Source organism: Pseudovibrio sp. Ad5 (genome assembly GCF_001623095.1).
Taxonomy (GTDB): domain Bacteria; phylum Pseudomonadota; class Alphaproteobacteria; order Rhizobiales; family Stappiaceae; genus Pseudovibrio.
Genome location: NZ_LMCH01000066.1, coordinates 228588 through 342863 on the forward strand (window position 1 = coordinate 228588; position 114276 = coordinate 342863).

109 protein-coding genes, 1 other RNA gene, 1 pseudogene and 1 riboswitch (2 of these 112 running past the window's edge) are annotated in these 114276 nt (G+C 51.6%); of the genes and pseudogenes, 53 read left to right on the forward strand and 58 right to left on the reverse strand.

Going from position 1 to position 114276, the window contains the following annotated elements:
- Window positions 1-300, forward strand: the 3' portion of a protein-coding gene (locus PsAD5_RS26150; RefSeq protein ID WP_063294233.1) for a hypothetical protein. Its footprint begins 27 nt before the window's first position; the window shows 300 of its 327 coding nt (coding positions 28-327); its start codon lies beyond the left edge, outside the window; the stop codon is at window positions 298-300.
- A gap of 437 nt (window positions 301-737) precedes the next feature.
- On the opposite strand, the gene PsAD5_RS26155 is transcribed toward PsAD5_RS26150, so the two are convergent.
- The 10 genes from PsAD5_RS26155 to PsAD5_RS26200 all read right to left on the reverse strand — a co-directional run bounded on the left by PsAD5_RS26155 (window position 738) and on the right by PsAD5_RS26200 (window position 12057).
- Complete coding sequence (locus PsAD5_RS26155) at window positions 738-1472, reverse strand: nucleotidyltransferase family protein (RefSeq protein ID WP_063294393.1); 735 nt, start codon at window positions 1470-1472, stop codon at window positions 738-740.
- Between the two features lie 31 nt (window positions 1473-1503).
- Window positions 1504-3015, reverse strand: a complete 1512-nt coding sequence (tsaE, locus tag PsAD5_RS26160) for a tRNA (adenosine(37)-N6)-threonylcarbamoyltransferase complex ATPase subunit type 1 TsaE (RefSeq protein ID WP_063294234.1) — start codon at window positions 3013-3015, stop codon at window positions 1504-1506.
- 250 nt (window positions 3016-3265) lie between these two features.
- Window positions 3266-5782, reverse strand: coding sequence for a PAS domain-containing sensor histidine kinase (locus PsAD5_RS26165; RefSeq protein ID WP_208988848.1), 2517 nt, complete (start codon window positions 5780-5782; stop codon window positions 3266-3268).
- A 317-nt stretch (window positions 5783-6099) separates the two neighbouring features.
- A complete protein-coding gene (ahcY, locus tag PsAD5_RS26170) occupies window positions 6100-7500 on the reverse strand; it encodes an adenosylhomocysteinase (RefSeq protein WP_063294394.1) in 1401 nt (466 codons plus the stop codon).
- A 176-nt stretch (window positions 7501-7676) separates the two neighbouring features.
- Window positions 7677-8129: an NUDIX hydrolase gene (locus tag PsAD5_RS26175; protein WP_063286427.1), complete on the reverse strand. Its 453-nt coding sequence runs from the start codon at window positions 8127-8129 to the stop codon at window positions 7677-7679.
- A gap of 25 nt (window positions 8130-8154) precedes the next feature.
- Complete coding sequence (locus tag PsAD5_RS26180) at window positions 8155-8439, reverse strand: HPr family phosphocarrier protein (RefSeq protein ID WP_057462957.1); 285 nt, start codon at window positions 8437-8439, stop codon at window positions 8155-8157.
- Between the two features lie 6 nt (window positions 8440-8445).
- The gene (locus PsAD5_RS26185) at window positions 8446-8850 is read right to left on the reverse strand and encodes a PTS sugar transporter subunit IIA (RefSeq protein WP_057462958.1); all 405 of its coding nucleotides are present in this window, start codon (window positions 8848-8850) and stop codon (window positions 8446-8448) included.
- Between the two features lie 108 nt (window positions 8851-8958).
- A complete protein-coding gene (locus PsAD5_RS26190) occupies window positions 8959-9453 on the reverse strand; it encodes an HPr kinase/phosphorylase (protein WP_057462959.1) in 495 nt (164 codons plus the stop codon).
- On the reverse strand, window positions 9450-11279 hold the full coding sequence (locus PsAD5_RS26195) for a sensor histidine kinase (RefSeq protein WP_057462960.1): 1830 nt from the start codon (window positions 11277-11279) through the stop codon (window positions 9450-9452). The genes PsAD5_RS26190 and PsAD5_RS26195 overlap by 4 nt, the downstream gene beginning before the upstream one ends.
- Window positions 11280-11358: 79 nt before the next feature.
- A complete protein-coding gene (locus PsAD5_RS26200; protein WP_037036395.1) occupies window positions 11359-12057 on the reverse strand; it encodes a response regulator transcription factor in 699 nt (232 codons plus the stop codon).
- A gap of 424 nt (window positions 12058-12481) precedes the next feature.
- On the opposite strand from PsAD5_RS26200, the gene PsAD5_RS26205 reads away from it, so the two are divergent.
- From PsAD5_RS26205 to PsAD5_RS26220, 4 genes are all read left to right on the forward strand, one after another.
- Window positions 12482-14092: a phosphoenolpyruvate carboxykinase gene (locus PsAD5_RS26205; RefSeq protein ID WP_063294236.1), complete on the forward strand. Its 1611-nt coding sequence runs from the start codon at window positions 12482-12484 to the stop codon at window positions 14090-14092.
- A gap of 199 nt (window positions 14093-14291) precedes the next feature.
- Window positions 14292-15350 carry an XdhC family protein gene (locus PsAD5_RS26210; protein WP_063294237.1) on the forward strand — a complete coding sequence of 353 codons (1059 nt, stop codon included), beginning with the start codon at window positions 14292-14294 and terminating at the stop codon, window positions 15348-15350.
- 1 nt (window position 15351) lies between these two features.
- Window positions 15352-16980 (forward strand): NTP transferase domain-containing protein, encoded by a 1629-nt coding sequence (locus tag PsAD5_RS26215; RefSeq protein ID WP_063294238.1) that lies wholly within the window; start codon window positions 15352-15354, stop codon window positions 16978-16980.
- A gap of 382 nt (window positions 16981-17362) precedes the next feature.
- Window positions 17363-17578 carry a hypothetical protein gene (locus PsAD5_RS26220; protein ID WP_057462964.1) on the forward strand — a complete coding sequence of 72 codons (216 nt, stop codon included), beginning with the start codon at window positions 17363-17365 and terminating at the stop codon, window positions 17576-17578.
- 133 nt (window positions 17579-17711) lie between these two features.
- Here the strand turns inward: PsAD5_RS26220 and PsAD5_RS26225 are convergent, their stop codons facing one another.
- The 6 genes from PsAD5_RS26225 to PsAD5_RS26250 form a co-directional block, all read right to left on the reverse strand.
- Window positions 17712-18119: a F0F1 ATP synthase subunit epsilon gene (locus PsAD5_RS26225; RefSeq protein ID WP_057462965.1), complete on the reverse strand. Its 408-nt coding sequence runs from the start codon at window positions 18117-18119 to the stop codon at window positions 17712-17714.
- 79 nt (window positions 18120-18198) lie between these two features.
- The gene (atpD, locus tag PsAD5_RS26230) at window positions 18199-19623 is read right to left on the reverse strand and encodes a F0F1 ATP synthase subunit beta (protein ID WP_057462966.1); all 1425 of its coding nucleotides are present in this window, start codon (window positions 19621-19623) and stop codon (window positions 18199-18201) included.
- A 25-nt stretch (window positions 19624-19648) separates the two neighbouring features.
- Window positions 19649-20536, reverse strand: a complete 888-nt coding sequence (locus tag PsAD5_RS26235; RefSeq protein ID WP_057462967.1) for a F0F1 ATP synthase subunit gamma — start codon at window positions 20534-20536, stop codon at window positions 19649-19651.
- Between the two features lie 33 nt (window positions 20537-20569).
- Complete coding sequence (gene atpA, locus PsAD5_RS26240) at window positions 20570-22099, reverse strand: F0F1 ATP synthase subunit alpha (protein WP_063294239.1); 1530 nt, start codon at window positions 22097-22099, stop codon at window positions 20570-20572.
- Entirely contained in the window at window positions 22099-22659 is a 561-nt protein-coding gene (locus PsAD5_RS26245) for a F0F1 ATP synthase subunit delta (protein WP_082830495.1), read from the reverse strand. Before PsAD5_RS26245 ends, atpA begins: the two co-directional genes overlap by 1 nt.
- 214 nt (window positions 22660-22873) lie before the next feature.
- On the reverse strand, window positions 22874-25051 hold the full coding sequence (locus PsAD5_RS26250) for a primosomal protein N' (protein WP_063294395.1): 2178 nt from the start codon (window positions 25049-25051) through the stop codon (window positions 22874-22876).
- Window positions 25052-25288: 237 nt separating this feature from the next.
- Here PsAD5_RS26250 and fsa point away from each other — a divergent pair, with 237 nt between their 5' ends.
- Window positions 25289-25942, forward strand: a complete 654-nt coding sequence (fsa, locus tag PsAD5_RS26255) for a fructose-6-phosphate aldolase (protein ID WP_063294240.1) — start codon at window positions 25289-25291, stop codon at window positions 25940-25942.
- 70 nt (window positions 25943-26012) lie between these two features.
- On the opposite strand, the gene PsAD5_RS26260 is transcribed toward fsa, so the two are convergent.
- Window positions 26013-26600, reverse strand: coding sequence for a transglutaminase domain-containing protein (locus PsAD5_RS26260; protein ID WP_063286419.1), 588 nt, complete (start codon window positions 26598-26600; stop codon window positions 26013-26015).
- Window positions 26601-26956: 356 nt separating this feature from the next.
- Here PsAD5_RS26260 and PsAD5_RS26265 point away from each other — a divergent pair, with 356 nt between their 5' ends.
- The 6 genes from PsAD5_RS26265 (at window position 26957) to PsAD5_RS26290 (ending at window position 32091) form a co-directional block, all read left to right on the forward strand.
- Window positions 26957-27691 carry an endonuclease gene (locus PsAD5_RS26265; protein ID WP_063286418.1) on the forward strand — a complete coding sequence of 245 codons (735 nt, stop codon included), beginning with the start codon at window positions 26957-26959 and terminating at the stop codon, window positions 27689-27691.
- Between the two features lie 90 nt (window positions 27692-27781).
- Window positions 27782-28867: a phospholipase D-like domain-containing protein gene (locus PsAD5_RS26270; RefSeq protein ID WP_063286417.1), complete on the forward strand. Its 1086-nt coding sequence runs from the start codon at window positions 27782-27784 to the stop codon at window positions 28865-28867.
- Window positions 28868-28948: 81 nt separating this feature from the next.
- Complete coding sequence (locus tag PsAD5_RS26275; RefSeq protein WP_057462974.1) at window positions 28949-29908, forward strand: tyrosine recombinase XerC; 960 nt, start codon at window positions 28949-28951, stop codon at window positions 29906-29908.
- Between the two features lie 234 nt (window positions 29909-30142).
- Entirely contained in the window at window positions 30143-30955 is an 813-nt protein-coding gene (thiM, locus tag PsAD5_RS26280) for a hydroxyethylthiazole kinase (RefSeq protein ID WP_063294241.1), read from the forward strand.
- Entirely contained in the window at window positions 30939-31580 is a 642-nt protein-coding gene (gene thiE / locus PsAD5_RS26285) for a thiamine phosphate synthase (RefSeq protein ID WP_063294242.1), read from the forward strand. Before thiM ends, thiE begins: the two co-directional genes overlap by 17 nt.
- Before the next feature lie 79 nt (window positions 31581-31659).
- On the forward strand, window positions 31660-32091 hold the full coding sequence (locus PsAD5_RS26290) for a hypothetical protein (RefSeq protein WP_063294243.1): 432 nt from the start codon (window positions 31660-31662) through the stop codon (window positions 32089-32091).
- 56 nt (window positions 32092-32147) lie between these two features.
- Here PsAD5_RS26290 and lpdA read toward each other — a convergent pair whose 3' ends face one another.
- From lpdA to PsAD5_RS26340, 9 genes are all read right to left on the reverse strand, one after another.
- On the reverse strand, window positions 32148-33551 hold the full coding sequence (gene lpdA / locus PsAD5_RS26295; RefSeq protein WP_063294244.1) for a dihydrolipoyl dehydrogenase: 1404 nt from the start codon (window positions 33549-33551) through the stop codon (window positions 32148-32150).
- A gap of 101 nt (window positions 33552-33652) precedes the next feature.
- Window positions 33653-35161: a 2-oxoglutarate dehydrogenase complex dihydrolipoyllysine-residue succinyltransferase gene (odhB, locus tag PsAD5_RS26300; protein ID WP_063294245.1), complete on the reverse strand. Its 1509-nt coding sequence runs from the start codon at window positions 35159-35161 to the stop codon at window positions 33653-33655.
- Window positions 35162-35227: 66 nt separating this feature from the next.
- The gene (locus PsAD5_RS26305) at window positions 35228-38197 is read right to left on the reverse strand and encodes a 2-oxoglutarate dehydrogenase E1 component (RefSeq protein WP_057462980.1); all 2970 of its coding nucleotides are present in this window, start codon (window positions 38195-38197) and stop codon (window positions 35228-35230) included.
- Between the two features lie 183 nt (window positions 38198-38380).
- Window positions 38381-39304, reverse strand: a complete 924-nt coding sequence (gene sucD, locus PsAD5_RS26310) for a succinate--CoA ligase subunit alpha (RefSeq protein ID WP_057462981.1) — start codon at window positions 39302-39304, stop codon at window positions 38381-38383.
- Window positions 39304-40503 carry an ADP-forming succinate--CoA ligase subunit beta gene (gene sucC, locus PsAD5_RS26315; protein WP_057462982.1) on the reverse strand — a complete coding sequence of 400 codons (1200 nt, stop codon included), beginning with the start codon at window positions 40501-40503 and terminating at the stop codon, window positions 39304-39306. The genes sucD and sucC overlap by 1 nt, the downstream gene beginning before the upstream one ends.
- 93 nt (window positions 40504-40596) lie before the next feature.
- Window positions 40597-41559: a malate dehydrogenase gene (gene mdh / locus PsAD5_RS26320; protein WP_057462983.1), complete on the reverse strand. Its 963-nt coding sequence runs from the start codon at window positions 41557-41559 to the stop codon at window positions 40597-40599.
- Window positions 41560-41747: 188 nt separating this feature from the next.
- Window positions 41748-42905 carry a cell division protein ZapE gene (zapE, locus tag PsAD5_RS26325; RefSeq protein WP_063294396.1) on the reverse strand — a complete coding sequence of 386 codons (1158 nt, stop codon included), beginning with the start codon at window positions 42903-42905 and terminating at the stop codon, window positions 41748-41750.
- Window positions 42906-43139: 234 nt separating this feature from the next.
- Window positions 43140-43679 carry an AprI/Inh family metalloprotease inhibitor gene (locus PsAD5_RS26335; protein ID WP_057462985.1) on the reverse strand — a complete coding sequence of 180 codons (540 nt, stop codon included), beginning with the start codon at window positions 43677-43679 and terminating at the stop codon, window positions 43140-43142.
- Between the two features lie 188 nt (window positions 43680-43867).
- A complete protein-coding gene (locus PsAD5_RS26340; protein WP_063294247.1) occupies window positions 43868-44326 on the reverse strand; it encodes an arsenate-mycothiol transferase ArsC in 459 nt (152 codons plus the stop codon).
- Window positions 44327-44588: 262 nt separating this feature from the next.
- On the opposite strand from PsAD5_RS26340, the gene PsAD5_RS26345 reads away from it, so the two are divergent.
- A complete protein-coding gene (locus PsAD5_RS26345) occupies window positions 44589-44966 on the forward strand; it encodes an MAPEG family protein (protein ID WP_063286410.1) in 378 nt (125 codons plus the stop codon).
- Between the two features lie 142 nt (window positions 44967-45108).
- On the opposite strand, the gene PsAD5_RS26350 is transcribed toward PsAD5_RS26345, so the two are convergent.
- Both PsAD5_RS26350 and PsAD5_RS26355 read right to left on the reverse strand, forming a co-directional pair.
- Window positions 45109-45933, reverse strand: a complete 825-nt coding sequence (locus tag PsAD5_RS26350) for a DNA polymerase beta superfamily protein (protein ID WP_208981634.1) — start codon at window positions 45931-45933, stop codon at window positions 45109-45111.
- A 138-nt stretch (window positions 45934-46071) separates the two neighbouring features.
- Window positions 46072-46425 carry a carboxymuconolactone decarboxylase family protein gene (locus tag PsAD5_RS26355; RefSeq protein WP_063294249.1) on the reverse strand — a complete coding sequence of 118 codons (354 nt, stop codon included), beginning with the start codon at window positions 46423-46425 and terminating at the stop codon, window positions 46072-46074.
- 209 nt (window positions 46426-46634) lie between these two features.
- Here PsAD5_RS26355 and PsAD5_RS26360 point away from each other — a divergent pair, with 209 nt between their 5' ends.
- The gene (locus tag PsAD5_RS26360; RefSeq protein WP_063294250.1) at window positions 46635-47234 is read left to right on the forward strand and encodes a TetR/AcrR family transcriptional regulator; all 600 of its coding nucleotides are present in this window, start codon (window positions 46635-46637) and stop codon (window positions 47232-47234) included.
- A gap of 250 nt (window positions 47235-47484) precedes the next feature.
- Window positions 47485-48171, forward strand: a complete 687-nt coding sequence (locus tag PsAD5_RS26365; protein ID WP_063286407.1) for an outer membrane protein — start codon at window positions 47485-47487, stop codon at window positions 48169-48171.
- Between the two features lie 80 nt (window positions 48172-48251).
- Here PsAD5_RS26365 and PsAD5_RS26370 read toward each other — a convergent pair whose 3' ends face one another.
- The 9 genes from PsAD5_RS26370 to nudC form a co-directional block, all read right to left on the reverse strand.
- On the reverse strand, window positions 48252-49034 hold the full coding sequence (locus PsAD5_RS26370; RefSeq protein WP_063294251.1) for a succinate dehydrogenase iron-sulfur subunit: 783 nt from the start codon (window positions 49032-49034) through the stop codon (window positions 48252-48254).
- A gap of 25 nt (window positions 49035-49059) precedes the next feature.
- Window positions 49060-50925 (reverse strand): succinate dehydrogenase flavoprotein subunit, encoded by a 1866-nt coding sequence (sdhA, locus tag PsAD5_RS26375; RefSeq protein WP_063286406.1) that lies wholly within the window; start codon window positions 50923-50925, stop codon window positions 49060-49062.
- Between the two features lie 5 nt (window positions 50926-50930).
- Window positions 50931-51314, reverse strand: coding sequence for a succinate dehydrogenase, hydrophobic membrane anchor protein (gene sdhD, locus PsAD5_RS26380; protein ID WP_063286405.1), 384 nt, complete (start codon window positions 51312-51314; stop codon window positions 50931-50933).
- 10 nt (window positions 51315-51324) lie between these two features.
- A complete protein-coding gene (sdhC, locus tag PsAD5_RS26385; protein WP_057462994.1) occupies window positions 51325-51723 on the reverse strand; it encodes a succinate dehydrogenase, cytochrome b556 subunit in 399 nt (132 codons plus the stop codon).
- 465 nt (window positions 51724-52188) lie between these two features.
- Entirely contained in the window at window positions 52189-52719 is a 531-nt protein-coding gene (locus PsAD5_RS26390; RefSeq protein ID WP_057462995.1) for a dihydrofolate reductase family protein, read from the reverse strand.
- Window positions 52720-52981: 262 nt separating this feature from the next.
- Entirely contained in the window at window positions 52982-53458 is a 477-nt protein-coding gene (locus PsAD5_RS26395; RefSeq protein ID WP_063294252.1) for a GNAT family N-acetyltransferase, read from the reverse strand.
- A gap of 46 nt (window positions 53459-53504) precedes the next feature.
- Window positions 53505-54179 carry a sulfate transporter family protein gene (locus PsAD5_RS26400; RefSeq protein WP_057462997.1) on the reverse strand — a complete coding sequence of 225 codons (675 nt, stop codon included), beginning with the start codon at window positions 54177-54179 and terminating at the stop codon, window positions 53505-53507.
- Window positions 54180-54323: 144 nt separating this feature from the next.
- Window positions 54324-54938 (reverse strand): histidine phosphatase family protein, encoded by a 615-nt coding sequence (locus PsAD5_RS26405; RefSeq protein ID WP_057462998.1) that lies wholly within the window; start codon window positions 54936-54938, stop codon window positions 54324-54326.
- Between the two features lie 61 nt (window positions 54939-54999).
- Entirely contained in the window at window positions 55000-55965 is a 966-nt protein-coding gene (gene nudC, locus PsAD5_RS26410) for an NAD(+) diphosphatase (RefSeq protein ID WP_063294253.1), read from the reverse strand.
- A 192-nt stretch (window positions 55966-56157) separates the two neighbouring features.
- Here nudC and ffs point away from each other — a divergent pair.
- The 5 genes from ffs (at window position 56158) to PsAD5_RS26435 (ending at window position 60058) form a co-directional block, all read left to right on the forward strand.
- An RNA gene (ffs, locus tag PsAD5_RS26415) (signal recognition particle sRNA small type) lies at window positions 56158-56256 on the forward strand.
- A gap of 103 nt (window positions 56257-56359) precedes the next feature.
- Window positions 56360-58228, forward strand: a complete 1869-nt coding sequence (locus PsAD5_RS26420) for a DNA polymerase III subunit gamma/tau (protein WP_193778179.1) — start codon at window positions 56360-56362, stop codon at window positions 58226-58228.
- Window positions 58229-58308: 80 nt separating this feature from the next.
- The gene (locus PsAD5_RS26425; protein ID WP_057463002.1) at window positions 58309-58635 is read left to right on the forward strand and encodes a YbaB/EbfC family nucleoid-associated protein; all 327 of its coding nucleotides are present in this window, start codon (window positions 58309-58311) and stop codon (window positions 58633-58635) included.
- 177 nt (window positions 58636-58812) lie between these two features.
- The gene (gene recR / locus PsAD5_RS26430; RefSeq protein ID WP_057463003.1) at window positions 58813-59424 is read left to right on the forward strand and encodes a recombination mediator RecR; all 612 of its coding nucleotides are present in this window, start codon (window positions 58813-58815) and stop codon (window positions 59422-59424) included.
- 115 nt (window positions 59425-59539) lie between these two features.
- Window positions 59540-60058 carry a GNAT family N-acetyltransferase gene (locus PsAD5_RS26435; RefSeq protein WP_063294255.1) on the forward strand — a complete coding sequence of 173 codons (519 nt, stop codon included), beginning with the start codon at window positions 59540-59542 and terminating at the stop codon, window positions 60056-60058.
- Window positions 60059-60136: 78 nt separating this feature from the next.
- Here the strand turns inward: PsAD5_RS26435 and PsAD5_RS27945 are convergent, their stop codons facing one another.
- From PsAD5_RS27945 to PsAD5_RS26445, 3 genes are all read right to left on the reverse strand, one after another.
- Window positions 60137-60640, reverse strand: a complete 504-nt coding sequence (locus tag PsAD5_RS27945) for a hypothetical protein (RefSeq protein ID WP_153040836.1) — start codon at window positions 60638-60640, stop codon at window positions 60137-60139.
- Window positions 60634-61023 (reverse strand): hypothetical protein, encoded by a 390-nt coding sequence (locus tag PsAD5_RS26440; protein ID WP_063294256.1) that lies wholly within the window; start codon window positions 61021-61023, stop codon window positions 60634-60636. The genes PsAD5_RS27945 and PsAD5_RS26440 overlap by 7 nt, the downstream gene beginning before the upstream one ends.
- Window positions 61024-61675: 652 nt before the next feature.
- Window positions 61676-61948: a hypothetical protein gene (locus PsAD5_RS26445; protein WP_063294397.1), complete on the reverse strand. Its 273-nt coding sequence runs from the start codon at window positions 61946-61948 to the stop codon at window positions 61676-61678.
- An 816-nt stretch (window positions 61949-62764) separates the two neighbouring features.
- On the opposite strand from PsAD5_RS26445, the gene PsAD5_RS26450 reads away from it, so the two are divergent.
- The 5 genes from PsAD5_RS26450 to PsAD5_RS26475 all read left to right on the forward strand — a co-directional run bounded on the left by PsAD5_RS26450 (window position 62765) and on the right by PsAD5_RS26475 (window position 68509).
- Window positions 62765-63391, forward strand: a complete 627-nt coding sequence (locus PsAD5_RS26450) for an RNA ligase family protein (RefSeq protein WP_063294257.1) — start codon at window positions 62765-62767, stop codon at window positions 63389-63391.
- 807 nt (window positions 63392-64198) lie between these two features.
- Window positions 64199-64408: riboswitch (cobalamin riboswitch) on the forward strand.
- Window positions 64409-64752: 344 nt separating this feature from the next.
- Window positions 64753-65535 (forward strand): ABC transporter ATP-binding protein, encoded by a 783-nt coding sequence (locus PsAD5_RS26460; RefSeq protein ID WP_063294258.1) that lies wholly within the window; start codon window positions 64753-64755, stop codon window positions 65533-65535.
- Between the two features lie 12 nt (window positions 65536-65547).
- Window positions 65548-66486, forward strand: a complete 939-nt coding sequence (locus PsAD5_RS26465; RefSeq protein ID WP_063294259.1) for an ABC transporter substrate-binding protein — start codon at window positions 65548-65550, stop codon at window positions 66484-66486.
- 2 nt (window positions 66487-66488) lie between these two features.
- Entirely contained in the window at window positions 66489-67544 is a 1056-nt protein-coding gene (locus PsAD5_RS26470; RefSeq protein WP_063294260.1) for a FecCD family ABC transporter permease, read from the forward strand.
- Window positions 67545-67801: 257 nt separating this feature from the next.
- Window positions 67802-68509, forward strand: coding sequence for a class I SAM-dependent DNA methyltransferase (locus tag PsAD5_RS26475; RefSeq protein WP_057463012.1), 708 nt, complete (start codon window positions 67802-67804; stop codon window positions 68507-68509).
- A 176-nt stretch (window positions 68510-68685) separates the two neighbouring features.
- Here the strand turns inward: PsAD5_RS26475 and PsAD5_RS26480 are convergent, their stop codons facing one another.
- Window positions 68686-69153 (reverse strand): DUF1499 domain-containing protein, encoded by a 468-nt coding sequence (locus PsAD5_RS26480; RefSeq protein ID WP_063294398.1) that lies wholly within the window; start codon window positions 69151-69153, stop codon window positions 68686-68688.
- Between the two features lie 306 nt (window positions 69154-69459).
- The gene (locus PsAD5_RS26485; RefSeq protein ID WP_063294261.1) at window positions 69460-69795 is read right to left on the reverse strand and encodes a hypothetical protein; all 336 of its coding nucleotides are present in this window, start codon (window positions 69793-69795) and stop codon (window positions 69460-69462) included.
- Between the two features lie 451 nt (window positions 69796-70246).
- On the opposite strand from PsAD5_RS26485, the gene PsAD5_RS26490 reads away from it, so the two are divergent.
- Complete coding sequence (locus tag PsAD5_RS26490) at window positions 70247-70885, forward strand: septation protein A (protein WP_063294262.1); 639 nt, start codon at window positions 70247-70249, stop codon at window positions 70883-70885.
- Window positions 70886-70968: 83 nt separating this feature from the next.
- On the opposite strand, the gene PsAD5_RS26495 is transcribed toward PsAD5_RS26490, so the two are convergent.
- Window positions 70969-71514, reverse strand: a complete 546-nt coding sequence (locus tag PsAD5_RS26495) for an ActR/PrrA/RegA family redox response regulator transcription factor (protein WP_057463014.1) — start codon at window positions 71512-71514, stop codon at window positions 70969-70971.
- A 131-nt stretch (window positions 71515-71645) separates the two neighbouring features.
- Window positions 71646-73001: an ActS/PrrB/RegB family redox-sensitive histidine kinase gene (locus tag PsAD5_RS26500; RefSeq protein ID WP_057463015.1), complete on the reverse strand. Its 1356-nt coding sequence runs from the start codon at window positions 72999-73001 to the stop codon at window positions 71646-71648.
- Between the two features lie 231 nt (window positions 73002-73232).
- Between PsAD5_RS26500 and secB the strand changes: the two genes are divergently transcribed.
- From secB to rsgA, 6 genes are all read left to right on the forward strand, one after another.
- Complete coding sequence (gene secB / locus PsAD5_RS26505; protein WP_063294263.1) at window positions 73233-73742, forward strand: protein-export chaperone SecB; 510 nt, start codon at window positions 73233-73235, stop codon at window positions 73740-73742.
- A gap of 164 nt (window positions 73743-73906) precedes the next feature.
- Entirely contained in the window at window positions 73907-74356 is a 450-nt protein-coding gene (locus tag PsAD5_RS26510; RefSeq protein WP_063294264.1) for a hypothetical protein, read from the forward strand.
- Between the two features lie 41 nt (window positions 74357-74397).
- Window positions 74398-74823, forward strand: coding sequence for a hypothetical protein (locus tag PsAD5_RS26515; protein ID WP_063294265.1), 426 nt, complete (start codon window positions 74398-74400; stop codon window positions 74821-74823).
- Window positions 74824-75027: 204 nt separating this feature from the next.
- Window positions 75028-75543 carry a hypothetical protein gene (locus tag PsAD5_RS26520; RefSeq protein WP_063294266.1) on the forward strand — a complete coding sequence of 172 codons (516 nt, stop codon included), beginning with the start codon at window positions 75028-75030 and terminating at the stop codon, window positions 75541-75543.
- A gap of 193 nt (window positions 75544-75736) precedes the next feature.
- Window positions 75737-76537, forward strand: a complete 801-nt coding sequence (locus PsAD5_RS26525) for a protein-L-isoaspartate O-methyltransferase (RefSeq protein WP_063294267.1) — start codon at window positions 75737-75739, stop codon at window positions 76535-76537.
- A 318-nt stretch (window positions 76538-76855) separates the two neighbouring features.
- Window positions 76856-77896: a ribosome small subunit-dependent GTPase A gene (rsgA, locus tag PsAD5_RS26530; RefSeq protein ID WP_063294268.1), complete on the forward strand. Its 1041-nt coding sequence runs from the start codon at window positions 76856-76858 to the stop codon at window positions 77894-77896.
- A 408-nt stretch (window positions 77897-78304) separates the two neighbouring features.
- On the opposite strand, the gene PsAD5_RS26535 is transcribed toward rsgA, so the two are convergent.
- From PsAD5_RS26535 to PsAD5_RS26555, 5 genes and pseudogenes are all read right to left on the reverse strand, one after another.
- Window positions 78305-79897 carry a sensor histidine kinase gene (locus tag PsAD5_RS26535; protein WP_063294269.1) on the reverse strand — a complete coding sequence of 531 codons (1593 nt, stop codon included), beginning with the start codon at window positions 79895-79897 and terminating at the stop codon, window positions 78305-78307.
- Entirely contained in the window at window positions 79894-80595 is a 702-nt protein-coding gene (locus PsAD5_RS26540; protein WP_063294270.1) for a response regulator transcription factor, read from the reverse strand. Before PsAD5_RS26540 ends, PsAD5_RS26535 begins: the two co-directional genes overlap by 4 nt.
- 143 nt (window positions 80596-80738) lie before the next feature.
- Window positions 80739-82185 (reverse strand): annotated as a pseudogene (locus PsAD5_RS28775) (DUF4153 domain-containing protein).
- A 201-nt stretch (window positions 82186-82386) separates the two neighbouring features.
- A complete protein-coding gene (locus tag PsAD5_RS26550) occupies window positions 82387-84444 on the reverse strand; it encodes a methyl-accepting chemotaxis protein (protein WP_063294271.1) in 2058 nt (685 codons plus the stop codon).
- A gap of 344 nt (window positions 84445-84788) precedes the next feature.
- Window positions 84789-85298, reverse strand: a complete 510-nt coding sequence (locus PsAD5_RS26555; protein ID WP_063294272.1) for a DUF2867 domain-containing protein — start codon at window positions 85296-85298, stop codon at window positions 84789-84791.
- 289 nt (window positions 85299-85587) lie between these two features.
- Between PsAD5_RS26555 and PsAD5_RS26560 the strand changes: the two genes are divergently transcribed.
- A complete protein-coding gene (locus tag PsAD5_RS26560; RefSeq protein ID WP_063294273.1) occupies window positions 85588-86520 on the forward strand; it encodes an alpha/beta hydrolase family protein in 933 nt (310 codons plus the stop codon).
- A 68-nt stretch (window positions 86521-86588) separates the two neighbouring features.
- On the opposite strand, the gene PsAD5_RS26565 is transcribed toward PsAD5_RS26560, so the two are convergent.
- The 3 genes from PsAD5_RS26565 to pyrF form a co-directional block, all read right to left on the reverse strand.
- Window positions 86589-87026 carry a type III secretion system chaperone gene (locus PsAD5_RS26565; RefSeq protein ID WP_153040667.1) on the reverse strand — a complete coding sequence of 146 codons (438 nt, stop codon included), beginning with the start codon at window positions 87024-87026 and terminating at the stop codon, window positions 86589-86591.
- Between the two features lie 396 nt (window positions 87027-87422).
- Window positions 87423-88091, reverse strand: coding sequence for a pyroglutamyl-peptidase I (gene pcp, locus PsAD5_RS26570; protein WP_063294275.1), 669 nt, complete (start codon window positions 88089-88091; stop codon window positions 87423-87425).
- Between the two features lie 135 nt (window positions 88092-88226).
- Entirely contained in the window at window positions 88227-88943 is a 717-nt protein-coding gene (gene pyrF, locus PsAD5_RS26575; protein ID WP_063294276.1) for an orotidine-5'-phosphate decarboxylase, read from the reverse strand.
- 204 nt (window positions 88944-89147) lie between these two features.
- Between pyrF and hisB the strand changes: the two genes are divergently transcribed.
- From hisB to PsAD5_RS26630, 11 genes are all read left to right on the forward strand, one after another.
- On the forward strand, window positions 89148-89741 hold the full coding sequence (gene hisB, locus PsAD5_RS26580) for an imidazoleglycerol-phosphate dehydratase HisB (RefSeq protein WP_063286376.1): 594 nt from the start codon (window positions 89148-89150) through the stop codon (window positions 89739-89741).
- A gap of 35 nt (window positions 89742-89776) precedes the next feature.
- Window positions 89777-90250, forward strand: a complete 474-nt coding sequence (locus PsAD5_RS26585; protein ID WP_063294277.1) for a DUF2628 domain-containing protein — start codon at window positions 89777-89779, stop codon at window positions 90248-90250.
- A 13-nt stretch (window positions 90251-90263) separates the two neighbouring features.
- Window positions 90264-90917: an imidazole glycerol phosphate synthase subunit HisH gene (hisH, locus tag PsAD5_RS26590; protein WP_063294278.1), complete on the forward strand. Its 654-nt coding sequence runs from the start codon at window positions 90264-90266 to the stop codon at window positions 90915-90917.
- A gap of 45 nt (window positions 90918-90962) precedes the next feature.
- Complete coding sequence (gene hisA, locus PsAD5_RS26595) at window positions 90963-91706, forward strand: 1-(5-phosphoribosyl)-5-[(5-phosphoribosylamino)methylideneamino]imidazole-4-carboxamide isomerase (protein ID WP_063294279.1); 744 nt, start codon at window positions 90963-90965, stop codon at window positions 91704-91706.
- Window positions 91703-92482 carry an imidazole glycerol phosphate synthase subunit HisF gene (hisF, locus tag PsAD5_RS26600; RefSeq protein WP_057463033.1) on the forward strand — a complete coding sequence of 260 codons (780 nt, stop codon included), beginning with the start codon at window positions 91703-91705 and terminating at the stop codon, window positions 92480-92482. Before hisA ends, hisF begins: the two co-directional genes overlap by 4 nt.
- Before the next feature lie 54 nt (window positions 92483-92536).
- Window positions 92537-92860 (forward strand): phosphoribosyl-ATP diphosphatase, encoded by a 324-nt coding sequence (locus tag PsAD5_RS26605; protein WP_057463034.1) that lies wholly within the window; start codon window positions 92537-92539, stop codon window positions 92858-92860.
- 54 nt (window positions 92861-92914) lie between these two features.
- Complete coding sequence (coaA, locus tag PsAD5_RS26610; protein ID WP_057463035.1) at window positions 92915-93880, forward strand: type I pantothenate kinase; 966 nt, start codon at window positions 92915-92917, stop codon at window positions 93878-93880.
- Between the two features lie 325 nt (window positions 93881-94205).
- A complete protein-coding gene (locus tag PsAD5_RS26615) occupies window positions 94206-95168 on the forward strand; it encodes a hypothetical protein (protein ID WP_063294280.1) in 963 nt (320 codons plus the stop codon).
- Window positions 95169-95260: 92 nt separating this feature from the next.
- The gene (locus PsAD5_RS26620; protein ID WP_057463037.1) at window positions 95261-96040 is read left to right on the forward strand and encodes a GNAT family N-acetyltransferase; all 780 of its coding nucleotides are present in this window, start codon (window positions 95261-95263) and stop codon (window positions 96038-96040) included.
- 165 nt (window positions 96041-96205) lie between these two features.
- Window positions 96206-96463 carry a SemiSWEET family sugar transporter gene (locus PsAD5_RS26625; protein WP_063294281.1) on the forward strand — a complete coding sequence of 86 codons (258 nt, stop codon included), beginning with the start codon at window positions 96206-96208 and terminating at the stop codon, window positions 96461-96463.
- A gap of 152 nt (window positions 96464-96615) precedes the next feature.
- Window positions 96616-96921, forward strand: a complete 306-nt coding sequence (locus PsAD5_RS26630) for a hypothetical protein (RefSeq protein WP_063294282.1) — start codon at window positions 96616-96618, stop codon at window positions 96919-96921.
- A gap of 76 nt (window positions 96922-96997) precedes the next feature.
- Here the strand turns inward: PsAD5_RS26630 and PsAD5_RS26635 are convergent, their stop codons facing one another.
- On the reverse strand, window positions 96998-101806 hold the full coding sequence (locus PsAD5_RS26635) for an NAD-glutamate dehydrogenase (protein ID WP_063294283.1): 4809 nt from the start codon (window positions 101804-101806) through the stop codon (window positions 96998-97000).
- 357 nt (window positions 101807-102163) lie between these two features.
- Here PsAD5_RS26635 and argC point away from each other — a divergent pair, with 357 nt between their 5' ends.
- From argC to PsAD5_RS26650, 3 genes are all read left to right on the forward strand, one after another.
- Window positions 102164-103111 (forward strand): N-acetyl-gamma-glutamyl-phosphate reductase, encoded by a 948-nt coding sequence (argC, locus tag PsAD5_RS26640; RefSeq protein ID WP_063294284.1) that lies wholly within the window; start codon window positions 102164-102166, stop codon window positions 103109-103111.
- Window positions 103112-103151: 40 nt separating this feature from the next.
- On the forward strand, window positions 103152-103757 hold the full coding sequence (leuD, locus tag PsAD5_RS26645) for a 3-isopropylmalate dehydratase small subunit (protein ID WP_057463042.1): 606 nt from the start codon (window positions 103152-103154) through the stop codon (window positions 103755-103757).
- Between the two features lie 88 nt (window positions 103758-103845).
- Entirely contained in the window at window positions 103846-104382 is a 537-nt protein-coding gene (locus PsAD5_RS26650) for a hypothetical protein (RefSeq protein ID WP_208981631.1), read from the forward strand.
- Window positions 104383-104429: 47 nt separating this feature from the next.
- Here the strand turns inward: PsAD5_RS26650 and PsAD5_RS26655 are convergent, their stop codons facing one another.
- Window positions 104430-105107 (reverse strand): ankyrin repeat domain-containing protein, encoded by a 678-nt coding sequence (locus tag PsAD5_RS26655; RefSeq protein WP_063294285.1) that lies wholly within the window; start codon window positions 105105-105107, stop codon window positions 104430-104432.
- 142 nt (window positions 105108-105249) lie between these two features.
- Window positions 105250-105873 carry a LysE family translocator gene (locus PsAD5_RS26660; RefSeq protein WP_057463043.1) on the reverse strand — a complete coding sequence of 208 codons (624 nt, stop codon included), beginning with the start codon at window positions 105871-105873 and terminating at the stop codon, window positions 105250-105252.
- A 91-nt stretch (window positions 105874-105964) separates the two neighbouring features.
- Here PsAD5_RS26660 and PsAD5_RS27745 point away from each other — a divergent pair, with 91 nt between their 5' ends.
- The gene (locus PsAD5_RS27745) at window positions 105965-106435 is read left to right on the forward strand and encodes an Lrp/AsnC family transcriptional regulator (protein ID WP_084406055.1); all 471 of its coding nucleotides are present in this window, start codon (window positions 105965-105967) and stop codon (window positions 106433-106435) included.
- Window positions 106436-106447: 12 nt separating this feature from the next.
- Here PsAD5_RS27745 and PsAD5_RS26670 read toward each other — a convergent pair whose 3' ends face one another.
- Both PsAD5_RS26670 and PsAD5_RS26675 read right to left on the reverse strand, forming a co-directional pair.
- Window positions 106448-106954 (reverse strand): cyclic nucleotide-binding domain-containing protein, encoded by a 507-nt coding sequence (locus PsAD5_RS26670; protein ID WP_057463044.1) that lies wholly within the window; start codon window positions 106952-106954, stop codon window positions 106448-106450.
- 25 nt (window positions 106955-106979) lie between these two features.
- A complete protein-coding gene (locus PsAD5_RS26675) occupies window positions 106980-107663 on the reverse strand; it encodes a response regulator transcription factor (protein WP_063286368.1) in 684 nt (227 codons plus the stop codon).
- A gap of 265 nt (window positions 107664-107928) precedes the next feature.
- Between PsAD5_RS26675 and PsAD5_RS26680 the strand changes: the two genes are divergently transcribed.
- From PsAD5_RS26680 to ftsY, 4 genes are all read left to right on the forward strand, one after another.
- Entirely contained in the window at window positions 107929-108435 is a 507-nt protein-coding gene (locus PsAD5_RS26680; RefSeq protein ID WP_244271704.1) for a L,D-transpeptidase family protein, read from the forward strand.
- Window positions 108436-108569: 134 nt separating this feature from the next.
- Entirely contained in the window at window positions 108570-109493 is a 924-nt protein-coding gene (gene dapF / locus PsAD5_RS26685) for a diaminopimelate epimerase (protein ID WP_244272118.1), read from the forward strand.
- A complete protein-coding gene (gene mtaB, locus PsAD5_RS26690; RefSeq protein ID WP_063294287.1) occupies window positions 109490-110758 on the forward strand; it encodes a tRNA (N(6)-L-threonylcarbamoyladenosine(37)-C(2))-methylthiotransferase MtaB in 1269 nt (422 codons plus the stop codon). Before dapF ends, mtaB begins: the two co-directional genes overlap by 4 nt.
- A gap of 30 nt (window positions 110759-110788) precedes the next feature.
- The gene (gene ftsY, locus PsAD5_RS26695) at window positions 110789-112342 is read left to right on the forward strand and encodes a signal recognition particle-docking protein FtsY (RefSeq protein WP_063294288.1); all 1554 of its coding nucleotides are present in this window, start codon (window positions 110789-110791) and stop codon (window positions 112340-112342) included.
- A 64-nt stretch (window positions 112343-112406) separates the two neighbouring features.
- Here the strand turns inward: ftsY and PsAD5_RS26700 are convergent, their stop codons facing one another.
- Window positions 112407-113894 (reverse strand): hypothetical protein, encoded by a 1488-nt coding sequence (locus PsAD5_RS26700; protein ID WP_063294289.1) that lies wholly within the window; start codon window positions 113892-113894, stop codon window positions 112407-112409.
- Window positions 113895-114072: 178 nt separating this feature from the next.
- On the opposite strand from PsAD5_RS26700, the gene PsAD5_RS26705 reads away from it, so the two are divergent.
- A protein-coding gene (locus tag PsAD5_RS26705; RefSeq protein ID WP_063294290.1) for a LysE family translocator crosses the window boundary here: on the forward strand, window positions 114073-114276 show its 5' portion. It continues 408 nt past the right edge of the window; the window shows 204 of its 612 coding nt (coding positions 1-204); it begins with the start codon at window positions 114073-114075; its stop codon lies beyond the right edge, outside the window.

Below are 114276 nucleotides of genomic sequence, written 5' to 3' on the forward strand. Positions count from 1 at the left end.
GCCACAAATACTCTTCAGAATGAAATTGACGACGTGAACTTTGCTGTTTCTGATCTTCAGAACCTAGCTTATATGCAGCATCTGGTGCTGAGCGAGCGGATGAAGAACAGCAGTGAACGTGACGTTCTCTTCACTTTGCACCATGCATTATCTGACCGCCTAGAGGCACTGAATAAGACCTGCGGAATTTTGACTGATGCGTTGTCTGGCACGTCCTTCCCTAAAGGATTTTCCGGTCACGCGACACGCAGCGTCGCCTCTCCAACATTGGTCAATTCTAAAACTGTGTCTCTTGATTAGATCACTGTGAACGGCACTCCAAGGGCTGGCCTCGACCACCCTTGCGCAGCCCTTCATGAGTGTCCTGCTGGTCTGCGGCCGGGCGAAGTGTGCCCGCAGGCCAGCATCTTCGTGTGTGTTTTTTGATGCGTTGATGGGGATTGGATTTAGGGCATGTTCTTTGTGGGATGTGCTCTGTTAACCCGTAAACTCAAGGGGTTATGGGTCCCGGCTCGGGGGCCGGGATGACGTCATAGAGGGTGCATTTTCTGAATGGAATCACTCAGTCCCACGATTTATCCTCTGCCGTCATGCCGGACGAGCGGAGCGGTGATCCGGTATCCAGAGCCCAGGTGTTTGTCGAAATTTCCCAAATACATTGAGTATTGGCGCATCAGCTATGGGGGAGGTTGGCTGAGGTGGCCCGCACAATTTGGCGGGCCTGTCCTGTTTTTAAATTAGTTTGCGCTGTTGGCGATGGCGCGTTCGGCGTCATCGAGGCCTTGAGGCGTTCCAACGTGCAGCCAAAGGCCATCGCCTTCGACACCGAAGAGGCGGCCATTCTCAATCGCTTTGTCGAACAGCAGATTGAGGGAGAATGGGCCTTCCGGCGTATCCTTGAACAGCCGTGGATGGATCATCGCGGTACCGGAGTAGATGAAAGGTGCCACTGAACGCTCATCGCGGCGTTCCAGCTTGCCTTCATCGTCCATCAGGAAGTCGCCTTTGCCGTCATAACCAACCGCATTGACGGCTGGTGCAAGCAGCATCAGCATATCCATCTGACGGTCATCCCAGGTTTCTACGAGGAGATCCAGGTTCGGCTTTACCCCTTCCAGCCAGAAGCTGTCGGAGTTTTTCAGGATGAACGGATCGGTGCCCAGAATTGGCAGGGCTTTTTTAATGCCGCCGCCGGTATCCAGAAGCTCTTCGCGTTCATCTGAGATCTTAACATCCAAGCCTTCAAACCTGCGGGCATGGGCCTCTACAAGGTCTGCAAGATAGTGCACGTTGACAACGCAGGTTTCGAGGCCAGCATCCTTCAAACGTGTTGCTGCGCGCGCGAACATTGACTTACCGTCCACCTCGATGAGAGGTTTTGGGGTTGTCGCCGTCAGGGGCCGCATACGTTTACCCAGCCCTGCGGACAAAACCATTGCCGATTTGGGGTGGAAGGAAATTTCTTTAGGCATCTCGTTGTCTCTGTCGTTTTGTTCTCTTGTTTCAGTCGTCACTTTGGCTCGTCTCATTTGACGAGAGTATGACAGTGAACATGGGTTTGAGTTTAACTTCCCCTAATTGTGCAAAGCACTGCCGCACGTAATTGCGGATGCGAGGAAGCATCTCCATGTATTTAGGTTTTCCGAGCTGCTTATCAAGACGTACAAACGCGCCAAGGATTTTGGCATTGCGCTGCAACGCCAACACAGCAACAGCATTCCGAAACGCCATTTCATCAAAAATGGGTTTATGTTTTCTTGCCAAGTCGCAATATCGCTGCAGCAAATGCTCCTGCAGGTCGGCTGGCATGTCCACGCGTGCATCGTACACGAGCGAGGCAACATCATAGGCCGCAGGCCCAACCATCGCATCTTGGTAGTCAATAAGACCCAGCTTATTGAGGCCTGATGCTTCTGGCAACCACATGATATTTGGGCTGTGGTAATCTCGTAAAAGCAGTGTCGGTTCACTCTGGAGGACTGGCTCCAGCAGCTCTCGCCACGCTTCAACGTAGTCGCGGCCTTGCTGTTCAGTTGCAGGCTCTCCACTGGCGTAAGGCAGATACCATTGGAGGTAGAGGTCAGCTTCCGTGATCAGTACTTCGAAATCACAGGGTTTCAGCTGATGGGGTTTGCCATCAGCCTGCAGCTCTGTTTGCCAGTTGCAGCTGTGGAGCCGGGCGATATCATCAATGGCCAGCTCGTAGCGCTCTTTGACCGCCTCACCGTTTTCGGTGATGATCTGGTCGCCGAAATCCTCCAGCAGCGCCAATCCGTTTTCAGGGTCGGCGGCCAGTCGTTTTGGTACGCGGAACCCATGATCCGCCAAGGCGTTACTGAGCGCGAAGAAGGCAGTAACGTCCCTGGCGCGATGTACGGTTTCGCCGTAGGTTTTGCCAGTGGGCAGACGCGGCTCTGGCCCAGTTGGCGGACTATCCATAAAGACGACTGTCTCACCGTTTTTGTGAAGACGAAAATAGGTCCGCATAGAGGCATCGCCCTGCACGTGCTCACGCTCGGCATCAATCCAGCCGGATTTTTGCAGCAGAGCGCGGCGGGCGGCGAGGCGATCAAGACGGTTTTGCCAGCTTTCGCAGTTGGCTGTGAGGGTGATCTCGCGGGTGTCTGGCTCGGTGCCTTCTGTCAGCTTCAGGTCCAGCGCTTCTGGCCAGTAGGAGGGATCTCCCATCTCTGGCCATTCAATCAACGCGACGCCGGTTTCCAGATATTCGTCGAGCCCGAGCTCTTCCAACTCCTCCGGCTCTTCAATGCGATAGAGGTCGAGATGGGCGACAGACATTCTCGGCAGGTCGTAGGTTTGAACGAGTGTGAAGGTGGGGCTTGGGACTTCCAGATGAGGGTCAGCTGCCAGATGGCGCAGCAGTGCTCTGCTCAAGGTGGATTTGCCCGTGCCCAGATCACCGGAAAGAGCAAGTACGTCTCCCTCTTTCAGCAGCTCAGCCAAATCCGCAGCAAAGAGCTCAGTTGCTCTCTGATTGTCGAGAAGTACCTTCATACAATTCGCCTCAAGAGCAGCTGCACATAGTCGCGCTCACGCAGAATGCTCTAATCTATACTTTCCAAGCGTACCCTCCAAGAAAGACTGAACTTACTTACCAAGGATACGTACCAATCTATTAGAGCAGGCCGCGTTCATTTAACGACACACGACGCACCCGGAATTCTTCAAGAGTAAGCACTTGCCAAAACCAGCAAGGGAACTCAAGCCCCAGAGGCATTTATCTGACCGAAAACTGAAAGATGAGTTATTCCGCCGCTTCCAGCGAATGGACATGCGGCTCAAGCGGGAAGGTGCAATCCACTGTGGTGCCCTGCCCTTCGGCGGAGGAAATATCGACTGTACCGCCGTGCAGCTCGACAAAGCTCTTCACGATCGAGAGGCCAAGGCCAACGCCCTGACGGTTTCCACCTGCACCCCGGCCTACAAAGCGCGAGAAGACCTGGTCCAGCATCTCCTGAGGGATGCCTGCTCCATGATCTTTGATGCGGAAGCGGATTTCGTTTTCCTCACGCTGACAGCTGATGTCTACCAAGCCGCCCTTGTCGGAGTAGCTGATCGCGTTGGACAGCAGGTTGAAGAGAACCTGACGCAGTCGCCGTTCATCTGCTTTGAGATGGCCTATGCCCTCAGGCATGTGGGTGCGGAGCGTGATGTCGGATTCGACCAGACGATCTTTCAGACCCTCGACAGCTTCAGATACCGTCTGCGCAACATCGACCTCGGAGATTTCGAGCTCCATGATGCCGGCATCAACGGTTGCCAGATCAAGGATGTCGTTGATGATGTGCAGCAGAGCAGACGAAGAGGACAGGATGTAGTCGGTGTACTCTTCCTGCTTCGGAGACAAATCACCAAACTTGGCATCACCCAACAACTGCGCAAAGCCGATGATGGTGGTCAGCGGAGATCGCAGCTCGTAGGACACGTGTTGAATAAAGGCGTTCTTGAGCTGATCGGCTTCCTGAAGCGCATCATTGGTGGCGTGGAGGGCACGTTCCACGTTGACCGTATCAGTGACGTTTACGAAGGTGAGCAGCGTGCCACCATCTGGCAGCGGTACAGTGACATAGTCGATGACAGACCCGTCGATCCGCTCCATGCGACCAGAGACGCTGGTGCGGTTGTCGGACAGGCCTGTTACGCCACGGGCGAGCTCTTGCCAACGGTCGGATTCGCCCATCAGCTCCTTGCAGGTGTCCAGCAGGTCGTTGACATGCGGATCACCTTCGAGGAACTCCTGAGACAGGCCCCAGACCTCGGCAAAGGCCGGGTTGGACAGGCGCATGCGTCCGTTGGAGCCGAACACGGCGACAGCTTCTGTCAGGTGGTCGAGCGTTTCCCGCTGTACCCGGGTCAGTGCGTTGAAGCGGCTTTCCAGATCCAGCTGCTCGGTCACGTTCTCGTAGAAGTACGTCACACCACCTTGCGGATGCGGGCTGGCGATCACGCGGAGTGTCCGTCCATCTGGCAAATGCCACCAATACGCCTGTGCATCCAAGGCGTGGTAGCATTCCAGATGCTTGGTTCTCCAACCACGATAGTCAGCTTGCTCTGGCAGTTTACGAGCTGCGCGCAGGGCGTCGAGCAGCTCGCCTTCTTCCGGCTTGGTCTCCAGGAAGCTCTGATCGATATCCCATAGGGAGCGATAGGCTGCATTGTAGAACTGGAGACGATGATCAGCACCAAACACGGCCACAGGTGTTTGAAGCTGATCGAGTGTGCGCGTATGGGACTCGAGTGTGCGGCGAAGCTGTCCCTGTACACGTTCAAGCTCGGAAATATCCTGAGCAAGACCGGCATTGCCATGCTCAGAATTCACATCAGTCAGCTCAAAGACGCGCCGTTCGCCAGCTGCCACAACTGGCATTGGCGAATGATAGACACCGTCGGTCTGGCGCATCATGTTGAGTTTGTTGCGGCCTTTGGCTTCCAGCAGCTCAATCTGACTTTCAACCACAGTACGGGTGCTTTCGGCCTCGACTGCATCCACATAAGCTGAGTTGACCCAGACGAGCTGGCCATGGTTGTCGCGCTGCCATGCAGGCCCCGGCAGCGCGTCGAGCAAGCTGTGAAGCGAGGAGATCTGCTCACGCAGTTCCTTGTTTTGCTCAGCAAGGCGGGCACTGAGTTGGCGGTCTCCGGTCAGATCTCGCAGGCGCAGGACTGCCAGTCCACCTGCTGTATGGCCGGATGCTTCCAGATAGACCCCATCGGTGGTCGTTAAGGTTAACCGGAAGACTTCGCCGTGGCCGCGCAAATGCTCAAGAAAAGCGCGCATGGCCTCGGCTGATTTGACGTCCAACCATGTCTCGAACTCAACGAGCTGCGCAAGGCCGCCTGCGAGTTCCAGATTTTCCGGTAAATGTCCGGCAACACCGGGATGCTTGGCTTCACCATCCCAGACTAATAGGAGACTGTCTTCTGTTTCCAGCAAGCTCTCGAGGCGGTCAATGCGCGCCATCGCATCGGCTCGGTCCTGACGCAGTTGCAGGATGGACAGAGAGTCATTCCTGCGGATGCGGACAAGCACGACGGAAGCTGCGACTGCGTACAAGGCGATGCCAGCCGTTGCCGCAACCCAGACAACCTTGAAAGCGTCAACTGAACTACCTGAAAGAGCTGGCAAAATATCCATAGCCTGAGAGAAACCAGCAGCACCCAGAAGAGCAAACACAGCAACGCCCATCAGGTTTAGCACGAGCCTAAACCTTCTACGCCACAGCACGTTAACACGTGCGTGTTTATGCCAGAATGCTGGCATGTTGTGCCCCTTTCTTCGCCGCCTCAGATTCGCATCACACGCCGCATTGGTGTCACGAATCGCGAATAAGTCGCTCAACTGCCTAACTTAACGACTGATTCGATAATCAACATAACCTGATTGATTTTTGGGAAGAAGAGGGTCTTTACAAAAAGTAAACAAATCCTGTGGGCGAAATAATCATCCACCACAATCTGTAGTAAGCTCAACAAGCATACCCCCAATATATTGAAAGTGTGCTTGTTGAGCCTAGTAGAATTCATGGAGCTGTTACCGCTAAGTCCCTTAGCGGTAACAGCAATTACAAAGGGCGCTTATCAGTACTTGTAGTGCTCGGCCTTGTATGGGCCGGTTTTGTCGAGGCCAAGGTAGTTGGCCTGATCGTCCGTCAGTTCAGACAGAGTTGCACCGAGTTTCTTAAGATGTAGACGCGCAACCTTCTCATCCAGATGCTTAGGCAGCACGTAGACTTCGTTTTTGTAGTCGTCGCCTTTGGTGTGCAGCTCAATCTGCGCCAGAACCTGGTTGGTGAAGCTGGCGGACATCACGAAGGATGGATGACCCGTTGCATTGCCGAGATTTACCAGACGACCTTCGGAGAGAAGGATCAGGCGCTTGCCATCCGGATATTCGATCAGGTCAACCTGTGGCTTCACATTGCGCCATTTGTAGTTACGCAGTGCAGCAACCTGAATCTCATTATCGAAGTGACCGATGTTACAGACGATCGCCATGTCTTTCATGTCGCGCATGTGGTCAGCTGTGATGACGTCTTTGTTGCCGGTGGTGGTGACGAAGATATCGCCTTCACCGATGGCCTGCTCCATCGTCTTCACTTCGTAGCCATCCATGGCAGCCTGAAGCGCGCAGATCGGATCGATTTCAGTCACGATCACACGGGCACCAGCCCCTTCCAGAGACTGTGCAGAGCCTTTACCAACATCGCCGTAACCAGCGACAACAGCAACTTTACCAGCCATCATTACGTCAGTACCACGGCGGATACCGTCTACAAGAGACTCACGACAGCCATAGCGGTTGTCGAACTTAGACTTCGTGACAGAGTCGTTCACGTTAATTGCGGGGAACGGCAGGTCACCCTTCCTCTGCATTTCGTAAAGGCGCATAACACCTGTGGTCGTCTCTTCGGAGACGCCCTGAATATTGCCCTTAACTTTGGAGTAGAAGCCTGGGTCTTTCTCGAGGCGACGCTTTATCGTTGCAAAGAGAGCCGTTTCTTCTTCGTTGGACGGGTTGTCGAGGACAGATGGGTCTTTCTCAGCTTTCGCGCCAAGAAGAATCATCAGAGTTGCGTCGCCGCCATCATCCAGAATGAGGTTTGCGGTTTGGCCGTCGCCCCAATCGAAGATTTTGTCCGCATAGGTCCAGTATTCATCAAGGGTTTCTCCTTTTTCAGCGAACACCGGAATACCAGCTGCTGCGATTGCAGCTGCAGCCTGATCCTGCGTGGAGAAGATGTTACAAGATGCCCAGCGAACTTCTGCGCCCAACTCAATGAGGGTCTCAATCAGAACCGCTGTCTGGATGGTCATGTGCAGGGAACCAGCGATGCGCGCGCCTTTGAGAGGCTTGCTTGCACCAAATTCCTCACGACAAGCCATCAGGCCCGGCATCTCGGTTTCGGCAATTTCAATTTCAGTACGACCCCACTCTGCAAGTGAGATGTCTTTGACGTAGTAATCGTTAGACGCTGTCATTAAATCTTCCTGAATGCCCGGGCCCATAGTCCCCTCCCGCATGATTGATGATCGTTCGCAAAATGAGCGCTCACTGCATGCTGTTATACATCACAGAGAAGTCAGAAAGCAATAAAGATATAAAGGTTTCTTTATATCAATCTAAAATGCAAACAAACGGAAGCGCACAGAATGCTTTATATGCGTCTGGGTAGATAAGGCTCTAGAATTTCTAGGATATTTTCAGGGAAGACTGTCAAAGATGTTGTCTCGAGTTCTTTCCGCGTCCACCAGCGATGCTCTCTCATTACCTGAGTTTCTATCTCTGTGTGGTTGGAATAGTCGATTTTCGAGTCGGAAACGGTGAGAAAGAAAAAATGTTCTTCAGCATCTACCATCTCACCGGATGGTGTCTGAAAAACCGCTCTTCTGACGTGGATCACCTCACCGACAGGTTCGGTGATTCCGGTTTCTTCCAGAAGTTCGCGGCGGGCGGCTTCTTCAAAGCTCTCACCCCGCTCAATACCACCGCCAACGGTGGCCCAATAGTCCTGGCCTTTGAGAGGGCCTTTGTCGAACTTGAAATTGAAGAGGAGAATTCGGTCTTGAGGATCAACCACCAACAAACGGGAAGCTGGGCGCTTTTTCATCAGATCCTCTAGGAGCTTGACTTATTTAGTCTCTTTCACCGAAACCATCTTCCACCAGATGCGCAATCGCGGAGATGGCTTCTTCTTTCTGATTGCCGGTTACGACAACGTGGATCGAGCAGCCTGTGCTGGCTGCAAGCATCATCAATCCCATGATGGAGGTTCCACCAACAGTTTGGCCGTCTTTGGAAACTTTTACATGGGCATCAAAAGTCTCAACCAGCTTGACCAGCTTAGCTGAGGCGCGCGCGTGCAAACCACGGGTGTTCACGATGGTCAGATCGCGAGCTAACACTGTGCATTCATCCATATTTTCTTAGCCTTGCCCGGACAGGACCTGCGAAGCTACGGAGATATACTTCTGTCCTGCACTGCGGGCTTCTTCTACCGCTTCGGCGAGCGATTTTTCATTTCGAACGCTTGCCAGTTTTATGAGCATCGGCAGGTTTACACCAGCTACGACCTCAACGCTACCACCATCCATCACAGAAATAGCGAGATTAGAAGGCGTACCGCCAAACATGTCGGTAAGAAGGACAACGCCAGAGCCGTCGTTGACAGCTTCAACGGAACGCAGGATGTCCTGACGACGTTGTTCCATATCGTCATCTGGGCCGATGCTAATGGTTGCTACCCGGTCCTGTGGACCTACAACATGCTCAAGAGCCGATTTGAACTCTTCTGCCAACCGACCATGGGTGACAAGAACTAGACCAATCATATATTTCCCGCGAACTAACAGAGTGTCTACTCTTAGGTTATTCCAATCCTACTTTGTTGAAGGACACGCTGCAGTGCAAGAAAAATCAGCATGCTCATACACAGAGGGCTAATAGTTGTGCACTGGATTAGTAAAAATAAGTGCATTCGCGAGCCGAAGAGCGGCTAAATGATCTTCTTTAGGTACTTGTTGTCGAATTAATTTGACTGAGCAAAGTTCACAGGTCTGCGCCTGCTCCTCCGGCAATCTATCGATTTCCTCTCGGGCTTCCAGATCCAGAACCATATGGATTACTGCAGTATCGAGGTAAGGAACATCGACAACGCCATAGCCTCGCAGCTCGGCCTTTCCCTTAATTGGATTTGGGCAAGACCCTATTAAGCGACTATTTTTCTCAGCAATGTAGACACGATCATCAGCAACGAGGGCTGCAAAACTGCCTTTAAGATGCGCGCGCTGTATCAATTCCAGCGCCAGCGCTGATTTGCCGGTTCCAGAGGGACCGCGGATCAGAATGCCTTTCGTGCCAACCACCAGACAGGTCGCGTGTATCGCCTGACCTTCTGCTGCCTGTACACTTTGCTTCTGATCCAGTGTCGTCATGAGGTTGTTTTGGCCCTCAGTTTGATCACGAACCGGGCACCAAGCACTTTCGGCTCTTGCCCCTCTTCCTCAGAGGTTCGGTTCATGACCGAGATTTCACCCCGGTGTGCTTCGATAATCTGCCGGCAGATCGAGAGACCCAAGCCGGAGTTGTTTCCGAAGCCCTCATATTCCGGTCTATCCGTATAGAAGCGCTCAAAGACGCGTTCGCGGAGTTCTTCTTTGATACCAGGACCAGAATCTTCGACCCAGATGATAATCTGGTTGCTCTTGCGCTTGGCCGTAACTGTAACAGGAGTTCCTTCTGGTGCAAATGAGCGCGCATTGTCGATCAGGTTATTGATGACCTGACCGAGACGCTGGTCATTGCCGTGCATCTGGAAATTCTTGTCAGTCTTGGATGGCTCAAACTTCAAATCGACATGGGCGATATCATCACAAGCGCGTTCATTGGCAATGGATACGACAGCCTGCAACAGCGTTGCCATATCAACATCGTGAGATTCTGCACGAGACATTTCCGCATCAATCCGCGATGCTTCAGAGATGTCCGTGATCAGACGATCAAGACGTTTTACATCATGCTGGATGACTTCAAGCAGGCGTTCGCGTGATCGCTCGTTCTTCGCCAAAGGCAGTGTTTCAACGGCACTTCGAAGGGATGTCAGCGGGTTTTTCAGTTCATGCGCCACATCTGCAGCGAAGCTCTCAATCGCATCCATACGGCCATACAGAGCCTTGGTCATATTCCTCAGCGCACGCGCCAGATGACCAATCTCATCGTAACGATCTTCAAACTCAGGGATTTCTTCCCGGGTGTTGATCGCAGACTGCACTTTTTGCGCCGCTTCAGACAAGCGGCGAACTGGCCCTGCGATGGTGCCGGCTAGCAGTACAGACAGGATCATCACCACAACAGCAGCAACGAGGAAGATCTTCAGGATCGCATTGCGCTCTGCGGCAACGATATCATCAATGTCTCCGCCCTGTGTCGACAGGAGCAGTGAACCTAGAACACCTCGGAAACGTTGAATTGGCACTGCAACGGCGACAACCATTTCGCCTTTTGCGCCAACACGTACAACGGATGCAGGGGAACCAGCCAGAGCGGCCTCGACCTCAGGGTATTCGCGCCCTTCCGTCCGTCCGACTTCTTTATATGGCGGGTACTCACCACGGCGGATCCAGAGTTTCAGCTCCTCCCACATTTTCTGGAAGAAGGGATCCTTGCTTTCGTCCGGCGGTGGCAGGTCAAAGCGGAAAATTTGATTTTGGGCATGGAGCTGGCGTGAATCCAGCATCAACATACCTTCTGGATCGTAGATTCGGGCCCGTGTTTTGGTGGGCGATATCAATCGCCGGAGTATCGGCCCGACAATCTCAGGATTGATTGGGAAGTCCAGACTTCCCAGCGTTGAGCGAGCACTGGTTGACTCTCCGGCTTCCAGCCGCAGCAGCATCTCCGGATCAACCATAAGAGAATCGCCATCGCTCGTGGTGGACGCCGCAATGGCGCCTGCAATGATCTCGCCCTGAACCAGCAAGGACTGAACGCGTGCATCGATCAGACCGGCTTGAAACTGGTTCAAGTACAGAATGGAGATCACCATCGCCAGAAGACCGACGAGGTTGAGCACCAGAATGCGGCGGGTCAAAGAAGAAAAGGCATAGATACCGGCGAGCGAAATCCAGCGCGTAAAGACGCGTTGGCGCACTTGCCTGCGCCCCAACCAACGGAACGCACCTGTATGTTGCGGGTCAAGAGTGTCAGAAGCGTCGTCTGCTTCGATGTCTTCCCGCTTTTGTTCTTCTTTATTTTCCGACATTCGCTCTTATCGAATTCTCAGGAACGGGTGTTCTCAGGCTTTTCCAACCTTCATACAGCCCAACATGGGCTGCTTCAGATTAGTTCTCGCGGAAGCGATAACCTACACCGTAGAGTGTTTCGATCATATCAAAGTCATCATCAACCACTTTGAACTTCTTGCGAAGGCGCTTGATATGGCTATCGATGGTGCGATCGTCAACATAGACCTGATCATCGTAGGCAGCATCCATGAGCGCATTACGGCTTTTCACAACGCCCGGACGCTGAGCGAGAGCAAAGAGAATTAGAAATTCTGTCACTGTCAGAGTGACCGGCTTTGCAAGCCATGTGCAGGTATGACGCTCTTTGTCCATGACAAGGTTGCCACGTTCCAGCAGTTTGGAGGTCTCAGTCGCAGCACTTGCAGCATCTCGTGGTGCAGCACGGCGCAGAACGGCCTTCACACGCTCAACCAACAGACGTTGGGAGAATGGCTTGCGGATAAAGTCGTCAGCGCCCATTTTGAGGCCAAACAACTCATCAATCTCATCGTCTTTGGACGTAAGGAAGATCACAGGCAAGTCGGACATCTGGCGAAAACGGCGCAGAAGTTCCATTCCATCCATACGCGGCATCTTGATATCAAAGATGGCAAGATCCGGCGGGTCGGCCTGGAGCCCTTCCAGTGCGACTGTTCCGTCTGTATAGGTCTGGACCCGATATCCTTCGGCCTCCAAAGCTATTGAGACGGATGTCAAAATGTTACGGTCGTCATCGACCAGAGCAATCGTTGGCATATCAGAGACCTTATTCCTCTCTTGCACGTTTCGCTACTTAGTTGGGATTTGAGATTAACTTGCGCGATCCCTAACCTCGAAATAAGGCAAAACCCTGTTTTAGCAAGATACTCGGAAAAATTCCTTATTTAGCGCTACTTTTGACAAGGTTTCGCCTGCCAAGTGCCACGTGTTCTTCATGAAGTGTATCGTTAAACGCTTAAAAGTGAAAACCAAGTTTGTGTAGAGTTTATTTTTATAAGCAAAATAAATCTATGCCAGCAAAAGGTCGTATTTCAATCGGTTTAATAGAAAAACGCAGGATTTCTGGTCTTGCTTTTGTAAGCATGACTGCCCCATCCAAGGGGCGTTATCGCTAAATTCACTGGCACAGTGCCATTGAATGACGCAAGCTAAATAGTGAGCCGATTAAGGACTACTGAACATGAACGAGTTCGGACTACGGAATTCCGCGTTTGGGTGTGACACCTTCGGACTGAAGGGCCTCAACAGTGTGTACTGGAACCTGACCGAAGCTGAACTTTATGAGCATGCTATCAGGAACGGTGAAGCACAGATCGCCGCTGGCGGTGCTCTTTGTGCCGAAACAGGTGCTCACACAGGACGCTCTCCAAAAGACAAGTTTGTTGTTCGTGATACCAAGACCGAAGATACGATCTGGTGGGACAACAGTGGCGCGATGAGCCCGGAGAACTTCAATGTTCTTTTGCAAGACATGCTGGCCCACGCTGAAGGCATGGACCTGTATGTGCAGGACCTTTATGGAGGCGCTGACCCTGCGCATCAGCTGAACGTTCGCGTTTATAACGAGCTGGCATGGCATAACCACTTTATTCGCAACATGCTGCTTCGCCCGTCCCGCGAAGAGCTGAAAAGCTTTGAATCAGAGATGACCATCATCGATCTGCCAAGCTTCAAGGCTGACCCAGAGCGTCATGGTTGCCGGAGCGAGACGGTTATTGCTTGTGATCTGACCAACAAGATCGTTCTGATCGCCGGTACTGCCTACGCCGGTGAAATGAAGAAGTCTGTCTTCTCCATGTTGAACTACATGTTGCCAGAAGACGGTGTGATGCCAATGCATTGCTCCGCGAATGTTGGCGATAACGACGATGCTGCTGTTTTCTTCGGCCTGTCCGGCACCGGCAAGACCACGCTTTCCGCTGATCCAGCCCGTACGCTGATCGGTGACGATGAGCACGGTTGGGGGCCAGAAGGCATCTTCAACTTTGAAGGTGGCTGCTACGCAAAAACCATTCGCCTTTCTGCAGAAGCCGAGCCAGAGATTTTTGCGACCACGCAGCGCTTCGGCACCATTCTTGAGAATGTTGTGCTGGATGAGGCTCGTGTTCCAGACTTTGACGATGGTTCCAAAACGGAAAACACGCGCTGCTCCTACCCTATTCACTTCATTCCGAATGCAAGTGAAAGTGGCCGCGCGCCAAACCCTAAGAACATCATCATGCTGACGGCTGATGCGTTTGGTGTTTTGCCTCCAATCGCAAAGCTCAGTGATGCTCAGGCGATGTACCACTTCCTTTCCGGTTATACCGCGAAAGTTGCTGGCACAGAGCGTGGGGTCACTGAACCGCAGGCGACATTCTCCACCTGCTTTGGTGCACCGTTCATGCCGCGTCATCCATCAGAATATGGTGCGTTGCTGAAAGATCTGATCCGTGAGCACAGCGTGGATTGCTGGCTGGTGAATACCGGTTGGACCGGTGGTGCGTATGGTGTTGGTCACCGTATGCCAATCAAAGAAACCCGTGCCCTGCTTCGTGCTGCATTGGACGGTTCTTTGAACACCGCTGAATTCCGCAAGGATGAGAACTTCGGCTTTATGGTTCCTGTTGCGGTGCCAGGTGTTGATACCAGTATCCTTGATCCACGGAGCACCTGGAGCAATCCGGCTGAGTATGACGTGCAGGCGAGCAAGCTTGTCGACATGTTCGCTGCAAACTTCCAAATCTTCCAGGATCACGTTGATGATCTGGTCCTTCATGCAGGCCCGATCACCAAAATTGCTGCTGAATAGTAATCATCAGTCCCCCGAAGAGAGCGCTGGAGCGAAAGCCCCGGCGCTTTTTTGTTTTACTGAACACTGTTCTGTTGTTGCATCCCCTTGAACAAGCAGGCTAGGCTCCTCATTCTATTAGGGCATCGTCCTACGCGAGATCTCTCAGGTTTTTCGCATAGGAGGACGCTTAGGGACCCTGTTTATTTGCGAGCCTGTCATGTCTGTTTCCACTTTGCCTCAAGAGCTTTCCAAAAACCTCGACGTCCTTGGTGTTGCTGAGCGCTGGCAATCAGAAGGGCGCAGACTGGTGCTGGCGACGGTGATTGAGACGTGGGGTTCAGCGCCGCGCCCTGTTGGTAGCCATCTCATTATTGATGAGAGTGGAGAGTTCGAGGGATCAGTGTCCGGCGGCTGTGTGGAAGGCGCTGTGGTTGCTGAGGCCATGGATGTGCTGGAAGATGGCAAAGCGCGAAAGATTGAGTTTGGTGTCGCTGATGAAACTGCGTGGCGCGTTGGCCTTTCCTGTGGTGGCAAGATTGGCGTTTATCTGGAGCCTCTGACATCAGAGGCGGATCACGGACATGTTCGCTTGCTGAACACTTCCAGAGCTGCACGCCAACCTGCAGCGCTGCTCACTAATCTGGCAACCGGTCTGTCCTCTGTGATGCTTTATGGAGATGATGCAGAGGATGGTGCCATTGCCGCTGCTTTTGAAAACGGTGTTCGCAGTGGCAAATCTGGGCGAGTACAGGCGCAAGACGGCGAAGAGTACTTCCTGAGTATGCAGGTTCCGGCCACGCGGATTGTGGTGGTGGGCGCTGTTCACATTACACAGGCGCTGGTTCCAATTGCACAAACGGCAGGGTTTGACATTACGATAGTCGATCCACGCACTGCGTTTGCCTCTGAAGAGCGCTTCCCCGAGGTGCCGTTGCTGGCTGAATGGCCGCAAGATGTGATGGCGCAGTTGAAGCTTGATCCTTTCACCGCCGTTGCTGCGGTGACCCACGACCCGAAAATTGATGATGTGCCGCTGATGGAAGCGCTGAAAGCGGGCTGCTTTTATGTCGGCGCGTTAGGAAGCCGCAAGACACATGCAAAGCGCTGTGAGCGCTTTCTCGCGGCTGGCATGAGCGAAGAGGACCTTGCCCGTATCAAAGCGCCAATCGGTCTTGATATTGGCGCTGCTAACCCAGCCGAGATTGCGGTGGCCGTGCTCGCAGAGATCATTGTGACCTTGCGTGGGACCAAGGCAAACCAGAAGAAGGCGGGCTGACGTGAAATTTGGAAGCAGATCAGCCGCAGAGAGTGCAGGATGTTACCTTGCCCACTCCATCAAACATAATGGCCTCTCCCTCTCCAAAGGACATCAGCTCAGTAATGCGGATGTGAACCAGTTGATTGCAGCAGGGTTTGCGGAGGTTATTGTTGCGCAAGTTGAGGCAACTGATTTGCACGAAGATGACGCTGCTGCTTTGTTGGCCAACCGTGCTTGCGGCACAGCTGTTTCTGCTTCTACCCCCTTTACAGGACGGTCCAACCTTTATGCCTCGCAAAGCGGGATTTTGCAGGTAGATGCTGAGAAAGTGACAGAAGCTAATCTGATTGATCCGGCCATCACGTTTGCCTGCTTGCCTCCGTTCACAGAAGTTCGCGAAGGGCGCATGCTTGCGACTGCGAAGATTATTCCGTTGGCTGTTGATCAGAAGCTGGCGCAGAGCGCTGCGAACAAGATTTCCGAGGCTATCTCTGTGGCTGCTTATGCGCCGAAATCGGTTGCGGTCATTTCCACGACGCTTCCGCATCTGAAAGAGACAGTTATTGCGAAGAGCCTTCGTGTTTTGCAGGAGCGGTTGGACATTGCAGCAAGTACGATTGCTGCGGATGTGCGCGTGCCCCACGAAGAAGAGGCTCTCACGAATGCGCTTGGCACAGAGCAAGTGCAGGATGCTGATCTGATTGTTGTGTTTGGTGCTTCAGCCGTGGTGGATCAAGGGGATGTTATTCCTGCTGCCCTCCAAGCAGCTGGTGGGGAGCTCATCCATTTTGGGATGCCGGTTGATCCGGGCAACCTGCTCGTACTTGGGGAGCTGAATGGCATCCCAGTTATTGGTGCGCCAGGATGTGCGCGTAGTCCGCAAGAGAACGGGTTTGATTGGATCCTGCAGCGCTTGCTGGCCAATATCCGCGTTACCAGCAGAGACATCATGTCGATGGGGGTTGGCGGGCTTTTGAAAGAAATCCATAGTCGTCCTCAACCCCGAGACCATCCTCTCTCTGAGGAGGCTGACAAAGCCACCTGCAGCGGCATTCTACTTGCGGCAGGTAACTCCTCTCGCATGGGGGACCACAACAAACTGCTGGCGCTTATTGATGGGAAGCCTGTCGTCCGCCTCGTTGCCGAGCATGCGCTTGCGAGTGAGTTGAATGAGCTCATTGTCGTCACAGGCGCGATGGCCTCTAAGGTGGAAGAGGCGCTTTCCGGGTTGCCGATCCGGTTCAGACATAATGCTGAGTACGATGAAGGCATTTCATCCTCCGTCAAAAAAGGAATCGAGAGCGTCAACGAGCAATCACAGGCTGCTCTCATTCTGCTCGGTGACATGCCTTTCGTATCCACGGATGACATCAACAAGCTTTTAAAGAATCACGATTCCATGCAGGATCAGCTGATCGGCGTCTCTACAACGCATGGCAAACGAGGCAATCCAGTGCTTTGGGATCGTGCGTTTTTTGATGATCTCCTTAGTCTGCGAGGTGATATTGGCGGCAAACCAATCATTCAGCAGAATCCTTCGGTAGTTTACACCGTGGAGCTTGGAGAAGCGGCGCGACGTGATTTGGATGATCCCGAAGCACTTCACAATGCCGGTGGTGTGCTGGGAAGGCACTCTGAAAAACCATAATTCGCCACAATTGATGAATCAATTTGGTGCAGTAACCACAACAATTCAGCAGAATTCACGTGGTGGTTAATATTGGTGCATACACATCCACTCTGTTATCTATTTGTTTTACTTGCACAATTGAAAATCAGAAAAATATTTTATCCAGATTTTCTTGTGTAAGCATTTTTACACAGCTAAAAATATCTGGCATTTTGGAAAGGGGAGAGATAATCTTTTTCCCGTCCGGTAAATTTGTTTGCTTTTAATGTAGCAAAAGAAAATTCCGGTGATCCCATAATCAAAAATGGTTCCAACGATCCAACGGCGAGCATGGTATTCACGCTCCTCCCGCGTGCATGCAAGTGTTGATCGACTGGCTCCAAAGAACAAGGGTAGGTAAATGAAAGCACCAGTTATGCCTAAGGCGGGCCAGTGTAAGTGGACTGAAGGTGACAGCGGGAGCTATACATTCCCTTGCAAGAACCGCGCTGAAAATGGCTCTTATTGCGACCACCATCGCACGATTGTTTACGAGACACCTGAGCAGCGCAAAGCGCGTGCTGAGGAAATGCGCGCTGCAAACGCAGCAGCAAATAAAAAGAGACTTGCAGCCTAATCGACTGGGCTGCTCGTTCATCCTGCGCTCTTTTCTCCCGCTAACGGTTTAAAGAGCCTGCTTTCTGCATAGGCAGATACAAAAAAGCCTCGGCACTGCCGAGGCTTTTGTTTTTCTTGGCATCGAAGTGCAATCAGGAAGCTTTGATAGCTGCCTGCAGCTCTTGCAGCTGGGAAAGTACCAGCCGTGCAGCCTGACGTGCATCTTCGTCCTTAGCATCAGCTACATCTTCACTCGCATCTTGAATCTGCTGTGCGATGTAACCTGCATCAAGATCGGCCATCGGGATCGCCTGTTCCGCCAGAACAGTCATGCCAGACGCGGAAACGTCAGCAAAACCACCCCGCACGAAGTATTCGTGCTTGGAACCATCTTCGCTGAGCGCTTTAACAACACCCGGACGCATGGTTGACAAGAACGGCGAGTGACCAGCGCCAACACCAAATTCACCTTCAGTGCCTGGCACGATTACATCAGTAACCTTTGCCGAGAGCAGAAGGCGCTCTGGTGAAACCAGCTCAAACTGAAATGCTTCAGCCATTTAGCTCATCCTCTATCCGTTTCTAAGAGTGACGCCAAAAGCGTCACCCAAAGAAGTCACCGGTTCAAAAGAACCGAGATTAAGCAGCGTCCTCAGCCAGCTTAGCCGCTTTCTCGATTGCCTCTTCCATAGAGCCAACCATGTAGAATGCAGCTTCTGGCAGGTGGTCGTATTCACCAGCAACAAGGCCTTTAAAGCCTTTGATGGTGTCTTCGAGCGCAACCAGCTTACCTGGGGAACCAGTGAAGACCTCAGCAACAAAGAACGGCTGGGACATGAAGCGCTCGATCTTACGTGCGCGAGCAACAACCAGCTTATCTTCTTCAGAAAGTTCATCCATGCCAAGGATGGCGATGATGTCCTGAAGTGCTTTGTAGCGCTGAAGTGTTTCCTGGACCTGGGTCGCAACTTCGTAGTGCTCGTCACCGATGATGCGCGGGTCAAGCATACGAGAGGAGGAATCCAGTGGATCCACTGCAGGATAGATGCCTTTTTCAGCGATCGCACGGTTAAGAACCGTAGTCGCGTCCAAGTGAGCAAATGTGGAAGCAGGTGCAGGGTCAGTCAAGTCATCCGCAGGAACGTAAACGGCCTGTACGGAAGTGATAGAACCTTTAGATGTGGTCGTAATACGCTCCTGCATGCCGCCCATATCGGTAGCAAGTGTAGGCTGGTAGCCCACAGCAGAAGGAATACGGCCGAGAAGTGCGGACACTTCAGCACCAGCCTGCGTAAAGCGGAAGATGTTGTCCACGAAGAACAGAACGTCCTGGCCTTTATCACGGAAGTCTTCCGCGATGGTCAGACCTGTCAGAGCAACACGTGCACGTGCTCCTGGAGGTTCGTTCATCTGACCGTAAACAAGAGCAGCTTTAGAACCTTCGCCGCCTTTTTCCTTGTTCACGCCGGATTCGATCATTTCCCAGTAAAGGTCGTTACCTTCACGAGTACGCTCACCAACACCAGCGAATACGGAGTAACCGCCGTGTGCTTTAGCAACGTTGTTGATCAATTCCATGATGAGAACGGTTTTACCAACGCCCGCACCACCGAACAGGCCGATCTTACCACCCTTTGCGTAAGGAGCGATAAGGTCAACAACCTTAATGCCGGTTGGAAGGATCTCAGCTTCTGTAGACTGTTCTACAAATGCCGGAGCTTCCTGGTGGATACCGCGTTTGGCATCATGTTCAATTGGACCAGCTTCATCAACAGGCTCACCAATCACGTTCATGATGCGGCCCAGAGTGCCGTCACCAACAGGAACTGCGATAGGTTCGCCAGTGTCGCGTACTTCCTGACCACGAACGAGACCTTCGGACGCGTCCATGCAGATTGTACGTACTGTATTTTCGCCCAGATGCTGAGCAACTTCGAGAACCAGACGGTTACCGCCGTTGTCAGTTTCCAGAGCGTTCAGAATTGCAGGGAGTTCACCTGGAAAGTGAACGTCGACAACAGCGCCGATTACCTGCGTGATCTGTCCGACTTTCGTGTCAGCCATCACTTAAATCCTCGTCTCAACTCGGTCAGAGCGCTTCCGCGCCCGCAATAATTTCAATCAGTTCCGTCGTGATCTGTGCCTGACGCTGACGGTTGTACGTCGTTGTCAGTTTGTCGATCATCTCGCCGGCATTACGCGTTGCACTGTCCATAGCGGCCATGCGCGCGCCCTGCTCGGAGGCACCGTTTTCAAGGATTGCGCTGTAAATCTGAATAGCGACGTTACGTGGCAGAAGAGTCTCAAGGATCTCCTGTTCACCTGGTTCGTATTCATAAAGCGCGTCCTCAGAGGAACCGTCCTGAGCTTCATCTTTCGCTTCAAACTGAGCTGGGATGAGCTGCTTGGCGGTCGGAACCTGACTGATTACCGATTGGAACTGCGCGTAAAACAGTGTGCAAACATCGTATTTCTCATCCTGGAACATTTCCATGACGAGATCGCCGATGTGCTTTGTGTCGCTGAATTCAACAGATTTCAGGCCGCGTAGTTCGATATTCTCTACAATGTACTGACCGTAGCCACGCTTCAGGGCGTCATGCCCCTTCTTACCAACGGTGACGATCTTGACCGTCTTACCTTCGGAAAGAAGTTTGTCTGCGTGCTCACGTGCCAGACGTGCTATCGACGAGTTGAAACCACCACAGAGGCCACGCTCTGCTGTGCAGACGAGGAGCAGATGTGTCTGATCCCGTCCTGTACCCGTCATCAGCTTCGGCGCATCATCCCGACCTTCGAACCCAGCTGCAAGATTGCCAAGTACTGTCCCCATGCGTTCAGCATAGGGACGACCTGCTTCTGCAGCATCCTGGGCACGACGCAGTTTCGCCGCGGCCACCATTTTCATGGCCTTGGTGATTTTCTGCGTCGCTTTGACCGAAGCGATGCGGTTTTTTAGGTCCTTGAGGCTCGCCATGGGCGCTCTCGTTCCTTATCCCGTTGCTTCGAATTAACCGAGGGTCTTGACGTAAGCTTCCACTGCAGCTTTCAGCTTGTCTGTCAAATCGGCGTCGAGTGCCTTCTTCTCCCAGATAGCGGAGAGAAGGTCTGCATGTTCTGCACGCAGGAAGCGCAGCAGGCCAGCTTCAAAGTCGCGAACCTCGCCAACCGGACGATCGTCCAGGTAGCCGTTCACACCAGCGAAGATCACTGCAACCTGTTCTTCCGTTTTAAGCGGAGAGAACTGCGGCTGTTTCAGCAATTCGGTCAGGCGTGCACCACGGTTCAGAAGCTTCTGAGTGGTTGCATCCAGATCAGAACCAAACTGCGCGAACGCAGCCATTTCACGGTACTGAGCCAGCTCACCCTTAACCGGGCCAGCAACCTGCTTCATCGCTTTAATCTGAGCGGAAGAGCCCACACGAGAAACTGACAGACCAACGTTAACCGCTGGACGAATGCCCTGGAAGAACAGATCGGTTTCAAGGAAGATCTGACCGTCGGTGATGGAAATCACGTTGGTCGGAATAAACGCAGAAACGTCACCACCCTGAGTTTCGATCACTGGCAGCGCGGTCAGAGAACCGAGGCCGTGGTCTTCGTTCAGCTTCGCAGAACGCTCGAGCAGACGGGAGTGCAGGTAGAACACGTCACCTGGGTACGCTTCACGTCCTGGTGGACGACGGAGCAACAGGGACATCTGGCGATACGCAACAGCCTGCTTGGAAAGGTCATCATAACCGATCACAGCGTGCATGGAGTTGTCGCGGAAGTACTCACCCATTGTGGTGCCTGCGAACGGTGCCAGATACTGCAATGGAGCAGGATCAGACGCTGTTGCAGCAACAACGATGGAGTATTCCAGAGCACCAGCGTCTTCCAGAGCTTTCACGAACTGAGCAACAGTTGAACGCTTCTGGCCAACCGCAACATAGATGCAGTACAGCTTTTCGTGTTCGTCGTCAGATGCGTGCAAAGGCTTCTGGTTGAGGAAGGTGTCGAGGATGATAGCGGTTTTACCGGTCTGACGGTCACCAATCACCAATTCGCGCTGACCACGTCCGATTGGAATCAAAGCATCAATCGCTTTAAGACCTGTAGACATTGGCTCGTGAACGGACTTACGAGGCAGAATGCCTGGTGCCTTCACGTCAACGCGACGACGTTCAGTAGATTCGATCGGACCTTTGCCGTCGATTGGGTTACCGAGTGGATCGACAACGCGACCCAACAGACCCTTACCTACTGGAACTTCCACAATAGCGCCGGTACGTTTTACCGTGTCGCCTTCTTTAATGTCACGGTCGCTACCGAAGATAACAACACCGACATTGTCAGTTTCAAGGTTCAATGCCATTCCCCGGATACCACCTGGGAATTCAACCATTTCACCCGCCTGGACGTTGTCCAGGCCGTAAACGCGGGCAATGCCGTCGCCTACGGAAAGTACTTGACCAACTTCAGTCACTTCAGCTTCTTGGCCGAAGTTCTTGATCTGGTCCTTGAGGATAGCGGAAATTTCCGCAGCCCGAATATCCATCAACCGACCTCTTTCATCGCGAACTTAAGAGAGTTGAGCTTGGTTCGCAGTGACGTATCAATCATCCGGCTGCCGATCTTCACGATCAGACCACCAAGAATGGATGAGTCCACCTTCACTACAATCTTCACATTCTTGCCCGTAGAAGCGTTGAGTGCTTCTTTAAGAGCTGCGACATGCTCAGCGTTTAATTCCGTTGCAGAGGTTACTAGAGCAGTAACTTCTCCACGCTTTGCAGCAAGCTGCTCACGGAAACCCTGAATCATGCCTGGAACGGCAAAGAGGCGCCTGTTTTGGGCAACCAACTTCACAAAATTTGCGGTCAGGCCGGAAATTCCGGCCTTTTCCAAAATAGCAGAGATCGCCTTTAATTGAGCGTCTGCACTAAAAACGGGGCTCTTGATAAGACGATCAAGATCAGCACTCTCGTTCAAGAGTGCCTCAAACTGGTCGAGACCCTTCTCCACCTCTGCCGTCGCACCCTGCTCCTCAGCAAGGTCCAACAGCGCAGAAGCATAACGCAAGGCCACGCCCGAAATGAGAGATACGTTGTCAGTCACTGGATCCGTGCTCTCCCGCGCATACAAGATTCTGGCGGCTGGCTCGCCGGAAATCCAAATCCTTGATAAGTCGCGTCTAATTCAATTTGAATGGCACAATCTGAGATAACCGTGCCGATAAAGCCGCGCTTCGCATAGCACACGCTTGAACACCTTGCAACATGGCGTAGGTATTCCAACGCATACATTGAGGTATCAAACTTTCTGCGCAGCACTACATGAAACTTTGGGGGTCAACATCAACCTGCACTCTGATACCGCCAGTTGGCTTGGGAGCGGCAGACAACCAGTTTCTCAGAAAGCCTTGTAAATCAACACTCCGGGGTGCGATTGCGAGCAAACGGAACCGATATCTGCCCCTCACCAGCGCCATTGCAGCCTCTGCCGGACCGAGGATTTGAACGCCTTCCGAACTAGGACTATTTACTGCAAGAGTTTTGGAAAATTTTTCGGTGAGAGTTCTATCCGCTCCAGAGATAATCAATGCTGCGAGTCTCCCGAATGGAGGCAGGCCGGCGTTTTCTCGCGACTCGATTTCCGCAGCGTAAAATTCCTCGGGATTTCCGGAGAGAAGTGCCTTTATAACGGGCTGGTCAGGGTTGTAAGTTTGCAGCAATCCCCTGCCTTTTCCATGTATTCGGCCAGCACGACCCGTCACCTGAGCCAGAAGCTGGAAAGTGCGCTCTGCTGCCCTTGGATCGCCATTTGCGAGGCCCAAATCAGCATCAACCACCCCAACAAGGGTCATTAATGGAAAGTTATGCCCTTTGGCGACCAATTGCGTGCCGATGACAATGTCAACTTCGCCCGTTTCAACGAGCTTCATTTCGCGATTTATGCGCTCTGTTCCGCCCGGCAAATCCGAGGAGAGAACAAGGACGCGCGCCTCGGGAAATAACGCTGAGACATCTTCAGCAATTCGCTCCACGCCAGGACCACACGCAACCAGCGTATCGGGCTTGCTGCATTCGGGGCATTTATCCGGCATAGGCTGTGAATAGCCGCAGTGGTGGCATATTAATTTGCCCTTAAAGCGGTGCTCCACAAGCCAAGCTGAGCAGTTTTCACAATGGAACCGATGGCCGCAGGTTCTGCACAGGGTCAGTGGGGCATAACCCCTACGGTTCAAAAAGAGCAGAACCTGATTACCGTTGGTCAGTGTTTCCTGAATCTCATTGACCAGTGCAGGTGCCAGCCATTTGCCTCGCTCAGGCCCATCGCAGCGCATATCAATGCCTTTGATTGTCGGCATTTCCGCACCGGAAGCACGCACTGGAAGCACGATTTTCGTGTATCGGCCCAGCTTTGCATTTACCTGACTTTCCACAGATGGTGTTGCACTGGCAAGCACGACAGGGAAACCAGAGATATGCCCCCGAACAACGGCCATATCCCTAGCGTTGTAGGGAACACGATCATCTTGCTTGTAGGCTGTATCATGCTCTTCATCCACGACCAGCAAACCTAGCCTGTGAAAAGGAAGGAAAAGTGCTGACCGCGCACCAACAACGACCTTCACTTCGCCATTTGCGACTCCCCGCCACGTTCTTGCGCGTCGTTTTGGAGGTACTTGCGAGTGCCATTCGGCTGGTCTGACCCCAAATCGCTGTTCAAACCGCTCCAAAAACTGGTTGGTGAGCGCAATTTCGGGGATGAGAACCAGAGCCTGCTCGTTGTTTCTGAGAGCTTCGGCGACGGCTTCGAAATAAACTTCGGTCTTTCCTGACCCTGTCACCCCATCGATAAGGAAGGCTTTGAAGCCTTTTCCGATGGACTCACACAACTGATTCGCGGCGCCTTCCTGAAGATCCGTCAGCTTTCTGCCCGGAAGAGATGGATCAGGATCAGGCAGTGGCGGGGTTGCTGGCAGCATTGCTTCTTCCAGCACGCCTTGCTTTTTAAGGCCGTCGATGACCGAGGAGCTGACACCAGCGGCTCCCGCCAAGCCGGGGCGAGTCCATGCCATGCCATTTTCGACGAGTTCCATGACTTTTGAGCGCGCAGGTGTCATGCGGTCCGGCTGCATGCCATCAATGTAGCGCACACCAGAGAGCAGCGTTTCTGGTTCCAAAGCCTCTTCAGAACGCAGCACCATGCGCAAAACCATGCCGGGAGCGCCCAGCGTCCATGCGGCGACCCAGTCTATGTATTTCCTAAGATCTTCAGCGATTGGGGGCGTATCGTAGACATGCAGGATGCTTTTCAGCCTTTTGGGATTAACCTTTGTGTCCGGTTCTCCATCCCAAACGGCACCGATCACCTCACGCGGGCCAAGAGGCACACGCACGATGGAACCGGGGCGTACGTCCATGTCAGCTGGTACTTTATAGGAATATGCACCTGCGACAGCGACAGGAACCAGCACAGGTACAATCACCTCTGGTTCACACATCTGGCCGTTGCCAAAAAACTCAGTTTGCTGACTCACGAAACTCCATTCCCTGTTGAGCACTTGCTGGTTTTGCCGCGCATTCTTATCCTAAAACCGAAATCCAGTTTTCGGGAATACGCTTTAGCGGGTTTTACTCTTGTTGTTTCTATACACTCTGGGCTAAACACATACCGGAATTCCCCCCTAGGCCTCCGGTACCCTACGAGAGGCTACTAAGAAATCAGGAGCCTTTCCGGCATGAAATTCTTCGTTGATACTGCTGACACCAACGACATTAAAGAGCTGGCTGCAACCGGTCTTCTCGATGGTGTTACCACTAACCCATCTCTTATCATGAAATCTGGCCGTCCAATGAAAGAAGTCATCGCAGAGATCTGCGAGCTTGTGGATGGTCCTGTTTCTGCTGAAGTTGTTGCAACTGACGCTGAAGGCATGCTGAAAGAAGCTGAAGAGCTGATCGCAATTGCAGACAACATCTGCATCAAGCTGCCTTTGACATTGGAAGGCCTGAAGGCTTGCCGCGTTCTGGCGAACAATGGCGTGCAGACCAACGTGACCCTTTGCTTCTCTGCAAACCAGGCTCTTCTGGCTGCAAAAGCTGGCGCGACCTTCATCTCTCCATTCATTGGCCGTCTGGACGACATCAACATTGAAGGCCTGGACCTGATTGCTGAAATCCGTCAGATCTATGATAACTACGGCTTCACCACCGAAATTCTTGCAGCTTCTATCCGTAGCGCAAACCACGTAAAAGACTGCGCTCTTATCGGCGCTGATGTTGCAACTATCCCACCTTCAACACTGAAGGGCCTCGTGAAGCACCCACTGACCGACAAAGGTCTGGAAGCATTCATGAAGGACTGGGCAGCAACCGGTCAGAGCATCGTTTAAGCTCTTTGTTTTTTCGCATATCGCGATGATATTAAGCGCGGGCCTTTGGGTCCGCGTTTTTTTATGGGCTCTATTTTGCGTTCTCTGGAATCCACTCAGTCACAAGCTGGAAATATTTTCTGCGCAATTCTTGCTGATCTTGTGAGAGGCTCGCAACAAGGCGGGCCTTCAAGTCAATTATGTTCTCTGTAACGGGGTATTCTTGCTCTGCGACCGCAGCAAGCTTGGTATGGGTAGAGCCATCCCAATCATGATTCACTCTAAAGCCGAAGTTCATGACTGCATCGTGCCAAGTCGCATCTAAATTCAACCATGTTTCCTGTTCGAAAACTCGCAGGTAATGATGAAAATCCGGGACCCGTTCATGCGTCGCAATTGCTTTAAGCTCTTCCGGGAAGCTTTCATCTATAGGCGTGCTTTCATTAAAGTATGTAAACATCGTGACGATCTCCGCCCGATATCCAGCCTCACGGAGCAAGTCTCTCAACAAAATGTGCTTCCCCGAGCAGGAACCTAAATTGCTTGTGTAGACAATCCTCGGGTCACGATTCCCCGTCGATCCATATGGGATGTTACGCACGTGGTGATAAATCTGCGGAAGCGTCAACAAGCTGTTCTTTGAAATCACACTCTGCAAAAATTCATTGTATTTCGTCACTTAGCTCTCACTGCTCCCTATTCAAAATGAGAAGCAGGTAGTATTTCCCGAAAGTGCCCTCAAACAAAGCCTCTTAGCGCTTTTTTTGTTTGCCTGTGTTTTCCCCTCCCCTCATCACTCTTGGCAAGGTTCACACCCATTCATTCGGTCAAAGTGGAACGGCACAAACCAGTATCCACCGCGTCAAACAGTGTTGGCAGGGGTTTCTTAACTCTCCCTCGCCAGTTTCTGATGGTGATCTTGAATATGTCGCGTGCATTTCATTCACGCGCCTCATTCAAGATCTTTATTAATGCGTATCCTCGCCTGAAAACCGGAGACCACTTTTCAGGGATACGCTTGCGAAAGACTTCTTCATGCGTAACCTCATCGTATTCTCTGCTGCTCTTTTGGCTTGCATCTGGACAACTGCAGCCTTTTCTGCACCGCCAACCAGCTTCTCTCAGGCCAAGCGTCTGTTGGAGAAGCATATTTATCCATCAGAAGAGTATCGTGAGACCTTCTATTGTGGTTGCACCTACAATGGAAAGAAGCAGGTTGATGCGGACAGTTGCGGGTATACCCCGCGCAAAAATGCCAAGCGCGGCAAGCGGATTGAGTGGGAGCACATTGTTCCAGCTTCGCGTTTTGGCAAAACACGCGCCTGTTGGAGTGAAGGTGACCCCGCATGTACCACCAAGAAAGGCAAATCCTATAAGGGCCGCCGGTGCTGCTCTAAAGTTGATGCAGATTTCAAGCGCATGGAAGCTGATCTCCATAACCTCGTTCCAGCCGTTGGTGAGTTAAACGGGGACCGCTCCAATTATCGCATGGCCGTTATCACCGGCGAAGACCGGACTTATGGCGCTTGTGATTTTGAGATTGATAGCAGCCGGAAAGTTGCCGAGCCGATGGCTGAGACGCGTGGTGATATTGCGCGGATCTATCTGTACATGCAGACCACCTACGGCATGGCTTTGACAGAGACTGAGGTCGAGATGTTCAACAATTGGATGGCAGAGGATCCGGTCTCTGAAGAAGAGCAACTGCGAGATGCTCGCATCCTGGAAATTCAGGGTAACACCAATCCGCTTATTTCGGTTGGTTTCTAGCCAGGTCCTCTTTTCGCTTCCTACCGTCATAATTGTGTACCGACACATCATCTACCCTAGGGTAAGGTATCATGACGGTGGGAGGGTACAATGGCAGTTGAAACTGAGAATCTGAAATTCCTTGTTGGTCCGAAGACAGTCCTCGATCATTTACCGGATAATCCGCTGGATGATCTTGAGGGCGAGATTATCGGGTTTATTGATGCTGCAGAGCGCTCGCTCGACATAGCAATTCAAGAAATAGACAATAAACGCATAACCAACGCACTTATCAACGCAAAGCGGCGCGGGGTGCGGGTGCGAGTGGTATCCGAGGCGGATTACTTAAGTGTGGATGAGCCTGCTGAAGACCCGCATTCGAGCGACCCTCGTGTTGAGAACGAGGTGAACCGGCAACTTCATGCGGCGTTGCTGCGCTCTAAGGTGTGGGTTCGGACCGACTTTAACCCACGGATATTCCATCAAAAATTCATTATCCGGGATGGCAATTCTGTTCTGACAGGTTCTACAAACTTCACTGAGACCGGCACACATCGCAATCTCAATCACCTTCTCATCATCAAAGATGAGAAGGTTGCCGATATCTTTGAACGGGAATTCAGGGAGATTAAACGCGGACGCTTTGGCCGATATAGCGTTGATGAGAACGAATCCGAGAACACGCCGAAAGAAGTGATTGTCGACGACATCCGCGTGAAAGTTTGCTTTGCGCCGGACCACGCGCCAGAGATGGAAGTCACCAAACAGATGACAAAAGCTAAGGAACGGGTAGATTTCGCGATCTTCACCTTCTCCAAGAGCTCCGGTATTGATGATGCCATGTTGCTGTTGATGGAGGCTGGACGAAAGGTACGTGGTGCGCTTGATGCCCGGCAAGGCGGTCAGGACTGGGCAGCGACCCAACCCCTTGCAGAAGCTGGTGCTGATTTGCATTTCGTTCGCGGATCAAGCCGAATTGGTAAGCTTCATCATAAGCTTATGGTGATTGATGATAGCATTATGATTGTTGGTAGCTTCAATTACACAGGCCCGGCGAACCGGTTTAATGACGAGAACATCGTCGTTCTGGGGGATTCTGTTGTGCCAACCGAGAACCAGAAACGGTTTGCGATGGCAGCACGGCAAGAGATTGACCGGATCATCAGTGATCATGGGCAGCCAATCGTCATCAACTAAATTTGCGCAGGCCTTTCTTAAAGGCGTGTATGTTTATCTTTTGGTAACCATTCAGCCAGATTTGGCGCTTACACTTTGCGAATGGCAAATTCCCTTGATAGCGGCGAAGACTTACTCATCATCTGCAAACCAGATGTTACCGCAGCGATTGAAGACTGGATTGATCATCTGGGATCTGAACGGCGACTGGCTGAACGGACACTGGAAGCGTATGAGCGCGATACCCGTCAGTTCCTGCGCTTCATGACCAGTTATGAAGGTGAACCGGTTGCCCTGCGGCATCTGGAGTCTTTGAAACCAAAGGACTTTCGCGCATTTCTGGCAACCCGCCGGAGGGATGGCGCACAAACGCGGACGCTTGCCCGTGGCCTTGCTGGCATCCGCTCCTTCCTCTCGTTTCTGGAGGAGCGCGGTGAGGTGAATGCGGCTGGTGCTGCGGCGGTTCGTACGCCGAGACTTCCCCGCAGCCTGCCCAAGCCTATCCCCGTTGAGGAAGCCAAAGCGATTGTCAGCAGCGATCTCGCTTTTGAGGACACTCCCTGGGTTGAAGCCCGAAACGCAGCGGTGTTCACACTGCTCTACGGTTGCGGCCTCCGCATTTCCGAAGCGCTGTCTCTGACATCGGCCTCCGCGCCGAAGGAGGGGGATAAGTCGCTGAAGATTCGCGGTAAAGGCAACAAAGAACGGCTTGTTCCGGTTCTGCCAGTGGTAATAGAAGCTATTGAGGCCTACAAAAAGCAGTGCCCTTATGATCTGTCGGGCAGTTCACCGCTGTTTCGCGGCGTTCGTGGCGGCCCGCTGAATGCGCGCATGATCCAGCTGGCCATGCAAAAGATCCGCAGTGCTCTTGGTCTACCAGACACCGCAACTCCTCACGCTTTACGCCATTCGTTTGCAACTCATTTGCTGTCTGAAGGCGGGGATTTGAGGAGCATTCAGGAGCTACTGGGGCACGCAAGCCTTTCTACCACACAGATTTATACGGAAGTGAACAGTGCACAGCTGTTGGACGCTTATGACAAGGCACACCCGCGTCGTTGATAGGTTGTCCCCCTCCCTCACATCACCTTGATCTCCCTTAGCAGATCCCCTAGGTTCGTCGGTGTGAAACGGGGTGCCCAACACGTTTGTTGTGGCTGAGATCATACTCGAAGAACCTGCTCTGGATAATTCCAGCGAAGGGAGCACTCACGCCGTGTTGGGGGATAGATTGTCTGGCAGTTTGCCAAGTCCCTGATACCAGCTCTCTTTCGCACAACAAGACCGAGGATAAAAATGGGTCGTGTCGAAAGCGCTTGCGCAACTCTTTCCGCAATTCGTGACAACAGTCCACTCGTCCATAACATGACGAACATCGTGGTGGCCAACACCACAGCCAACGCCCTGCTGGCCATTGGCGCCTCCCCTGCCATGGTGGATGGCCCGGAAGAAGCCCCTGAACTTGCAAGTGTTGCAGGTGCATTAGTGGTCAACGTTGGCACGGTTACCCCTGCTCAGGCAGAGGCAATGAAGTTGGCAACTGCTGCTGCCCACAAAGCTGGTCGCCCTTGGGTGCTGGACCCGGTGGCTGTTGGAGCGCTGACCTTCCGCACCAAGCTTGCTGGTGAATTGTTGGAGAGCAAACCGAGCGTCATTCGTGGCAATGCCTCTGAAATCATGGCACTTGCTGGTCAGGGTGCAGGTGGAAAAGGCGTTGATAGCACGGATAGCTCTCAGGCTGCTCTGGCAGGAGCGAAAGAACTGGCGAAGCAGACGGGCGCTGTTGTTGTCGTCTCTGGCCCGGTTGATTTCATCACTGATGGTGTGCGCACTGCTGAAGTCGCCAACGGGGATAAGATGATGCCTTATGTGACCGGTCTTGGCTGCACGGCAACAGCTTTGACTGGCGCAACGCTGGCTGTTTGCGATGACCCGTTTGATGCTGCTGTTGATGCAATGGTTTTCCTCGGAGTGGTTGGTGAGATTGCTGCAAAAAATTCAGCAGGACCAGCAAGTTTGCAGCCGGATATCATTAACGGCCTCTATCAGCTGAACAGCGATATCCTCAACGCAACAGCACGGATTGAAATGCATGAAACCGTTGCTTGATCTTTCCGTTTATCTGGTGCTGGGGCCGCAAGACTGCCCCGGTCAGGACCCCGTCGACATAGCAATCGCAGCCGCACAAAACGGCGCAACTGTTGTGCAGCTTCGTCACAAGACTGGCAGCACGCGCGAGCAAATTAAGCTGGCAGAGCGGTTGATGCGAGCGTTGAAACCGCTGAATGTGCCGCTAATCGTCAATGATCGCGTAGATGTTGCCTTAGCGGTTGACGCGGACGGTGTTCATGTTGGGCAGGATGATATGGATGCCACGAAAGCCCGGGAGCTGATCGGCTCAGATAAGCTGCTTGGTCTATCGGTCAGCACTCAGGACGAGCTGGATGCTGCGGACATTTCAGCCTGTGATTACCTTGGCATAGGCGCTTGCTTCCCGACGAACAGTAAGGATGATGCGGCTGACATGGGTATGCAGAGCTTTACCGGTTTAACGGTTCAATCTCAGTTGCCTGTGGTTGGAATTGGCGGAATTTCGCTTGCTAATGCTGATCAGGTGATCAAAGCTGGAGCTGATGGGATTGCAGTTATTTCAGCAATCTGTGGGGCATCCAGTCCATCCGCAGCTACACGCAAGCTTCAGGATATCGTCAAAAGCGTAAAAGACCTAGGGTGATAGGATAAAACACGCATTTACTCCTCGCAGAGCCCATCTACATTGATATATGAGAGGACTAGGCGGGGAGCTTTTAGTCATGAAACTTAGACAAACATCATTTTTGTGCATGTTCTTCTGCACGTTTGCTTTTCTTGTTTCAGCATCTCAAGCGCAAACCGCCTGTGAAGTCCGCAAGTCAGAAATGGCGGAGCTGGGGGATTGGGAAAATCCCAAAGCACGTTTGAAAGAGCTCTCCCAGATTGAAGTTGAAGGGCAATGCCTTGACGGACAACTGATTGTGCGCGCTCGTGCCTTCACCAGTTGCTCCCCTCGCGACTGCAAGTGGGGTTGGGCTGCAGGACAGCTTAGTTTTTCTGGTGTACTCACGTTCCGGTTTGGTGGTTTCTTCAAAGCACAGCATATTGAGCTGCGGCCAATGGGAGAGCGTATTCAGGCATATGTCCGCACCGAAAACCATGATCCGACAATTCCGAACAAGACCCGCAGTTACATTCTGGTCCGCCAGTAGCAAAAAAGCCACCTCAGTTTCCTGAAGCGGCTTTTTCTAAATCCAGAAATTCCAGATTACATATGAATTGGCTTGGCGAATGTTGCCATAGCGGCTTCTTTCACTGCTTCGGACATGGTTGGGTGCGCATGGCAAGTGCGACCCAGATCCTCAGAGGAACCGCCAAATTCCATCAGAACACATGCTTCGTGGATCATTTCGCCGGCACCGAAGCCAACGATATGAACACCGAGCACACGATCTGTTTCAGCGTCAGCCAGCACTTTCACGAATCCGTCGGTGTGCAGCATTGCTTTTGCACGACCGTTTGCGGAAAACGGGAACTTGCCGGACTTGAATTTGATGCCCGCAGCTTTCAGTTCTTCTTCAGTTTTACCAACGCTGGCCACTTCAGGAGAGGTGTAAACAACGCCAGGAATGACGTCATAGTTTACGTGACCTGCCTGACCTGAGAGCATTTCTGCAACTGCAACGCCTTCGTCTTCCGCTTTGTGCGCAAGCATTGGGCCTGCAATCACATCACCGATAGCAAAGATACCGTCAACGTTGGTTTTGTAGTGGTTGTCTGTCTTCACGCGGCCACGCTCGTCCAGCTCAACACCTGCTTCTGCCAGACCAAGACCTTCCGTATATGGACGGCGACCGATTGCGACGAGAACCACGTCTGCATCCAGAGTTGCGGCGGCGGCTTCACCAGCTGCTGGCTCAACGGTCACTTCCAGAGCACGGCCTTTTTTCTGAACCGCAGTTACCTTGGAGGACAGCTTGAACTTGAGGCCTTGCTTTTTCAGCATGCGCAGGAACTGCTTGGAAACGTCAGCATCCATTGGGCCAAGTATCTTGTCCATGAACTCAACAACGGTCACTTCAGCACCAAGACGGGCGTAGACAGAACCAAGCTCAAGACCAATAACGCCAGCGCCGACAACGGTCATACGGTTAGGCACTTTATCCAGAGACAGGGCGCCAGTTGAAGAGACGACGGTTTTCTCATCGATCTCGATACCTGGCAGAGGCATTACGTCAGAACCTGTTGCGATAACAATGTTCTTGGTTTCCACGATGGAAGTTGAGCCGTCTTCAGCTTTTACTTCTACGCGACCAGCACCCAGCACGCGGCCAGTACCAAAGTGAACGTCGATCTTGTTCTTTTTGAAGAGGTAATCGATACCGGTCACATTGCCGTCGATCACTTTATCTTTGTGCGCCAGCATTGCCTTCCAGTCCACTTTTGGCTTGGAAGTTTTGATGCCAAGGGCTTCAAAGCTGTGGTTTGCTTCCTCGAACATTTCAGAGGCATGCAGCAGAGCTTTGGATGGAATACAACCGATGTTCAGGCAGGTACCACCATGGGTCTTACGCTTCTCAACCACAGCAACTTTCATGCCGAGCTGAGCTGCCTTGATTGCACAAACATAACCGCCTGGGCCGGTACCGATGACGACGAGATCGTAGGACATTTGCAAATCCCTGTAAGTAGGCGGGAGAAGGCTGCAACGAAGAGAAGTGCGCCAATTTCCCTTAAAACAAATGTGCCCGGCCAGTGCCGGGCACGTTTACATCAGAGGTCCAGAATCAGACGCTGTGGATCTTCAAGGCTCTCTTTAACGCGAACCAGGAAGGTCACTGCCTCTTTGCCGTCAACGATACGGTGATCGTAGGACAGAGCCAGATACATCATCGGACGGATTTCTACCTGACCGTTGATCGCAACCGGGCGCTCCTGAATTTTGTGCATGCCGAGGATACCGGACTGCGGTGCATTCAGGATTGGAGAGGACATCAGGGAGCCGTAGACGCCACCATTGGAAACGGTGAAGGTACCACCCTGCATGTCTGCCATGGAGAGCTTGCCATCACGGCCTTTACGACCGAGGTTGCCGATTTCTTTTTCGATTTCAGCAATAGACATCTGGTCTGCATCACGAACAACAGGAACCACAAGACCCTTCGGAGTGCCAACAGCAACACCGATATGCGCGTAGTTTTTGTAGATGATGTCAGTGCCATCGATCTCAGCGTTTACAGCCGGGATTTCTTTAAGAGCATGGGTAATTGCTTTGGTGAAGAAACCCATGAAGCCAAGTTTTACGCCGTGCTTCTTCTCAAAGATATCCTTGTACTGCTTGCGGAGGTCCATGATCGGCTTCATGTCCACTTCGTTGTAAGTGGTCAGCATAGCCGCAGTGTTCTGAGCATCTTTCAAGCGGCGCGCAATCGTCTGACGCAGCTTGGTCATGCGAACACGCTCTTCACGCACTTCGTCAGTCGGAGCCGAAACGGCGCGCACTGCAACAGGAGCCGGAGCGGCTGCCGGAGCAGCAGAAACGCCAGCAGCAACAGCTGCGAGAACATCACCTTTAAGAACCTGACCACGTTTGCCGGAGCCCGCAACCTGATCAGCAGAGAGGCCTTTTTCAGAGATCATCTTTGCTGCAGAAGGTGCTGCTGGCATGCTTGTGCCAGAAACAGTTGGCGCAGGAGCGGCAGCTGCCGGAGCAGCAGCAGCAACAGCTGTGCCGTCGCCTTTTGCGATTTTGCAGAGCAGGTTACCCGGCTCAACAGTTGCGCCAGTTGCCTGAGCGATTTCAACCACAGTACCAGCAACTGGGCTAGGTACTTCCTGAGCAGCTTTGTCTGTTTCCAGCTCAACGAGGATATCGTCAGCCTTTACAACGTCACCAACTTTAACTGACCATTCGCCAACTTCAGCTTCGGTAACGCTTTCACCAGCGTGTGGTACCAGAACTTCAACTGTTTCAGCAGCTGCAGCAGGCGCAGCTTTAGCAGCCGGTGCAGCTTCGGCAGCAGGAGCGGACACAGCACCAGCTGCGCCCTCTGCGATGGAACCAAGAAGGGCGCCAACTTCAACAGTATCGCCTTCTTTCACATCAATGCTGTCCAGTTTACCGGCTACAGGCGCAGGTACTTCAACAGTTACCTTGTCTGTTTCCAGCTCAACCAGTGGCTCATCTGCATTCACCGCATCGCCCGGTTTTTTGAACCATTGAGCGATTGTTGCCTCGGTTACGGATTCACCCAGAGTGGGTACTCGAATTTCCGTCGCCATTGTCTCTATCTCTTTTCGTTTCAGGGCCCCTGAAAGGCCTGTCGGACTTACCTGATTACGAGGTACTTACTCGGCGAATGCATCGTCGAGGAAAGCTTGTAGCTGAGCCAAGTGCTTTGACATCAAGCCGGTTGCTGTTGCAGCAGCTGGTGGCCGGCCAACGTAACGCGGGCGATGCACTTTTGCATTCACATGCTCCAGAACCCATTCAATGTACTGTTGAATGAAGAACCATGAGCCCATGTTCTTCGGCTCTTCCTGACACCAGACTACGTCTGCATTCTTGAAGCGGCCCATCTCTACGCACAAGGACTTGGTCGGGAACGGGTAGAGCTGCTCAACGCGGAGGATGTAAACATCGTTGATGTTACGTTTCTCACGCTCTTCGAGCAGGTCATAGTAGACCTTGCCTGTACACAGGATCACGCGACGGATGTCTTCATCCTTCTTCAACTCAACAGTTGAACCTGGGTTCGTTTGAGCATCATCGTGAAGGAGACGGTGGAAGCTTTCGTCTGCGCCGAAGTCTTCCAGTTTGGAAACTGCACGCTTGTGGCGGAGCAGAGACTTTGGCGTCATCAGAACGAGTGGCTTACGAATGTCACGCTTCAACTGACGGCGAAGGATGTGGAAGTAGTTAGCCGGTGTCGAACAGTTGGCTACCTGCATGTTGTCTTCCGCGCACATCTGCAAGAAACGCTCAAGGCGTGCTGAGGAGTGCTCAGGACCCTGACCTTCGTAGCCATGCGGCAGCAAGCAGACCAGACCGGACATACGCAGCCATTTACGCTCACCAGAGGAGATGAACTGGTCGAACAGTACCTGCGCACCGTTTGCAAAGTCACCGAACTGTGCTTCCCACATGGTCAGCGCATTTGGTTCTGTCAGCGAGTAACCGTATTCAAAGCCCAACACTGCTTCTTCAGAAAGCATTGAGTTGATGACTTCATAACGGCCCTGCTTTTCACCAACATGGTTCAGCGGGATGTAACGGCCTTCGTCTTCCTGATCATACAGAACGGAGTGACGTTGAGAGAAGGTGCCGCGTTCACAATCCTGACCGGACAAGCGAACGGAATGGCCTTCTTTCAGCAATGCACCGAATGCCATTGCTTCGCCCATTGCCCAATCGATACCCTCACCGGTCTCAATCATTTTGGCACGGTTGTTCATGAAGCGGCGGATCGTGCGGTGTGCATTGAAATCATCAGGCACATTGGTCAGCTTGCCGCCGAGTTCTTTGAGTTCATCCATTGGAAGACCAGTCGAACCACGACGCGGCTCGTCAACTTCCTTCGCAACCTTCATCTTAGACCAACGGCCATCAAGCCAGTCGGCTTTGTTTGGCTTGTAGGTTTGGCCTGTTTCGAATTCACGATCCAGATGCGAACGCCAGTCAGCTTTTGCTTTATTAACGTCCTCAGCAGACATCAGACCTTCTTTGACCAGCTTGTCAGCATAGATCTGAAGGGTTGTTTCATGCTTGCGGATCTTGCGGTACATGATCGGCTGCGTAAACGCAGGCTCGTCACCTTCGTTATGGCCAAAGCGGCGATAACAGATGATGTCAATCACGACTGGGCGTCCGAACTTCTGACGATATTCAGTCGCAATCTTTGCAGCAAAAGTAACAGCTTCCGGATCATCACCATTTGCATGGAAGATCGGCGCTTCAATCACTTTCGCGGCGTCAGAAGGATAAGGTGAAGACCGTGAGAAACGTGGGTTGGTTGTAAAGCCGATCTGGTTGTTGATGATCACATGGATCGAACCACCAGTGCGGTGACCACGAAGCGCGGACAGACCGAAACATTCAGCGACAACACCCTGACCAGCAAACGCAGCATCGCCGTGCAGAAGCAATGGGAGGACGTTGCTGCGGTCAATCTCCGATGTCTCTTTCCAATCAGAAAGCTGATCCTGCTTGGCGCGGACCTTACCCAGAACAACCGGGTTTACGATCTCAAGGTGAGACGGGTTCGCTGTCAAAGACAGGTGAACGTTGTTGTTGTCGAAAGAGCGGTCAGAAGAAGCACCAAGGTGGTACTTCACATCACCAGAGCCTTCCACATCATCAGGAGCGTATGAACCGCCCTTGAACTCATGGAAGATCGCGCGATGTGGCTTGCCCATCACCTGAGACAGAACGTTCAAACGACCACGGTGCGCCATGCCCAGAACGATGTCTTTAACACCAAGAGCACCACCGCGTTTGATGATCTGCTCAAGCGCCGGGATCAGTGCTTCACCACCGTCCAGACCGAAACGCTTTGTACCGGTGTATTTTACATCAAGGAACTTCTCAAAGCCTTCGGCCTCAACAAGTTTATTGAGGATCGCTTTCTTACCTTCTGGTGTGAAGGCAACGTGTTTGTCCGGACCTTCAATGCGCTCCTGGATCCATGCTTTTGCAGCTGGATCAGAGATGTGCATGAACTCAACACCAAGGGTGGAACAATAGGTCCGTTTCAGAATTTCCAGCATCTCACGGATGGTGGCGAATTCCATGCCCAGAACGTTGTCCAGGAAGATCTTCCGATCCCAGTCCGCTTCAGAGAAGCCATAGGTCGCGGGATGCAACTCTTCATGGTCACCAGGAACAGCAAGGCGGAGCGGGTCAAGATCAGCATGCAAGTGGCCGCGCATACGGTAAGCACGGATCATCATGATCGCACGAACACTATCGCGAGTTGCCTGCAGCACCTGATCTTCGGTTAGCTCAACACCATTCTTCTTGGCCGTGGACTTGATCTTTTTGCTGACTTCTTTTTCAGCGGGCCAGTCGCCATCAAGAGCTGAAACCAGTTCACCATTTGCTGGAACTGGCCAATCAGAACGCTGCCAGGTTGCTCCGCGAGCTTCCTTGATTACGTCTTCTGGATTGTCCTGAAGCGAAGAAAAGAATTCTTTCCACTCGGGGTCGAGTGAATTCGGGTTTTCCTGATATTGAGCATAAAGCTCTTCAATATAAGGAGCGTTGGCGCCGTAAAGAAACGACGTCAGCGCGAATACGTTGTTCGCGTCCTGCCGAGCCATCGTTTTTAAGCGGACTGTTGATCCGCCCTACTTTCTTTGGGCGGGTGTCACACACCACATACCCTTGGGTCCCGCGACTGACAGCAAGCCTGGGGACTTACTGCCTTCTCAAGACTGTCGATGAAAGTGATTCACCGACAGTCGATTTAGTATGCCTCCTAAATGGTATAGGAGGTGTAATTTTTAAGCACCCTGCTTCAACTCTTCGAGAAGAGCAACAAGGGTCTTGCCAAGCTTAGCTGGGGATGGAGATACACGGATGCCCGCGTCTTCCATTGCAGCAATCTTGTCGTCCGCTCCGCCTTTACCGCCAGAGATCACAGCACCTGCGTGACCCATGGTACGGCCTGGAGGCGCTGTACGACCAGCAATGAAGCCAACCATTGGCTTAGAACGGCCTTTTGCAGCCTGTTCTTTGAGCCATTCAGCTGCTTCTTCTTCTGCAGAACCACCGATCTCACCGATCATGATGATGGATTCTGTTTCTGGATCGTCCAGGAACAAGTCCAGCATATCGATGAACTCAGTGCCCTTTACAGGATCACCACCGATGCCGACTGCAGTGGACTGGCCGAGGCCTTCCTGCGAAGTCTGGAAGACTGCTTCATAAGTAAGTGTACCTGAACGGGAAACAATACCTACAGAGCCCTTCTGGAAGATGGAGCCTGGCATAATGCCGATCTTACACTGTTCAGGTGTCAGAACGCCTGGGCAGTTTGGACCGAGAAGACGGCTGTCGGATGCGTCGAGGCGAGCTTTAACCTTCACCATGTCTGCAACCGGGATACCCTCAGTGATACAAACGATGAAAGGAATGCCAGCGTCGATAGCTTCGATGATTGCTGCGCCTGCACCTGCTGGTGGGACGTAAACAACAGAAGCGTTTGCACCGGTTGCGTCTTTCGCTTCTTTAACGGAAGCAAAGATTGGCAGTTCAGCAGCAGATTCAAGTCCGGAAGACCAGGTTTCGCCGCCTTTTTTAGGGTGTACACCGGCAACCATTTGGGTGCCGAAGTATGCCAGTGCCTGCTCAGTGTGGAATGTACCGGTTTTACCGGTCAGACCCTGGACGATGACTTTGGTGTCTTTGTCGACGAGGATAGACATTATGCGACCTCCTTCACAGCAGCCACGATTTTCTGAGCTGCATCGTCGAGATCGTCAGCAGGAATAACATTCATGCCGCTTTCGCTAATGATCTTTTTGCCAAGCTCAACGTTGGTGCCTTCGAGGCGCACAACGAGAGGAACCTGAAGACCAACTTCTTTAACAGCAGCCAGAACGCCTTCTGCAATCACATCACAGCGCATGATGCCACCGAAGATGTTGACCAGAATGCCCTGAACGTTTGGATCGGACGTGATGATCTTGAACGCAGAGGTTACTTTCTCTTTGGTAGCGCCACCACCAACATCAAGGAAGTTTGCAGGTTCAGCACCATACAGCTTGATGATGTCCATGGTCGCCATTGCCAGACCAGCACCGTTCACCATGCAGCCGATGTTACCGTCGAGAGCAACGTAAGCGAGGTCGTGCTTGGAAGCTTCGATCTCTTTTTCGTCTTCTTCGGTCTTATCGCGCAGGGCAACAATGTCTTCGTGGCGGAACAGTGCGTTGCCGTCGAAGGATACTTTCGCATCCAGAACGCGCAGACGACCACTTTCCATAACGATCAATGGGTTGATTTCGAGAAGCGCCATATCCTTTTCTACAAATGCTTTGTAGAGGATTGGGAACAGCTTCATGCCATCCGCGCGTGCTTCACCTTCAAGCTTGAGGGTGTCACAAAGAGCAGATGCTTTGTCTTCGGTCACGCCCTGAAGCGGATCGATTGGCAGAGTGAGGATAAGCTCTGGCGTATTGTGCGCAACTTCCTCAATATCCATGCCGCCTTCAGTGGATGCTACGAAAGCAACCTGACCACATGTGCGATCGACGAGCAGAGAGAGGTACAGTTCGCGGTCAATATCCGCACCGTCTTCGATGTAAAGGCGGTTCACGACTTTACCAGCATCACCGGTCTGTGCAGTCACCAGTGTGTTGCCGAGCATGTCAGCAGCGTGGGACTTTACTTCATCCAAGTTGAATGCAAGACGAACGCCGCCTTTTGCTTCTGGGCCGAGTTCTTTGAACTTACCCTTACCGCGACCACCTGCGTGGATCTGAGACTTCACAACCCACAACGGGCCTGGAAGGCTTTTTGCAGCGGCTTCAGCTTCATCAGCGGAGAAAATTGCAACACCTTCAGCAACAGGTGCGCCGTATTCCTTCAGGACCTGTTTGGCCTGGTATTCATGTATGTTCATCTGCCCTTCCCATTCTAAGGGGCCCTGCCGAAGCAGGGAGCTAGACTGGCAACGCCTAGTGCTGCCAGTCTTTCAGATCATAGCTTGCGTGGCTTATGCCAGAGCAGGCTGGATTTTCTTACAAGCGTCAACAAGGCCGTTTACAGAAGAAACGGATTTGTCGAACATCGCTTTTTCATCGCTATTGAGATCAATTTCAATGATACGTTCGATGCCGTTTTCGCCAATAACAGTTGGCACGCCAAGGTACATGTCTTTCTGACCATACTGGCCGTCAAGGTATGCAGCACATGGAAGAACGCGCTTTTTGTCTTTGAGGTAGCTTTCTGCCATTGCGATAGCAGATGCAGCTGGTGCGTAGAATGCAGAACCAGTTTTCAGAAGACCAACGATTTCTGCGCCACCATCACGGGTGCGCTGAACGATTTCTTCGAGACGCTCAGCAGTGAGCCAGCCCATTTTCACCAGATCGGTGAGTGGAACGCCAGCAACAGTGGAGTAGCGTGTCAGTGGAACCATTGTATCGCCGTGACCGCCAAGAACGAATGCGGTTACGTCTTCTACGGATACTTTGAATTCTTCTGCGAGGAAGTAACGGAAGCGAGCGCTATCCAATACGCCAGCCATGCCAACAACTTTGTTTGCTGGAAGACCGGAGAATTTCTGCAGAGCCCAAACCATCGCGTCGAGCGGGTTGGTGATGCAGATTACGAATGCGTCTGGAGCGTACTTCTTAATACCAGCGCCAACCTGCTCCATAACCTTCAGGTTAATTTCAAGCAGATCATCACGGCTCATGCCAGGTTTACGAGGAACACCTGCAGTCACGATGACGACATCAGAACCAGCGATGCCTTCATAGGTGTTTGTGCCAGACAGACCAGAGTCAAAGCCGTCAACTGGAGAAGATTCTGCCAAGTCCAAAGCTTTGCCCTGAGGCATACCTTCAGCGATGTCGAACAGAACGATATCACCCAGTTCTTTCAGACCAGCGAGGTGTGCAAGTGTGCCACCAATCTGACCGGATCCAATCAAAGCAATCTTGTTGCGCGCCATGAGGAGCTCCCCTTTACGTAACATAGAACCATGATATATGGTGCCTATTTGTCGCAGTGGGTAGCGGTTTTGACGGATGTGCGCAACCCAAATGAAACACACATCCGCGTTATTTTCCGTAAAATGACGTTTTTTTAGCAGTTTGGATAAGCTCTCAATACGTCATTTCTGAATAAAATTAAATTTTTTCAGTTTTCGGTATTATGCTCACGCATCAAGTACTCTTCCGAACGCATTTCGATCAGGCGCGAAGTTGTTCGATCAAACTCAAATGCTTCGGTTCCAGATGAGGCAACATAGAGGTCCTGCGGCTCTGCGCTTGCCTGAATCACGAGATGTACGTGATTGTCGTAGAGCGTATCAATCAGGTTGATGAATCGCTTTGCTTCGTTCCTGCGCGCCTTGTCCAGTACGGGCACACCTTCGAGGAAAACTGTGTTGAAAGCATGTGCAATACGCAGGTAATCAGATGGCCCTAGCGGGGTGCAGCACAATTCCTGAAATGTGAACCAGGCAATCGCGCTACAAGTGCGGCTTACTGGTATTTTCCGGCCTTTGTTTTCTAACTCAACAAGATGACATTGAAGGCCGTAGGTCATACTGGCCCAAAGTTTCTCCATCTTCTGGAGGCTCTCAGGACCAAGCGGCTCGAGGTACGTATCTGAGCCGGAGAGCTTCTCAAGGCGGTAATCGGTTGGCGCATCCAAGTGAATGACACTCATTCGCTCATTCAAAGAACGGATGAATGGAAGAATGTGATTTCTATTCAGTCCATCTTTATAGAGCTCATCCGGCACAACGTTTGAGGTACACACAACGACAACACCAGCCTCGAGCAATTTGCTGAAAAGCCGCCCGAGCAACATAGCATCGGCGATGTCGGTTACAGTGAACTCATCAAAGCATAGGAGCCGCGTTGTGCTGATAATCTCTTCAGCAACCGGGATGATCGGATCGCGGTCTTTGATCGTTCCAGCACTGATCTGCTTGCGGACCATGAATATGCGATCGTGGATCTCCTCCATGAACTCATGGAAGTGAGAACGATGCTTTTTAGGTTCGGGGCTTAGATCATAGAACAGATCCATGAGCATGGTTTTGCCACGTCCGACAGAACCCCAAACATATAGGCCTTTGATGTAGTCAGGCTCTTCTTTGCCTTTTCCAAACAGGCGACCTAACAGCCCTTTTTTCTCTTCCGGCTTTCGCTGCGCCATTTCTGCAGTTAAAGCATCCAGAGACTTTGCCACCTGAATTTGCGCCGGATCGGCCTCCAGGTCGCCCCGTGCGACCATCGCTTCGTAGTGGGCAAGGACGGTTGTTAGGTTAGACGTATTCTCAAGCACGGAGCTCACATTCCTTAAGCTGTATTTCAGAGGGCAAATCACGCCGATCCGATGGGCTATATTTTCCCATGGCATAAAGGAGAGCGCCACCCAGACGCAAGTACAATAGGGTTTATTCGTAAAACCAACGTCTCACATCTGATCAAAATCTGCGGCGCACATAAGCAAACACAAAAAACGCTGCACCTGATACCGGCGCAACGCTTTGAAACTTATAAGATCATCAGATGATGATTAGCGGGCGAAGTTGATCGGAGCGCCGTTCGCTGTCTGACCAGAGAAGTTAGTTCCGGCACCAGAGAGGGTTGCAACGTTTCCGCCGCCAGCGTCTTTCAAGACAACCTGACTGCCATTCAGATTCCATGCAGAGATCTGAGAGAGCGTCGCATCGCTACAACCGCGTGTATTCGCGCGGTAGCCGCCGCTCCACTTGGTCAGCGTCATGAAGAGCTTACAGTTGTCGCCACCTGAAGAGACGCTCCATCCGCCAAGCAAATCAGTGCGGCCTACAGAGCCACCTGTTGCATTTACGTTTGGAGCAGGAGGTGCAGAAACAACCTGCGAGTTAGCGTTCGCGTCCTGACCATCAACCAAGATCTGGCCTTCAGAACCTGGCTGACCAGGAGTGATCGGCGACAGTGTCTGACCTTCGATTGGTGAGATCGGAGACGCAGGCAACGGAGAGACATAGCTACGGGTATACGTCGTCCGCTGGCACGCTATTGTGGAAAGTGCAATTACAGAAACAAATGCAATCGTCAAACTACGATTCATAGTGGTGTCATCCCAGCCTTGTGAATTAAGGCGTATTAACCATAAAGACCTTAAGAAACTGCCCCTAAAACAAGGCAGGTGAAAGGTTTACCACTCAAAAAAATGTGAGTTTCCCACTGAAACCCCTATTTCCTAAGGGAAACATGGGAAAATCTGACAACTCTCATAAAGCATTGGGCCAGCCAACCTTAACAAGCAGCACGCCAATTTAGAGAATCACTAGAAAAAACCTTAGAGGAGGTTGCAAGATCTATAGATTCTTTAATTTTGCGGAATGCATCTGTTGCCTCTTTTATGTTCCGAGGAACATCTTCATCTAGGCAGATATCCCAGTTCAACTTTACCGGATGACCGGGCCACATCGGTTGCTTGTCAAGAAGCACACTTGTCTGAAGTCTTATTATGTAGTCAGGTTGAGGTGCATGGGGCAGCGAAAAAATCGTCCAGGGCTTCGGATGCAATCCTCCTTCATCCATACCGCTGGCGAAAAGAACTTTCTTGGTGAGCGAAACCATTTCCTCTCGTGGCAAGGGGCCACCAGAGAAGGCACGCAACTCTCCCATGGAGGTATGGTTTAAGTAGGCTTCTGCAGCCAGACTCAGAAATGAATTATCTACGCAAACAAACAGTACATTTGCCTTAGTCATAGGCACGTCTCCACTGGAGCGCCGGACAATGTCCAATCATTCGGTGTCACTCGGTTCCAGCACTTCATAGTGCCCTTTTTCTTCGGATCGATGACAACCAGACGATGCGCTTAAAATAATTGCGATTAGAATTGGAATGAGCGAAGCCAAAGTGCGGAAATATTCGCAATGGAGGCTTCAAACCTAAGTGAACTCAGTTCACTTTGCTTCTTTATGCCTGTATAAAGGCTCCGATTTTTCTGAGTTTATTTGGAGCTGCACAATGTCTTTCCCTTTATGGACCATACTGATTGCCGGTCTGATGCCATGGCTTTCTGTTCTTCCTGCCAAATTTTCCCGCAAGTTCGACAACTCAAACCCAAGAGACCCAGAATATTGGAAAGAAGGATTTCGCTTGCGCGCGCGCTCCGCAGAGATCAACGGCCTCGAAGCTTTCCCTCTTTATGCAGTATCTGTGCTCGTTGCCCTCGCCTATGGCGGTGACCCAGACTGGATTGAAAGACTGTGCGGTTTGTTCATCGCAATGCGCGTGCTGTTCGTCGCATGCTATTGGCTTAACCGCGCCACCCTGCGTTCTCTTGTCTGGTTCGTTGGTTTGATTTGCGCTGTTGCGCTGTTCACGTCTCCGGCGTGGTCATAACAGCAAGCGCTGGGGGTCATAATCCCCGCGATTTCAAGGTATTGTGAGAAAGGTAAAGATCTTTCTCACGCAAACTGGCACGGTTCTGCTGTTTCTGCAGGACTACAGGTGAGAGAAGTAAACAGAAGGCCTTGTGAGACCATTAGTTTTTAGGGACGACTGCCCATTTCAGGAAGAATCGGTCCGCTTGAGCTGCAGTTTCCTGAGTAAATTGGCGACGTCGGCGGGCAAGTAGTGCAGGGCCAGCCTCCAATTCAGCCAGGATCAGATCGTTGATAGCGCCAGCAGGGCGAACGACGTCCTTGATCATCCCAGCTTCGCTACGCTCTACCAACTCCTCGATCTCACCACGCAGAACGGGGCGAATAAAGGTCGCCTCGGCAATATCTGAGAGGCGAGAAGGCGGAACACCCTGATAGCGATTCTGATTGTACCAGCGCAGCACCAGTGATGAGCGGATGAGGTCATACAAGCGTTCAGGTACGATCTCGCCGAGTGACACACCGTCAAACCGGTGCTTCTGTCGCTCAATCCGATTGTAATGATAAAGCGCGAAACGAACCGGGTCACAATGCTCAAGGGCAAAAGAGATCAACGACTTCGGAAACTCGTCATGCCCCGCATATGGGTCCTTCAACTGAACCCAATCAAGCGGCTCAGGATTGCCTTTTAACAGCGCAATGAGCGTTTTTTTTAAGTCCCAGCCAGACACATTTGCCGGGACATTCACATCAACGTCTACCGTCTCATCAACTGGAAAAAGGGAAAGGTAGTGCTCAATTGATCGAATGTAGATGAACCGACAATTGGCGTAGTGAGCTTCAGATTTTTTATGAAGATACAGGTGTGAAAGATCGCCCGCGTGCAGAACACGCAGATTTCTTTCGTTTTCCAAGTCACGAAAGTTCTTTTCCAGCTCCATAAAAACAGAAGAGCTTTCCGAACCAACCTGTGAAGGTGCACCCACCAATTTTGCCTACCTGAAATCTAAGAGGCTTCCCCTCGTTGCACTTACCCTTGAACGCAATTCAGGGCAAGTGCACGCAAGCAGTTTGCTCTCTAAGTTTTAGGAAAACAGAGAGATTGGGTGAAGATACGTCACTTCTTACTTTGCTTCTGAAGACAGAGCATCAAATGCACTGAGCGCTTCTGCTGCGTACATGAGGGAAGGTCCGCCACCCATGTAAACAGCCACACCGAGAGCTTCCATCAGCTCTTCACGTGTTACACCATATTTGATGCAGGCTTTTGCGTGGTATCCAAGGCAGGCATCACAGCGTGCAGCAACACCAATGGAGATCGCGATGAGCTCTTTTTGCTTCGGTTCAAGAGCGCCGGTTCCAATCGCGCTTTTCGCGATTTCGCCAAACCCCTTCATAACGCCAGGAATACCCGGGCGCAGTTCAGCGATGCGACCATCCGTTTGGGTGAGGAATTCTTGCCATTTTTCTACAGCCATGCTTCGACTCCTTTTATATTAGATATTTCTAATACTAATAATTCGCAAAAATCCAACAATGACTAAAATCAAAGAAATCGCGCTTAGCGCATTAATATCATTCGTGTTTTTACATAATTTGTCCGTTAATATGACGCATACGTCATTGCAATCTCTACTCAGCTATGATTACTGAAGGAACTCTCGTTTTTTCATTTTCGGAAATTGATATGTCCATCGCAGAAATCCTGACTGCAAAGGGCCGTGCTGCTGACCTGCTCGCTGCCGCCCGTGATGCATTCCTCACCCAAGGGTACAAGAAAACCTCGGTGAGCGAGATTGCAGATGCCTCAGGTATCTCAATGGCACACATCTATAACTTCTACCCAAGCAAGATAGACCTTGCCTGTGCTGTTGTCGCTGCAGAGGTGGTGAAGCTGGTTGCGCGCCTTGAAACAGCTACTGACCCCAACGCCAGTGCCTCAGCACGTCTGAGCAAGTTTCTCATGATGGAATTTGAAGAGACTTATCGCCTGCTGGCACTCAACAAGGGTCTGGCAGACTGCTTGCAGGTGCTGGAACAGAAGCGCCCGGAAGACTTTGAAGAACTGTTCCGGCTTGTGCGACAACCAATGCACACTATCCTGCATTCCGGCAACCTTGCTGAGGAATTTGACCTACGAGAAGTCAGTCAGGTGGCAAGACACATTCACGCTGCGACGATGAAGTTCCGCTTTCCTCAACTGCACAGCCACGAACCCTATGAGATACAGCGCAAAGAATGCATTGGCGTTATCAAGCTGGTTCTGCGAGGCGTTGAGCGACGCTAGAGAGTTGCTGACTTTTTCGTAAACCCGCCATGAGCTCATTGACGGTTTCGTAGGGATTGCAGGTATCTCCCCCTTGAAATTGAGAAATCAGCACATCAATGCCTGTCAATTCCAACTAGCCTTAACGCAAATTTTCCTTTTTAAAATCAAGCATTTATAAAGATCGCAGTTCTAGACTTATTTGTATCAAGTTACCTATCACGTCTGATTATTTAGCCGTGTCATCCTCTTGCGTATTTTGGGGGAACCAATGAGTCGCTTAAGAGTATTTGCGTTTGCGGTATTGGGATTGCTCGGCTTCAGCAGCCATTCCTATGCTGTTGAATACCCACCTGGTGTAGAGGTGGAAGAGCCCTATGAAGTTTACGAGGAAGAAGTTGTCGATGGGCTGATCACCCCACCTGAATATGACTGGGATGGCTTCTATCTCGGTGTGCAGGGTGGCTGGGCCCGCCTTCATGGCACGAACCGCTTCAACAACAGTGGTACGCAGTATAACGGCGGGACCGTTGGGTTATACGGCGGCTACAACTACACCTATCAGAACATTCTGATCGGCGTAGAAGGCGAAGGCGCTTACTGGTCTTTTGGTGAGCGTTCTCGCGGTGAAATGTCTTTGCGCTCTGATTACTTCGCTGCCGCAAAGATCCGGGCCGGCCTCACCTACGATTGGTTCATGGCGTATGTGACTGGTGGTGCAGCTGTTTCCACCTTCCGTGCCTCTAACCCGAATTTCGGTCCTGGCTCCGACAGCAATACCATGCTTGGCTGGGTTGGCGGTGCTGGCCTTGAGATGTTCGTCACAGAGCGAGTGATTGTACGCCTGGACTATGAGCGCATTGTCTTTCCCGGTCGTAGCTTTACCGTTGGTGGAACGCGCTTCAAGGAAGACATTGACAGCGACGCTATCCGGATCGGTGTTTCCTATAAGTTTTAGGCTATTAGCCTCAAATGAAAAAAGCCGCCTCATTTCAGTGAGGCGGCTTTTCTTGATTTTACAACGTGCTCACACGTTGATTAAACGCGACGCTCGACCATCATCTTCTTGATCTCAGCAATTGCCTTTGCAGGGTTCAGACCCTTTGGACATGCCTGAGAGCAGTTCATGATGGTGTGGCAGCGGTACAGACGGAACGGATCTTCAAGATTGTCCAGACGCTCACCAGTTGCCTCATCACGGCTGTCGATCAACCAACGGTAAGCCTGCAGAAGGACTGCAGGGCCGAGGTAGCGATCACCATTCCACCAGTAGCTTGGGCAAGAGGTGGAGCAGCAAGCACACAGAATGCACTCATAAAGACCATCCAGTTTCTGGCGATCTTCATAGGACTGCAGCCATTCTTTCTCAGGCTCAGGTGTCGTGGTTTTCAACCATGGCTCGATAGAGCGATGCTGCGCGTAAAAACGAGTCAGATCCGGCACAAGATCCTTCACAACAGGCATGTGCGGCAGAGGGTAGATTTTGACGATCTCGTGAGAGCATTCGTCAGCACCCTTTGTACATGCCAGTGTGTTGGTTCCGTCGATGTTCATAGCACAGGATCCGCAGATCCCTTCACGACAAGACCGGCGGAAGGTCAATGTTGGATCGACCTTATCCTTGATGTAGATGAGCGCGTCCAGCACCATTGGGCCACAATCGTCCGCATCAACGTAGTAGGTGTCGATGCGTGGTTTGCGTCCGTCATCCGGAGACCAGCGGTAGATGCGGTACTCACGGGTGTTAGTGGCGCCTTCCGGCTTTGGCCAGACTTTGCCCTCTCCCATCCGGGAGTTTTGTGGCAGTTTGAATTCAGCCATAACAGTTACTCCAGATTTCGGCGCCTTAGTAGACGCGGGCTTTCGGTGCGATCTTCTTCATGTCGATGCCACCTTGATCGTAGGTAGTCAGCGGCTCGAGAACAACCGGACGATAGCTCAAGGTCACCTTACCATCCTCAGAGAGGTGAGAGATGGTGTGCTTGCGCCACTCGTCATCGTTACGACCACCGAGAGGACCATCTTTATAGTCTTCACGAGCATGTGCACCACGGCTCTCTTTACGCGCTTCAGCGCCGTAAACAGTGGTGATTGCGTTGGCCATAAGGTTTTCAAGCTCAAGCGTTTCGACCAGATCAGAGTTCCAAATCATGGAGCTGTCAGAGACGTGCAGTTCGCTCATTTCGTCCCAGATAGCGGAGATGCGCTTACATCCCTGCTCCAGGCTTTCCTGAGTACGGAACACAGCCGCATCTTCCTGCATGGTCTTCTGCATCTTGGAGCGCAACTCAGCCGTTGGGGTAGACCCTTTTGCAAAGCGCAGCTTATCGAAGCGAGCCATGATTTTCTGACTGGAAGCTTCGTTAGGCTCTGGAATTGGAGCTTCACGATCAACAACTTCACCAGCGCGGATAGCAGCCGCACGACCGAACACAACAAGATCGATCAGCGAGTTTGAACCGAGGCGGTTTGCACCGTGAACGGACGCACACCCAGCTTCACCAACAGCCATCAGACCCGGCGCGATTGCGTTTGGATCTTCTTTGGTTGGGTTCAGCACTTCACCCCAATAGTTGGTTGGAATACCACCCATATTGTAGTGAACAGTTGGCAGAACCGGGATCGGCTCCTTAGTCACGTCAACACCTGCAAAGATGCGCGCACTTTCGGAGATACCTGGAAGACGCTCTGCCAGCAGATCAGGATCAAGATGATCCAGGTGCAGGAAGATGTGGTCTTTGTTTTTGCCAACGCCACGACCTTCGCGAATTTCCATCGTCATACAACGGGAAACAACATCACGAGAGGCGAGATCTTTCGCGGAAGGAGCATAACGCTCCATAAAGCGCTCACCCTCGGAGTTTACGAGGTAGCCACCTTCACCACGCGCACCTTCCGTGATCAAACAGCCTGAGCCGTAGATACCGGTTGGGTGGAACTGAACGAACTCCATATCCTGCAGAGGCAGACCCGCACGAGCGATCATGCCACCGCCATCACCTGTACAGGTATGGGCAGATGTTGCGGAGAAGAATGAACGTCCGTAACCACCAGTGGCCAGAACAACCATCTTCGCAGAGAAGCGGTGGATTGTGCCGTCATCGAGGTTCCAGGCGATCACGCCCTCACATACGCCCTCTTCTGACATGATCAGATCAAGTGCGAAGTACTCGATGAAGAAATCAGCGTTGTGGCGCAGAGACTGACCATACAGCGTATGTAGGATCGCGTGACCAGTCCGGTCAGCAGCAGCACAGGTGCGCTGTACTGGGGGACCTTCACCGTAGTTCTGCATGTGGCCGCCGAATGGGCGCTGATAGATCTTGCCTTCTTCCGTACGGGAGAAAGGCACACCGTAGTGCTCAAGCTCATAAACTGCCTTTGGTGCTTCACGCGCGAGGTATTCCATCGCATCCGTGTCACCGAGCCAGTCAGAGCCCTTAACAGTGTCATACATATGCCACTGCCAGCAGTCTGGCGTCATGTTCTTCAAGCTTGCTGCAATACCACCCTGTGCTGCAACAGTGTGGGAGCGAGTTGGAAACACCTTGGAGATACAAGCTGTTTTCAATCCCTGCTCAGCCATACCGAGCGTTGCCCGAAGGCCAGCACCACCAGCACCTACAACCACAACGTCAAACTTGTGGTCTACAAACTCATAGGCCTTGCCGCTCTGGCTTGGCGCTGTCGATACACCGGTCTGTTCAACCATCTAGATCAGCCTCCGAAGCTGATTTTAAGCACTGCAACCACGGAAGCGAGTGCGATAAAAGAAGCGAAGAAAATGTTTCCCATAAGAAGAAGAAGCTTTAGCCCTTCTGAATGGAAGTAATCTTCGATGATGACTTGCATGCCCAGCTTCATGTGCAGGCAGCCGACCAAGATCACCAAAAGCAGCAAGGTGGAGATGATCGGGTTTTGAAGTGCTTCAGTGAAACTCGCATAATCAGCGCCTTGCAGCGCGATAACGAGGATAACAAAGAAGGAAATAAGGAACACATTTGCTACAGCGGTCAAACGCTGGCGCCAGAAATGCGACGTGCCGTCCTTAGCTGAGCCAAGGCCGCGAACTTTCCCGAGCGGAGTGCGCATATCGGTCATTGATCTCTCCTTAAGCGACGATGAAACCGATGATCCAGAGGATCACGGTAAGAGCAACAGAGCCTACGATTGTCGCGCGAGCCATCCAGTTCGCTGCAGACAATTCAAAGCCATGCCCCATGTCCCAGATGAAGTGACGCAATCCGCCAATCATGTGGTGCACAAGTGCCCATGTGAAGCCGAAGAGGACCAGACGGCCCAGGAAGGAACCGAAAACGTCCATTGCGAATTGATAGGACTCAGGACCTGCTGCTGCGCAGATGAGCCAGAACGCCATCAAAATCGTTCCAAAATAAAGCGCCGCCCCGGTGATGCGATGTAGAATGGACATCACCATCGTCACGATCGGCTTATAGATCTGAAGATGGGGCGATAATGGCCGGTTGGCCTTGAGGTCAGCGTTCGCCATAAATCTCTCTCCCGTCCCTGGTTACAGTTACGCTTACGTAAACGTAACAAAACAAGGCGTTGTATGAGGTTCTAATACCTTCAGTTTCGGGGTGCGTCAAAGCATCCTATGCGACTAAATGCTTTTTCTACTAGGTTTGCCCTTAAAATTGGCCGAAATGATTAGATTTTGCGGTGTAAATTTTGTTGGTTTCTACCCGATCAAGTAACAAGAATCTGGTAGCTTATTATCTTGAGTTTTGTAGTCATATTTTAATTTACTGAAATTGTGCGAAATTTTTCAGAAAATCACTTAAAGTCAAATTACGTTTACGTAAACTTTATTTAATGTGAGCGAGCTGACGCGACCCTCTACTTCAAATCTAGAGCAGCCGATCTTGATTTCCAGTTTAGGCACCTATCCCGTGCTCTATTCACTGGTAAAAAGAGACGGAGCAGGTATGGCCTGCCCCGTGTTGGTAATAAGCTACTGCAGATCAAACTCACAATACTCAACGCCGCTATCATACAGCGTTGAAGAGGTGCATTTGAGATCGATCAGCTCAGAGACATTTGCAAATAACGGTGTCCCCACCCCGCATATGACAGGTGCAACTTTCAGGCGTAGGACATTGATTAGTTTAGACGCAGCCAGCAAACCTGCAAACATCCCTCCTCCGCACAGGTAGATATCGCCACCCTGCTCATTCTTCAGCGCAGAAATGTGCGTGGTGAAGTCTGCTCGCACTGCCTCAACCTGAGTGTCTTCAGGCAGCTGAATTCCTTCTGAGAAAATCAGATGCCGCATATGCGGGTAAGCTTTAGCGCCTGCGGGAAGACCATACTGGTAGGCAAACTCATAGGTATGGCGTCCCATGATCACAGTATCATAGGTCGCTAATCGCTCTTTGTAAGCGTCTACATGATCACCAGTATGGGGGAAGATTGAAACATCGCCATTCGGGCCAGCAATAAAACCGTCGCGACTAACGGCGACGTCATAGATAACGCGTCTCATAAAGACTCCATCAAAAACAGACAGGCATCAAACACCACCCACGTTGATTGTGGGAGTGCTGTTCAACAGAATTGAGTTGCCTTAGTTGTTCACCGACAGAGTCCTCCTCATTGCCGGATTACATGCTGAAACAGATTTCTCTCCGGATCAACCTGCACGAAACGAAGAGCAGTCAAATGGGGGGAAAAGAGAGTTGATGTGATGTTTGAGTAACAAAGGACAGCCAAGCTTCGCTCCCTTAAATCTCATAGAACAACACTCTTCAGAGCGCTTTTTCCATGTATCTGACGGTCTTTCCTTTTCCTTCCAGCTTAGCTTCCCCGACGATTTGAAAGCCTAGTGAAGCATGGAATGCGTCTGATGCCGGGTTGGGAGGATCTGAGTTTACTTCACATACAATGCGCTCGTATCCCTTTGCCTTCGCGAAGTTGAACAGGTCATCGTAGAGTTTGCCTGCAATGCCTTGTCCTCGTGCAGCTTTAGAAATTACAATCCGATCGACATAGAGAAAGTTGTCATAGCCTGCGCAGAACCATTTGAAATTAACTGAAGAATACTCGCCGCCCTGATCGTATGTGATGAGAAGACCAGCTTCCTTGTCAGCAATCCTTACATAGGTTGCTTTCTTGATCAGCTCTGCAAAGCCATCACGTGTCATAGAGGACAATTCGACAGCATGCTCTTCGTTCAGAGCGTGCGTCCAGGTTAGATCGTCAGCAATAAAGCTTCGAATAGGCAACGCAGCTACTTCCTGTTATTTCTTAAAATTGTAGTTATTATTGAGTCTAGACGGATAGATTGCGTTTTGTTCGCAATGTCTTGAAAACGTGCACCATAAAGATCGTCGCAAAGAGTGGAGTGATCAGGTTCACGATTGGAATTGCTAGAACAAACGCAACGATCAGTCCGGCTGCAAATACGGTTCCGCCTTGCGATTTACGAAAAGCTTTTGCTTCTTGCGGCGACATAAAGCGCATTGCCACAAACTCAAAATATTCACGGCCCAACAGATAGCCATTCACGAGCAAAAATGCGATTTGGCCGATACCGGGAATGAAGAACAGCATCAGAGCGAAAATGTTGGCGACAATGATAACGCCGACAAAACGGAGAGCCGTTACAATAGACTCGCCAAGCGGCAGCGCTTTGCCTCGCCTTTCATTGGGATAAGAGTGCTCTTCAACAAGTTCGGAAATCTGATCTTGATAGAAGGCGACGACCATCGCTGAAACCGGAGCCAGGATATAGCCGAGACCGATTAATGCGCCGATGCCTGTTACGATACTGACCGTCGTGTCCTGCCAGTCTTGTGGTAAGTCTATGAAATACCCGACTACGCCTTGAATAGCGATCCAGACGACAAGAAGAAGAAGCAATGTTAACCCTAAGGCTTTGAAAAAGATGCTTCTGAAATGCGGTTCAAAAACCTGCGAAAATGATTTTATTGCTGCCGATAACATCTCTTGTGCCAAATTTATGAAAACAGATGGCACTTAGATAAGCATTTCCCCGAGCCGCAACAAGAGCTGACGCTTGTAAAGCAGCTTGCCACCCATCAGGATCAACAGGCTGCTTCAGTTCTTTGCGCCGGAACGTTCCCAAGTTTACTGCGCGAGCTCCATCTCATCGATCAGCTGCCACTTCAGGCTCTCGAGACTAGCGGAACACTTCTCAAGATCGACTGGATCAAACCGGAACCAGCAACCACCTCCAACATTTGGAGGCTGATCGAAGGCGCGGTCGATTGCATTGTTGGCGAGGTGGCATTTGAGCAGCGTTCCCACGCCTCCATGGCCAGAAAATAGAACAGGTTCGCCACTTGGAATCGCGGTGAGCGCCTGTTTAATTGCAGTGACGACACGACTTTGCGCATCCAGCGCCCGTTCCCAGCCACGAACGCTCACTGCGGGGCGACTGAAGAACTCATCAGCGACAAGCTCAAACTCATCTGGCTCAAGAAAACCGGTTGAGCTGCGATCATTTTCGTGAAGGCCTGCGGATGTGATCAGCTCCATACCCAGGTGGCTCGCGATAATCTGACCAGTTTCGATGGCCTTTTTTTCGCGACTGGAAATGACATGGTCAATTTCCAAAAGCCACGGTTGGCGTAGACCTTGTTCTAAACGCTCGCGACCTTTATCCGACAAATCCCAGTGCGGAACTGGGGTTGCCGGGTCGATGTCAACATTTGGGTGGGTCAAATATATACAGTAAGTCATGGCACCTCCCCGGTGCCATCAGGCACCTGTTAAATAACCACTGGCTCTACTCGTCCATGGGTCATTTTTCCTCGATATATTTCTTGATCAAATGATGCGCGATAGAGATGTCAGGGGGGCAAATTAATCCCGACTCTGCTTCGCCTTGGAGCATCTTCAGTGTCTCCTCTTTAGAAAACCACTGACAATCCTCCATTTCTTCATAGTCGATATTCAAGTCAGTCGTCAGCGCTTCACCGTGGAACCCGATCATAATATTTGATGGGAATGGCCAAGGCTGGCTGGCGACGTATTCCACTTTGCCGACTTTAACGCCTGCTTCTTCAAAAACTTCTCGGCGGACGGCGTCTTCAAAGGTTTCGCCTGGTTCCACAAACCCGGCGAGTGTTGTGTAGACATTTTCCATCAGATGGTAAGGACGCCCCATCAGGCATTTGTCCCCGTGGGTGATCAACATTATCACCGCTGGGTCCGTTCTTGGGAAGTGCTGCGCAGAGCAAGACGGACAATCTCGCCGATAACCAGATTCGGCGAGTTCCGTTGGCTGTCCACACTGAGAACACATCTTATGGGAGGAATGCCAGCGGCCTACAGAAGCAGCCTGTGCCATCATTCCAAGCACTTCCTGACTGGCTGCTCGTTTCATCGCTATTCCGCGCAGTCCGTATGCCGCGAATGCTCCGAGTTTTTCCAGTTCCTCCTCAAGCGTTTCAGCATCCACTGTGTAACGCACGCCAAAGTATGGGCGGTCTCCATCAGTCTCGTCAATGCCAAGAAAGATGGTCGTCCGATCAGTGATATTCAGAGTTTTGAGCATCTCAACGGAATGAATGAAAGGCTCAGTCATGACCTCTTTATTGAAGATGAAAGCGTCGTTTGCCTGAATTAAAAAGCGGGCATCCGGGCTCGTCTTTAGCGAGTTAACCCATTCAGTATCCTTACGTTTTTCACCACAGCGATTAAGCGAGTTGGCAGAATAACAAAGAGCTGCAGAGGCGTCATACACCTCAGCTGTTTCGGCCAGCATTTCGAATTCCTTAAATTATAAACTTATGTAAAGTGAACCCGAGATAGCACTGAAATGCAATGTTGTGGCGACATTTTCTGAATTCGGATTTGGCAGAACTCTCTGAAGATTCACAGTCTCGTCCACAGTAGCAAGCGGTAAACATCAATGAAGGCTTGCAAAATACAGGTAAAGCGACCATATACACGATCGGGAGGTTGGTGGTGGACGAGCCACTCGCCAACCGGGTCAGATCCGGAAGGAAGCAGCCCTAACGAGTCCATGGCACGGGTCATCGTGCCAGCCTCCCACCTAATTTTCCCCGCGCCCATACTCGACAAGCGGCCGGTCTTCGTCTTGAATGGCCGGGAGTAAGTTTTACCTTGCCTTTGAAGTGGCTGAGGATTTGGGCGATATGGACGGAATAGACCTTCAAGACGAGCACCAGACAACAACAGGCGCGGAAGATAATTCTTCCAGCAGCGATGGTGCATATCGCGTTCTCGCCCGTAAATACCGACCTAGTTCGTTCGATGATCTTTATGGTCAGGAGCCGATGGTTCAGACTCTGCAGAATGCATTTGAGACTGGACGTATCGCTCAAGCCTGGATGCTGACCGGGGTTCGCGGTGTCGGTAAAACGACCACTGCGCGTATTCTGGCCCGTGGCCTAAACTACGAGATCTCAGGCGAAATTGATAAACCTACCATACACTTAGACAAACCCGGCGTTCACTGTCAGGCGATCATGGAAGGCCGTCATGTCGATGTGATCGAGATGGATGCTGCGTCTCATACTGGCATTGACGACATTCGCGAGATTACCGAAGCAGCGCGGTACCGTCCGGCGAGTGCGCGGTACAAAGTGTACATCATCGATGAGGTGCATATGCTCTCCAAGTCGGCATTCAACGGGTTGTTGAAGACGCTGGAAGAGCCGCCGGAGCATGTGAAATTCATTTTTGCGACTACAGAAATCCGTAAGGTTCCTGTGACTGTCCTCTCCCGTTGTCAGCGGTTTGACCTGCGCCGGATTGAGAGCTCTACGCTTGTTTCTCTGCTGCGCGAGATTTCCGGTAAAGAGGGCATAGAAATTTCTGATGAGGCGCTGGCTCTGATTGCTCGCGCTGGCGAAGGTTCTGCGCGAGACAGTTTATCCCTTCTGGATCAAGCCATTGCGCATGGTGCTGGTCGCATTGAGCCGAATGAAGTGCGCCAGATGCTGGGCCTTGCTGACCGCAGCCGGGTGATAGATTTGTTTGAGCACGTGATGCGCGGCGACATTGCCAGCGCTCTTGATGAGCTCAAAGCCCAGTACGATGTGGGCGCTGATCCGGCAGTTGTCCTCTCTGACCTTGCAGACTTTACCCATTTGGTGACTCGCCTGAAAGCGGTGCCGAAGGCGGGTGAAGAGAACTCTGTCACTGAGAGTGAGCGGCAACGTGGGCGGGACTTTGCTGAAAAGCTATCCATGCGCGTTCTTTCCCGGACATGGCAGATATTGCTGAAGGGAATTAATGAAGTACAGAACGCTCCTAAACCTCTGGCTGCGGCTGACATGGTTTTGGTGCGCTTGTGCTACGCCTCTGATTTACCTGATCCGGAAGAGGCACTGAAGCTGCTGAAATCTGGTAAGTTCTCCCCTGCTGGTGGCAATGCGCCTGCGGGTAACGCGCCACAGGGCGGTGGCGGATCAAGCGCCAGCGCTGTTCCATCCGGTGGCGGCTCAGCCCCCCAGTTACGTGCTGTAGCTGGCGGCCAGCCGATGACGCAAGCTATTGGCGCTGCACCGCAATCAGCCCCTCAGATGCGACAGGCTGAGGAACTTAAAGAGAAGATTGCGATCCGCTCCTGGGCTGAGGTTGCTCAACTTGCGGCCCGCATGAAGGACATTCCAGTCAAGGTTTCGGTTGAGCGCGCACTGCGTCTTGTCAACTTCCAGCCGGGCCGTATTGAAGTGCAGCCGACTGAGATTGCGACAGCTGATGCAGCTGGAGAACTGGGCCGAAAACTGACAGAATGGACGGGTCGTCGCTGGATTGTTGCGGTTAGTCGTGACCAGGGCCGACCGACTTTGCATGAAGAGAAAGAAGCTAACCAAAGACAGTTGGTTTCTGACGCGCATTCTGATCCGGAAGTGGTGAAACTTATTTCTGCCTTTCCCGGGGCTAAGGTTGTTGACGTGCGCATATTGAAGCAGGAGGAAGATCTCCCCCTTGAAGCGGCGTCCGAGTCTGTCGACATAGAAGGCATGGACTCTATGGATTTCACCCAAGATTTCTAAGGCTTCTGTGCTATGAAACCTTATGAACCGAATTGATAGAGCGCTGATGTGCGCTCAAGAGACGTTTAAGGAGCGAGTCGATGGACTTTCTTAAAATGATGAAGCAAGCCAAGCAGATGCAGGAAAAAATGGGCGAGCTTCAGGAGACTGTAAACGACCTTTCCGTTGAGGGAACCTCAGGCGCAGGCATGGTCACCGTTACGCTGAATGGTAAAGGTGAGATGACTGGTTTGAAGATTGATCCTTCTCTCATCAATGCTGATGAAGTTGAGATCCTGGAAGATCTTATCCTCGCTGCGCATAACGATGCTAAGGGAAAAGGCGAAGCTTTGGTGCAGGAGCGTACGCAGGACATGATGTCCGGTATGGGTCTGCCAGCTGGCATGAAACTCCCGTTCGGCTCTTAATATCTTCAAGGCTATCTGTTGCCAAATCACCGCGGCCCTGCGCAGATTTGGCGGTAGACCTGAAACGGATTTATTCCCTCTTGCCCGCCTCTTCAGGCGGGCATAGTTTATCTGGCATTGTCTCGCAAAACTGCTTTGCGGGTGCCTTTTCTTTCTCGCAGAGAGCATAGATTTTAGATGAGTACACGCAGGGTTGCTGGTCCCGAAATTGAACGCCTGATACAGCTGCTGTCCAAGCTGCCCGGCCTCGGCCCGCGCTCGGCCAGACGTGCTGCTTTGCATCTGGTTCAGAAGAAAGATCAACTGCTTATCCCGCTGGCTGAAGCCATGGGCGTGGCGGTTGATCAGGTCGGCATCTGCTCTGAGTGTGGCACCGTCGACACCAGTGATCCTTGCACCATTTGCTCTGATCCGCGCCGGGATGGAGCAACCATTGTGGTGGTTGAGGACGTCTCTGACCTTTGGGCGCTAGAGCGGGCATCCGCTGTGAGCGCGCATTATCATGTCCTCGGTGGCACTCTGTCTCCGCTGGACGGGATTGGGCCGGATGACCTCAACATTTCCAAGCTGGTTGAGCGGATTGAAGGCGGTGTGGTGAGCGAAGTTATCCTCGCTGTTAATGCGACCGTTGAAGGACAGACCACTGCACATTTCATTACGGACCAGCTTGCGCGATTTGAGAATGTGAAAGTGACCCGTCTTGCCCATGGCGTGCCGGTTGGCGGCGAATTGGACTACCTTGACGAGGGCACGCTGGCGCAGGCTTTGCGAGCAAGAACAAAGTTTTAGCAGGTTTCTTGCTCGGCACTTATGCGGGTATTTCCGTCACATAAGTCGTTTGCGTTGCTATGTGCGTTGATTTGAAAGATTTGCGTATTTATTGCGTTGAACAGGATTTTTAGAAATGGACACGTCTTCCGCCAAACCAACCCAGTTTTTCATCCGCAAAACCCAGCGCAACGATGTGGACGAACTGCTCGCTCTGCTCAACCGGATTATTGAGGCCGGGGGGACAACTGCGCTTGAGAAGCCGTTGAACAAAGGTGAGTTCATCGAGTGGTTTCTTGAAGCGGATATTCTGGAGAGCACTGTTTGCGCGATTGATCGTGAGAGCGGCGAGCCGCTTGGCTTTCAAATCGCCAGCCATTACGGAGATATCCCCGCTGACTGGGTTGATATCGGCACCTTCGTAAAACCAGGGCTGCACAAGAGCGGCATCGGCAGTGCGCTGTTCAAAACAACACTTGCCAATCTGGAAGGCAAAAGCCTCACCACCATCAACGCCACCATCCGCGCCGACAACACCGGCGGCCTCGCCTACTACACCTCCCGCGGCTTCAAAGACTACAAAGTGCTGGAAGCCGTGCCGCTCTCTGATGGGACACCGGTAGACCGGATTTGTAAGCGGTTTGATTTGGGGTGAGTTGGCAACAGGTTGTGCTGGATTATTTGCGCTTACCTAAACCAACCTGCAACCAGAAACACAGAGCTCAATCGCTAATCAGCATCGAAACTGGTCACGATTGAAGTCAAACTCTTTAGGTGCGGAACACTTCGAGAGCCGATAAGGAATTTTGTCAGAAGAAAGCGCGAAAGGATCACCCTTTAGTCTTGCGATGATTCTTCGTTGCGACAATGCCAGCGACTGGCATGCAAAAGACCCACCATATCGCTTCGTTACTGGGTTATAGCTCTTCGCTGGATGCCGCCAACAAACAGCTTTTTGTCCTGCAACAGTATCACGCTTCCATTCCTCCGGGACTACCACTGAGTTCCCCGGATACCATAACCAAGCACGACCATTTTTGCCAAGATAGTTGACCTGATATCCATGAGCCTGAGAGAAACTTAAATAAGTCCAACCACTACTCGGGTATTCAGGAAATACTATCTCGCGGTTCACCACATCTTCAAAGGCTGGTCGAGATTGATTAGAACACCCAACTAGTCCTGCAATCATAATAAATGGAACAGTTAGGCTCACCGCTTTCAATATTTTTAACATTTGAGATCCACACGCCAATAATCAAAGCCTGAATATTTAGATTGAATCTCTCGCAGATCCGACTTCTTTGAGAAGCCACCAACAAAAGCCAGTATTCCTGCCCCAAATTCTGCTTTACATCCAGTTACAGCGCGTGCAACGCCTTCAACCTCAGCAGGCGAATAAGGAAATCCTGAGCCTTTGGGAGCAACAAATGAAAAGGCTTTATCTTTTGCAACGGCCACCTCAAATGACTTCCCTGCAAAGCGAACCTCCTGACGGGTTTTCCAGATAGAAAGGTTGGCAGCCTTTCGAGCGCGGACTTCTACACTATTACTTCCACTGCTAGAACAGCCAGCAATCAACATAGAAGCAGCGCATAAAGCGAACAATTGCTTTTTCATAACACTTCCCCATAGGTAATATACCGGCGGATATCACACGTTATTGGGGAAGTAAATTAACTGGCCATTACTACTTAGCTCAGTTTATCGAAATCACGCCTTACCTCTGTGAATGCCTCATAGAGCCCACGTACCCAGTCCGAGCAAAAGAGACGTTGAGATCTGCGTTTTGATTATCTGATGTAACTATAATGTATTGGTGAGGTTGTTGCGGTTGCTTCAATGCCGTCGTCCCGCACTTGATGCGGGATCCAGTGGGTGGGGCGGTAGAAGGAATACTACCCCTGATTTTTCATGGGGTAGACGCGCTGCTGTTGGCACTGGTATTTTTAAGGAGGCGCTGACCTGCGGCGGGTGGTATAGCCGCAGACCAGCAGGGCACCGTTTGGCGAGGATGCGGGGTGTATTTGCGTTTCGCCATTGGTACCGGAGGCAAGTGGCACGGGTTTGTGCCATTTACCCATCACAGTGCTGTTGAACGAGCTCTGCGTGGTCAGGGGTACCGATCACGTAGAGCGCGCTGCACAATCAAGCCATTTTCTAAGCCAGTCCTTTTTATGAGGCTGGCTTTTTTCTTTGCTCCTATGCATCTCCCTGATTGAAAACCGATGGGGCTTTCGGGAGGGTGCCAGCAAGCAAAGAGCTGCACGGCTTAATCAGGAAGCGGAGTTTTTGTGTTTATTGGCTGCGGATGAGCGACTCGCTCTAACATTCCGCAGCTTTTTTTGAGCGCTTCGAGGCGATCGCGGAAGGCGTGATGCAGAGTGAACAGGGCATCGCGCTCACTGGAGTGCTGCATTCTCTCTGTCAGCACGAGGTGCTGAATATACGAGAGGTTTTGCAAATCCGAGACAACGACGATGACTTCGTCAATTTCATTTTGGAAAGTATTTGTGGCGCCACAGGCGCATGCGGAGTCGATCATTCTCAATCCCTCTGTAAGTAGGGTGTTGAACAACCGCACGACAACAAGGCTTTCGACGGCCCGCTGGCGAGCGGGAGGTTCGAAACCTGCAAACAGACAGGCGAGTTTATTCCCTCCCGAAAGAGGTATTGTATTCACCGCCCTCCCGCTCATAGCAAAGGGTCTGCGCCCTTAGAAAAAAGGCACAAAAAATCCGCTAGTTAACGGGAGCGGCTTCCGCTGTTTGGAAAGGTTTCGACGCCTCAAAGATGAATGTGTAATGAAAACCAGCGGTTGTCAAACTGACAGTTTTTACAAGGTTGTGGATGACGTGGTTTGCGAGGTGTTTGTGTCGTGGCTTATGCCTGAGCATGTCGCTCTGGATCCCGGATCTGCGCTGTGCTTGTCCGGGAAGACGAGGGTGGAGTGAGAACCCTTTGGCGGGCGGGAGGCTAGAAACCTGCAAACAGACAGGCGAGTTTATTCCCCTCGAAAGAGTATTTTATTCACCACCCTCCCGCCCATAACAAAGGGCTTGTGCGCTTCATGCATGAGGATGGGATGAAGTAATTACCCTGTCAAACTGGTAGTTTTGACAGGGACATGGATGGCGGGGGTTAGCAAGGTGTTTGTGTCGTGGCTTATGCCTAAGCGTGTTGTTCTGGATCCCGGATCTGCGCTGCGCTTGTCCGGGAAGACGGAGGGTGGTTGTGGTTGCTCGTTAAAGCTTGTAATCACCTCCCGATAAGAAGAAGGGGCGGTGTCCTGGCTCAATGAGCATAGGAATTAAAATCGGAGTTCCCTTATTAGCTTTGAAGATAAGGAGCTGCGGGATCGATGAAGAAGTATGGCCGCACCTATCACTTACCCAGCTCTCCCGGTGTAATGAGCGATGACAAGATCCTGCGGGATTTGGCGGTTCTGGAAAGCGCAGCAGAGGTCGTCTTTACCGAGAAGATGGACGGCGAGAATACGACTATCCTGCAGAGTGGATGCCATGCGCGTAGCCCTGACAGTGGGTATCATCCATCCCGTGATTGGATGAAAGCTTTTGCGGCAGGTGTTTCGCCGTGTCTTGCTGAGGATGAGCGGATCGTCGGTGAGTATCTGTTTGCCCGTCATTCCGTCGCTTATGACAGGTTGCCTACTTACTTTCTAGGTTTTGCATGGATTGTTGGCGGCGTCACACAGAGTTGGGATGCGACGCTGGACCGTTTCTCAGAGCTGGGCATTGCTCCTGTTCCGGTGTTGCACAGGGGCGTTTTCACTCAAGCAAGCGTTGACAGAGTGCTGAACGGGCTCAACCTGAGCAAGCAGGAGGGCTTTGTCGTGCGAACCACTGAGGCTTTCCAAGAGGCTGACATGGCAACACATATGGCCAAGTATGTGCGCGCAGATCACGTACAGAGTGACACCCACTGGATGCATGGTGAGATTACCAAGAACGGGTTGCGAAGGAGCTAGGAGCACCTGAGCATTTGGCTCTGGATCTCGGATCTGCGCTGCGCTTGTCCGGGAAGACGGTGGGGTGTGCTGTTATTGCAGGTTTTCTTTGATAATCCGGGCAAATTTTTGAGCGATTTTTTTGTTTGGGAGCTTCCTATAGTACGCACCTTGTCCTTTTACCGTAACCTCCAACTCGTTGTTACTGAGTCTTCGAAATCTCGCTGATTGGCCTATCCCATTATTATTGTACTCTGGGAAACTTCCGATGATTATAGTTGCATCATCAGCATTTACTTGTGGCTGACTTGGATGACGAAAGCCTCCCCAAATACAGCCATTCGGCGGCCTTTCATCAACTGAGTGACGGACTTTGCTATGGTATGCGGGGCTTGACATTGTGCAGGGGGCTATACCGTGATTTCTAAAGATAGCAAGCAACTTGCGAGAAAGCTCCTGGTTCGTCATTGATGAATCGATTTTCACAATCTCCGTATGTCCAGGTGTCGGCAGGAGAGGTCCAATCAATAAACATCCCGAAACTGCAAAACAGACAGCGAAGACACTCAAGATTATCGAAGTCTTTTTAATGACTGTTTTCATCTCTTTTCACTTATTGCTATCCGGATGGTCAAAGTTGGTGAATTCAAGCAATCTCTGTTTGGTCATTGCCAAGAGCCTAGCAAGGCGTTGTCACAAGTGAAACTCATGGAAAACTTGGGATGGTTTTGCGAAAGTATTTGAGTGTTTCAAGTGAGTTGCTGGCAATTGCTATCAACAGCACCTCAGGTCTATTCTCGAAAGCGCTTGCAATTGAGGTCTGCAAAATTCAGTATGCGGGCCTATGGTTTCTGAGGTGCGAAAGGCCTCGGGATTAAAAGGGAACACGGTGAAGTGTAGCCAACAGGCGCTAATTCCGTGACTGCCCCCGCAACTGTAAGCGGCGAGCGACGCCAAGCATGCCACTGGAGAGATCCGGGAAGGCTGGCTGAGCACAGACCCGCGAGTCAGGAGACCTGCCATTATGTTTCACTTCAACCCGGGCGGGGCGTCCCGGAGGAGGCCATAATGGTTGCATTGGCGCAAGCCTCTCACATATCCGGTTTCTGTTTGCCCCTGCCGTTGCGCGGAGGGCGTTATGTTACCTGTTTCCTCAAGACTTAAACTTTATCCCGGATCGTTTTGCGAACCGCTGATGGTCGACGCGCGTGTGTGCTTGACTTTTGCCTCAGGATTCGACAATCAATGTAACGTTATAACGTTACATTGATGATGTGTAGCGTTTCACTCGGGTGGGTTGGTACGATGCTTGATCTTGTTTCTCATCATTTGGGCACCGTTGGCTGCCCGATTGGGGCTGAGCTGCGCACGGGTGCTTTGGCATGAGCGCGGTTTTTGTTTCTGTGTGCGATGTTTCGTGGGCGCCTGATCGGAAGAGTTCGTTGGTGTTACAGCCACTGAGTTTTGAGTTGGCTGCGGGGCAAGTGCTTGGCGTGGTTGGCGCGAACGGGGCTGGCAAGTCTACGTTGTTGCGGCTGCTCTATCGGTTCAACAAGCCGATGAGCGGGCAGATTTGCGTTGGCGGTGATGACATCTGGTCCCTCTCCGCCAAGATCACGGCACAGCGGGTGGCAGCGGTATTGCAAGAGCAGCCGACGGATTTTGCGCTGAGGGTGCGTGAGATTGTGGAGCTGGGACGCACGCCGTATCGCAGTGGGTTAGCAGCTTCCGGAGAACGAGACCGGCAGGTGGTGGACCGTGCGATCCGCGCTTTGCAGCTGGATGCCTTGGCCGGACGGTTGTTTGGCACGCTTTCTGGCGGAGAGCGGCAGCGGGTTATGGTGGCGCGGGCGTTGGCGCAGGAGCCAGAGCTGCTCATTTTGGATGAGCCGACCAACCATCTCGACATTCGCCATCAGCTAGAAATTCTGAAGCTCATTGAAGAGCTGGATCTGACGATCATCACCAGCCTGCATGACCTGAACATGGCAGCTGAGGTGTGTGACCAGATCCTGTTGCTGGACCACGGGCAAATGCTTGGATTTGGGGTGCCGGAGCAGATCCTCTCTCCCGCTTTGGTTTCCAAGGCTTTTCAGGTGCGCACAACGCGCGAACAGCTGGTGGACCGACAACACTCTCTTCTGACATTTGATCTGCATTCTTAAGGGTACTTTTTCATGAAAAAACTTGGTTTGGCGCTGGCTGCGGCGCTGCTTTCCTCTTCCGCTGCGCTGGCAGAGGTTTCCGTCAAGAGCTGTAACCGCACTGTCGAATTTGATGGCGTGCCGCAGCGGGCGGTATCGCATGACTCCAACCTCACAGAAATGATGCTGGCACTGGAGTTGCAGGACAACATGGTGGGCTACACCGGTATTTCTGGGTGGAAGACGCTGGATGAAGAGCTCACGGATCAAGTGGCTGTGCTGCCGGAGCTTGCCCCAAAGTATCCGAACAAAGAAATCCTAATTGGTGCTGACGCGGATTTCTTTTTTGCAGGTTGGAATTATGGTATGAGGGTTGGTGGCGAGCTCACACCGGAGACGCTGGAGCCGTTCGGTATCAAGGTGTACGAGCTGACCGAGAGCTGCATCCATATTGGCGAGAAGCCAAAGGTTTCCATGGATGACATGTACAATGATCTTTTGAACCTTGGCCGCATCTTTGATGTTGAAGAGCGGGCGGAAGCGTTGGTGCAGGCTTATCGCGAAGACCTTGCGCAGTTCAAAGCTGGCTTGAAGGCTGCTGACACACCTCTGCGTGTGTTTGTTTATGACGGAGGTGAAGATTCTCCGTTCACTGCTGGTCGTTATGGGATGCCAACCGCGCTGATTGAGGCTGCTGGCGGCACCAACGTGACGGATACATTGGATAAGAGCTGGGTGCGCGTGAACTGGGAGGCTGTGGTTGAGACCAACCCGGAAGTGATCGTGATTATCAACTACGGCGAAGTGACTGCTGCGCAGAAGCGTGAGTTCATGCTCAACAACCCCGCCTTTGCGGATATGGATGCGGTGAAGAATGACCGGTTCGTGACGCTGGAATATGCTGAAGCAACTCCGGGACCACGGAACATCAAGGCGATCAAGAAACTCGCAACCGCATTCTGGGGTAACTAACAATGAGCGAAGGAACCGGCGTTGTTGTAGCCCCCAAAGAGGGCTCTTCTCATCATTTGCTGCAGATTTGCTGCGTGGGATTGGCTGCGCTGGTTCTTTCTGTCTGCCTTGCGGTCTCCGTTGGGGCGGTTTCCATTTCCATGGAGACTGTATGGGGTGTTCTTGCCAACAAACTGGTGCCGGGCACGGTTGAGCCGAGCTGGTCGCTGGGGCGGGAGAGCATTCTCTGGGAGATCCGCCTGCCCCGTGCGCTGCTGGCGATCATGGTGGGGGCCGGGCTTTCCATCGTGGGAGCTTGCCTTCAATCCGTCACCCGCAACCCGCTAGCTGACCCGCATTTGATCGGCATTTCAGCTGGTGGCGCGTTTGGGGCGGTGTTGGCTCTGCTGCATACGGGGCTGTTTTTGGGGATGCTCACCGTACCTTTGCTGGCGTTTCTGGGTGCTCTTGGGGCAACGCTGCTGGTGATTGGGGTGGCGAAGTTTACAAGCGCTACCAGTGCCGACCGTCTGGTGCTGACGGGTGTAGCTGTGAGCTTTGTGCTGATGGCAGGCGCCAATATCCTCATCTTTTTGGCAGACCCACGGGCGACGCATACTGTGGTTTACTGGATGCTGGGCGGATTGGGGCTGGCGCAGTGGGCACATCTCGCCTACCCGTTGGTGGTGCTTGCTTTGTGCGGGCTCTGGCTGTGGTTTCGCGCAGGGCATTTCAACGCGATGACAATTGGCGATGAGACGGCGACAACACTTGGCATATCCGTTGGTGCCTTCCGGCTGGAAACCTTTGTGATTGGTGCGCTGATTACGGGTGTTATGGTCGCGTTTTCCGGCATGATCGGGTTTGTGGGGCTTATGGTGCCTCATATTGTGCGGCTGTTTGTTGGCGGCGATTATCGACGCCTGATCCCTGTTTCAGCGCTGTTTGGGGCGATCTTCCTATTGCTTGCAGATGCTGCTGCACGGACGCTGATGAAGCCGGAAGACATGCCGATTGGCATCATTACCGGGCTTATTGGCGGGATTTTCTTTATCTGGCTCTTACGGGAAAAGCGGTAGCTCTGCCGTTTTTCAGGGGTTCTGACACCTCGTTGTCGCTGCGATATGAGCTTGAGCTTGCCGTCATCACGACACAGTTTTTTCGCGTTAGACTCATACAAGGCCCATCTGGCAGCATGGCAGAAACACGGATTTTGAAAGGTATTTACCTTTATTCCAGTTGGTTTCGGCTGCTTTTAATTATGGTTTTGTCGCATATTCCTAGGCGTTGATCAGAGGTCTTGTTCGGGAACATGTGTTTGATGCGGAGTACGTGAATGACATCTCGGTTGTATAGCGATTTTGCCGAGCAGTATGATGAGGCCATTCAGGAGAACATCTACAACGCTCTTTTAGAGCGCCCCACCCTGCTTGGCATGCTGCCGCCGCTGCAAGGGCTGAAGGTGCTGGACCTTGGGTGCGGCCCCGGCGTGTATGCGCAGTTTCTCTATGATCACGGAGCTGATGTAACCTGCATTGATGAATCCGAGCAGATGCTGAAGCTGGTGAAAGAGAAGCTGGACGACAACGTAAAGTGCTACACCTCTGACCTGTCTAATGGGTTGCCGGAGAAACTGGAAGGCACGTTTGATATCGTGATCTGTCCGTTGATGATCCATTACGTCGAAGACCTGAACAAGCTTTTCAGAGACATCGGGAACGTGTTGAAGCCGGGTGGTTACTTCGTGTTCTCAACCCATCATCCGCTGGTGGATGCACAGTGCTCTCCAAGCGGTAGTTATCTGCGTCAGGAACATGTGACGGAGGAATGGAACACCATTGGTATGCCGGTGAAGGTGAGTTTTTATCGCCGCCCACTCTCCATGCTGTTTGGGTGGCTCTCAGCTGCCGGAATGTGTGTTGTGGACCTGCGCGAAGGGATGCCAGCTGCCGAGATGAAGGAAAAATCTCCAATCCACTATGAGAAGCTGCAGAAGAATCCGAGCTTCATCTTTTTCAAATGCCAGAGCCACTGCAGCAAGTAGGCCGCCCTCCTGACTCGCTTCAGACTCACTGGCTACTTACAGTTTTGTGAGTCTCAATGTTTCTGCGGTTTATCTCCTGCAGAGTCAGTGCGCTGTATGCAGTCGGGTAGATTCATGAGTCATTTCAAGGAGATATTGACTCTGCGAAACTCACAGGTGTGTTAGTTGCCTCTGAGTCAATTCTCAGTGTCAGTGAATGTGGAATAAATGCTTCTGAAACGCTCGTAGCGAGCCTTGTTGGCGCCCATATCGCTGTAGCCAACGCGGGATTGAGAGCGGTAGTGCACGACGCCTGCTTCTTCATCGATCCAGAGCTCTACATCGTCGTTGTAACCCATGCTTGAGCTCGTGAAGACGGCGTGGAGGTATGATCCTTCTACCTTGCTGATCTTGTTCTTGCCCATCTCCTGTAAGGTGTTGGTGAGAGCTGCCTGTGTGATCTCAAAGGAGGAGAGCATGGACAGAGGCTCTACACGGCGGGCTGTATCTTCTGTTTGAGAAGAGACGGCATTGGGGGAGTTGGGCAGGGCTGCAAACTGACCATCATGCACGCCAACATAATCCGGCACTCTAGAGTTTTGCCAAATAAGTTTTACAGTGACGCCAACCACAAGCGCGACCAGAAGAATTGCAATAACAGCCATTTTAGAAAGACCTTTGAATATCATCGTTCCCGGATTTCCCACTTGCACAAAGCATAACTCATTCAGAGGTTGCGGGCGAAATGAAATTCTAGTGTTTAGAGTGCGACACAATCTGTTCGCATCTCTTCCAGGTTTGCATTTGAAATCAGATAGGCTGCTCTGCAACTCTGAACATGTCATCAGAAACAGCAAAGGCGGAGCTGAGGATTAATCCAAGCGCCGCCTTAGAATGCTCAATCACGACTGACTTGCAAGTGCTCCCAGCCTCAAACATATGATCTGGTGAGCAAGCGCTTAAATGTTGACTTAGTCAATCACGCCCTGCTCGCGCGCTTCGGCGATGAGCTCAGAGCAATATTTTTCACGAGCGGCAGGATCTTCGATTTTCTGAACAACTTGCTCATGCACCATAGACATCATGACTACACTCATAACAAACCCTTCATCTTCACTCTTGATTTCGTCGAGCAGTGCTTTGCCCCTTGCATCAGGAATAATGAGTCCGCAGCTTTTTTCTGCTCCAATGAAGCTCGCGATGGTGGCGTGCTTGATCATTGCATCTTTAATAGGGCCAGCAAAGGCAGACTGTGTAGAAGCACTAAGCAGAAGTGCAGCTGCGAGGCATTTGAGAGTGGTTTTCATAATATTTAGTTCCAGATGAATTTGGATATATCGTCACTACACATCAACATGTGCAGCATTTTAATAAATATGAGATTCAAAACACTCTGTCGACGAAAACTCATCGCGAACTAATTGATAAATTTTGCTTTTTGCCATTTGTAATTCATGAGTAAAATCAAATAGACACATCAAATGTGGTTACAAAACACTCATAAATTGCTTAGAATATCTAATGCAATCTAAATTTCAGCACTAACTAGCAAACAAACTGCTACTTCCTAGTTGGCTGTAACACCTCGCGTTTTGCAAGATGAACGCATAATTAAGGCTATAGCCCCTCAAAACGGCTATATCGGTGCCATAAAACTTGACGATTTTGCAATTTCGCTCTTAATTGCCCTTTTAATAGCAAAATTGCTGCTTAAATCTCTCAGGTCGGGAGAAAAGCAACAAAAGGAAGCCTTTGCAGATGAATTCAGAACGCTCTACGCAGACAACTGAGCGCCAAGACGTTTCGCCACTTTTGAAACTGACCCTTGAGCTCGGTCCATTGGGCGTTTTCTTCATCGCCAACTCCAGAGGCGCACAGCTTGCCGAGATGTTTCCTGCATTGGGTGCTCTTGGTCAGCCGATCTTTATTGCAACAGCTGCCTTTATGGTGGCAATCACCATCTCCCTCACCGTATCTTACATCCTCACCCGTCATCTACCGGTGATGCCGGTGGTGTCTGGTGTTGTGGTGCTCGTGTTTGGCGCACTGACGCTGTATTTGCAGGACGATCTGTTCATCAAACTCAAGCCAACCATCGTGAACACCCTGTTTGGTTCCATCCTGCTGGGTGGGCTGTTCTTCGGTAAATCTCTGCTGGGATATGTGTTTGACAGCGCCTTCAAGCTGGATGCGGAAGGCTGGCGCAAGCTGACTATGCGCTGGGGTCTGTTCTTCTTTGTGCTGGCGCTGATCAATGAGTTTGTCTGGCGCAACTTCTCAACGGACTTCTGGGTGGACTTTAAGGTCTTTGGTTTCATGCCAATCACCATGGTCTTCACCATGATGCAGCTTCCGCTGATCCAAAAGCACAGCTTAGAGAGCGAAGAGAAGAGCTAAAGCTCTCTCACTTTCCCAAGTACAGACAAAATTAAAGCGCGGTTTGAGCCGCGCTTTTGTATTTCTGTAGTCTAAGCTCTGGATTAGCGCGGTGCGCGCTTTGCCAGGATGCGCTGGAGCGTTCTGCGGTGCATGTTCAGGCGACGGGCTGTCTCTGAAACGTTGCGGTCACACAGCTCATAAACGCGCTGGATATGCTCCCAACGAACCCGGTCAGCAGACATTGGATTGTCTGGTGGTGGGGCTTTATCGTTTGGACGGCGGGTCAGCGCTGCCAGAATATCATCAGCATCAGCTGGCTTTGCGAGATAGTCAATGGCACCAAGCTTTACTGCTGTTACAGCAGTTGCGATGTTGCCATAGCCGGTCAGGATGATTGCGCGCGCGTCCGGCTTTTTCATGCGGATGGCTTCAACCACGTCCAGACCGCTGCCATCTTCGAGGCGCATGTCTACGACAGCATAATCAGGTGCCTGTGCTGCAACTTTACTCAGCGCTTCTCTTACGCCGTCAGCGGTTTCCGTGTGAAACCCTCGTTTCTGCATCGCACGTTCCAAGCGCTGCTGGAAAGCACGATCGTCATCAACGATTAGAAGGCGTCCAAGAGGTGCAACTTCTGGTTCTGTCATTTTGCAGGTCCGATTAATCTACGGTATTCACAGGACACTTTAGTATATTTTTCAGTTAAGGGAAGTTCCCATGGGCTTTTATAGCCAGATTTCGCTAAAGTATTTTTACTAGGATACCTAGAGATTTACTCTCAGGATTCTGGAGTTTGCGCTCCCTGATCCATAGTTTCACGTAGCCAGCGTATATGAACCAAAGCTCCGCGGTCAGGATCTTTTCGATTATGAAAATTCACTCTTCCACCAGAGCGCTCCAGCAATGTTTTGGCAATGAAGAAGCCAAGACCCAAGCCACCGCCTGATTGGCGTTCTGCTTCGTCGTCAAATTCTTCTTCACCATCCTCTGAAATTGCAGGTGCAGAGCGTTTGGAAACATAGGGTTCGCCCATTCTGGCAAGCACGTCCGGCGCAAAGCCTGGGCCGTCATCCAGAATGAAGATTTCCACGTGCTTATCATCCCACTTCGCTTCGAAAAGAACGGTGGTTTCTGCGAAGTCTACGGCGTTTTCGAGTAGGTTGCCGAGGCCATAGCTGATGGCAGCGTCACGGACGCCGACGGGTTCTGGTCCGACGCCTTCAGCCTTGATATTGATTTCAATGCCGAGACCTCGGTGCGGCTCAGATACATCTGCCAGCAACAGCGAAATCGGCATGCGCTGGAACACCTGATCGGCATCACTGGACAGGCTTGTGAGCTTCTTCAGAATTTCACGACAACGCGCGGCCTGAGAATAAACCAGCTCAGCATCTTCACGCAGTGGGTCGCCCTTCTCAAACTCGGTGGAGAGCTCTTTGGCCGTCAGATAGATGGTGCCCAGCGGTGTGCCGAGTTCGTGCGCGGCAGCTGTTGCAAGGCCGTCCAGCGCGGACAGGTGCTTCTGGTGCGCCAGGACCATGTCACTGGCTGCCAATGCATTGGAGAGCTGGCGTGCTTCTTCAGCAACCCGCAAAGAGTATGTTGCCATGAAGAACATGGAGCACATGAGCGAGAACCAGACGCCGACAAGGTAGAGCGGCGGCAGATCAATCTGCGTGCCATCATACCATGGCAGCGGCATATGGAATGCGGTGAGCAGCGTGACGACTGCTCCGGCCAGCGCGCCGAGAATGATGGTGTTGCGGGAAGAGAGCGCGGTTGCAGAGACGACAACAGGTGCAAGAATGAGGAAACAGAACGGGTTGCCCAGACCACCAGTGAGGTAGAACAGGCCACCGAGCTGAATGATATCGTAGGCCAGCTGAGCTGCTGCTGCATTTTTGGAAATGCGCGTGCTTGATGGCCAGCGAATTTTGAGAATGACATTGAGCCATGCGGATGCGGCCACCAAAACGTAGCTGTAACCGATGGGCAGCGGGAAGTTGAGCAGATAGTGCACCACAAGCAAAGAGACAGTTTGTCCTGCCACTGCCAACCAACGCAGGCGCACAAGCGTATCCAGCTTGATCTGCGGGTCTAACAGTCGCGACTGCCCTTCCGGTGTGCTCATCATTTAATCTTGCTCCAATATGTCACAGATGCCCTTCATAAATCACAGGTGATCCACTTGCCAATGGGTTATGTGGCAGAACTATCTTGTTTTGCCGCTGAAATGTTAGCATAGCCTTGTATCCGCCTCTGGGGCATGCTAGCCACCATCTAGTTGCGCAGGTACGGCAAACAAACACTTAAGAGTGACAGTGTGTTGTACCAGTGATTGTTATTGCGACACGGGAAAAACGATATGAGTGAAGCTAATACTGCTGGTGAACAGGGTGAAGCAGCTGCACCAGGCATGAACATCCTGGCTCAGTACATTAAAGACCTTTCTTTTGAAAACCCAAATTCTCCAAAGTCTCTTCAGCCAGGTGAACAGCCAAAGCTGGACATCAACGTAAACGTTGGTGCGAACCCAATTGGCGAAGACCAGTTCGAAGTTATTATTACTCTGAACGCAAAAGCGAACACTCCTGAGCAGGTTCTGTTTGCTGTTGAACTCGTTTACGGTGGCGTATTCCAGATCACCGGTGTTCCTCAAGAGCATATGCACCCGTTCATCCTGATCGAGTGCCCACGCATGCTGTTCCCGTTTGCTCGCAACATCCTTGCAGACACCACACGCAATGGCGGCTTCCCACCACTGCTGCTCGATCCAATCGACTTTGCAGCTCTGTACCGTCAGAACCTCGCTCAGGCTGCTGCTGCTCAGCAGGCACCTGCTGCAGGCGAAAACGGCGAAGCGAAGCCAAACTAAGAATTTTAAGTTTCCGGCATTCCGTCGGTACTTTGACAAAGCCACGTTGGTTTCCAGCGTGGCTTTTGTTTTGCCTGCAATTCGATATTTCGATCTAGGAAGATATTTATGTTCGCCGCCTAGGATCTCCGCGATAAACGGAGAGAGGCCTCAAGAGACTTAAGATGCGGCATCCAAACTTACGAAGTATCGCTGGTGCTCTGGGCATTGTTGCCCTCATGATGACACCTGTTGGTTCCCTTGCTCAGGACGAGCCGGAAATTGCCGGCCCTGAAGACTGGCACGCCTACAGCTTTTCAGCTGAGCAGATCACCGGAGACATTATTCTGGCTCCCGGGACGATCGAGATGGGCAAATCTGGAATTCTGACAATCACGGGCGTTGAAGGGTATACCCCCAACCTCTTCTCCTTCACTGGTGCAACGTCTCTCGACCTGCCAGAGGGCAAAGTTTTCTGCGAGAAAGACGTCGATAAAGGTTTCATGATCATCGACCGGTCGCAGCCAGATTTTCTCGTGATTGATGTCTTCGGAGGTGATGTGCCGCCTGAAGCTGGCAAGAGCGTTGATCAGCAAGCCGGGTTCTGCGGCTCGTTTACCTACAATAAGTCGTAGGGCAACCTACGCCCTGACTGTTTCAATCAAGGTAGTTCCAAATGAAAATCAAGATTACTTCTGTCTTTCTGGGCTTGTCTCTCGCTTCCATTCCGCTTGCTTATGCTGGCGAGGCTCCTGATAAAAAATGGGGCGCCTCCAGCACCACTGCGACCAGTATTACCGGTGATATCGTCGTGGGGATGACCTCCATCACGATGGCAACAGGAAGTGTGTTGCATATTAAGCCTGTAACCAGCGAAGTTCCCAATCTCTACCGCTTTACGGGCGCTGATATGCTCATGCTGATCCGTAACAATAATCTCTGTTTGCCAGACACGACAGATGGCTATCTCGTTCTCAGCTACCCAAGCAAGAACATGCTGGCAATCGATGTTTTTGACGGTGATATGCCGCCTATGACGGTAGAAAGCATGGAAAGCCAATCCAATTTCTGCGCTTCTTACAGCTATGAAATGCCTGGATAAAACTTCACATTGTACCTGAGTAAGCACTGTGCAAAATACGGAGCCTCTGATCAGGCGAGCCGGGTTCTGCGCTTCCTATTACTACCATAAGTCTTAGATTTTGCACTTTAGGTTGCATATGCATGTATAGAACATAAGATGGTCCGCAATTTCACGGACCGTCTCATCGGTCAATTTGCATTTATCAGACTGAAATATTGATTTATGAAAACACCAGAAGAACCAGCAGGACAGTCTCGTCCTGACATCGCAATGTTCAGTGTCAGCCGTGCTGAACTGATCCGCACATACCTATGCTATGCTTTTATTGTCTTTTCCTCAAAGGCCCTGCTAGCTTTACTACATGAATACGTCATCTCAATCGTTACTGAGACAGAAATATTCGATCTACTTATTAAAAAAATCCTCCTCTCCTGTGTAATTATATTTTCTTTTCTAGGATTTATTTCTGCACCAAAGAAAATAAGTCTTATAATATTTGTCTTTATTTATTTTGGAATTACATTTGCCATCGGTTTTTACGGCTTACTCTTTTCATTGTACTATCCGCTTACGCTTACATTTCTTTTGGAAAAAGATCAGGTAATAAACTGGCTTCTCAATTCTCCTTTCGTTGAAAACTCTATTTATATCCCATTGATTGGATATGGCCTTTACCAAGTTTGGCGGGCTCCCTCTGCGAAGAAGCTTGCAAGCCTTGGGACCAGCTCCGCGCAATAGGGCTCCGTTAAAGTTTGGACCCTTATTTCAACTGGTCTTCAATTGCTCTTGGGAAAAGTTAGTCTGTCCTGGAGTTTGTGGCACTCACGTGCTGCGCTCTAATATTTGATTTGAATAGACCGATGCGGTTTGATTGAATCCGGCCGCATGGGTCATACTTTCTCTCTTCTCTTGAGGCGGCGGTTTTTCTGCGATGTCTGAAAACTCATACGCGCAAGAAGTTTGTTACAATTTGCGCGGTGGGAACCGGGCATTGCTGATGGATGCGTTTGCCACTGTTCGCAAAGAAGGTTTCCTCTTTCCTCCTCCATGGCGTGTCGCTATCACAACGCAAGGGTATGGCCGCAGGGCGGTTCTGGAGGATCCAGAGGACCTTTATCAGGACATGCTGGTAGAGCTTGTGCACGAGGCCAATATCAATACTGGTCAGCCGTCTTTATGGGCGCAGATCTTCAACTGGTCAGACCTCAAGCCGGGTATGGCAGTTTTTGAGTCAGGTTCTGGCCTTGGTTATTTCACTGCCATCATCGCTCATGTGGTTGGCGCTGAAGGTTCTGTCTACTTCGATGAGCCGCATGACAAACTGCATGATCCGTGTCGCGAGAATCTGGCGTCCATTGCGAACGTTCATGCAGATTACAAAGGCGCACCGTTAGATCGTGTCTATCTTTGCTATGGCACAACAACGATCCCGGCCCAGCTTTATCTCAATACCAAGCTGCGGGGGCAAATCGTGTTTCCCTTTACCAATGACTGGGGGCATGGCTTCTTCATCAGCTTGAAGAAGAAAAAGAAGACGTGTGAGCTGAAGGTCAGCTCCCCGTGTGCATTTGTTGTCAGCCACACATACAAGAACAGTCTGTTTACAGACGATTTTGGCGAGCTCTATGACATGACGGTGGACATCAGCTTGGTTGAGCAAGCGCTGAATGATGACGTGCTGGACGTGGCGAAAATGATCCATCTGGCGCTCGAAGCCAGGTCGAACTCTTAGAGCACATCGCGCTCCAAAATCTTTAGTGCAGCGACTTCTTGTAGTTTGACTGAAGCCAATCAGACACAACGCGCTTTGGCCATTATGCCGCACGGGAATCCTGCTTGCCAAACACCCGGTAGCTCTATAAGCTCATAGATGTTGCACAAGAGTGTGATGCCCGAAACGTAACCAAAGGAGGTGTTTGATGATTGTAATAAAGGTGCCTCAGGCAGGTTCGTTTAAATAGGCAACACGCCTTACCTGCCTGACCCACTTTGGGGTCCGTATGCGATAGCTACGGCGACCCTATGGTGCTGTTCTATTTCAGGCAGATAAATGTCCCATAAATTGATTGAGCTGGGTTGGTCGGCTCATTTTATGATGCAGCTTCGCGATGACGAGCTGCAAACCCTTTCTGTTGCGCGCATTACTCAGGTTCATAGGAACCAGATGGTCGCTATCAGCAGTGAGGGAGAGTTTTCTTTGAGCGTCCCAGGCCATGGTTCTACCGGCTCTTATGCCGTTGGTGACTGGGTCATCTATGATTCTCAGTTTCAGGTTACGCGTGTTCTTGACCGCCTTACTGTCGTGGAACGACGGGCCGCGGGGGAAGATGCACGCACGCAGCTGATTGCGGCTAATCTGGATGTTTTGTTCATAACCACCTCCTGCAACAAAGACTTCAACATTGCGCGCCTTGAGCGGTATCTGGCTGTTGCCCAGCAAGCCGGCATTCAACCTGTTGTGCTGCTGACAAAAGCCGATTTGGTGGAGGACACGCGGGACTTTGAAGTGCAGGTGCAAAAGATTGATCCTTTGTTGCCGGTCATCGCGCTGGATACCCGCGATGCCTCTCAAATCACGCCGCTCTTTGACTGGTGGAGAGCCGGACAGACGGCAGCCTTGGTCGGGTCGTCTGGTGTTGGTAAGTCTACTATTCTCAACAGCTTGAGCGGGTCTTCCGCCAAAACCTCTGGCATTCGTGAAGATGATGCCAAAGGCCGGCATACGACAACGGCACGCTGCCTTTACCCGATTGGTGAAGGACGCTGGCTTATGGACACGCCGGGTATGCGTGCCTTGAGGCTCTATGAGGTTTCCGAAGGCGTTTCGGCGGTGTTTCAGGATCTGGTTAATCTTGCTGAGGACTGCCGGTTTGGTGATTGCAGCCATGATGCAGAGCCTGGGTGTGCCATTCAGGCTGCGATTGAGTCGGGTGAGCTGGATGCTGCCCGGTTGAAACGCTGGCAGAAGCTGGTGCGGGAAGAGCAATACAACAGTGAGACTGTTGCGCAGTCCCGGTCCCGTTCAAAAAACTTCTCAAAAATGATCAAACGCGTGCAAAGCGGTAACCGACATATGAAAGGCGACGCCTAACACTCATGACATGCACTCCCGTGGATGTAAGTTTGCGGGAGTGCATTAGGGCGGTTTCCTGCGGTTTTCAGCATCTCCAAGGGGGAGCCGACCCACGAATTTGGCAGTTTCCGCAGGTCGGCCAGATGTCTTTGAAGTGTTGTTGTGTTGAGGCAACTTCAAAGACCTCGGGAGGCTTATCCACTCGGTAAATTTGCTGTCTGACCGAAGTGGTGACGCTCACCTATTTTTTAACCGAATGCAGTGCTGCAATACCGTATTCGGTGTGGCAGCCTTGTTTTTGCAGCTGCTTTAGATGAGTGTCGCGCGGATCCATGAAACAAGCTGTCCTATAAAGAACAGCGCAAGAATTTTTTTTAGGCTAGACGCTCCCCGCGAAGCAGGGGGAAGTCGCACACAGATTCGGGATTATGCGTCCTGTGGCAGGACTTTGGGCAGCTCAACACAGAAGGTTGTTTCTGCACGATCCGCCAAAAAGGTGAGAGAGCCGTAGTGAGACTTCACCATCGACTGCACGATGCCAAGGCCCATTCCGGTCCCACCTTCTGAGCGGCGGGTTGTGAAGAACAGATCAAAAATTTTCCCTGCATTCCCCTCAGAAATACCGCTTCCATTGTCGCAAATGTAGAATCGCAGTGTTGTCGGCGTTTCTTCGATTTGGATAGTAACTTTTGTGGCCGCGTGGTTGATCGCATTGTCCACCAGGTTGAAGAAAATGATTTCTGCATTTTCAAGCGTGATCGGCACTTGGACCGAAGATTGGCTCTTACAGTTCACTTCAAGACTAGCGTATTGGTTTTGCAAATGGTTGAGCAGGCTTTCCAGATCCAGCTGACCCGTTGATTTCGGGTTGTCTGCACGCGCCAGATGACGCAAGCGATCCAGCAGAGCCGTCACCCTGTCGGAGTCTTTGAGTATGTTATTCAGAAAGCGGTTTCGCTGTTCCTTCGACATGTCCTCACCAGACTCCATGAGCAGCTCTACCGCGCCCTTGGTTGCTGTGATCGGAGACTTCAGTTCATGCGCGGCGTGTGAGGCAAATGTTGAGATGTAATCTGCTCTCTCAGATATCTTGCGCGCCATGGACAGGAAGCTATCGGCCAACGAGGCAAACTCACGTGTGCCGTTGTGTTTGAGCGGGGCGATTGCGTTTGCATCACCCGTACTGATCCGCTGCGTGCGCTCTATGAGCTCGTGGATTGGCTTCGTGATTACCCGCAGAAAAACAAAGCCAATCAGCGCTGTCACAAGCAATGTGAATGCGCTTGCTATGGCAACAATTTCCCATTGCTTGAAGAGCTGTCGCATTGTGTTGCTTGGGGTTCTGGACGCATAAATCACGCCGACAACCTTGTTGTACAAGATGACTGGCATTGCGGAGAAAATACGCGTTGCCGTTCCGCGGCTTAAGGATGAGAAAGCTGGAGCTGGTTCATCTGAAATGCGTTCGCGTAAAACGCTTTTATATTCACCCGAAAGAGCTGCCTGAACCTCTTCAATGTGGCTTAGTGAGAGCCCCAGTTCGCTGCGCCCGGCGATGACGTTTCCTTTGTGGTCCAGTACCCGAAAACCGGCCAAAGTGACCTTTTGGGTTTCTATGAGCAAGGGAGACAAGCGGCTCCCGATCTCTTGCATAATGTCGCTCGATGGATCACCTGAAGGACGCGCTTTTGCCCGGCGTGGGTATGTTTTTGCAGAAAACAGATAGGTGCGGGGGGCGATGGGCTTGTATGGACCATTCTCAATGGAGATGGTTTGTTCAACGGCTGCAAACTCACCGAGCTCTATCTCCTCTTGCTCGGCCACCATGCGTGACATGACAGCAGACAAGACGGCGCTTTGGGCAATCAGTGCATTTTCTGTTTGCTGGAAAATCTGATGCTCGAAGATGCGGAAGAACAAGATGATGGCGAATGGCAGCAGAAGCACGCTTAGCAACACAGCAACGACAACCATGCTCAGGGTCGGGCGCCACTTTTTTCGGGTTGTGGCAGCCTTCATGTTGCAGCAGACATGGCTGCTAACCGAAACCCGACAGCATGAACGGTTTCGATGAGATTGGGAGCCCCCGCATTTGTCAGCTTCGAGCGCAGATTGCGGATGTGGCTGTCGATGGTGCGGTCGGAGACATGGATGTTTGGCGGGTATGCAAGATCTATAATTTTGTCGCGCGAAAACGTCATTCTTGGACGGTCAAGAAACAGTTTCAGGATCTCAAACTCGATAGATGTCAGCTCCACAGGTTGCTCACGATACGTCACAGATCGAAACGCGGCATCCAGTTGCACGCCTCCGGCTTCTCGTTGAGCAGAGCTTGCCGGTTCTGCGAGCTTGGGGCCTTTCGTTCTTTTCAGGATCGCACCAATCCGCGCGACCAGTTCTCTTGGGCTGAATGGCTTGGTGACGTAGTCATCACCGCCCATCTCCAAACCGAGGATCCGGTCAATTTCTTCATCGCGCGCTGACAGGAACAGGATTGGCACTTCTGAGTGCTTGCGGATTTCCCGGCAAACCTCAAAACCATCCATTTCAGGCATGCCGATATCGAGGACGATCAGATCTACCGGCTCGTTCCTGAAACGGGCGACAGCTTCAAACCCATCTTGAGCAACGCTTGCTTTGTAATTGGCTTTTTCGATTGCGAAGGTGATGACGTCGCGAATATGAGCGTCATCATCAACTACCAGAATATTTTGCATTTTCAGAGGCCCGGACCGTCACGATATCGAGTTTTACTGTCGCTTGGTGCCGTTTGCAACTCGGTCGGGGTTTGCAATTCGACTGGGACCTCATTCTCTTGCAGATAATCGAGCAGCAACTGATTTCTAAGGCTCCAAAGGCGCTAATCCCTTGCATCGAGCCGCACGTGGAGAGCCATATAACGCCGGGAGGACTGCAACTTTATCAGATACTTACTTTTGCCTTCACTTTCGCGGTCCAACTCGCTTCTGATCTTAGCATCAATTGCGGGGATTGCCTGCGGACCAAGCTTGATCAGATACCAATGGTCAAACTTGGTGCCCTCGGCGTAGGTCACATTGTAGTTTGCGATCAAAGCGGCAGTGTTTGTGAGGCTGAGGGAATACAGGATCACCGCGACCACAAGCATGTTCACCCGAACAAGCCAGCTGTTGTCACGCTTCAGCGCGAGCTTCACAACAATGCTAAGCACCCCGATAAGCACCAGCATCACCCAGATCAACGCGTAAAAGCGCAGGTAAGTCATTGAATACTCGCTGACGTAATTGCCAAGGCGCGCAAGACAGGAGACCACAAGCAGAGTGGTTTGAACTGTCCATGCGAGCAGCAGCACCTGCACGAGCTTGGATTTTGCGGTCGCAGCCCCTGAACGGCTGGCAAACAACACGAAGATTGCAGGCGATGATGAGCGTATAAACGCCTGAGTGTGCGTAATTGGCGTATGTGGTTCCAGCAGGAAGTTCTTGAGACCCCCACAGGTAGACAGCATCCAACACCGTTTGCAGGGCGAAGAGACCGTTGAAAAGGACCAGTGAGCGAACCACTGCCTTGTAGCCAAAGAGATCATCCATCACTGATTGATAGGCCTGGACGACTTCCTGCTCCGGTGTTTTGACACTCGGCACAGTAGTTTTCTCTTTCTTCAGCTTTTTTCTGAACTTGACCCGCAGAAACGGCCAGACCAGAGCAAAGGCAATAGACCAGAACACGATGCGTGCCATGTTCAGTTTTTCGAAGAACTTTCCAGGATTGATGTTGAGCAACCACTGCTCAATGACCGGGTTTGATGAGCTGAACAGGTAGAGGAAGACCGGGAACAGCGTTAGCGGCAAGAACCAGGTGAACGCCAGTTTTGCGTAGTTGGAGAATGGCCGCTTGCGACGCTTCACACGACTTAGGGTGATCATGTCCTTTACAAAGCCCAGCGGCCAGCGGCGCAGGAAAATGAGCAGCACTCTTAGTAACTTCAGGTCGAAGGCGTTTATGCGCAAGTTCATGATCAGTGCGCTTATGGCTAATGATAGGATCGCAATAAGGCCGCTGAGGAAATCCCACTGGAGCACGCTTGGAGCAACGCCAGCCATCACTGTCAGTCCTGCGATCCATGCACGGTGAGCACTTACCCTGCCCGCACCCGCCAGCATAATTGCAAAGGCAACGGCCACGATGAAGATGCTGAAGCCAATTTCTGCGCGGTGGCCAAAGAATAAGAAATCTGCGAGCAGACAGAGCCCCAGGCCGAGGATAAGACGCGCCTGAATGCCAAGGACAGGCATCCATGGCAGTTGTTTGCGAAAGGTCGATAACATTGATTTTGCCCCAAAATCACTTGAAAGAATGAAGTTGGGGGAGATCTAGAGACCTCGATTGCAGGGAGTTGGGCAAAACACATGAGATCGCGTGCAGATTTGTGCAGTTTCTGTGCAGGCGGTTTTCATGATGTGTTGGGCAGCGGAAAAGGCAGCCTACACTGATGTGCAAACTGCCTTTGGTTTGTTGTTTCAGTCTCCCTAAGCCGCTTTTATGTCACCAAGGAACTGGTCGATTTCCGTGCGGAGGTGGTCAGCTTCTGTGCGGAGTTCTTCGGAAGCGATGAGGACTTGCTTGGAGGTTACGCCGGTTTGAATGGCAGCCTCGTTGACCTTGGAGATGTTTTCCGTGACCTCCGCCGTTCCACCTGCAACTTCGCTGACGTTGGTTGCAATTTCCTGCGTGGCGAACTTTTGCTCACTGATTGCGCTGGAGACAGCACTGGCACGTTCGTCGATCTCACGAATGATCTTGTCGATGTCTTCCATTGCCGTGAGAGAGCCCTCTGTTGCGCGCTGGATATCTGCAATCTCGTTGCGGATCTGTTCGGTGGCCTGAGATGTCTGCTCTGCCAGCGACTTCACCTCGCTTGCCACCACAGCAAAGCCCTTGCCTGCCACCCCTGCCCGCGCGGCCTCTATTGTGGCGTTGAGCGCAAGCAGATTGGTTTGCTCGGCAATATCTGTGATGATGCTGACCACATCCCCCACACTTTGCGCAGCCTTGCGCAGTTCTGCTGCGTCGGAATTGGCGCTGTGCACTTGCTCTACGGCCTCTGAGGCTGCTTTTCGGCAATGGTGCATCTGGTTACCGATTTCAGCGACAGAACTGTCGAGTTCCTCCGTTGCTGAGGCGACGGACTGGACGCTGCGGGACGCTTCTTCAGCTGCCGACGCCACGGCTTTGGATTGGGAGCTTGTGAGCTCGGAGATATTCGACATTTCCTGAGAGGAGAGCTGCATGGTCTGCGAGTTGCGGCCCATGGTCTCCAGCACGTATGAGACGGCCTGCTCAAAATCGGCGATACGCCCTTCCAGAAACTCGCCACGCTCAAGCTGAACCGCGTGCTGAGTGTCTTGCTCGTGCTTCAGATCACGCGCCAGGATCATGTTTTCCTGGAATACGGATACCGCCTTGATCATCTGGCCCACTTCGTTTTTAGCAGGCTCCGGCAGCTTGATGTTCAGATTGCCACTCGCAAGTTTCTCCATGGCCTCAATGATACCTGCGAAGGAGCGCTGGATGGATTTGATAAGGATGAAAGACATCAGGAACACCAGTAGGAAGGCAGCTGCTGCGATGCTCATGTGCAGTGTCAGACGTCCGTTGGCATTGGCCTGAAGGTGCTCCGTATCTGTGATCAGGCTTGCGGCGATGGTGTTTTCCAGTGTCTTGAGCTGATTGATCTTCTGGGAAGCTGTTTGAAACCACTCCGGACCGCTTATTGCTTCCAGGTCAGTTGTGGAGTTTGCATCATCCAGCGCGATGCTGCGGTAGGTGTTCAGCTTCGTGTTGGCAGCCCCTTCCTGCACCTTTGTGAAGTCTGCAAAGATTTCACGTGTGGCATAGGTCTGGAAGATATGGGTAAAGGCCTCTTGTTCCACGATCAGCTTTTGAAACTTCTTCATAGCTGCAGGTGGGAACGCGTTGCTTGCGAAGCCAGCAGCACCAACCGCCCGCTCCAACCCTGCCCGCTCCTTTGCCAGAAGGAAGGCATGATAACTCACAATGCGATCTACAATTTCCGCGTTGGGACTGAGCTCGCTCATGGAACCGATGATATCCAGCTTCTCGGAGTTTAGTTGGGTGTAGAAACTGACAGCCTCTCCAATCTGCGCGTTGAGGTCATCTACTTTAGAACGCATGGCTGGTGTCTTTTGCAGTTGCGCGTTGATGCCTTCCAGGTCTGCTGCAAATTCTGGCTGATAGATGGTCAGGTCAAAGGCTTTTAGGAACTGCAGGTAGTCGATGCGCGCTGTATCGGTTGCTCGGCGTTGCTCTTTCAGGTCAACTGCAAACTGCTGGCCTTTGCTGGCGAGGAACAAGGCAGTGGCTCCGCGCTCCTTTTGCTGCTCATGCACCAGACTGCCGATTTTGACCGATAGGCGCGTGAGCTGAGACAGTGCTGCCAGCTTCTGCTCATCCTCAGTATCCACCTTGATGAGCTGATAGAGAAAAACGAGAGCTGCAATACTTGGAATAATTGAGAGCAGTGTAATGGTATGAACAATTCTGAGCTTAGCTAAATATGCAAACATGATAATATGGGTCCGCTGAAATCTAGCTAAGCATTTTCCCTTGTTTATTTACGGCCAGTTAACGATACAGGGCCGATTTCATGCATGCGAGTAGCATTTGGAATCGTGTGAAAGCTGCATTTTTGATAGAGCCTTGTTCAGAAATTCTTTTTCTGGAAATCAAGTCCTTTTGTTAATCAGATAAAAAACATTAGTTATTTCGTATATTCTTTAAAAACAAACATTAGATATATCAGTAAACTGATTAATCAGATCAACAATTACTCGCAGACAAACTTAAATCAGAGCAGAGATTCGAAATAAAACGTCTCATTCAAGAGATTAATACATTCTGATTAAGCGTTTTACTTAGCTGAGAAAAATGCACGACTTACGTTACGTAGCATGCGCCAGGAAATGAACTTGTGGGCCGGACCAACGGGCAGCATGTAGAGGTTGCCGAACCAGTTGTGGGTGATGACTGAGGACGTGATGCGGACCAGCGCCCCTTCATTAGCGGCATCGACACTAAGGGTGGTCATGACTGAGAGGTGCTTGTCTCTTGAGGTGAGCACTAACTCGCGATCCTCGATCTGTTCCACCAAAAAGAAGTCTAGATGATCTCCCACATCTGGCGGTGTGGCGGCACGTTCGTCTCCAAATCCTTTTATCTTTGTGACGCCTGCTAATGCGGAGATTTGGTCTCTCACCCAAAACGCAGCACTGAGCCAAGCGGAGCGTTTGCTGAACAACGCACGGTAGACTTCAAATGCGGTTGGTTGTGCGTTTATCTTCAGAGAATTGACGTGATAGAAGTTAAGCTCTTCGCGTGGAGCAACCAATTGAGGGACCGGGAGGGATGAGATTTCCGGCATTTCTGATGCTCCTTCAATGTAGCCAAAACTAATGTGACCTTCTCTTTAGAATAATCTAAAGTACTTTTATAGACAACGGATTAGATCCTGTTACGCGACTTGCCTGAAACTATAATTATATATCTTAGGCGCCACACTCTCGCCTTATGATTGCAGCACACTTTTCCTTGCACCAGTTCGGTGTTTCTATTTTTATATTACGGGCAGATCACGTTGAGTGTGAGGTACAGCAAGACAGGCTTTTCTGTATGGCTCTGTGCGCTTGTTGTGTCTGCTCATGGGGGAATTTATGCAATCTAGTTTGCTTCGTGTTGCTATTGGGTGTTCCGTTCTCTTCACTGCTCAGGCCGCTATTGCATCAGGCCTTTATCTTGTGCGTGAAGACGGCAGTGAGATCACAATCTATCTGAAATCCCAAAGTCAGAAGGACGCGACAGACCTCCTTGTTCTCATTCAGGGCTCTGACTGCAACAGCGTTGCTCACAATACTCTGATCAATGAGCAGTTTTCTCAGGTTTTGCCCGAAGCGGATGTTCTGACCGTTGAGAAATACGGGATCACATCGGACCTCTCGTGGGATCCCAGCAGCGATGTTCACCCTGATTGCCCAGCGGATTACATCGAGAACGACTCACCGGAACGTCGAACAGCAGATTACATCAAGACTATCAGTGAGCTGAAAGAAGGCGGGACTTACGAGCGCGTGTTCTTAGTTGGCGGAAGTGAAGGCGCTGTGGTTGCCAATATGATTGCTGCAAAAACTGATTTTGTGACGGCCAGTGTTGCTCTGAATGGTGGAGGGCGTCACTTTATTGATGATATCCTGCACAACATGAAGTCCAGCGGCATGCCTAATGAGGCGTTTAAAGAAGCCTCTGCAGGGTTCAAAGGCTTTGCGCAGGAGATCACCACAAGCAAACCGTTTGACGTCAACATGAGTGGGCACGGCTATAGCTGGTGGAACGCTATGCTGAAACTAGATCAGTTAGAGATTCTGGCTCAGGTTGAGAACCCTTTATTGATTGTGCAAGGCGGGCAAGACCAAAGCGTTTCACCTGAAGCTGTTGATCAACAGATTGCGAAACTCACGGAGCTGAGTAAGACCAATATTACTTACAAATCCTACCCAGACATGACCCACTCCTTTGAAGGAGCTGGAGGGGAAAGCATGGTCGAGCAGGTCATCACCGACATTAAGGGATGGTTGGCGCAGCTGGATTGATCCATCGAAGGGCAGTTTTCTGCCCTTTTCTTTTATGGCGGGGGATGGATTGTCAGCTTGGCTGCTTATTAATGCAGTTCCAACTTTGCCTTGGCGCTATCCTGCGAGTGACAGACACCATCGCGCTTCATCTTGCGCTCGCACTGACGTTGGGAGGCAGGGGTGAACTTTGGCTTCCACGCACGGACAACTTCTTTAAATTCTGCAAGGAAAAGTTTGAGTTCTGCGGCATCAAGCTCTTCAAGAGCGATGCAGGAAACAACGGCAGGCTGGCCAAGGGCAACACGAATGAAGGTAAAGCGGTTCTTTGCGGTATGGTTCTCGTGCAGCATCTGAACCATGACATGCTGCGGTACATCGGCATCCTCTGAGAGGTAGGCCATCATCTTCAGGCGCTTGTCACAGGCCCGCATGTGGATCTCAATATCATCGGCATTCAGCGTACACTCACCGTCTGTATTAAAGACAGGTGCTTCCATGCCGCCATCCGATGCAACCTTATTCATAAGTGTTTGCGGTGTCATATTCTGCAAGACAGACCATCCAATCCATTTGTTTCTATAGTGGCAGAAAATATCGAATTTTCTCCTAAGAGCTCCCCGTTTTTGAGGCAGGAAGTTCCAGTCGCCACTATGAATTGGAATAAGGGCAGAAACTGTCTTCTATGAGACACAAAGCCGTGATGTGCGTGCAGAAATCGTCAGTCTTACCACCTAAATAACGCTGCTGTGATCTGGGCTGACCCGCAAAACTGCGAAGGCAGTCATATGAGTTGTGATATTTACAAAACACAACCCAACCTGATCACATCTGCTGAACTCGGCGTCAGAGGGTATGGATAAGTGTTGAGAGACGCTTTTATGCCCGATGTGCCGTTTTTTTGGTGCTCGGGTGTGTCCTTTTCAGATCAACATCTTGGAGATGATGTTGATGTTCTGGTCCTGATGATTTGCCTGCAACGCCTCAATGCCGGCACGCATGCCTTTGACCAGAGTATCGACAGACATGCTTGGAGCGCCGAGGTTCTGGATCATAGCAGCAACCTCCGGCAAATGAGGCAGATGCACCCAACCGGCCCGAACCGGGAGATTGTGTTTCGCGATGTGGTGCAGGACGCCGTACATCAGATGATTGCAGCAGAACGTGGCAGCTGAATCCGAGATATCAGTTGGCACCCCGGCATCACGCATGGCTTGCGTCATTGCCCGAAGAGGAACTGTTGCGTAGTAGCCAACCGGCCCATCTGGCACGGTCAGCTCACCCTGAAGTGTGACGCCTGCAGTATCGGTTACGCCATAGCGGGCGCAGTCGTTGAGGTTTTGTGCGAGGCGCTCCAGAGTGATCATGGAGCGACCACCATATTCGCCCAGCATAAGGACAGAGCTGGGTTTCAGCTCTTCCATGGCGGCCACGGTTTCTTCTATGCAGTGAAAATAGCTACCAGAGACGATGCGGGAGACGATTTTAGCACCAGCGATCTCTTCACCATCCAGTGCCAGCGCAAGCTTTTCTGCCGGATTGGTGGGCGTATTGGCATAGGCGCCAAAGCCTGTGATGAGAATGGTTTCCATAAAATGCGCTCCCTCTCGTTCAGATCGCGCAAATGGTACCCAGAGCAGCTTAAGCCTTTGTTCAAGAGACAAAGACAGATGAAGCAAAAAGAGCCTCTGCATGACAGAGGCTCCCGAGTTTGTGCAGTTTAGGCCTTACAGAGCGCTCTCGATCTCAGCGACAACAGCTTCAGCTGCGGCGCGGGGGTCTTCGGCGCGGTAGATTGGGCGGCCGATGACGAGGTAGTCGGAACCAGCTTTGATGGCGTCGTAAGGTGTCATCACACGGCGCTGATCGCCTGCATCTGCGCCTTTAGGGCGTACGCCTGGTGTCACGATGCAGAGCTTGTCGCCAACTTTGGCACGCATGGCGGCGGATTCCATTGGCGAGCAGACGATGCCACCGACGCCAGCAGTTACCGCATCAAGCGCACGCTGATCCACCAAGGTTGCTGTAGGGCCGACGTAGCCCGCATCTTTGAGGTCTTGCTCATCCATTGAAGTGAGCACGGTGACACCCAGCAGGCAGAGGTCTTTGTTGCCGACTTCTTCCAGTGCCTTTACGGCTGCGCGCATATTTTTCGGGTAAGCGTGCACGGTCATGAACTTCATGCCCATTTTTGCAACGTTTTTCACTGCGCTGGTGATGGTGTTGTCGATATCCAGAAGCTTCACATCGAGAAAGATGGAATGCCCTTCCTTCGCCATCTCTTCAGCAAACTGAAGACCACCTGCGAACTGGAGTTGCATGCCAATTTTGTAAGTGCCGACAAGTCCTTGTGTTTGTTTGACGAGCTGGCGGGCCTCATCAACTGTTGGAACATCCAGAGGGAGGATCAGGCGATCGACTGCACTTGCTGGGCGATAAGACATGCGAGGCTCCAAATATCTGCTAGATAAACGGCTCAGTTCCTAACAGTTTGTGCCGAGAAATACCAGAGGGAGTAGCAGATCCTAGCTTTTTCATCTTTGGGTATTTTCAGCGATCCCTTAGCCTGTTAAAACGGCGCGTCTTTAAATGCTTGTGCAGGGGTTTTGCATGAGTATAAGGACTATAAACTTATCAAGGGACATCCCATGCGTCAGGCCACTATTGCCCGCGGCACAAAAGAAACGACGATCTCTGTTTCCATCAATCTGGATGGCACAGGCAAGTACGACATCAAAACCGGTGTTGGTTTCTTTGATCATATGTTGGAACAGCTTTCCCGACATTCGCTCGTGGACATGACGATCCGCGCAGATGGTGACACCCATATTGACGACCACCACACCACCGAGGATGTGGGCATTGCTCTGGGCCAAGCGTTTAAAGAAGCGCTTGGCGACATGAGTGGCATCACCCGCTATGCAGACACGCACCTTGCGATGGATGAAGCTCTGACTCGTGTGGCTCTGGATGTCTCCGGTCGTCCTTTCCTTGTCTGGCAGGTAGATTTCCCACGGGACAAGGTTGGCACGTTTGATACTGAGCTTTTTGAGGAGTTCTTCCGTGCGTTTGCCATGAATGCAGGTTTTACTCTGCACATTGCAAACCTTTATGGCACCAATTGCCATCATATTGCGGAAACATGCTTTAAAGCAGTTGCGCGTACTGTACGCACAGCTATCGAACCAGATCCACGTCAGAGTGGACGCGTGCCAACTACAAAAGGTCAGCTTGGCGGCTAACCTTTTCGGCCCGCAGCTCTGCTTGTTCAGGGAGAATGCAATTGGCTGTCTATTATGTCATGACCGAACCAGGGGTTTCACTTGACCACCTGAAGGACGAGGACGCACGAAACATCAAGTTCGTGAAAGACGGTTTCTCGTGGTGGGCGATGCTCTTCCCGCTGCTCTGGTCTTTGTACAACCGGATGTGGCTGGTCTTCCTCGGGTATCTGGCAGCTATCATTGCACTGGTGTTTGTTGCTGAAGCCTTTGGGTCTACCACTGGCGGCTTTATCACCGTGCTCGCCACTTTGTTTTTTGCGATGGAAGCCGGGTTTCTGAAAAGCTGGAGCCTGCGCCGCAAAAACTGGCAGACTGTCGGGTTTATCTCTGCTGCCAATCTGGATGAGGCAGAAATTCGTTTCTTCGACCGCGTTTCCAAAACCAAAAGTGAAGTGCGGCTTCCACAGGGGCCAGTGGCCCCACACACCAGCGACACTGACGTCGTTGGAATGACACTCAAGCGATAACAGGAGTTTCTTCATGAGTGTGGCAATTATTGATTATGGTTCTGGCAACTTGCGCTCCGCGGCAAAAGCGTTTGAGCATGCAGCCCATAACCATCATCATACTCATGAGGTTACGGTGACTTCTGATCCTTCAGTTGTTGCCAAGGCTGACCGTATCGTTCTGCCCGGTGTTGGCGCATTTGCGGATTGTCGCCGTGGCCTGTTGGCGCTGGATGGCATGGAAGAGGCATTGGCGGAAGCTGTGCTCATCAACGGTAAACCCTTCATGGGGATTTGCGTGGGCATGCAGTTGTTGGCGACTCGTGGGCTTGAATTTGAGAAGGCGGAAGGGCTGGACTGGATCAGCGGTGATGTCACCGCGATGAAACCAGCTAATCCTGAGCTGAAAATTCCTCACATGGGTTGGAACACCATCAACGTCACTGGTGATGAACATCCGGTGCTTGAAGGCATCAAAACCGGCGGTAATGGCCTGCACGCTTACTTCGTGCACTCCTATCACTTTGCGACCGAGAACCCTGAACACCGTTTGGCGAGCTTTGACTATGCGGGTGAGTTCACTGCGATGGTGGGACGAGACAACATGGTTGGCACGCAGTTTCACCCGGAAAAGAGCCAGAAGCTCGGTCTCTCTTTGATTTCCAATTTCCTGAGCTGGGCGCCGTAACGGCTGCCCGCTTTCAGTGACACAGACAAGTCCAAGGACAGAATTATGATTATTTTTCCAGCGATTGACCTTAAAGGCGGCCAGTGCGTTCGTTTGAAACTGGGCGACATGGATCAGGCAACCGTGTTTAACGATGACCCAGGTGCGCAGGCGAAGGCGTTTCAGGACCAGGGCTTTGAATGGCTGCACGTTGTTGACCTTGATGGTGCGTTTGCCGGTGAGACCAAAAACGGCGAAGCTGTTGATGCGATCCTTGCCAACACCACTAACCCGGTTCAACTGGGCGGCGGTATCCGCACCATGGAACACATCGACAACTGGCTGGCGAAAGGCGTTGCACGCGTCATTCTTGGTACCGTGGCTCTCCGTGACCCTGAGCTGGTGAAGGAAGCTTGCAAGAAGTACCCTGACCGCATTGCCGTTGGTATCGACGCAAAAGGTGGCAAGGTTGCAGTTGAAGGTTGGGCAGAGACCTCTGAGTTGACTGTGATTGAGCTGGCGAAGCAGTTCGAAGATGCTGGCGTTGCAGCGATCATCTACACCGACATTGACCGTGATGGCGTTCTTAAGGGCCTGAACATTGAGAGCACACTGGAGCTGGCGAATGCAGTGAGCATTCCGATTATTGCTTCCGGTGGCTTGGCAGATATCAAAGACATTGAGCGTCTGGTGCAAACAGATTGCGATATTCTTGAGGGCGCGATCTCTGGTCGTGCGTTGTATGATGGTCGTCTTGACCCTGCTGAAGCGCTTGACCTGATCAAGAAAAGCCGTGAGGGCCTCGCATGACCCTGAAGGCTCGCATTATTCCATGCCTTGATGTGAAGGATGGCCGTGTCGTGAAAGGCGTCAACTTTGTTGACCTGATCGATGCTGGTGACCCCGTTGAGGCAGCCAAAGCTTATGACGCAGCTGGTGCAGATGAGCTGACGTTCCTTGACATCACAGCCTCCAGCGACAATCGCGACACGATCTATGATGTTGTGCAACGCACTGCTGAAGCTTGCTTTATGCCAGTGACTGTTGGTGGCGGTGTGCGCACTGTTGAAGACATCCGCAAGCTGCTGATCGCCGGGGCTGACAAAGTTTCAATCAACACCGCAGCGGTGAAAAATCCTGAATTTATTCGGGAAGCAGCTCAGAAATTCGGTAGTCAGTGCATTGTTGTCAGCATTGATGCCAAGCGTGTTTCTGCTGAAGGCGAAGAAGAGCGCTTTGAGATTTTTACCCATGGTGGCCGTACGCCAACTGGCATTGATGCTGTTGAATTTGCGCGTAAGGCAGTGGACCTTGGCGCTGGAGAGTTGCTTGTTACATCTATGGACCGTGACGGCACGCAAGAGGGCTACAATTTGCCGCTTACCCGTGCAATTGCGGATGCTGTACATGTACCTGTGATCGCTTCCGGTGGGGTTGGAACTCTGGATCATCTGGTTGAGGGTGTTCGTGATGGACACGCGACTGCTGTGCTTGCTGCTTCAATCTTCCATTTTGGGACTTACAGCATTGAAGAAGCCAAGCAACACATGGCAGATGCTGGAATTCCTATGCGTCTGGATAAGTAAATTTCGCTCAGGTATTCAGAGTAATCCTGAAGCGGCCTCAACAAGGCTAGCCAAATGACCAATTTTACCCTTTCGGACCTAGAGGCTATTGTTGCTGCACGTGCGAACAGTGACGATGAAATGTCATATACCCGCAAACTCATTTCAAAGGGCGTTTCCAAGTGTGCACAGAAGCTTGGAGAGGAAGCCGTTGAAACTGCGATTGCAGCCGTAGAAGGTGATAGAGACGGTGTTGCTTCTGAAGCAGCTGACCTGCTGTATCATCTACTTGTTGTTATGAAGGTTTCCGATGTGTCACTGGATGAAGTTCTAGCTAAGCTTGCAGCACGCACCGGCCAAACCGGACTGGAAGAAAAAGCGTCTCGTACGGACGACTAGTTTTCTTCCTGTCACGCGAAGTGGGAGGCACGAGGGGCCTTGAGCGCTAACGCTATGCATAAAGAAATCGCTCCAGTGCAAGAGCTGGACCTGTCCCCCTACTCTGTCTTTACAGAGACTGAATGGGCGTCTTTACGCGCAGGCACACCAATGACGTTGAGCATGCAGGAAATTGAAGACCTGCAATCGCTCAATGACTTTGTGTCTCAGGAGCAGGTGAAGAATATTTACCTGCCTCTGTCTCGTCTGCTTGCCTATTACGTGGAAGCTTCCCAAAGCCTTCAGTTTGCAACGAAGCGCTTTTTGGGCATGCAGCTGACCCGAACGCCGTTCATCATTGGTATTGCGGGTTCGGTCTCTGTCGGCAAGTCAACGACGGCCCGCCTGTTACAGGCACTGCTTTCACGCTGGCCTGCCAGTCCGAAAGTTGACCTGATCACCACTGATGGTTTTTTGTATCCCAACTCTGTTCTGGAAACAGAAGGATTGATGCGTCGGAAGGGCTTTCCTGAGAGTTATGACCGCTCTGCACTGCTCAAATTCCTGACAGACATCAAGGGCGGAGAGCGCAAAGTTCGTGCCCCGATTTACTCTCATTTCTTCTATGATGTGATGCCGGGACAGCATGTCACAGTCGAACAGCCAGATATTTTGATCGTCGAAGGGCTGAACGTTTTGCAGACTTCACATCAGCCAAAAGCGGCAAAGGCAGTGCCCTTTGTCTCTGATTTCTTTGACTTTTCCATCTACATTGATGCGGAAGAGCAAGTGCTGCAACGCTGGTATCTGGAGCGTTTCATGCGTCTGCGTGAGACGGCATTCCGAGATCCCGGTTCATATTTCCATAAATTTTCCACAATTTCGAATGATAAGGCGCAAGAGATCGCGAAGGACCTTTGGCAAAACATCAATCTGGAGAACCTTCGCCAGAACATCTTGCCAACGCGACCACGCGCTGATCTGATCCTGACAAAGGGAACAGACCACAGCATCGAAACCGTGGCGCTGCGCAAGATCTAAACGAGCAAACGCGCTCTTACATTGCTGACTGACAGACTGGCACCGAGAGGCAGGCGCCAGCCTGTATTGCATGTGTTTGAGCGTTGAGTGCCTGCAGGCCTTCCCCGGAAAGCTTGCTGGAAAGTTTTGCCTGCCGGCGTGCAAGATGCCCCCGAGCAGGAGCTTGCGTCAGTAAAACGACAGCTGCGCACCATCATCAGACTGGCATGAACCACGAAGCGTGTGAGCGCCTCGACCGTTTCTTATTGCCAAGTTCCAGCAATCTCGCATGCAACGCGCGCGGGAACCGGTGCCGCTGTGCCTAAAAAGGGCTTTCGGAGGAATTATGCTACAGCTTGCAAAAGTATCCGCGTATGCAGGGTTTAGTTTTCTGGTTCTCACTACAGCAGTTGCTGCAGGGCCAAACGCTTCTTTTGGTGATCTTTCCTTGTCTGAGGAACCAATTTCTCTGCTCTCCGGCAAAGATACTCTTCCGCAAAACAAGATGACCACCTCCGGCAACTATAATGTTGCCAAGCCAATTCTTGCTAAGGGCTGGGTGACAGCTGAAGACGGCAAGGCAGGCTCCTCTCTTCAACAAATCCTACCTGTTGGTGCACAGCTGAGCGTATTGGACTGGGCGACTGACCCAACCAAAGGCGAGCTGGTTCGTCTGGGTGTTGACCAGCCAGATGAAGACGGCAGCATCACCTCTGACATTTACGTTTCCAAAGCAGATTTTTCTACTTACACGCTGACTGAAGTTGCCAAACTCAGCCGTGACGAAGCAGACAAGATCGCCGGTAGCGAAGAAGACAGCTATATTGGCTATGCTGGCGCAGTGCTGGCTGCAAGCTCTGGCCGTGTTCGCTCTGCTCGTCGCCGCCGCGGCATGACCTACTGCTACCGCTATGTGAAGAAGCATCTGATTTCTGAAGGTCTGGTAGACACCTACATTCCGGGTGGCTCGGCTTACATGGCGATCAAGTCTCTCCCGAAATATGGCTTCAAACGCTTGCGCGTGAGCAGCCCTGATCGTGCGCCAGATGGCTCGATCTGCGTTTATAACCGCGACAAACGCAATCGCCACGGCCACATTGAAGTGAAGAAAAGCGATACCTGCTACTGGTACGGCTACGGCTGTAGCAAGAACTCCATGTATGGACGTCGCGACTTTTACGACTGTTTTGCCAAAGGTGACATTAAGCGGAGTTTCTGGGCGTTTACGTCTTCGAGGAAAGAAGAGGACGACAATGAACGCGGAAGTTCTGCTCTTGTAAGAAAGAACGATCCTTCTGAACGCCTTTAATACCTGATGATGACACCCTGACTGAAAGGTCGGGGTTTTGTCATTTTGGTGCTTTAAACTTTCCAGATCGGGACATTCCGAGGAGGCCTAAAATGCTTGCATATCTAGCTGCACTGAAATCCGCAGAGAAATCCGAAAAGGATCCCTCTCAAAACCAGAATGAACTGGGGCAGGTCGTGGGCGAAGATATGTTGGATTGGGCTCCGGCTCAGCTGCCGACAGACGAGACGATGGTCGGTCACTTTTGCAGACTGGAGCGATTGGATCCCGAAAAGCATGCGCAAGACCTGTATGAGGCGTTCAGCGTTGATACAGAAGGCCGCAACTGGACCTATCTGGATGAAGGCCCTTTTCCAGACTTTGAAAGCTTTGAGCAATACATCAAGGAGTTGGCTGCCGGGAACGACCCGTTTTCATTTGCTATCATTGAACAAGAAGGCGGGAAAGCTCTTGGTGTTGCGAGTTATATGAACATTGTGCCTGAAACTGGCAGCATTGAAGTTGGGCACATCCACTTCTCCCCCCTGCTGCAACGCAAGTGCGGTGGTACGGAAGCGATGTTCCTGATGATGCAGCGAGTGTTCGATAAATGGGGCTACCGTCGTTATGAATGGCGGTGTAATGCCTTGAACAAAGTGTCTCGCAAAGCAGCTGTACGCCTTGGCTTCAGCTACGAGGGAACATTGCGTCAGGCATCCGTTGTCAAAGGCAAGAACCTGGATACGGCCTGGTTCTCAGTGCTTGATAGCGAATGGCCCGTTTTGCGTGCCTCCTTTGAAAAATGGCTTTCGCCTGCGAATTTCAAAGAAAACGGCGCGCGCATCAAAACGCTGTCCGAACTGGTTGCACGAGAAGAGGTCCGAGTCTTTTAACGACCTCTTAGCCGATCTAATGATGATGAAGCCTCGGTGCGCCCGAGGCTTTTTTGTGCGAAGACCTGCCGCACACGCACCTATTACGCTAGATTTCATGTTGTGCTACTCTGTTTTCACCTACCCAAGCTTTTCTTATCTCACATTACAAATGCGATTATCACTATGCTCGTTTATGCAGATTACATCGGCTATCTCGCTGCCATTATTGGCACCTTATGCTGGCTTCCTCAGACCGTGAAAACGTGGCGGTCTCGCGAGACAAAAGACCTCTCCCTTGCTGCAAACCTTCTTGTGCTGAGCACTGTAGTGCTCTGGTTTGTCTATGGCATCATGATGGAGGCCTGGCCGCTTGTTGTTGGCAATATCATCTCCATTATCGCGGTTGGTGCGATTGTGACCGCCAAGCTGGTCTATAAATGAGGTCGCGCACAGAATGGTCGGATTTGAATAGATAGAGGCCCACAGCATTAAGCTCAGGTTCAGCACACCTTTCAGGACGTAATAGACAGAGACGCTGGTTTAAATTCATATCTATGGGGACGATATGTTTTGACACGTGAGAAGGAACCAGCATGTTCGACCTCAATAAAAACAATAAGAACGCCGCCGCCCAACAGGAACTCAAAGCGCAGTTGGAAGCGCTCCGTTCAAAGTCAGGAACCAAGGTCGAAGAAGAGCGCATCGAAGGCGTAGACAAGAGTGTGCTTGATCGTGCTGCCGCCCCTCGCGAAGTGCAGCTGACCCATGATATTGCCGCAGCGCGTGAGAAGTACCGCGCTGCTACCGGCGATGAGGACAAAAAGGCCGCAATGAAGCATATCTCCGACCTTGAAATGCGGCTGGCGATGGAAAAAGAGAAGAACGCCAAGAACAGATAATTCTGATCTCAGGCAAAGAAAAACCCCGGTGCAGGGTGCTGCACCGGGGTTTTGTTTTTTGTATTGTTCGCAGAGCTTAGTTTGCAAGCTCTGCCAGCATGCCAGCTGCCACAGAGAACTTGGAAACCGACAGGTTCTTCTCCAGAATCTCGTTGGTTGCCTGCTGTGTTCTTTCAGCTTTACCGCCATTGCGTTCCAGCCAGCCATCAAAGCCTTTTTCGTCCGCAAGGGCTTGAGCAGCCAGATCACGCAGAGCATTTGCCAGGATGGAGCGGGAACGGTCGAGTGCCAATCCGTCGTAGTAATCACGAATGACAAACTCACGAGCCAGCTCTTCAATCGCACCGAACTTGAAGTGCTCGGCCACGCGGAAGTAGGAGGCTGCAACTTCATCCACGTCACGGTTGGCTTTTTCAGAGACCAGAACGATATCCGGGATCACCATTTCGCCGATGAGACGGGCGATGCGAGCCGCGATCATGATTGGAACACCAGCTTCCACCAGACGATCAGTTTCCGCTTTGAGCGTCGCTGCCCGTTCTTCGGAAAGGAATGTTTCCAGACGTGGAGACAGACGCTTGACGGTATCGCGGAAGCGGTTGATCGCTGCTTCCAAACCGTCTTCGAAGGAGACGTTGCGCAGGAACCAGATCACCATACCCAGCACCAAATCCTGAACCAGAGTGTAGAGTTCTAGCTGCAGATCACCGGAGATGGTATTGTCGAGACGGTCGATCTCTTCGTTCAGCTGGGTCAGCCCAAAGGCATCACGCACTACGGCGAAGGCACGTGCTACATCAGCGACAGACGCGCCGGTCTGATCGATGATGCGGGTCAGGAATGCAGGGCCACCCCGGTTGATGATGGAGTTCGCCAGCATTGTTGCGATGATTTCGCGACGCAGACGGTGTCCTTCGATTTCCTGAGTGTAGGTCTCTGCCATCTGTTTCGGGAAGTAGCGGTACAGCTCTTTCGCGAGGTAGGCATCATCAGGAACGGAGCTGTTCAGCAACTCATCATGGAGCGTGAGTTTAGCATATGCCAGCAGCACGCCCAGTTCTGGACGAGACAGGTGCTGACCTGCTTTTTCACGTTCTTCAATGGTCACATCATCTGGCAGATCTTCAACAACACGATCCAGCAGATCCTGAGATTCGAGCTGACGCATCATGCGGACCTGATAGCCCAAATCTTCAAGACCACGACGATCACAAAGGGAGATTGCCAGAGTTTGCAGGTAGTTGTTACGCAGCACCAGCTGAGCAACTTCGTCTGTCATATCTGCCAGCAGAACGTTGCGGTCCGGAGTGGTCAGCGTACCCTTCTTAACTGCAGCGCCCAGCGCAATCTTGATGTTCACTTCCATATCGGAGGAGTTCACACCAGCGGAGTTGTCAATCGCATCGGAGTTACAGCGACCACCGGCACGAGAGAACTCGATACGAGCTTTCTGAGTGATGCCGAGGTTTGCACCTTCGCCGATGACTTTCGAACCGACTTCAGCTGCTGTGATACGGATTGCGTCGTTGCCGCGGTCGCCCACATCGCTGTTGTTTTCATCAGAAGCGCGGATGTATGTGCCGATACCACCGAACCACAGCAGGTCTGCCTGCATCTTCAGGATAGCGGTCATGACTTCCTGAGGAGATGCTTTCGACTTGTTGAGGCCGAGCATCTTCTGAACCTGAATGGTCAGAGGAATAGACTTGGAAGAACGTGGGTAGATGCCGCCGCCTTCTGAGATCAGTTCCTTGTTGTAGTCCTGCCAGGACGAACGCCCCAGATCGAACATACGCTTGCGTTCTTCCCAGGTCACAGCTGGATCCGGGTTCGGGTCAAGGAAGATGTCGCGGTGATCGAAGGCAGCAACGAGTTTGGTTGCCTTTGAAAGCAGCATACCATTGCCGAACACGTCTCCAGACATGTCACCAACACCACATGCGGTGAATGGTTCTTTCTGGATGTCACGGTCCATTTCGCGGAAGTGACGTTTCACAGCTTCCCAACCGCCGCGTGCGGTGATGCCCATCTTCTTATGGTCATACCCAGCGGAGCCGCCGGACGCGAATGCATCGCCCAGCCAGAAGCCTTTGCTTTCTGAGATCGCGTTTGCGGTGTCTGAGAAGGTCGCGGTGCCTTTATCAGCTGCCACAACGAGGTATGGATCGTCCTGATCGTGACGAACAACCAGCTCTGGTGGCAGGATGAGGTCAGCGTCCAGATTATCTGTCAGATCCAGCAGGGAGGAGATGAAGATCTTGTAGGCTTCAGTTCCTTCTGCGATCCACTCGTCACGGCTGCCTGTTTTTGGAAGCTGTTTCGGCAGGAAACCACCTTTTGAGCCAACAGGAACGATCACAGCGTTTTTGACCTGCTGTGCTTTCACAAGGCCCAGCACTTCTGTGCGGTAATCCTGAGCGCGGTCGGACCAACGCAGGCCACCACGAGCAGCCGGACCAAAGCGCATGTGCACGCCTTCAACGCGTGGGCTGTACACAAAGATCTCGCGGTACGGCAGCGGCTTTGGCAGACCTTCCACTTTATGTGGGTCAAGTTTGAATGCAAAGGTTGGTTTTGGCTGGCCAGCATCATCCAACTGGAAGAAGTTGGTGCGCAGTGTCGCCAGGATCAAATTCTGGAAACGACGGAGAATACGGTCATCATCCAGGCTCGTTACTTCATCAAGGCTTGCGGAAATCTCATCAATCAGACGCCCCTCCTTACCCGAACGTTCAAACGTTCCGAGTGTAGGATCGAAGCGTGTATGGAACAGGTGCACCAGCTGCTGAGCGATCTGTGGATAGCGGTTAAGAGTTCCCCACATATAATCTTCAGAATAGAGGATTCCAGCCTGACGCAAGTAGCGGGAGAGCGCACGGATCATAGCAATGTCGCGCCATGCCAATCCTGCTGTCAGTGCGAGGGCGTTATAACCATCGTTTTCAGCCTGTTTGTTCCAGACTGCGAGGAACAATGCACCAAGGCGCTCGATGTCTGCTTCTGTGAAGTTGCGGAAGCGGTTTTCATCCAGATGCAGCGTGGTGTCGTGCAGGTAGCTGAGTTCGCGATCCGACGGTGTAATCCGGTAGGTTCTCTCATTGATGACGCGGAACCCGAGATTTTCGAGCATCGGCACACGAGCAGATAGCGGAATCGGTTTGTTGAGGTGGTAGGCGCGCAGAGAAATCTGGCCCTTGCCTTCACGCTCGCGCTTGTAGAAGCTGATGACAAGCGGGCGCTTCTCACCCAGCTGTTCAACGCGGCGAATATCCTTGGTCGCGGTCACCGCTGGTGTCGCGGAGGTGTATTCACCATCAAACGCAGAGCCATACCGCTTCAACAGTGCGCCAGAGATGGCGTTGCCATAGACTGAGCGGAGCGCTTCTCGCAGGCTGTCTGTCCAGGTACGGACAATGACCTGAATGGAAGCTTCCAGCTCTGCCTGAGTCGGTTGAGGCGTATCGCCGATATAACGGCCAACGATGTAGTGGACGCGGACGAGAGGCCCTTCAGGGAACGTTGCGTACCAAGCTGACAGACGGCCTTCGTAGACATTTGCCAGATACTTACCAACCCGCTCACGAATGCTCGTGGTGAAATGATCACGCGGGATGTAGGTGATGATCGATACGAAACGATCGAACTTGTCGGTTCTGGACAGAACACGGACACGTGGGCGCTCGTTGAGCTGAAGAATCGCATCAGCAAAGTTGGAGAGCGTTTCAACATCAATCTGGAACAGATCATCACGCGGATAACCTTCCAAGATGTTGCGAAGTGCACGACCGCTGTGGCTTTCCGGATCAAAGCCGTGCTTCTTCATTACTTTCGCGGTCTTATGGCGAATATAAGGAATGGAGCTGGTTGAGCGGGTGTACGCTGTTGCGGTGAAGAGACCGACAACGCGCAGTTCACCACGAAGCTTGCCTTCATCATCAAACAGCTTCACGCCAACATAGTCCATGTGAACATGACGGTGGACGCGGCTGCGGATGTTGGCTTTACCGATGATCAGTGGTTCCGGCTTCAGCAGGAACTCTCTGATTTCCGGCGTCATAACAACGAATTCAGAGCCCTTGCGGAGCACCCGGACCTTCGGATCGGTCAGAATGCCGAGACCTGAGCCTTCGATCAGAGAGAGTTCGCTGTTTTCGCTGGTGTCATCAAAAATGAATTCGCGAATCCCCAAGAGGGTGAAATTATCAGCCGCCATCCACTCAAGGAAGGCGATTGCTTCGTCAAACTGCTTGTTGTCTGCCTTTGCGCGAACCTGCTGGTATTCTTCAACCGCCAGCTGGATTCTATCGCGCATTGGGCGCCAGTCTTGCACGGCCTGACGGACGTCATTGAGAACAAGGTCAAGAGTCTCTTCGAGTTTCTTGATGTCCTCATCAGAATTCAAACGTGTAAGGTGGATGTGGATGAGACTTTCGCGGCGAACAGATGGTCCTCCAAGACCAACAGTGCCGTGGAACTTTTGCAGGCCGCCATCATCATCACGCTCTACGATGAAGAGCGGGTGCAGTACGAGGCGTACTTCGTAGCCGGCTGTCTGGATTGCCCCCATCGCGGAGGAAACGAGGAAGGCCATGTTATCGTTGACGATTTCAACGATGGTAATGTCTTCGAGCTGCTTGCCGTCAGCGTTTGGCTGCGGGTTGAACACACGAATACGATGGGTCCCCAGCGGGTGATTTGCGAAATCAGCCCAGGCTTCCTGCGATACGACCGCAAGCTCTGATGGGGTATAGTTCAGGAGATCTTCTGCATCGGCGTGAGAGAAGAGGTCTTCAGCAAACCTTGCTTCGTCTTCGTTATCGTCAATTAGCAGTGCACAGGTATCGGCAATAAGCCCAGCTTTAGCCTCGGCTGTCGTTACAGACATTCAGGCGTTCCTCATCCAACATTATAGTCGGCACAGGCTGCGCGAACATGCCACATGGACGCGGCCTATGCCTTTGAAACCTATTAAGGTGCATTTACTCAATATTTCAATGCGAAACGCGACAAGAATCCCGCAAAAACATCGTTTTCAGTAGAATGTGTTCGGATGTGAGCGACATACGGGAATTCTTGTAATATTCGAAAAGCCTTTCCTGTGAACCTGAAGTTGCTTGAGCCCCCCTCAACTGCCAATTGAGGACAGAGGCCTAAAAAAACGCGCCCTATTCTGTGACAATGGGTGATGGACGTTGTACAACCCCTGAACCTAATTCCAACTACAAGCTCCAAGGAGTCGAAAATGTCAGTGCGCGTGTTCATTGATGGAGAAGCCGGAACGACGGGTCTACAGATCCGCGAGCGTCTGGCCGGGCGCCGTGACATTGAGATCCTCAGCATCGCTCCGGAGCGCCGCAAGGAGCTGGCAGCTCGTGCCGAGCTTTTGAATTCTGCTGATGTTGCGATCCTGTGCCTACCCGATGCAGCTGCACTGGAAAGCGTGTCGCTCATCAAGAACGACAGCACCCGCGTTATTGATGCATCTTCTGCGCACCGTGTTAATCCAGATTGGGCCTACGGCTTTCCTGAGATGACGAAGGATCAGGCGGAGATCATTTCCAACGCGCGTTTCGTTTCCAATCCGGGTTGTTACCCGCAAGGCGTGATCGCGACTGTGCGTCCACTGCTGGAAGCTGGGGTTATTCCGTCCACCCACGCACTCACTGTGAACGCAGTTTCCGGTTATACTGGCGGTGGCCGTCAGATGATTGAAAAGTATGAAGCCAGCGACAAGCCGTCTTCTTACTGGCCTTACGGTTTGCAGTTTGGACACAAACATCTGCCGGAAATGCAGCTGTATGCTGACCTTGCCCATGCACCTTTGTTCCAGCCAGCGGTTGGCAACTATGCGCAGGGTATGATGACATTTGTTCCGTTGCAGCTGGGACAACTGCGTAACGCACCGACAGGCAAAGACCTGCACGCTGTGCTTGATGACCATTTCTCCAGCATTGCTGGCGATGTGGAAGTCGCAGGGTTTGAAAGCGTCAACGCAATTGAGGACCTGAGCCCGGAAATCTTCAACGGTACAAACAAAATGCAGCTGCACGTTTTTGCCAATGATGACCGGCACCAAGCTCTGCTGGTCGCAATCTATGACAACCTTGGCAAGGGCGCTTCCGGCGCAGCCGTCCAAAACCTGAATATTATGATGGGCCTGAACGAGAGCATTGATCTCGCTGTAGCCTAATAAAAATTAGAGAATTCCAGAGATCCGAGGAGAGTCGTCCATGGAAAAGTTTAGTACACTGACAGGCGTTGCTGCGCCGCTGCCACTGGTCAACATCGACACCGATATGATCATCCCGAAGCAGTTTCTGAAAACCATCAAGCGTTCAGGCCTTGGCACTGCACTTTTCCATGAGATGCGGACCAACGACGACGGTTCCAGGAACGAAGAGTTTGTGCTGAACAAGCCAAGCTACGAGAATGCTCAGATCCTTGTTGCTGGTGACAACTTCGGCTGCGGCTCTTCCCGTGAGCACGCGCCCTGGGCTCTGCTGGATTACGGCATTCGCTGTGTGATCTCCACCAGCTTTGCTGACATCTTCTACAACAACTGCTTTAAAAACGGTATTCTGCCGATCGTGGTGAGCCAGGAAGATCTCGACAAGCTTATGGATGATGCGTCCCGCGGTGCAAACGCGACACTGACTGTTGATCTGGAAGAACAGGAAGTGCGCGGCCCGGATGGTGGCTCAATCAAGTTTGATCTGGACCCACACCGCAAGCATTGCCTGCTGAATGGCCTTGACGACATTGGTCAGACTTTTCAAAAGACCGACCACATCGACAGCTACGAAGACAAACTAGGACTGAGCCATCCTTGGCACTAACCAAGTTGGTATAAAGCAAATTTTTCAGGGCGCCCTTGTGGCGCCCTTGTTATATGGACTCCGCACGGTGCAATCCTTGGAGATCTGAATGAATAAAGACGCTGGCAAGAGCTTCTCGTTCAAGGCGACATTTATTTGGAGTTTCGCAGCCTTATTCCTTCCAATCTGGATTCTAGGTTTCACTGCCAGCATTTTTGCCGGAACTTGTCAGAAGCCTGGTATTGATGAAGAGAGAAAAGTCCGCGCCTGCAGCATTTCCATCACAACAGGTTTCTTGAACACCCTCATCGCATCTGAAGAAAAGAAACTTGCGATGTTGTACTTAGAACGCGGCATTGCACTTAGTCACCTCGATCATTCGCAAGAAGCAATTGAGGACTTTAGGCTCGCGATAGAGAAGGCTACCGGCATTCCATTGCCTGAGTTGGCTCAGCGCATTGAAGCTAATGACAACTTTCTGGAATTCTTCCATAAGCGCACAGGCCAAAAGCTCACTCGATCCCCTCTTTCAACTCTTGGGTATTCTAGCAGAAAGCGATTTGAAGGGCTGATCTTGCGGTTGATTAGTGAGGACCCAGCTTCCAAAGCTTGGTCCAACTGGGAAAAGCTGCTTAAAGAGGCTTAAAGCTAAAGAGCCTTGTTTCCTCACCAATCTCTGTCAGCTTAAGCAGCCTAGTCTTCCAAGAGCTGTACGATTGCTGTGTGGCCTTTGTTGCGGGCGTGGTCGATTGGGAGGGCACCGTTGCGGTCGGCGATGGTTTTGTCAGCTCCGGCATCAACGAGTTTCTTGACGATCGTCTGATAAGGTTCGCTGCCGTCGCCAAGAATGGTGGCCTCAAGAAGGGCAGTCCAGCCCAGATTGTTGACATGATCAAGCGGTGCGCCAGCATCAATCAGCATGGAAACAATCTCGACAGCCCCCTGATGGCTGCCGTAGATGAGTGCAGAGCCTTCATAGACAGATGTCACCATGGAAGGGTCGATCCCTAAGTCCAGAGCCAACCGTGCCAGTTCAGGGTTACTCGTGGTGATCGCGATGTTCAGCACATCACGCTTTTTGGCATCCATCAGATTGATGTTGGCACCGAGTTTGACCAAGTGTTCGACCAGCTCAAGGTCTCCACGTCTGGCTGCAACGATGACCGCTGTATCACCAGAGCTGTCACGGGCATCCAGTGACGCTCCGGCCTTTGCGATTTGGTCTAATGCCTTCATGTCATTCGCCTCTACTGCAGCAAAAACGTCTTGCTCTGAATAATTTTGAGCAAGCGCAGAAGAATTTGGCCCACCCAGAGTGAGCAGTGTAGCCACGACGGCTCCTGCGAGTACTTTACTGACGGTGTTTAGCATGGAAGCAATTTCCTCTTTGAGTGAGACGTTGGTTGGCTCAGTCAAAGCGGCAAACTATGACTGCATGAAGGCGACATGCAGTCATATCACAAGCTGACGGCTTGATTTACAATGCGCTTTTCAAAAGATCGTGCAGATGTGTTTACGCTATATCGGCAACGACCATAGAGATGCCGACAGCAAAAACACAAAGGCTGGCGAGCATGGAGACGCGTTTGCCGTTGTTGCTGTTTGCCAGCCACACGCGGGCAGGACCAGAAACGAGGCTGCCAACGCCGTAATAGACAATCAGACAGAGCAAGCTTGCCACCATGCCGAAAACCAGCGCGTAGAGCCAGAAAGGCATAACCTCCGGCACATAGAACTGCGGCAGCAGGGAGAAATAGAAGAGCATTCCCTTTGGGTTCAGCAAACTGGTGAGGAAGCCGAACTTCAGATCATTGGTATCTGCTGGTGCTTGTTGCTCATCTTCTGAAGTCCACATGCCGCTTGCGAAGAAGAGGCGATAGGCCAGGTACATAAGGTAGGCCAGACCTACCCAGCGGATTGCCTGAAACAGCCTTGGTTCCGCCAGGAAGAGAGACTGAAAGCCCGCAGCAACCAAAACGGTGAACACGAGATAGCCAGCTGAAATTCCGAGAGATGCTTTGAGGGCAGCGGGTTTTCCGCTCGCAAGTGCCCTGCTGGTGACATACAGCATATCCGGGCCGGGCACGATAATCAGACTTAGGATGGTGATCAAAAAGAGAAGGGTATTCGCTGCCATTGAGAGTATTTTCTTATGAGAGGTTTTATTCCAAATTTTCTCCGAATATACTGCGGCGCATACCCTCCGAATATCGAATTGATTCCGAAAAATGACCACTTCTCACCATCTCGACCGAACAGACTTCGTTATATTGGAAATTTTGCAGAACAATGCACTGCTTCCCAATAAACAGGTGGCTGCAGAGGTTAACCTGAGCCCATCGGCTTGCCATGAGCGTATTAAGCGTTTGAAAGACAGTGGTATTTTACAGAGTAGCCATGCCGTCGTGGACCCGAAAGCCTATGGAGTGAGCTTTGAGGCAATGTTCTTCATTCAGCTGGACAGACACGAAGCACTTCTGGTGGAGGAATTCATGCAGGAGGTTGTTGGGCTACCGGAAGTAAAATCCGTCACGCTCATCAGTGGAGCATACGATATCGTCGCCCATCTGCGTGTTCGCGATATCGATCACCTGAAAAGCCTTGCCTTTGAGAAGTTCACAAAGCGGGCCTACATCACCAAGATCGAAAGCTCGATTATCTATGATTTTAAAGAGAGCCGCGTGCAGAAGCCACTTTAAAGGGCTGCTGGCTTAACTGCGCTTAGCAGCAACTTCTTGTTTATGGCGCTCATTAAGAGCGTCCACTTCGTCCAGCTTGCGACCAACGCGCGCCAAAGCGGCGGCAGCTGTCGTAAACTGGTTAGCCTTATCGACATAAAGCTTTTGCGCAGTTTCTGGGAATTCCTGCAGCATGCGGGAGAAGAGTGCGCGGCGGACGCGGATCAATTCGCAATTTTCAAGTGCGACAGCGCGGGCCGGACGTTTGCCCTCAGCCATCAGCGCGTTTTCGCCGAACAGAGTACCGGGGCCGTAGGTGCCTCTGGGACGCGCGTCGCGCCCCATACCGGTTTCCAGCTGCACCTTGCCGATTGTCAGCACGATGCCACCGTCTGCCCGCTCACCCTCATTAAAAATTGTTCCACCTTTAGACACCTGCATGGTTTCCGCACTGAATGCGAGCAGGCGCAGCTGGTCCTCTGAAAATTGCGAGAGGAGAGGAACGCGTCTTAAGATTTCGATGTCGCGGGCTAGACTCATAGTTCTTGGATTAGCTGCTTATGCCTCAAGGCACAAGCTTATATCCACCAGCTTCTGTCACGAGCAGCTCCGCATTGGACGGATCACGCTCAATTTTCTGACGCAGACGGTAAATATGAGTTTCCAGCGTGTGTGTTGTAACGCCGGAGTTGTAGCCCCAAACCTCATGCAGCAGCACGTCGCGTGTCACTGGCTTTTCACCTGCACGGTAGAGGAACTTCAGGATAGAAGTTTCTTTTTCGGTCAGACGAACCTTCCCACCATTATCGTCCTGCATGGACTTTGCAGCAGGCTGGAAGGAGTAACGGCCAATGGTGAACACAGCATCTTCGCTCTGTTCATGCTGACGCAGATGCGCACGAATGCGAGCAAGCAGAACAGCGAACTTGAATGGCTTGGTGACGTAGTCGTTTGCGCCAGCTTCCAAACCAAGGATTGTGTCACTGTCTGTATCATGACCGGTGAGCATGATGACTGGAGCGCCAAAGCCTGCTTTACGCAGCAACTTCACAGCTTCACGGCCATCAATGTCCGGCAGACCAACGTCCATCAGAACCAGGTCGAAGTGATCTTCTTTTGCTTTTTTGATGCCAGTCGCAGCACTGTCAGCTTGAGTGGTTTCAAATTCATCATAAAGCGACAGCTGCTCAACGAGCGCTTCGCGCAGATCGTTATCGTCATCTACAAGCAGAATTTTACGTGCAGTCATATTCTCACCCAATCACCAATCTTTGGTGCTAGCCCTAAAACTTATCTCACATAAATACATGAAGGGTTGCCGAAAAAAAGGCGAGCAAAAACGTGGTAAATCTCAAAGTTTTTCGTAAAATCTACTTCACGCGTAAGTGACCCCCGCTTTATTTGGGAGTGTTTCTCCCGGTGTTTTCCGCAGGACAACAGGTTCATAGATGCTTCCTCTCGCAGTACCCACTCCCCCCGCAAAGCTACTTAAGAAGACCCAGAAGACCCTATTTGTGCGGCATACAGGTGATGAGCCTCACTCAGGAACACTGACACTAGGCGCAGTAACATTTGCGTGTGCACTTGGACGATCTGGTTTGACGCACACAAAGCGCGAAGGAGACGGCGCAACTCCGATTGGGCGTTTTGAACTGCTGAATGTGTATTACCGCTCGGATCGCAGCTCTTGTCCAGTCACATATTTGCCAGTTTCACCCCTGTCTCAAAGCGACGGGTGGTGTGATTCTCCTCAGGATACTCTTTATAACCGCCCCGTTGATCTGCCGTTTGAGCCCAGCCATGAGAAGATGTGGCGAGATGACCGGCTTTACGACATTGTTGTCGTGCTGGATTGCAATATGTATCCGGCGGTCAAAGGCGAAGGCAGCGCAATCTTCTTTCACGTGGCACGAGAAGGCTTTTTACCGACAGAGGGATGCGTTGCGGTTTATCCAGAAGTGATGCGTGAAATCCTGAAGGAAATGGCGCCCGGTGACATGCTGGAAGTCTGTGCGGATTAGTGCAAAACCAGAGAATTCGATTAGGGAGGCTTTAAAGCTGGCCTCACAATCGTCTCAGACAAGGTTTTTCCCTGCATTTTCCCTAGTAATCTAAAGTAATTTAATCCATATAGTGCCTTCTTGACGGATTACGCATGAATGGAAGCAAGCTCATGGCGGATACGCTGGTTCCCTTTTTGAAAATGAACGGTTTAGGCAATGATTTCGTGGTGTTTGATGGCCGCGCAAAGAAGGTTGTCTTAACTCCGGCGCAAATTGCAGCTATCGGAGACCGCGAAAAGGGTATTGGTTTTGACCAGATGATTACGGTCGAGCCTGCAAGTTCTGATGCTTATGCCTTTATGCGCATTCACAATCGCGATGGCAGCGAAGTAGATGCTTGCGGTAACGCAACACGCTGCATTGGCCGTCTGCTAATGGGTGAAGCAGGCACTCCAAGCGTTCCTATTCAGACCAACGCTGGTTTGCTGATTGCGCATGCATCTAACAGTCAGACTTTGGTGAGCGTTGATATGGGTGTTCCGCGTTTTGAGTGGGACCAGATCCCGCTTGCGGAAGAGTTTGCGGACACGCGTGCCATTGAGCTTCAGATCGGGCCAATTGATGCACCGGTTCTGCATTCACCCAGTGTTGTGAATGTTGGCAATCCGCACGCCATTTTCTGGGTGGATGATATTGAAGCCTACGACCTTGGGCGCTTTGGGCCACTGCTTGAGTGTCACCCAATATTCCCTGAAAAGGCGAATATCTCTCTGGCCCAGATCATTGGCGAAAACGAGATCCGCATGAAAGTCTGGGAACGCGGTGCTGGCTTGACAAAAGCTTGTGGCACCGGGGCCTGCGCAGTGGGTGTTTCTGCTGCCAGAACTGGACGGACAGGACGTAAGTGCACTGTCCATCTGCCGGGAGGACCGCTGGGTATTGAGTGGCGTGAGGACAACGACCACATCATGATGACCGGTGAAACCGCAATTGAATTCGAGGGCGAGCTCAATCTCGACACCCTCACCTACACAAAGACCGCTTCGGGGGACGCGGCAATGGAGCCTACGCAGTGAGCATTGATGTTGTGACATTTGGCTGCCGACTGAACGCTTATGAGTCGGAAGTGATGAAGCGCGAAGCAGAGGCCGCGGGCCTTAAGGGTGCCGTGCTGATCAACACATGTGCCGTGACCAACGAAGCTGTCCGTCAAGCACGACAGACCATTCGCAAAACCCGCCGCGAAAATCCGGATGCGCGTATTATCGTGACTGGCTGTGCGGCCCAGACAGAATCTGAAACCTTTGCCGAGATGGGCGAAGTGGATCTGGTTCTTGGTAACTCTGAAAAGCTGGAGCGCGCCTCTTATGGCCGTGTCGCTCAGTTTGGCATTGAAGAAACCGAGAAGGTGCGCGTCAACGACATTATGAGCGTGCGCGAGACTGCAGGTCACCTGATTGATGGACTGGAAGGACGCTCTCGTGCGTTTGTTCAGGTTCAGAACGGCTGTGACCATCGCTGCACCTTCTGCATCATCCCTTATGGCCGTGGTAACTCACGCTCTGTGCCGATGGGTGTGGTCATTGACCAGATCAAACGCCTTGTCGACAACGGATATGGCGAGATTGTTCTAACTGGTGTTGATATTACGTCCTACGGTGCCGATCTGCCGGGAACGCCTAAGCTTGGCACGCTTTGCTCCAAGATTTTGAAGATGGTGCCTGATCTTAAGCGCCTGCGTCTGTCCTCCATCGACAGCATTGAAGCTGATGATGAGCTGATGGACGTAATCGCGCATGATCATCGCCTGATGTCGCATCTGCACCTTTCCCTGCAGGCTGGCGACAATATGATCCTGAAGCGCATGAAGCGTCGTCATTCCCGCGAAGACACGATCCAGTTCTGCGAAGACGTGCGCAAAATGCGTCCGGATGTTGTCTTTGGCGCTGACATTATTGCCGGTTTCCCAACTGAGACCGATGAGATGTTCGAGAACACTCTGCGCATCGTTGATGAGTGTGGGCTGACACATCTGCATGTGTTCCCGTTTTCTCCACGTCCAGGTACTCCAGCGGCCCGTATGCCGCAGCTCGATCGCAAGATCATTAAAGAGCGCGCTGCACGCCTTCGTGAAAAAGGCCAGGAAGCTTTGCTGGCTCACCTTCGTGCCGAAGTGGGCAAGAAGCGTGAGATCCTGATTGAGCGTGAGGGACTTGGTCGCACCGAGCAATTTACTCAGGTTGAACTGGATGCGGATGTTGCCGGAAGCCTTGTCTCCGCACGCATTACAGGGCATACCGAAAGACATCTAATTGCAGAGCCACTTGGCAAAGCAGCTTAAGCTTTTACATTTCAAAGGTATCTTTCCAGCATGAGCGAAAAGAAGCGCGGTTTTTTCAGTCGCCTGTTTGGCGGTTCCTCAGAAGAAACACAGAGCCTTCAGGAGGAAAAAGCTCCTGACAGTGCAGAGCTGCGTGAGTCTTTAGAAGGCGTTCAATCCGTTCCGCTTGACCCTGTTAAAGGCCTTGAAGAAACGGCTGAAGCAATCGCAGATGAAACTCTTGATCTGGAAAATCCAGAGCTCACACCTGAGTTGGAGCCTGCGACCGAAGAGAAAGTTTCTGATAAGCCTCATGATTTGGATGAGGCAGAAACCAAAGCCCTAGAAGAGACCGCCTACCTGGACAATGACGATCTGCATGAAGAAAATTCAGCAGACGTTGAGCCTGAGCAAGATATACTTTCCCCAAAGGTCAGCGATGATGCTGCGCCCGTTGCTGAGGATACTGCCGATGGACAACCCGTTCTCACAGATGAGATCACTGAAGCATCAGGAACAGCGGAAGGACCTGAAGAAGCAGGAAGCTCTGAAAGTGTTCGGGAAAGCGGAGGATCCGGAGGAGACGAGGAAACTGGAGCGGTCGAAGAGAGCCGAGAGGCTGAAGAAGCTGGAGAAACTCCGGGAATTGCGGAAACTGGAGAAGATGTTCCAGTAAAAACGAGCTGGTTCCAGCGTCTTAAAGCTGGCCTCTCCCGTTCTTCCAATGCCCTATCCGAGGGCATCAGCTCGATCTTCACCAAGCGCAAGCTGGATGCAGATACTCTTGAAGAGCTGGAAGATATTCTGATTCAAGCAGACCTTGGCATTGATACAGCGATTGCGATTACCGACCGTGTATCTGATGGTCGCTATGATAAGGAAATTTCAGGCGAGGAAGTCCGCAGCATCCTTGCTGAAGAAATTGAAAGCGTCCTTGAACCTGTTGCTAAACCGCTGGACCTTGAAAGCGGCCATAAACCACACATCGTCTTGATGGTTGGCGTAAACGGTACAGGCAAAACCACCACAATCGGCAAGCTGTCTTCTCTGCTGCATGAGCAGGGTAAGAAAGTGATGCTCGCAGCGGGTGACACGTTCCGTGCTGCTGCTGTCGAGCAGCTGAAAATTTGGGGTGAGCGCACTGGTGCTGAAGTTGTGGCGCGCGATACCGGCGCGGATGCTGCTGGCTTAGCTTACGATGCCGTTGATGCCGCTCTCAGCAATGACACAGATGTGCTGTTGATTGATACCGCTGGCCGCTTGCAGAACAAAGCTGAGCTGATGGATGAGCTTGAGAAGATCATTCGTGTGATCCGAAAGCGTGTTCCTGATGCACCGCATACCACTTTGCTAACCCTTGATGCGACCACAGGCCAGAATGCTCTTTCTCAGGTGGAGATTTTCAGCAAGGTTGCTGGTGTAACTGGTCTTGTAATGACCAAGCTGGACGGCACAGCACGTGGCGGTATTCTGGTGGCGATTGCCCGTAAATACGGCCTGCCAGTGCACTTCATCGGCGTTGGTGAAGGCGTAGAAGACCTTGAGCCATTCTCAGCAAAAGACTTTGCAGCAGCCATTGCTGGCAAAGACCACGAGCTGGACTGACGCAACTCATGTTTCTTAGAGGAGTATAATCCTCTAAGAAACAACCCATATCAAGCAAAGAAACTTAGCGAGCCACGCTCAAGGCCATCGATGAATAGGTTTTATAATAGTCTAGCTCGTTCAGCTTTTCTGCCCAATATCGTGCTTTTTCTTTGTCTCTAATATCGTACTCGCGACTTGTGTAAATGAAAACTAATTGAAGGGCAGAACGTGGGTCTCCTGCATTTGCTGCTTTCTCAAAGTTAGAGATAGCTTTCATTGCTCCTTCACTCTGATTTCGATAAAACACTTCCATCTGCTCAGATTTAGTGAGCTTCTTGTATCCTCTATCATCTCGGATTCGCATGCCGTGCCAATTCTCTTTGAACAACAGCCCTAAATAATAGAGAGCATCAACGTAACCGTAAGATGCAGCCGTCTCAAAATTTTGCAACGCTCTATCATATTGCCCCAATTTAGTGAGAAATTCTCCTTGTACAATTAAGGCTCGCGGGTGAGAGATACTCTCCTGATCTAAAAGGTACTCGAAAATCTTTTGCCCATATGTTTCATTGCCAGTTTCCAGCATGATTTGTGCCGCAACGGACAGCTTTACAAACTCTGCAACATTGAAACCATCCAATTGTACTTCTTCAAGCTTTTCATAATATTTTTCATCTGTGATGTCGATTTCTTCACCAGCGAGAGCAAAGAAGTGCAGTAGTGCCAAGCTAGGATAGAAATCAAGAGCAGTCACACGTGTTTGTTCGAGAACCGTTTCATAACGTCTATCCCAATCGCCCATTAGTGAAGAAAACTGCTCATTCTTCCAAACTACTGGAGGCCGCTTATCTCCTACAATCGATTTGATACCTTGCTTTGTTTTGAAAAAAACAACTTCATTATCAGGATCTTCTGCAAGTCTTAAATTCGCATCAATTTCCAGTACGAGCGCAGTGTATCGCGCGACGCCTGGTAAGAAGCCATCCGCAGCACTTCTCTCCAAAATTTGAAACTGTTGGCGTATATCCTTGTCAAGGGCCGGGTGATCTACCATTGCGATGCTTGCAAGTGGCTCTCCAGCTGCAAGTGACCTCTTAAAGTCAGCTAATGCTAAATCGAGCTCCTGATGTCCCCCAACACCATGCTGTCTCAGCAAACCGCGATAGTAGAGAGCTTCAGCAACACCCGCTTCAGCAAGCATATTGAGCCCGCTCTCAAAAGCAATTCGCGCATAAGTCTCAGCATTTGCAATATTTGCTGGACGGCCTAGAGCCTTTATATAGCTATACGAAATTCGGGCTGCTGCAATAGGGTGCCCGTTTGGCCCTGCCTCATGAACGATTTTTTCGAAAGACTTATTTGCATTGCCATAAAACCCAGTAATATCTAAGGTCCGTGCAGCTCGCATATCTACATCAAAACTAAAGAGTACTGATTTCATGCACTCTAGCGAGCATGACTGTTGATTAACAACTGTAGCTTCCGCTAAAGCCTGCTGTGGCAAAGCAAAGTTTCCGCCCCACAGAAGAGCTGAAACCATTAATGCAAGTTTATTTTTCAGAAGACGCATAAAAGCTCACACCAGATAAAATCTCATCATCGTTATTATATGCAACTCTAGATTTCTTAAATGCAAGTTACATTTAAATTCCAACTCACACATAGCTCGATTATGTTCATTGGACACGCCTGAGTGATCAGATAGACTAGAGCTTCTATCGTCCTGCCATCAATTTGTGAGCTCTTCCATGACACTTGAGTATCTTCTAACGTCCTTCATTGTTGTCCTGCTGCCCGGACCAGGTGTGCTTTACACGATTGCTATCGGGCTTGGGAAAGGGCTTAAGCCAAGTGTTGCTGCTGCGTTTGGTTGTACGCTCGGGATTGTTCCAGCAGCTTTGGCAAGCATTATTGGGGTGGCAGCGATCTTTCATAGCAGCGCCCTCGCTTAT

Coding starts and splice junctions, on each gene's coding strand:
- PsAD5_RS26155 (WP_063294393.1), bottom strand. CDS start 1,472: ATGCCTAAAGAAATTTCCTTCCACCCCAAATCGGCAATGGTTTTGTCC.
- tsaE (WP_063294234.1), bottom strand. CDS start 3,015: ATGAAGGTACTTCTCGACAATCAGAGAGCAACTGAGCTCTTTGCTGCG.
- PsAD5_RS26165 (WP_208988848.1), bottom strand. CDS start 5,782: ATGCCAGCATTCTGGCATAAACACGCACGTGTTAACGTGCTGTGGCGT.
- ahcY (WP_063294394.1), bottom strand. CDS start 7,500: ATGACAGCGTCTAACGATTACTACGTCAAAGACATCTCACTTGCAGAG.
- PsAD5_RS26175 (WP_063286427.1), bottom strand. CDS start 8,129: ATGAAAAAGCGCCCAGCTTCCCGTTTGTTGGTGGTTGATCCTCAAGAC.
- PsAD5_RS26180 (WP_057462957.1), bottom strand. CDS start 8,439: ATGGATGAATGCACAGTGTTAGCTCGCGATCTGACCATCGTGAACACC.
- PsAD5_RS26185 (WP_057462958.1), bottom strand. CDS start 8,850: ATGATTGGTCTAGTTCTTGTCACCCATGGTCGGTTGGCAGAAGAGTTC.
- PsAD5_RS26190 (WP_057462959.1), bottom strand. CDS start 9,453: ATGACGACACTGGATCAGAAGCAAAGTGTACAGGCAGCAGAAGGTCAG.
- PsAD5_RS26195 (WP_057462960.1), bottom strand. CDS start 11,279: ATGTCGGAAAATAAAGAAGAACAAAAGCGGGAAGACATCGAAGCAGAC.
- PsAD5_RS26200 (WP_037036395.1), bottom strand. CDS start 12,057: ATGCCAACGATTGCTCTGGTCGATGACGACCGTAACATTTTGACATCC.
- PsAD5_RS26205 (WP_063294236.1), top strand. CDS start 12,482: ATGAACGAGTTCGGACTACGGAATTCCGCGTTTGGGTGTGACACCTTC.
- PsAD5_RS26210 (WP_063294237.1), top strand. CDS start 14,292: ATGTCTGTTTCCACTTTGCCTCAAGAGCTTTCCAAAAACCTCGACGTC.
- PsAD5_RS26220 (WP_057462964.1), top strand. CDS start 17,363: ATGAAAGCACCAGTTATGCCTAAGGCGGGCCAGTGTAAGTGGACTGAA.
- PsAD5_RS26225 (WP_057462965.1), bottom strand. CDS start 18,119: ATGGCTGAAGCATTTCAGTTTGAGCTGGTTTCACCAGAGCGCCTTCTG.
- atpD (WP_057462966.1), bottom strand. CDS start 19,623: ATGGCTGACACGAAAGTCGGACAGATCACGCAGGTAATCGGCGCTGTT.
- PsAD5_RS26235 (WP_057462967.1), bottom strand. CDS start 20,536: ATGGCGAGCCTCAAGGACCTAAAAAACCGCATCGCTTCGGTCAAAGCG.
- atpA (WP_063294239.1), bottom strand. CDS start 22,099: ATGGATATTCGGGCTGCGGAAATTTCCGCTATCCTCAAGGACCAGATC.
- PsAD5_RS26250 (WP_063294395.1), bottom strand. CDS start 25,051: ATGTGTGAACCAGAGGTGATTGTACCTGTGCTGGTTCCTGTCGCTGTC.
- fsa (WP_063294240.1), top strand. CDS start 25,289: ATGAAATTCTTCGTTGATACTGCTGACACCAACGACATTAAAGAGCTG.
- PsAD5_RS26265 (WP_063286418.1), top strand. CDS start 26,957: ATGCGTAACCTCATCGTATTCTCTGCTGCTCTTTTGGCTTGCATCTGG.
- PsAD5_RS26270 (WP_063286417.1), top strand. CDS start 27,782: ATGGCAGTTGAAACTGAGAATCTGAAATTCCTTGTTGGTCCGAAGACA.
- PsAD5_RS26275 (WP_057462974.1), top strand. CDS start 28,949: ATGGCAAATTCCCTTGATAGCGGCGAAGACTTACTCATCATCTGCAAA.
- thiM (WP_063294241.1), top strand. CDS start 30,143: ATGGGTCGTGTCGAAAGCGCTTGCGCAACTCTTTCCGCAATTCGTGAC.
- thiE (WP_063294242.1), top strand. CDS start 30,939: ATGAAACCGTTGCTTGATCTTTCCGTTTATCTGGTGCTGGGGCCGCAA.
- PsAD5_RS26290 (WP_063294243.1), top strand. CDS start 31,660: ATGAAACTTAGACAAACATCATTTTTGTGCATGTTCTTCTGCACGTTT.
- lpdA (WP_063294244.1), bottom strand. CDS start 33,551: ATGTCCTACGATCTCGTCGTCATCGGTACCGGCCCAGGCGGTTATGTT.
- odhB (WP_063294245.1), bottom strand. CDS start 35,161: ATGGCGACGGAAATTCGAGTACCCACTCTGGGTGAATCCGTAACCGAG.
- PsAD5_RS26305 (WP_057462980.1), bottom strand. CDS start 38,197: ATGGCTCGGCAGGACGCGAACAACGTATTCGCGCTGACGTCGTTTCTT.
- sucD (WP_057462981.1), bottom strand. CDS start 39,304: ATGTCTATCCTCGTCGACAAAGACACCAAAGTCATCGTCCAGGGTCTG.
- sucC (WP_057462982.1), bottom strand. CDS start 40,503: ATGAACATACATGAATACCAGGCCAAACAGGTCCTGAAGGAATACGGC.
- mdh (WP_057462983.1), bottom strand. CDS start 41,559: ATGGCGCGCAACAAGATTGCTTTGATTGGATCCGGTCAGATTGGTGGC.
- PsAD5_RS26335 (WP_057462985.1), bottom strand. CDS start 43,679: ATGAATCGTAGTTTGACGATTGCATTTGTTTCTGTAATTGCACTTTCC.
- PsAD5_RS26340 (WP_063294247.1), bottom strand. CDS start 44,326: ATGACTAAGGCAAATGTACTGTTTGTTTGCGTAGATAATTCATTTCTG.
- PsAD5_RS26345 (WP_063286410.1), top strand. CDS start 44,589: ATGTCTTTCCCTTTATGGACCATACTGATTGCCGGTCTGATGCCATGG.
- PsAD5_RS26355 (WP_063294249.1), bottom strand. CDS start 46,425: ATGGCTGTAGAAAAATGGCAAGAATTCCTCACCCAAACGGATGGTCGC.
- PsAD5_RS26360 (WP_063294250.1), top strand. CDS start 46,635: ATGTCCATCGCAGAAATCCTGACTGCAAAGGGCCGTGCTGCTGACCTG.
- PsAD5_RS26365 (WP_063286407.1), top strand. CDS start 47,485: ATGAGTCGCTTAAGAGTATTTGCGTTTGCGGTATTGGGATTGCTCGGC.
- PsAD5_RS26370 (WP_063294251.1), bottom strand. CDS start 49,034: ATGGCTGAATTCAAACTGCCACAAAACTCCCGGATGGGAGAGGGCAAA.
- sdhA (WP_063286406.1), bottom strand. CDS start 50,925: ATGGTTGAACAGACCGGTGTATCGACAGCGCCAAGCCAGAGCGGCAAG.
- sdhD (WP_063286405.1), bottom strand. CDS start 51,314: ATGACCGATATGCGCACTCCGCTCGGGAAAGTTCGCGGCCTTGGCTCA.
- sdhC (WP_057462994.1), bottom strand. CDS start 51,723: ATGGCGAACGCTGACCTCAAGGCCAACCGGCCATTATCGCCCCATCTT.
- PsAD5_RS26390 (WP_057462995.1), bottom strand. CDS start 52,719: ATGAGACGCGTTATCTATGACGTCGCCGTTAGTCGCGACGGTTTTATT.
- PsAD5_RS26400 (WP_057462997.1), bottom strand. CDS start 54,179: ATGTTATCGGCAGCAATAAAATCATTTTCGCAGGTTTTTGAACCGCAT.
- PsAD5_RS26405 (WP_057462998.1), bottom strand. CDS start 54,938: ATGACTTACTGTATATATTTGACCCACCCAAATGTTGACATCGACCCG.
- nudC (WP_063294253.1), bottom strand. CDS start 55,965: ATGCTGGCCGAAACAGCTGAGGTGTATGACGCCTCTGCAGCTCTTTGT.
- PsAD5_RS26420 (WP_193778179.1), top strand. CDS start 56,360: ATGGACGGAATAGACCTTCAAGACGAGCACCAGACAACAACAGGCGCG.
- PsAD5_RS26425 (WP_057463002.1), top strand. CDS start 58,309: ATGGACTTTCTTAAAATGATGAAGCAAGCCAAGCAGATGCAGGAAAAA.
- recR (WP_057463003.1), top strand. CDS start 58,813: ATGAGTACACGCAGGGTTGCTGGTCCCGAAATTGAACGCCTGATACAG.
- PsAD5_RS26435 (WP_063294255.1), top strand. CDS start 59,540: ATGGACACGTCTTCCGCCAAACCAACCCAGTTTTTCATCCGCAAAACC.
- PsAD5_RS27945 (WP_153040836.1), bottom strand. CDS start 60,640: ATGTTAAAAATATTGAAAGCGGTGAGCCTAACTGTTCCATTTATTATG.
- PsAD5_RS26440 (WP_063294256.1), bottom strand. CDS start 61,023: ATGAAAAAGCAATTGTTCGCTTTATGCGCTGCTTCTATGTTGATTGCT.
- PsAD5_RS26445 (WP_063294397.1), bottom strand. CDS start 61,948: ATGATCGACTCCGCATGCGCCTGTGGCGCCACAAATACTTTCCAAAAT.
- PsAD5_RS26450 (WP_063294257.1), top strand. CDS start 62,765: ATGAAGAAGTATGGCCGCACCTATCACTTACCCAGCTCTCCCGGTGTA.
- PsAD5_RS26460 (WP_063294258.1), top strand. CDS start 64,753: ATGAGCGCGGTTTTTGTTTCTGTGTGCGATGTTTCGTGGGCGCCTGAT.
- PsAD5_RS26465 (WP_063294259.1), top strand. CDS start 65,548: ATGAAAAAACTTGGTTTGGCGCTGGCTGCGGCGCTGCTTTCCTCTTCC.
- PsAD5_RS26470 (WP_063294260.1), top strand. CDS start 66,489: ATGAGCGAAGGAACCGGCGTTGTTGTAGCCCCCAAAGAGGGCTCTTCT.
- PsAD5_RS26475 (WP_057463012.1), top strand. CDS start 67,802: ATGACATCTCGGTTGTATAGCGATTTTGCCGAGCAGTATGATGAGGCC.
- PsAD5_RS26480 (WP_063294398.1), bottom strand. CDS start 69,153: ATGGCTGTTATTGCAATTCTTCTGGTCGCGCTTGTGGTTGGCGTCACT.
- PsAD5_RS26485 (WP_063294261.1), bottom strand. CDS start 69,795: ATGAAAACCACTCTCAAATGCCTCGCAGCTGCACTTCTGCTTAGTGCT.
- PsAD5_RS26490 (WP_063294262.1), top strand. CDS start 70,247: ATGAATTCAGAACGCTCTACGCAGACAACTGAGCGCCAAGACGTTTCG.
- PsAD5_RS26495 (WP_057463014.1), bottom strand. CDS start 71,514: ATGACAGAACCAGAAGTTGCACCTCTTGGACGCCTTCTAATCGTTGAT.
- PsAD5_RS26500 (WP_057463015.1), bottom strand. CDS start 73,001: ATGATGAGCACACCGGAAGGGCAGTCGCGACTGTTAGACCCGCAGATC.
- secB (WP_063294263.1), top strand. CDS start 73,233: ATGAGTGAAGCTAATACTGCTGGTGAACAGGGTGAAGCAGCTGCACCA.
- PsAD5_RS26510 (WP_063294264.1), top strand. CDS start 73,907: ATGCGGCATCCAAACTTACGAAGTATCGCTGGTGCTCTGGGCATTGTT.
- PsAD5_RS26515 (WP_063294265.1), top strand. CDS start 74,398: ATGAAAATCAAGATTACTTCTGTCTTTCTGGGCTTGTCTCTCGCTTCC.
- PsAD5_RS26520 (WP_063294266.1), top strand. CDS start 75,028: ATGAAAACACCAGAAGAACCAGCAGGACAGTCTCGTCCTGACATCGCA.
- PsAD5_RS26525 (WP_063294267.1), top strand. CDS start 75,737: ATGTCTGAAAACTCATACGCGCAAGAAGTTTGTTACAATTTGCGCGGT.
- rsgA (WP_063294268.1), top strand. CDS start 76,856: ATGTCCCATAAATTGATTGAGCTGGGTTGGTCGGCTCATTTTATGATG.
- PsAD5_RS26535 (WP_063294269.1), bottom strand. CDS start 79,897: ATGAAGGCTGCCACAACCCGAAAAAAGTGGCGCCCGACCCTGAGCATG.
- PsAD5_RS26540 (WP_063294270.1), bottom strand. CDS start 80,595: ATGCAAAATATTCTGGTAGTTGATGATGACGCTCATATTCGCGACGTC.
- PsAD5_RS26550 (WP_063294271.1), bottom strand. CDS start 84,444: ATGTTTGCATATTTAGCTAAGCTCAGAATTGTTCATACCATTACACTG.
- PsAD5_RS26555 (WP_063294272.1), bottom strand. CDS start 85,298: ATGCCGGAAATCTCATCCCTCCCGGTCCCTCAATTGGTTGCTCCACGC.
- PsAD5_RS26560 (WP_063294273.1), top strand. CDS start 85,588: ATGCAATCTAGTTTGCTTCGTGTTGCTATTGGGTGTTCCGTTCTCTTC.
- PsAD5_RS26565 (WP_153040667.1), bottom strand. CDS start 87,026: ATGAATAAGGTTGCATCGGATGGCGGCATGGAAGCACCTGTCTTTAAT.
- pcp (WP_063294275.1), bottom strand. CDS start 88,091: ATGGAAACCATTCTCATCACAGGCTTTGGCGCCTATGCCAATACGCCC.
- pyrF (WP_063294276.1), bottom strand. CDS start 88,943: ATGTCTTATCGCCCAGCAAGTGCAGTCGATCGCCTGATCCTCCCTCTG.
- hisB (WP_063286376.1), top strand. CDS start 89,148: ATGCGTCAGGCCACTATTGCCCGCGGCACAAAAGAAACGACGATCTCT.
- PsAD5_RS26585 (WP_063294277.1), top strand. CDS start 89,777: ATGCAATTGGCTGTCTATTATGTCATGACCGAACCAGGGGTTTCACTT.
- hisH (WP_063294278.1), top strand. CDS start 90,264: ATGAGTGTGGCAATTATTGATTATGGTTCTGGCAACTTGCGCTCCGCG.
- hisA (WP_063294279.1), top strand. CDS start 90,963: ATGATTATTTTTCCAGCGATTGACCTTAAAGGCGGCCAGTGCGTTCGT.
- hisF (WP_057463033.1), top strand. CDS start 91,703: ATGACCCTGAAGGCTCGCATTATTCCATGCCTTGATGTGAAGGATGGC.
- PsAD5_RS26605 (WP_057463034.1), top strand. CDS start 92,537: ATGACCAATTTTACCCTTTCGGACCTAGAGGCTATTGTTGCTGCACGT.
- coaA (WP_057463035.1), top strand. CDS start 92,915: ATGCATAAAGAAATCGCTCCAGTGCAAGAGCTGGACCTGTCCCCCTAC.
- PsAD5_RS26615 (WP_063294280.1), top strand. CDS start 94,206: ATGCTACAGCTTGCAAAAGTATCCGCGTATGCAGGGTTTAGTTTTCTG.
- PsAD5_RS26620 (WP_057463037.1), top strand. CDS start 95,261: ATGCTTGCATATCTAGCTGCACTGAAATCCGCAGAGAAATCCGAAAAG.
- PsAD5_RS26625 (WP_063294281.1), top strand. CDS start 96,206: ATGCTCGTTTATGCAGATTACATCGGCTATCTCGCTGCCATTATTGGC.
- PsAD5_RS26630 (WP_063294282.1), top strand. CDS start 96,616: ATGTTCGACCTCAATAAAAACAATAAGAACGCCGCCGCCCAACAGGAA.
- PsAD5_RS26635 (WP_063294283.1), bottom strand. CDS start 101,806: ATGTCTGTAACGACAGCCGAGGCTAAAGCTGGGCTTATTGCCGATACC.
- argC (WP_063294284.1), top strand. CDS start 102,164: ATGTCAGTGCGCGTGTTCATTGATGGAGAAGCCGGAACGACGGGTCTA.
- leuD (WP_057463042.1), top strand. CDS start 103,152: ATGGAAAAGTTTAGTACACTGACAGGCGTTGCTGCGCCGCTGCCACTG.
- PsAD5_RS26650 (WP_208981631.1), top strand. CDS start 103,846: ATGAATAAAGACGCTGGCAAGAGCTTCTCGTTCAAGGCGACATTTATT.
- PsAD5_RS26655 (WP_063294285.1), bottom strand. CDS start 105,107: ATGCTAAACACCGTCAGTAAAGTACTCGCAGGAGCCGTCGTGGCTACA.
- PsAD5_RS26660 (WP_057463043.1), bottom strand. CDS start 105,873: ATGGCAGCGAATACCCTTCTCTTTTTGATCACCATCCTAAGTCTGATT.
- PsAD5_RS27745 (WP_084406055.1), top strand. CDS start 105,965: ATGACCACTTCTCACCATCTCGACCGAACAGACTTCGTTATATTGGAA.
- PsAD5_RS26670 (WP_057463044.1), bottom strand. CDS start 106,954: ATGAGTCTAGCCCGCGACATCGAAATCTTAAGACGCGTTCCTCTCCTC.
- PsAD5_RS26675 (WP_063286368.1), bottom strand. CDS start 107,663: ATGACTGCACGTAAAATTCTGCTTGTAGATGACGATAACGATCTGCGC.
- dapF (WP_244272118.1), top strand. CDS start 108,570: ATGAATGGAAGCAAGCTCATGGCGGATACGCTGGTTCCCTTTTTGAAA.
- ftsY (WP_063294288.1), top strand. CDS start 110,789: ATGAGCGAAAAGAAGCGCGGTTTTTTCAGTCGCCTGTTTGGCGGTTCC.
- PsAD5_RS26700 (WP_063294289.1), bottom strand. CDS start 113,894: ATGCGTCTTCTGAAAAATAAACTTGCATTAATGGTTTCAGCTCTTCTG.